The organism is Geobacillus thermodenitrificans subsp. thermodenitrificans DSM 465, assembly GCF_000496575.1.
GTDB classification, from domain to species: Bacteria; Bacillota; Bacilli; order Bacillales; family Anoxybacillaceae; genus Geobacillus; species Geobacillus thermodenitrificans.
The window spans coordinates 1-115,343 of the sequence record NZ_AYKT01000007.1 but is presented as its reverse complement, the minus strand read 5'-3'; the positions used below and the strand labels follow the sequence as shown (position 1 = coordinate 115,343).

The 115,343-nt window shown below is 49.1% G+C and carries 114 protein-coding genes (1 of these 114 running past the window's edge); 33 read left to right on the top strand and 81 right to left on the bottom strand.

All coding sequences use genetic code 11. From position 1 onward, the window contains the following. On the top strand, positions 1-69 hold the end of the coding sequence (locus DSM465_RS0108605) for a DUF2529 domain-containing protein (protein WP_008880722.1). It extends 453 nt beyond the left edge of the window; 69 of the gene's 522 nt are visible here — the last part of the coding sequence; its start codon lies beyond the left edge, outside the window; its stop codon occupies positions 67-69. A gap of 79 nt (positions 70-148) precedes the next feature. Here the strand turns inward: DSM465_RS0108605 and DSM465_RS0108600 are convergent, their stop codons facing one another. The 10 genes from DSM465_RS0108600 to DSM465_RS0108560 all read right to left on the bottom strand — a co-directional run bounded on the left by DSM465_RS0108600 (position 149) and on the right by DSM465_RS0108560 (position 14,036). Then, positions 149-1,744, bottom strand: coding sequence for a CTP synthase (locus DSM465_RS0108600; protein ID WP_008880723.1), 1,596 nt, complete (start codon positions 1,742-1,744; stop codon positions 149-151). Positions 1,745-1,909: 165 nt separating this feature from the next. Beyond that, positions 1,910-2,467 (bottom strand): DNA-directed RNA polymerase subunit delta, encoded by a 558-nt coding sequence (gene rpoE, locus DSM465_RS0108595; protein WP_011888412.1) that lies wholly within the window; start codon positions 2,465-2,467, stop codon positions 1,910-1,912. Between the two features lie 292 nt (positions 2,468-2,759). Continuing rightward, positions 2,760-6,017, bottom strand: coding sequence for a fused isobutyryl-CoA mutase/GTPase IcmF (icmF, locus tag DSM465_RS0108590; protein ID WP_029761115.1), 3,258 nt, complete (start codon positions 6,015-6,017; stop codon positions 2,760-2,762). Positions 6,018-6,034: 17 nt separating this feature from the next. Then, positions 6,035-6,667: a TetR/AcrR family transcriptional regulator gene (locus DSM465_RS0108585; RefSeq protein WP_008880726.1), complete on the bottom strand. Its 633-nt coding sequence runs from the start codon at positions 6,665-6,667 to the stop codon at positions 6,035-6,037. After that, positions 6,668-6,805: a hypothetical protein gene (locus tag DSM465_RS19420; RefSeq protein WP_155121006.1), complete on the bottom strand. Its 138-nt coding sequence runs from the start codon at positions 6,803-6,805 to the stop codon at positions 6,668-6,670. It lies immediately after the preceding gene. Between the two features lie 80 nt (positions 6,806-6,885). Further along, positions 6,886-8,028: an acyl-CoA dehydrogenase gene (locus tag DSM465_RS0108580; RefSeq protein WP_011888414.1), complete on the bottom strand. Its 1,143-nt coding sequence runs from the start codon at positions 8,026-8,028 to the stop codon at positions 6,886-6,888. Positions 8,029-8,077: 49 nt separating this feature from the next. Then, a complete protein-coding gene (locus tag DSM465_RS0108575; RefSeq protein ID WP_008880729.1) occupies positions 8,078-9,220 on the bottom strand; it encodes an acyl-CoA dehydrogenase in 1,143 nt (380 codons plus the stop codon). A 48-nt stretch (positions 9,221-9,268) separates the two neighbouring features. Beyond that, on the bottom strand, positions 9,269-10,120 hold the full coding sequence (locus DSM465_RS0108570) for a 3-hydroxybutyryl-CoA dehydrogenase (RefSeq protein ID WP_011888415.1): 852 nt from the start codon (positions 10,118-10,120) through the stop codon (positions 9,269-9,271). Positions 10,121-10,594: 474 nt separating this feature from the next. Then, entirely contained in the window at positions 10,595-11,773 is a 1,179-nt protein-coding gene (locus DSM465_RS0108565) for an acetyl-CoA C-acetyltransferase (protein ID WP_029761114.1), read from the bottom strand. Positions 11,774-11,939: 166 nt separating this feature from the next. Beyond that, complete coding sequence (locus DSM465_RS0108560; protein WP_008880732.1) at positions 11,940-14,036, bottom strand: (Fe-S)-binding protein; 2,097 nt, start codon at positions 14,034-14,036, stop codon at positions 11,940-11,942. Positions 14,037-14,406: 370 nt separating this feature from the next. Between DSM465_RS0108560 and cls the strand changes: the two genes are divergently transcribed. Beyond that, complete coding sequence (gene cls / locus DSM465_RS0108555; RefSeq protein ID WP_029761112.1) at positions 14,407-15,597, top strand: cardiolipin synthase; 1,191 nt, start codon at positions 14,407-14,409, stop codon at positions 15,595-15,597. Between the two features lie 154 nt (positions 15,598-15,751). On the opposite strand, the gene DSM465_RS18240 is transcribed toward cls, so the two are convergent. From DSM465_RS18240 to speE, 6 genes are all read right to left on the bottom strand, one after another. Next, positions 15,752-15,919: a XapX domain-containing protein gene (locus DSM465_RS18240; protein WP_008880734.1), complete on the bottom strand. Its 168-nt coding sequence runs from the start codon at positions 15,917-15,919 to the stop codon at positions 15,752-15,754. A gap of 72 nt (positions 15,920-15,991) precedes the next feature. Further along, positions 15,992-17,665 (bottom strand): arginine--tRNA ligase, encoded by a 1,674-nt coding sequence (gene argS, locus DSM465_RS0108545; RefSeq protein ID WP_008880735.1) that lies wholly within the window; start codon positions 17,663-17,665, stop codon positions 15,992-15,994. Between the two features lie 4 nt (positions 17,666-17,669). Next, positions 17,670-18,101: a DUF1934 domain-containing protein gene (locus tag DSM465_RS0108540; protein ID WP_008880736.1), complete on the bottom strand. Its 432-nt coding sequence runs from the start codon at positions 18,099-18,101 to the stop codon at positions 17,670-17,672. A 120-nt stretch (positions 18,102-18,221) separates the two neighbouring features. Continuing rightward, positions 18,222-18,599: a hypothetical protein gene (locus tag DSM465_RS0108535; protein WP_029761111.1), complete on the bottom strand. Its 378-nt coding sequence runs from the start codon at positions 18,597-18,599 to the stop codon at positions 18,222-18,224. Positions 18,600-18,736: 137 nt separating this feature from the next. After that, the gene (speB, locus tag DSM465_RS0108530; protein ID WP_008880738.1) at positions 18,737-19,612 is read right to left on the bottom strand and encodes an agmatinase; all 876 of its coding nucleotides are present in this window, start codon (positions 19,610-19,612) and stop codon (positions 18,737-18,739) included. Between the two features lie 16 nt (positions 19,613-19,628). Further along, positions 19,629-20,456: a polyamine aminopropyltransferase gene (speE, locus tag DSM465_RS0108525; protein ID WP_029761110.1), complete on the bottom strand. Its 828-nt coding sequence runs from the start codon at positions 20,454-20,456 to the stop codon at positions 19,629-19,631. A gap of 251 nt (positions 20,457-20,707) precedes the next feature. Here speE and DSM465_RS0108520 point away from each other — a divergent pair, with 251 nt between their 5' ends. Continuing rightward, positions 20,708-22,753 carry a transglycosylase domain-containing protein gene (locus tag DSM465_RS0108520; protein ID WP_029761109.1) on the top strand — a complete coding sequence of 682 codons (2,046 nt, stop codon included), beginning with the start codon at positions 20,708-20,710 and terminating at the stop codon, positions 22,751-22,753. A 128-nt stretch (positions 22,754-22,881) separates the two neighbouring features. On the opposite strand, the gene DSM465_RS0108515 is transcribed toward DSM465_RS0108520, so the two are convergent. Both DSM465_RS0108515 and DSM465_RS0108510 read right to left on the bottom strand, forming a co-directional pair. Next, positions 22,882-23,397, bottom strand: coding sequence for a YwhD family protein (locus DSM465_RS0108515; RefSeq protein ID WP_008880741.1), 516 nt, complete (start codon positions 23,395-23,397; stop codon positions 22,882-22,884). Between the two features lie 17 nt (positions 23,398-23,414). Continuing rightward, positions 23,415-24,083 carry a site-2 protease family protein gene (locus tag DSM465_RS0108510; RefSeq protein WP_008880742.1) on the bottom strand — a complete coding sequence of 223 codons (669 nt, stop codon included), beginning with the start codon at positions 24,081-24,083 and terminating at the stop codon, positions 23,415-23,417. 131 nt (positions 24,084-24,214) lie between these two features. Between DSM465_RS0108510 and DSM465_RS0108505 the strand changes: the two genes are divergently transcribed. Further along, positions 24,215-24,403 (top strand): 2-hydroxymuconate tautomerase, encoded by a 189-nt coding sequence (locus DSM465_RS0108505; RefSeq protein WP_011888418.1) that lies wholly within the window; start codon positions 24,215-24,217, stop codon positions 24,401-24,403. Positions 24,404-24,504: 101 nt separating this feature from the next. Then, a complete protein-coding gene (locus DSM465_RS0108500) occupies positions 24,505-25,806 on the top strand; it encodes an NCS2 family permease (RefSeq protein ID WP_029761108.1) in 1,302 nt (433 codons plus the stop codon). A gap of 54 nt (positions 25,807-25,860) precedes the next feature. Here DSM465_RS0108500 and DSM465_RS0108495 read toward each other — a convergent pair whose 3' ends face one another. The 3 genes from DSM465_RS0108495 to DSM465_RS0108485 all read right to left on the bottom strand — a co-directional run bounded on the left by DSM465_RS0108495 (position 25,861) and on the right by DSM465_RS0108485 (position 28,063). Next, complete coding sequence (locus DSM465_RS0108495; RefSeq protein ID WP_029761107.1) at positions 25,861-26,379, bottom strand: YwgA family protein; 519 nt, start codon at positions 26,377-26,379, stop codon at positions 25,861-25,863. 13 nt (positions 26,380-26,392) lie between these two features. Further along, positions 26,393-27,691, bottom strand: coding sequence for an HD domain-containing protein (locus DSM465_RS0108490; RefSeq protein ID WP_008880746.1), 1,299 nt, complete (start codon positions 27,689-27,691; stop codon positions 26,393-26,395). A gap of 144 nt (positions 27,692-27,835) precedes the next feature. Next, entirely contained in the window at positions 27,836-28,063 is a 228-nt protein-coding gene (locus tag DSM465_RS0108485) for a DUF1450 domain-containing protein (RefSeq protein WP_008880747.1), read from the bottom strand. Between the two features lie 173 nt (positions 28,064-28,236). Here DSM465_RS0108485 and DSM465_RS0108480 point away from each other — a divergent pair, with 173 nt between their 5' ends. Next, on the top strand, positions 28,237-28,890 hold the full coding sequence (locus DSM465_RS0108480; protein ID WP_029761105.1) for an RsfA family transcriptional regulator: 654 nt from the start codon (positions 28,237-28,239) through the stop codon (positions 28,888-28,890). A gap of 109 nt (positions 28,891-28,999) precedes the next feature. Here the strand turns inward: DSM465_RS0108480 and DSM465_RS0108475 are convergent, their stop codons facing one another. Together DSM465_RS0108475 and pta are read right to left on the bottom strand one after the other, a co-directional pair. After that, the gene (locus DSM465_RS0108475; RefSeq protein WP_008880749.1) at positions 29,000-29,860 is read right to left on the bottom strand and encodes a lipoate--protein ligase family protein; all 861 of its coding nucleotides are present in this window, start codon (positions 29,858-29,860) and stop codon (positions 29,000-29,002) included. Positions 29,861-30,174: 314 nt separating this feature from the next. Continuing rightward, a complete protein-coding gene (gene pta, locus DSM465_RS0108470) occupies positions 30,175-31,149 on the bottom strand; it encodes a phosphate acetyltransferase (protein ID WP_008880750.1) in 975 nt (324 codons plus the stop codon). Between the two features lie 234 nt (positions 31,150-31,383). Here pta and hemQ point away from each other — a divergent pair, with 234 nt between their 5' ends. The 5 genes from hemQ (at position 31,384) to DSM465_RS0108445 (ending at position 35,008) form a co-directional block, all read left to right on the top strand. Beyond that, positions 31,384-32,130, top strand: coding sequence for a hydrogen peroxide-dependent heme synthase (gene hemQ / locus DSM465_RS0108465; RefSeq protein ID WP_029761104.1), 747 nt, complete (start codon positions 31,384-31,386; stop codon positions 32,128-32,130). A 293-nt stretch (positions 32,131-32,423) separates the two neighbouring features. Next, on the top strand, positions 32,424-32,852 hold the full coding sequence (locus DSM465_RS0108460) for a cell wall hydrolase (protein ID WP_008880752.1): 429 nt from the start codon (positions 32,424-32,426) through the stop codon (positions 32,850-32,852). Between the two features lie 24 nt (positions 32,853-32,876). Further along, positions 32,877-33,449, top strand: a complete 573-nt coding sequence (gerQ, locus tag DSM465_RS0108455) for a spore coat protein GerQ (protein ID WP_008880753.1) — start codon at positions 32,877-32,879, stop codon at positions 33,447-33,449. 136 nt (positions 33,450-33,585) lie between these two features. Then, positions 33,586-34,086: a hypothetical protein gene (locus DSM465_RS0108450; protein ID WP_008880754.1), complete on the top strand. Its 501-nt coding sequence runs from the start codon at positions 33,586-33,588 to the stop codon at positions 34,084-34,086. Positions 34,087-34,105: 19 nt separating this feature from the next. Further along, positions 34,106-35,008: a prenyltransferase gene (locus tag DSM465_RS0108445; protein WP_008880755.1), complete on the top strand. Its 903-nt coding sequence runs from the start codon at positions 34,106-34,108 to the stop codon at positions 35,006-35,008. Positions 35,009-35,061: 53 nt separating this feature from the next. Here the strand turns inward: DSM465_RS0108445 and DSM465_RS0108440 are convergent, their stop codons facing one another. The 4 genes from DSM465_RS0108440 to DSM465_RS0108425 all read right to left on the bottom strand — a co-directional run bounded on the left by DSM465_RS0108440 (position 35,062) and on the right by DSM465_RS0108425 (position 37,064). Further along, positions 35,062-35,433 (bottom strand): DUF423 domain-containing protein, encoded by a 372-nt coding sequence (locus DSM465_RS0108440; protein ID WP_008880756.1) that lies wholly within the window; start codon positions 35,431-35,433, stop codon positions 35,062-35,064. Positions 35,434-35,569: 136 nt separating this feature from the next. Next, complete coding sequence (locus tag DSM465_RS0108435; protein WP_029761103.1) at positions 35,570-35,815, bottom strand: hypothetical protein; 246 nt, start codon at positions 35,813-35,815, stop codon at positions 35,570-35,572. A 243-nt stretch (positions 35,816-36,058) separates the two neighbouring features. Beyond that, a complete protein-coding gene (locus DSM465_RS0108430) occupies positions 36,059-36,358 on the bottom strand; it encodes a YwdI family protein (protein ID WP_008880758.1) in 300 nt (99 codons plus the stop codon). 16 nt (positions 36,359-36,374) lie between these two features. Continuing rightward, complete coding sequence (locus tag DSM465_RS0108425) at positions 36,375-37,064, bottom strand: uracil-DNA glycosylase (protein ID WP_008880759.1); 690 nt, start codon at positions 37,062-37,064, stop codon at positions 36,375-36,377. A 146-nt stretch (positions 37,065-37,210) separates the two neighbouring features. Here DSM465_RS0108425 and DSM465_RS0108420 point away from each other — a divergent pair, with 146 nt between their 5' ends. Genes DSM465_RS0108420 through DSM465_RS0108410 form a run of 3 tightly spaced genes read left to right on the top strand, consistent with a single transcriptional unit; the run spans position 37,211 to position 38,776 of the window. Next, entirely contained in the window at positions 37,211-37,561 is a 351-nt protein-coding gene (locus tag DSM465_RS0108420) for an STAS domain-containing protein (RefSeq protein ID WP_008880760.1), read from the top strand. Next, complete coding sequence (gene rsbW / locus DSM465_RS0108415; RefSeq protein ID WP_008880761.1) at positions 37,558-38,046, top strand: anti-sigma B factor RsbW; 489 nt, start codon at positions 37,558-37,560, stop codon at positions 38,044-38,046. Before DSM465_RS0108420 ends, rsbW begins: the two co-directional genes overlap by 4 nt. Next, entirely contained in the window at positions 38,006-38,776 is a 771-nt protein-coding gene (locus DSM465_RS0108410) for a sigma-70 family RNA polymerase sigma factor (RefSeq protein WP_008880762.1), read from the top strand. The genes rsbW and DSM465_RS0108410 overlap by 41 nt, the downstream gene beginning before the upstream one ends. Before the next feature lie 49 nt (positions 38,777-38,825). Here DSM465_RS0108410 and DSM465_RS0108405 read toward each other — a convergent pair whose 3' ends face one another. The 8 genes from DSM465_RS0108405 to DSM465_RS0108370 form a co-directional block, all read right to left on the bottom strand. Beyond that, on the bottom strand, positions 38,826-40,706 hold the full coding sequence (locus tag DSM465_RS0108405) for a SpoIIE family protein phosphatase (protein ID WP_394359148.1): 1,881 nt from the start codon (positions 40,704-40,706) through the stop codon (positions 38,826-38,828). A gap of 244 nt (positions 40,707-40,950) precedes the next feature. Continuing rightward, the gene (locus tag DSM465_RS0108400) at positions 40,951-41,586 is read right to left on the bottom strand and encodes an FMN-dependent NADH-azoreductase (RefSeq protein WP_029761098.1); all 636 of its coding nucleotides are present in this window, start codon (positions 41,584-41,586) and stop codon (positions 40,951-40,953) included. A 182-nt stretch (positions 41,587-41,768) separates the two neighbouring features. Next, entirely contained in the window at positions 41,769-41,918 is a 150-nt protein-coding gene (locus tag DSM465_RS19595; protein ID WP_008880765.1) for a hypothetical protein, read from the bottom strand. A 265-nt stretch (positions 41,919-42,183) separates the two neighbouring features. Continuing rightward, positions 42,184-43,566: a glycine--tRNA ligase gene (locus tag DSM465_RS0108390; RefSeq protein WP_029761097.1), complete on the bottom strand. Its 1,383-nt coding sequence runs from the start codon at positions 43,564-43,566 to the stop codon at positions 42,184-42,186. A gap of 264 nt (positions 43,567-43,830) precedes the next feature. Next, complete coding sequence (locus DSM465_RS0108385; protein WP_049756702.1) at positions 43,831-44,706, bottom strand: glycosyltransferase family 2 protein; 876 nt, start codon at positions 44,704-44,706, stop codon at positions 43,831-43,833. 198 nt (positions 44,707-44,904) lie between these two features. Continuing rightward, positions 44,905-46,101 carry an MFS transporter gene (locus DSM465_RS0108380; RefSeq protein WP_029761096.1) on the bottom strand — a complete coding sequence of 399 codons (1,197 nt, stop codon included), beginning with the start codon at positions 46,099-46,101 and terminating at the stop codon, positions 44,905-44,907. Between the two features lie 329 nt (positions 46,102-46,430). Continuing rightward, positions 46,431-46,925, bottom strand: coding sequence for a PTS sugar transporter subunit IIA (locus DSM465_RS0108375; protein WP_029761095.1), 495 nt, complete (start codon positions 46,923-46,925; stop codon positions 46,431-46,433). 92 nt (positions 46,926-47,017) lie between these two features. Continuing rightward, the gene (locus DSM465_RS0108370) at positions 47,018-48,085 is read right to left on the bottom strand and encodes a tartrate dehydrogenase (RefSeq protein ID WP_029761094.1); all 1,068 of its coding nucleotides are present in this window, start codon (positions 48,083-48,085) and stop codon (positions 47,018-47,020) included. 139 nt (positions 48,086-48,224) lie between these two features. Between DSM465_RS0108370 and DSM465_RS0108365 the strand changes: the two genes are divergently transcribed. From DSM465_RS0108365 to pdxK, 3 genes are all read left to right on the top strand, one after another. Then, on the top strand, positions 48,225-49,460 hold the full coding sequence (locus DSM465_RS0108365; RefSeq protein ID WP_029761093.1) for a PucR family transcriptional regulator: 1,236 nt from the start codon (positions 48,225-48,227) through the stop codon (positions 49,458-49,460). Positions 49,461-49,577: 117 nt separating this feature from the next. Then, positions 49,578-50,711 (top strand): alanine dehydrogenase, encoded by a 1,134-nt coding sequence (gene ald, locus DSM465_RS0108360; protein ID WP_008880772.1) that lies wholly within the window; start codon positions 49,578-49,580, stop codon positions 50,709-50,711. Positions 50,712-51,029: 318 nt separating this feature from the next. After that, positions 51,030-51,845 (top strand): pyridoxine/pyridoxal/pyridoxamine kinase, encoded by an 816-nt coding sequence (gene pdxK / locus DSM465_RS0108355; protein ID WP_008880773.1) that lies wholly within the window; start codon positions 51,030-51,032, stop codon positions 51,843-51,845. A 413-nt stretch (positions 51,846-52,258) separates the two neighbouring features. Here pdxK and putP read toward each other — a convergent pair whose 3' ends face one another. After that, positions 52,259-53,716, bottom strand: coding sequence for a sodium/proline symporter PutP (putP, locus tag DSM465_RS0108345; protein WP_008880775.1), 1,458 nt, complete (start codon positions 53,714-53,716; stop codon positions 52,259-52,261). A 409-nt stretch (positions 53,717-54,125) separates the two neighbouring features. Between putP and DSM465_RS0108340 the strand changes: the two genes are divergently transcribed. The 3 genes from DSM465_RS0108340 to DSM465_RS0108330 all read left to right on the top strand — a co-directional run bounded on the left by DSM465_RS0108340 (position 54,126) and on the right by DSM465_RS0108330 (position 56,393). Then, the gene (locus tag DSM465_RS0108340; protein ID WP_008880776.1) at positions 54,126-54,947 is read left to right on the top strand and encodes a basic amino acid ABC transporter substrate-binding protein; all 822 of its coding nucleotides are present in this window, start codon (positions 54,126-54,128) and stop codon (positions 54,945-54,947) included. Between the two features lie 70 nt (positions 54,948-55,017). Continuing rightward, on the top strand, positions 55,018-55,674 hold the full coding sequence (locus DSM465_RS0108335; protein WP_008880777.1) for an amino acid ABC transporter permease: 657 nt from the start codon (positions 55,018-55,020) through the stop codon (positions 55,672-55,674). Then, positions 55,671-56,393: an amino acid ABC transporter ATP-binding protein gene (locus DSM465_RS0108330; protein WP_011888433.1), complete on the top strand. Its 723-nt coding sequence runs from the start codon at positions 55,671-55,673 to the stop codon at positions 56,391-56,393. The genes DSM465_RS0108335 and DSM465_RS0108330 overlap by 4 nt, the downstream gene beginning before the upstream one ends. Positions 56,394-56,587: 194 nt before the next feature. Here DSM465_RS0108330 and qoxD read toward each other — a convergent pair whose 3' ends face one another. The 5 genes from qoxD to DSM465_RS0108305 all read right to left on the bottom strand — a co-directional run bounded on the left by qoxD (position 56,588) and on the right by DSM465_RS0108305 (position 61,375). Then, positions 56,588-56,887: a cytochrome aa3 quinol oxidase subunit IV gene (qoxD, locus tag DSM465_RS0108325; protein WP_008880780.1), complete on the bottom strand. Its 300-nt coding sequence runs from the start codon at positions 56,885-56,887 to the stop codon at positions 56,588-56,590. A 1-nt stretch (position 56,888) separates the two neighbouring features. After that, positions 56,889-57,503 carry a cytochrome aa3 quinol oxidase subunit III gene (gene qoxC, locus DSM465_RS0108320; protein WP_011888435.1) on the bottom strand — a complete coding sequence of 205 codons (615 nt, stop codon included), beginning with the start codon at positions 57,501-57,503 and terminating at the stop codon, positions 56,889-56,891. Between the two features lie 3 nt (positions 57,504-57,506). Then, positions 57,507-59,453: a cytochrome aa3 quinol oxidase subunit I gene (qoxB, locus tag DSM465_RS0108315; protein WP_011888436.1), complete on the bottom strand. Its 1,947-nt coding sequence runs from the start codon at positions 59,451-59,453 to the stop codon at positions 57,507-57,509. 17 nt (positions 59,454-59,470) lie between these two features. After that, positions 59,471-60,379 carry a cytochrome aa3 quinol oxidase subunit II gene (gene qoxA / locus DSM465_RS0108310; RefSeq protein WP_011888437.1) on the bottom strand — a complete coding sequence of 303 codons (909 nt, stop codon included), beginning with the start codon at positions 60,377-60,379 and terminating at the stop codon, positions 59,471-59,473. A gap of 273 nt (positions 60,380-60,652) precedes the next feature. Beyond that, positions 60,653-61,375 carry a TrmH family RNA methyltransferase gene (locus DSM465_RS0108305; protein WP_029761091.1) on the bottom strand — a complete coding sequence of 241 codons (723 nt, stop codon included), beginning with the start codon at positions 61,373-61,375 and terminating at the stop codon, positions 60,653-60,655. Positions 61,376-61,609: 234 nt separating this feature from the next. Here DSM465_RS0108305 and DSM465_RS0108300 point away from each other — a divergent pair, with 234 nt between their 5' ends. Then, positions 61,610-62,998, top strand: coding sequence for an amino acid permease (locus DSM465_RS0108300; RefSeq protein ID WP_008880787.1), 1,389 nt, complete (start codon positions 61,610-61,612; stop codon positions 62,996-62,998). A gap of 104 nt (positions 62,999-63,102) precedes the next feature. On the opposite strand, the gene DSM465_RS20250 is transcribed toward DSM465_RS0108300, so the two are convergent. The 3 genes from DSM465_RS20250 to DSM465_RS0108285 all read right to left on the bottom strand — a co-directional run bounded on the left by DSM465_RS20250 (position 63,103) and on the right by DSM465_RS0108285 (position 65,494). Next, positions 63,103-63,174: a hypothetical protein gene (locus tag DSM465_RS20250; RefSeq protein ID WP_366664336.1), complete on the bottom strand. Its 72-nt coding sequence runs from the start codon at positions 63,172-63,174 to the stop codon at positions 63,103-63,105. After that, entirely contained in the window at positions 63,144-63,620 is a 477-nt protein-coding gene (locus tag DSM465_RS20085; protein WP_099233077.1) for an IS3 family transposase, read from the bottom strand. Before DSM465_RS20085 ends, DSM465_RS20250 begins: the two co-directional genes overlap by 31 nt. A gap of 488 nt (positions 63,621-64,108) precedes the next feature. Beyond that, entirely contained in the window at positions 64,109-65,494 is a 1,386-nt protein-coding gene (locus DSM465_RS0108285) for a putative DNA binding domain-containing protein (protein WP_029761090.1), read from the bottom strand. 184 nt (positions 65,495-65,678) lie between these two features. Here DSM465_RS0108285 and DSM465_RS0108280 point away from each other — a divergent pair, with 184 nt between their 5' ends. Then, positions 65,679-67,205, top strand: coding sequence for an FAD-dependent oxidoreductase (locus tag DSM465_RS0108280; protein ID WP_029761089.1), 1,527 nt, complete (start codon positions 65,679-65,681; stop codon positions 67,203-67,205). Between the two features lie 167 nt (positions 67,206-67,372). Continuing rightward, positions 67,373-68,335: a mannose-6-phosphate isomerase, class I gene (gene manA / locus DSM465_RS0108275; RefSeq protein ID WP_008880790.1), complete on the top strand. Its 963-nt coding sequence runs from the start codon at positions 67,373-67,375 to the stop codon at positions 68,333-68,335. Positions 68,336-68,494: 159 nt separating this feature from the next. On the opposite strand, the gene DSM465_RS0108270 is transcribed toward manA, so the two are convergent. Beyond that, the gene (locus tag DSM465_RS0108270; RefSeq protein WP_008880791.1) at positions 68,495-69,649 is read right to left on the bottom strand and encodes a glycerate kinase; all 1,155 of its coding nucleotides are present in this window, start codon (positions 69,647-69,649) and stop codon (positions 68,495-68,497) included. Between the two features lie 618 nt (positions 69,650-70,267). Between DSM465_RS0108270 and DSM465_RS0108265 the strand changes: the two genes are divergently transcribed. Continuing rightward, on the top strand, positions 70,268-71,506 hold the full coding sequence (locus DSM465_RS0108265; RefSeq protein ID WP_008880792.1) for a GGDEF domain-containing protein: 1,239 nt from the start codon (positions 70,268-70,270) through the stop codon (positions 71,504-71,506). 329 nt (positions 71,507-71,835) lie between these two features. On the opposite strand, the gene DSM465_RS0108260 is transcribed toward DSM465_RS0108265, so the two are convergent. Then, on the bottom strand, positions 71,836-72,306 hold the full coding sequence (locus tag DSM465_RS0108260) for a MarR family transcriptional regulator (RefSeq protein ID WP_011888443.1): 471 nt from the start codon (positions 72,304-72,306) through the stop codon (positions 71,836-71,838). 159 nt (positions 72,307-72,465) lie between these two features. Here DSM465_RS0108260 and DSM465_RS0108255 point away from each other — a divergent pair, with 159 nt between their 5' ends. Continuing rightward, positions 72,466-73,011: a hypothetical protein gene (locus DSM465_RS0108255; protein ID WP_008880794.1), complete on the top strand. Its 546-nt coding sequence runs from the start codon at positions 72,466-72,468 to the stop codon at positions 73,009-73,011. A 142-nt stretch (positions 73,012-73,153) separates the two neighbouring features. Here the strand turns inward: DSM465_RS0108255 and DSM465_RS0108250 are convergent, their stop codons facing one another. The 24 genes from DSM465_RS0108250 to DSM465_RS0108145 form a co-directional block, all read right to left on the bottom strand. Next, on the bottom strand, positions 73,154-73,858 hold the full coding sequence (locus DSM465_RS0108250) for a polysaccharide deacetylase family protein (RefSeq protein WP_011888445.1): 705 nt from the start codon (positions 73,856-73,858) through the stop codon (positions 73,154-73,156). Positions 73,859-74,089: 231 nt separating this feature from the next. Beyond that, positions 74,090-74,638, bottom strand: a complete 549-nt coding sequence (locus DSM465_RS0108245) for a flavodoxin family protein (protein ID WP_029761088.1) — start codon at positions 74,636-74,638, stop codon at positions 74,090-74,092. Positions 74,639-74,775: 137 nt separating this feature from the next. Further along, complete coding sequence (rlmH, locus tag DSM465_RS0108240; RefSeq protein ID WP_029761087.1) at positions 74,776-75,255, bottom strand: 23S rRNA (pseudouridine(1915)-N(3))-methyltransferase RlmH; 480 nt, start codon at positions 75,253-75,255, stop codon at positions 74,776-74,778. A gap of 83 nt (positions 75,256-75,338) precedes the next feature. After that, positions 75,339-75,488, bottom strand: coding sequence for a CxxH/CxxC protein (locus tag DSM465_RS18905; protein WP_008880799.1), 150 nt, complete (start codon positions 75,486-75,488; stop codon positions 75,339-75,341). A gap of 69 nt (positions 75,489-75,557) precedes the next feature. Beyond that, positions 75,558-76,775, bottom strand: a complete 1,218-nt coding sequence (locus tag DSM465_RS0108230; protein ID WP_029761086.1) for a S1C family serine protease — start codon at positions 76,773-76,775, stop codon at positions 75,558-75,560. Positions 76,776-76,876: 101 nt separating this feature from the next. Further along, complete coding sequence (locus tag DSM465_RS0108225; protein ID WP_008880801.1) at positions 76,877-77,671, bottom strand: MBL fold metallo-hydrolase; 795 nt, start codon at positions 77,669-77,671, stop codon at positions 76,877-76,879. A 6-nt stretch (positions 77,672-77,677) separates the two neighbouring features. Beyond that, positions 77,678-78,460 (bottom strand): two-component system regulatory protein YycI, encoded by a 783-nt coding sequence (locus DSM465_RS0108220; RefSeq protein WP_029761084.1) that lies wholly within the window; start codon positions 78,458-78,460, stop codon positions 77,678-77,680. After that, complete coding sequence (locus DSM465_RS0108215) at positions 78,447-79,775, bottom strand: YycH family regulatory protein (RefSeq protein WP_029761083.1); 1,329 nt, start codon at positions 79,773-79,775, stop codon at positions 78,447-78,449. Before DSM465_RS0108215 ends, DSM465_RS0108220 begins: the two co-directional genes overlap by 14 nt. Continuing rightward, positions 79,768-81,597, bottom strand: coding sequence for a cell wall metabolism sensor histidine kinase WalK (walK, locus tag DSM465_RS0108210; protein WP_029761081.1), 1,830 nt, complete (start codon positions 81,595-81,597; stop codon positions 79,768-79,770). Before walK ends, DSM465_RS0108215 begins: the two co-directional genes overlap by 8 nt. 6 nt (positions 81,598-81,603) lie before the next feature. After that, complete coding sequence (gene yycF, locus DSM465_RS0108205; protein ID WP_008880805.1) at positions 81,604-82,317, bottom strand: response regulator YycF; 714 nt, start codon at positions 82,315-82,317, stop codon at positions 81,604-81,606. 224 nt (positions 82,318-82,541) lie between these two features. Further along, positions 82,542-83,828, bottom strand: coding sequence for an adenylosuccinate synthase (locus DSM465_RS0108200; protein ID WP_008880807.1), 1,287 nt, complete (start codon positions 83,826-83,828; stop codon positions 82,542-82,544). Between the two features lie 159 nt (positions 83,829-83,987). Then, the gene (gene dnaB, locus DSM465_RS0108195) at positions 83,988-85,352 is read right to left on the bottom strand and encodes a replicative DNA helicase (RefSeq protein WP_008880808.1); all 1,365 of its coding nucleotides are present in this window, start codon (positions 85,350-85,352) and stop codon (positions 83,988-83,990) included. Positions 85,353-85,446: 94 nt separating this feature from the next. Continuing rightward, positions 85,447-85,896 carry a 50S ribosomal protein L9 gene (gene rplI / locus DSM465_RS0108190; RefSeq protein ID WP_008880809.1) on the bottom strand — a complete coding sequence of 150 codons (450 nt, stop codon included), beginning with the start codon at positions 85,894-85,896 and terminating at the stop codon, positions 85,447-85,449. Further along, positions 85,893-87,869 carry a DHH family phosphoesterase gene (locus DSM465_RS0108185; protein ID WP_029761080.1) on the bottom strand — a complete coding sequence of 659 codons (1,977 nt, stop codon included), beginning with the start codon at positions 87,867-87,869 and terminating at the stop codon, positions 85,893-85,895. The genes rplI and DSM465_RS0108185 overlap by 4 nt, the downstream gene beginning before the upstream one ends. A gap of 46 nt (positions 87,870-87,915) precedes the next feature. Further along, the gene (locus DSM465_RS0108180; RefSeq protein ID WP_008880811.1) at positions 87,916-88,842 is read right to left on the bottom strand and encodes a YybS family protein; all 927 of its coding nucleotides are present in this window, start codon (positions 88,840-88,842) and stop codon (positions 87,916-87,918) included. Positions 88,843-88,919: 77 nt separating this feature from the next. Continuing rightward, a complete protein-coding gene (gene rpsR, locus DSM465_RS0108175) occupies positions 88,920-89,156 on the bottom strand; it encodes a 30S ribosomal protein S18 (protein ID WP_008880812.1) in 237 nt (78 codons plus the stop codon). Positions 89,157-89,195: 39 nt separating this feature from the next. Beyond that, positions 89,196-89,690 carry a single-stranded DNA-binding protein gene (ssb, locus tag DSM465_RS0108170; RefSeq protein WP_011888458.1) on the bottom strand — a complete coding sequence of 165 codons (495 nt, stop codon included), beginning with the start codon at positions 89,688-89,690 and terminating at the stop codon, positions 89,196-89,198. 29 nt (positions 89,691-89,719) lie between these two features. Continuing rightward, positions 89,720-90,007 (bottom strand): 30S ribosomal protein S6, encoded by a 288-nt coding sequence (gene rpsF, locus DSM465_RS0108165; protein ID WP_008880815.1) that lies wholly within the window; start codon positions 90,005-90,007, stop codon positions 89,720-89,722. Positions 90,008-90,232: 225 nt separating this feature from the next. Continuing rightward, positions 90,233-91,333, bottom strand: coding sequence for a redox-regulated ATPase YchF (gene ychF / locus DSM465_RS0108160; RefSeq protein ID WP_008880816.1), 1,101 nt, complete (start codon positions 91,331-91,333; stop codon positions 90,233-90,235). A 99-nt stretch (positions 91,334-91,432) separates the two neighbouring features. Beyond that, positions 91,433-91,576: a hypothetical protein gene (locus DSM465_RS20245; RefSeq protein WP_374717258.1), complete on the bottom strand. Its 144-nt coding sequence runs from the start codon at positions 91,574-91,576 to the stop codon at positions 91,433-91,435. Beyond that, positions 91,563-92,030: a molybdopterin-dependent oxidoreductase family protein gene (locus DSM465_RS20240; RefSeq protein ID WP_008880817.1), complete on the bottom strand. Its 468-nt coding sequence runs from the start codon at positions 92,028-92,030 to the stop codon at positions 91,563-91,565. Before DSM465_RS20240 ends, DSM465_RS20245 begins: the two co-directional genes overlap by 14 nt. A 558-nt stretch (positions 92,031-92,588) precedes the next feature. Next, on the bottom strand, positions 92,589-92,711 hold the full coding sequence (locus DSM465_RS20235) for a hypothetical protein (RefSeq protein ID WP_374717259.1): 123 nt from the start codon (positions 92,709-92,711) through the stop codon (positions 92,589-92,591). Positions 92,712-92,777: 66 nt separating this feature from the next. Next, complete coding sequence (locus DSM465_RS0108150) at positions 92,778-92,975, bottom strand: DUF951 domain-containing protein (RefSeq protein ID WP_008880819.1); 198 nt, start codon at positions 92,973-92,975, stop codon at positions 92,778-92,780. Positions 92,976-92,993: 18 nt separating this feature from the next. Next, on the bottom strand, positions 92,994-93,893 hold the full coding sequence (locus DSM465_RS0108145) for a mechanosensitive ion channel family protein (RefSeq protein ID WP_029761078.1): 900 nt from the start codon (positions 93,891-93,893) through the stop codon (positions 92,994-92,996). Positions 93,894-94,066: 173 nt separating this feature from the next. Here DSM465_RS0108145 and yyaC point away from each other — a divergent pair, with 173 nt between their 5' ends. Beyond that, positions 94,067-94,690, top strand: coding sequence for a spore protease YyaC (gene yyaC, locus DSM465_RS0108140; protein ID WP_029761077.1), 624 nt, complete (start codon positions 94,067-94,069; stop codon positions 94,688-94,690). 83 nt (positions 94,691-94,773) lie between these two features. Here the strand turns inward: yyaC and DSM465_RS0108135 are convergent, their stop codons facing one another. From DSM465_RS0108135 to rpmH, 11 genes are all read right to left on the bottom strand, one after another. Continuing rightward, entirely contained in the window at positions 94,774-95,475 is a 702-nt protein-coding gene (locus tag DSM465_RS0108135; protein ID WP_008880822.1) for a DUF554 domain-containing protein, read from the bottom strand. 51 nt (positions 95,476-95,526) lie between these two features. Then, positions 95,527-96,387, bottom strand: a complete 861-nt coding sequence (locus DSM465_RS0108130; protein WP_008880823.1) for a ParB/RepB/Spo0J family partition protein — start codon at positions 96,385-96,387, stop codon at positions 95,527-95,529. Continuing rightward, positions 96,380-97,141, bottom strand: coding sequence for a ParA family protein (locus DSM465_RS0108125; protein WP_008880824.1), 762 nt, complete (start codon positions 97,139-97,141; stop codon positions 96,380-96,382). Before DSM465_RS0108125 ends, DSM465_RS0108130 begins: the two co-directional genes overlap by 8 nt. Before the next feature lie 124 nt (positions 97,142-97,265). Further along, positions 97,266-98,111, bottom strand: a complete 846-nt coding sequence (gene noc, locus DSM465_RS0108120; RefSeq protein ID WP_029761076.1) for a nucleoid occlusion protein — start codon at positions 98,109-98,111, stop codon at positions 97,266-97,268. 159 nt (positions 98,112-98,270) lie between these two features. Further along, positions 98,271-98,987: a 16S rRNA (guanine(527)-N(7))-methyltransferase RsmG gene (gene rsmG / locus DSM465_RS0108115; RefSeq protein WP_029761075.1), complete on the bottom strand. Its 717-nt coding sequence runs from the start codon at positions 98,985-98,987 to the stop codon at positions 98,271-98,273. A 23-nt stretch (positions 98,988-99,010) separates the two neighbouring features. Next, positions 99,011-100,900, bottom strand: coding sequence for a tRNA uridine-5-carboxymethylaminomethyl(34) synthesis enzyme MnmG (gene mnmG / locus DSM465_RS0108110; protein ID WP_008880827.1), 1,890 nt, complete (start codon positions 100,898-100,900; stop codon positions 99,011-99,013). A gap of 16 nt (positions 100,901-100,916) precedes the next feature. Next, positions 100,917-102,305 carry a tRNA uridine-5-carboxymethylaminomethyl(34) synthesis GTPase MnmE gene (mnmE, locus tag DSM465_RS0108105; RefSeq protein WP_029761074.1) on the bottom strand — a complete coding sequence of 463 codons (1,389 nt, stop codon included), beginning with the start codon at positions 102,303-102,305 and terminating at the stop codon, positions 100,917-100,919. Positions 102,306-102,581: 276 nt separating this feature from the next. Next, positions 102,582-103,238, bottom strand: a complete 657-nt coding sequence (gene jag / locus DSM465_RS0108100) for an RNA-binding cell elongation regulator Jag/EloR (RefSeq protein WP_029761073.1) — start codon at positions 103,236-103,238, stop codon at positions 102,582-102,584. Beyond that, a complete protein-coding gene (spoIIIJ, locus tag DSM465_RS0108095) occupies positions 103,235-103,999 on the bottom strand; it encodes a YidC family membrane integrase SpoIIIJ (RefSeq protein ID WP_008880830.1) in 765 nt (254 codons plus the stop codon). Before spoIIIJ ends, jag begins: the two co-directional genes overlap by 4 nt. Positions 104,000-104,072: 73 nt before the next feature. After that, complete coding sequence (gene rnpA / locus DSM465_RS0108090) at positions 104,073-104,438, bottom strand: ribonuclease P protein component (RefSeq protein WP_011888464.1); 366 nt, start codon at positions 104,436-104,438, stop codon at positions 104,073-104,075. Between the two features lie 79 nt (positions 104,439-104,517). Then, positions 104,518-104,652 carry a 50S ribosomal protein L34 gene (rpmH, locus tag DSM465_RS0108085; RefSeq protein ID WP_003397591.1) on the bottom strand — a complete coding sequence of 45 codons (135 nt, stop codon included), beginning with the start codon at positions 104,650-104,652 and terminating at the stop codon, positions 104,518-104,520. 476 nt (positions 104,653-105,128) lie between these two features. On the opposite strand from rpmH, the gene dnaA reads away from it, so the two are divergent. The 7 genes from dnaA (at position 105,129) to DSM465_RS0108050 (ending at position 115,108) form a co-directional block, all read left to right on the top strand. Further along, the gene (dnaA, locus tag DSM465_RS0108080; RefSeq protein ID WP_011886589.1) at positions 105,129-106,481 is read left to right on the top strand and encodes a chromosomal replication initiator protein DnaA; all 1,353 of its coding nucleotides are present in this window, start codon (positions 105,129-105,131) and stop codon (positions 106,479-106,481) included. Positions 106,482-106,652: 171 nt separating this feature from the next. Next, positions 106,653-107,789, top strand: a complete 1,137-nt coding sequence (gene dnaN, locus DSM465_RS0108075) for a DNA polymerase III subunit beta (protein WP_029761071.1) — start codon at positions 106,653-106,655, stop codon at positions 107,787-107,789. Between the two features lie 189 nt (positions 107,790-107,978). Then, on the top strand, positions 107,979-108,200 hold the full coding sequence (gene yaaA, locus DSM465_RS0108070) for a S4 domain-containing protein YaaA (RefSeq protein ID WP_011886590.1): 222 nt from the start codon (positions 107,979-107,981) through the stop codon (positions 108,198-108,200). A gap of 11 nt (positions 108,201-108,211) precedes the next feature. Then, positions 108,212-109,330 (top strand): DNA replication/repair protein RecF, encoded by a 1,119-nt coding sequence (recF, locus tag DSM465_RS0108065; RefSeq protein ID WP_008880836.1) that lies wholly within the window; start codon positions 108,212-108,214, stop codon positions 109,328-109,330. A gap of 45 nt (positions 109,331-109,375) precedes the next feature. Beyond that, on the top strand, positions 109,376-111,298 hold the full coding sequence (gene gyrB, locus DSM465_RS0108060) for a DNA topoisomerase (ATP-hydrolyzing) subunit B (protein WP_011886591.1): 1,923 nt from the start codon (positions 109,376-109,378) through the stop codon (positions 111,296-111,298). Positions 111,299-111,450: 152 nt separating this feature from the next. Next, complete coding sequence (gyrA, locus tag DSM465_RS0108055) at positions 111,451-113,919, top strand: DNA gyrase subunit A (protein WP_011886592.1); 2,469 nt, start codon at positions 111,451-111,453, stop codon at positions 113,917-113,919. 127 nt (positions 113,920-114,046) lie between these two features. After that, the gene (locus DSM465_RS0108050) at positions 114,047-115,108 is read left to right on the top strand and encodes an HD-GYP domain-containing protein (RefSeq protein ID WP_011886593.1); all 1,062 of its coding nucleotides are present in this window, start codon (positions 114,047-114,049) and stop codon (positions 115,106-115,108) included. Positions 115,109-115,343: the final 235 nt, after the last annotated feature.

Here is a 115,343-nt window from a genome sequence, read left to right as displayed (position 1 = left end):
GTTACCGCTTCGTTCATCTACTACGGACTGCTTGTGCTACTTGATGAAATTTTGGAGGAGTATAAGTAACCACCGCTATGAAAACAGGTGCGTCCATCGAATGAAACCATCAAAAAACGGTGTCCGACAAACGGACACCGTTTTTTCGTCACTGTTTTAGCGACGCTTTGACAAACTCGCGGAACAGCGGCTGCGGCCGCGTCGGACGCGAAGTGAACTCCGGATGGAACTGAGCAGCGACAAACCATGGATGGTCTTTCAGCTCAATGACTTCAACAAGCCGTCCGTCCGGGCTTGTGCCAGAGAAGACGAAGCCATGCTCTTCCATTAAGTTTCTGTATTGGTTGTTAAATTCGTACCGATGACGATGGCGTTCATAAATGACTTCATCGCCGTACGCAGCATGGGCAAGCGTCCCTTCTTGCAGCTTGCACGGGTACAAGCCGAGACGGAGCGTACCGCCTAAATCTTCGACATCTTTTTGTTCCGGAAGCAAGTCGATGATTGGATGCGGCGTATTCGGGTCAAATTCAGCCGAATGGGCGCCGGTGAGGCCGACGACATGACGAGCAAATTCGATCGAAGCGAGCTGCATCCCTAAGCAAATGCCTAAGAACGGCACACGCTGTTCACGGGCATAGCGAATCGCTTCAATTTTCCCTTCAACACCGCGGTCGCCGAACCCGCCCGGAACGAGAATGCCATCAGCATCTTTCAACAGCTCGGCCACATTGTCGCGCGTCACATGTTCCGCATTGACCCATTGGATGTCAATGTCCGTATCAAACGCATAGCCGGCATGACGGAGCGCTTCAACGACCGAGATGTAAGCGTCCGGCAGTTCGACGTATTTGCCGACGAGGGCGATTTTCGTCGTTTTCGATAAGTTGCGTACTTTCTCCACGAGCGCTTTCCATTCCGTCATATCCGCTTCGCGGCAGTTGAGGCGCAAATGTTCGCAGACGATTTGGTCAAGCTTTTGTTCTTGCAGCATGAGCGGAACAGCATATAGCGTATCCGCGTCGTACGATTCAATGACCGCTTTCGGGTCGATATCGCAAAATAGTGCAATTTTGTCTTTCATTTCTTGTGGCATCGGCATTTCCGTGCGCACGACAATGATGTTCGGTTGAATGCCGAGGCTGCGCAGTTCTTTCACGCTATGCTGCGTCGGCTTCGTTTTCATTTCTCCAGCCGCTTTAATGTACGGCACGAGCGTACAATGAATGTACATGACATTTTCGCGGCCAACATCGCTCTTGATTTGACGAATGGCCTCCAAAAACGGAAGCGACTCGATGTCACCGACTGTACCGCCAATCTCCGTAATTACGACATCGGCGTTCGTTTCCTTCCCGGCGCGGAAGACGCGCTCTTTGATTTCATTCGTAATGTGCGGGATGACTTGCACCGTACCACCTAAGTAGTCGCCGCGCCGCTCTTTACGGATAACGGCGGAATAAATTTTTCCGGTGGTGACGTTGCTGTATTTGTTCAAATTAATATCGATAAACCGCTCATAATGCCCTAAGTCTAAATCCGTTTCCGCGCCGTCATCGGTGACAAACACTTCACCGTGCTGGTACGGGCTCATGGTTCCTGGGTCAACGTTAATGTACGGGTCAAACTTTTGGATCGTCACGTTCAATCCACGGTTTTTCAATAGCCGTCCGAGCGACGCAGCCGTAATTCCTTTTCCTAGCGAAGAAACGACACCGCCCGTCACAAAAATGTACTTTGTCATCTTGTCTTCCCCCTTGCCGAAATTACAGTAACAGTTTCAGTGTTTGCGAAAGGCGCAAATAAAAAACGCTCCACTTACGATATGTAAGGGAGCGATTATTCCATTCGTCCGTTTTTTAAGAGCCCAACACACATTGTACCGAGTTCCCTCGGTAAAGTCAAGCGGTTATTCGTCTTCCTCTGTCTCCTCGAGATCGAGATCTTCGTCAAGCGGCTCTTCGTCCAGTTCAAACTCTTCGTCATCGAGCACGTCGTCTTCAAAATCGACATCTTCGTCAAGGTCGAACTCCTCATCTTCAAGCAGCTCTTCGTCGTCGACCTCAAGCTCTTCGTCATCGTATTCATCGAGATCGTCATAATCAAGATCTTCTTCGTCAAGCAACTCTTCGTAATCGTCGTATTCGTCATCAAGCACTTTTTTCTTCTTCTTCGGCTTGACAATCGTCACCGTTTCGTCTTCGGTCTGGTCAAACGGATACCATGCGCGCAGCCCCCAGACGTTTTCCCCGACGCAAATAAACCGTCCGTCGATGTTTAAATCAGTGTAATACTGGGCAAGCCGCGCGGCGATGTCGTCCTCCGTTGCGCCGGTCAATGCCGCTGCTTCACGGACGATTTGGTCAAACGGCAGCGCCTCCCGCTTATTAAGCAAAATGAGGTTCGCCAACTCGACGAACGACATCTCCTGCAATTCCTCTGGCGAGTATTGCTGCTGCAGGCTCAAATTCAGCACTCCCCTTCTATATAATGAAACAAATGAATGCAAGTGGAATACATACCATTCATTATAAACAAATTGTTGGCGTTTATGCTAGCTATTTAGCGAAAAAAGCAAAAAGAGGACCGCCTCGCAGCAAAGGCAGCCCTCTTTCCGACCTATCCGTCCAATGAGATACATTTTCTTCCAATAACATTTCCCGTTTTGACTCTAGGAGAGCGAAGAATCATAAGCGGTTGTATAGTGCCGGTCAAAGGGCGGATCGCCGCCGCTGACGGAGGCCGACGAACACGCTTTCCTACATATTCCGTCGGTATTGCCCGCCGACTTCGTACAACGCGCGGGTAATTTGCCCGAGGCTGGCCACTTTGACGGTTTCCATCAATTCTTCGAAAATGTTGCCGCCACTAATTGCCACTTGTTTTAAGCGCTCGAGCGCCGGGCCGACTTTGTCTTTGTTCCGCTCTTGGAATTCACGCAAATTGCGGATTTGCAGCTCTTTTTCTTCATACGTCGCCCGAGCGAGCTCAAGGTTGTTCAGTTCATCTTCCGACGGCGGGTTCGGATTGAGGAACGTATTCACGCCGATAATCGGCAGTTCCCCGCTATGTTTTTTCGTCTCGTAATAGAGCGATTCGTCTTGAATTTTACCGCGCTGATACTGCATTTCCATCGCTCCGAGCACGCCGCCGCGGTCGTTTAACCGCTCGAACTCTTGCAAGACCGCTTCTTCGACGAGGTCGGTGAGCTCCTCAATAATGAACGAGCCTTGGAGCGGATTTTCGTTTTTCGCTAGGCCAAACTCTTTTGTAATAATGAGCTGGATGGCCATCGCCCGGCGGACCGACTCCTCGGTCGGCGTCGTAATCGCTTCGTCATAAGCGTTCGTATGGAGCGAATTGCAGTTATCATAAATCGCCAGAAGCGCCTGCAAGGTCGTACGAATGTCGTTAAAATCGATTTCTTGGGCGTGAAGCGAACGGCCAGACGTTTGAATATGGTATTTCAACTTTTGGCTTCGTTCGTTGGCGCCGTATTTTTCGCGCATGACGACCGCCCAAATGCGGCGGGCGACACGGCCGATCACCGAATATTCCGGATCGAGACCGTTGCTGAAGAAAAACGACAAGTTCGGCGCGAAATCATCGATATGCATGCCGCGGCTTAAATAATATTCGACGTACGTAAAGCCATTGGCGAGCGTAAACGCCAGCTGGGTAATCGGATTCGCCCCAGCCTCAGCGATATGGTAGCCGGAAATCGACACTGAATAATAGTTCCGGACACGATGCTTAATGAAATATTCTTGAATATCGCCCATCATTTTTAAGGCAAAATCGGTCGAGAAAATGCACGTATTTTGTCCTTGGTCTTCTTTTAAAATGTCGGCTTGCACCGTGCCGCGCACCGTTTGCAGCGTCGCGGCTTTCACTTGTTCGTACTCTTCCGCCGTAAGCGGACGACCAAGCTCTTGTTCCCGCTTTTCGACTTGTTGGTCGATGGCCGTATTCATAAACATTGCCAGCAAAATCGGAGCCGGACCATTGATCGTCATCGACACCGATGTAAGCGGGTCGCACAAATCAAACCCTTTGTACAGTTTCTTCATGTCATCCAACGTACAAATGCTGACGCCGCTTTCCCCAACTTTGCCGAAAATATCCGGTCGATAGTCCGGATCTTCGCCGTAGAGCGTGACCGAGTCAAATGCCGTGCTAAGCCGTTTCGCTTTGTCTTCTTTGCATAAGTAGTGGAAGCGACGGTTGGTGCGCTCCGGCGTCCCTTCGCCGGCAAACTGACGCTTCGGGTCTTCCCCTTGACGCTTGAACGGGAAGACGCCAGCCGTATACGGGAATGAGCCAGGGACGTTTTCTTTATACACCCAGCGCAAAATTTCTCCGTAGTCTTTAAATTTTGGCAAGATGACTTTCGGAATGTCCAAGCCGGACAACGTTTTTGTCGTCAGCTCAGTGACGATTTCTTTATCACGCACTTTTGTCACAAGTTGCTTGGCGGCATATTTCGCCTTCGTCTCTTCCCACGTCGCTAAAATACGTTTCGATTCCGGCGTCAGCTTCGCTTCATAATCGGCTTTGAGCGTCTCGAGCGCGCGGATGACATCGTCAGACTCGCCGCGCTCATTGGCCGCTTCAATCGCCCCTTCAATTTGGAACAAGCGGCGCGCAATCTCCACCTGCTGTTCGGCGCGGCGATGATACGAACGCACCGTCTCAGCGATTTCACGCAAATAATAGCGGCGCTCATTTGGAATGATGACGTTATGCTTTTCAACGTTGGCAACCGTATTTAAACTTGTCTTCCAGTTCGTCCCTGTTTTCCGGTTGATCGTATCGACGAGTGCGACAAAGAGCGTATTCGTGCCCGGATCGTTAAACTGGCTGGCGATCGTGCCGTATACCGGCATTTCCGATACGTCGCGATCAAACAGCTGGCGGCTGCGCTGATATTGTTTTTGCACTTGCCGTTTCGCATCTTCTGACCCTTTGCGCTCAAATTTGTTAATCGCGATCAAATCGGCGTAGTCGATCATATCGATTTTCTCGAGCTGCGTCGGTGCTCCGAACTCGCTCGTCATCACATACATCGAGACATCGCACACTTCAGTAATGGCGGCATCGCCTTGGCCGATCCCGCTCGTTTCGACAATGATGAGATCAAACCCGGCCGCCTTGACAACCGAAATGGCATCGCGAATCGCCGGCGACAGCTCGGAACGGGAATGGCGCGTCGCCAGGCTCCGCATATAGACACGCGGCGAATGAATGGCGTTCATCCGAATTCGGTCCCCTAACAGCGCGCCGCCTGTTTTTTGCTTCGTCGGGTCGACAGATAAAATAGCGATCTTGATCTCTGGGATTTCATTTAAAAAGCGACGGACGAGCTCATCAGTGAGCGAGCTTTTCCCCGCACCGCCCGTGCCGGTGATCCCGAGCACCGGTACGCGTTTTTCCATCGTCTTCACTTGCTCGATAGCAGCTTCAGCCGCAGCAGCTGCCTCTTGGCCTGCCTCAGTGCGATATTCGCACAGCGTAATGAGCCGGGCGATGGCTTGCACATCGCCGGTTTGGAGCCGTTCGATTTCATCCGTCACGGCCGTCACGGTTGGAAAATCACATTCTTCAAGCATCACATTAATCATCCCTTGCAAACCAAGGCGACGGCCGTCTTCCGGCGAGAAAATGCGGGCAATTCCGTACTCATGCAATTCCTTGATTTCGCGCGGGATGATCACGCCGCCCCCACCGCCGTAAATGCGGATATGAGGCGCCCCCCGCTCTTGCAGCAAATCATACATATATTTAAAAAATTCCATGTGGCCACCTTGATAGGAGGAAACGGCAATGCCTTGCACATCCTCTTGGATGGCCGCATTGACGATTTCTTCAACGGAGCGGTTATGGCCTAAATGGATGACTTCGGCGCCGCTCGCTTGCAAAATGCGGCGCATAATGTTGATGGACGCGTCATGGCCGTCAAACAAGCTGGACGCTGTCACAAAGCGAACATGATGCTTCGGACGATAAATATGCGCCATCATCTCTCCCCCTTTGTTCAAGCTTTCTGTTTCTCCATAATCCCCTTTAATAAAAACTCCGTCTGACATTCAATATATTCTTCGAGCGTATACATTTTCCGCAGCGCCCAACGACGGAACGCCCACATTTGCCCAAGCACGATAATGTTGTGGGCAAAGAGGCGAATCTCACTTTCAGAAAGCTGCAGCGCACCGCTTTCGACGCATGTGCGCAAAATATGCTCGAAAATAGCCGTCATATCAAGCTCTTTATTGAGAACGTATGGGAGCGATTCTTTGCTTAACGCCTTCAACTCTTGGTACATGACGAGCACTTCGTCGTCGAGTTCATCAACGACACGAAAATAGTGAGCGATCGCACGCCGCAATCCTTCAATCGTGCCATGATGATCGCCAAGGTCTTGTTCGGTCCGCTCCCGCACCTCGTCGTAAATGCGGTCACACACTAAATACAAGACATCTTCTTTTTTGCGGATATACTCATATAGTGTGCCAATGCTAAATCCGGACGCTTTGGCGATTTCCCTCGTTGTCGTTTGGTAGAAACCTTTTTGTTTAAAAAGGGAAATCGCCCCTTTAATCATTTCGTTGCGGCGTTTTTTCACGAGCTTTTCATCTTTGACCGATGCGATCACTTCCCGTTTTTTCATTTACGTTCCTCTCCCCCATTCCCGTTTAGCAGCTAGGCGGCGCACTGCCCGACTGCCCGTTGCGGCAGAACGAGACATGTCGTGCGGTACACCCCCGAACTCATTGCCATGACCCGCACGGCACGTCCCCGAAATCACGAAGATCCCCCTCGCAGCAGCACATAGAGCACGCTCCTTGAAACGGCTGCTGCGATTCAAACGTTCAAGCGCTGCTATCATTAATCGCGCGTCAACATCCGCGAAATAACGAGGCGCTGAATTTCTTGTGTCCCTTCGTAAATTTGCGTAATTTTCGCATCGCGCATAAACCGTTCAACTGGATAGTCTTTCGTATAACCGTTGCCGCCAAAGATTTGCACCGCATCGACAGTCACTTTCATCGCCGTGTCGCCGGCAAACAGTTTTGCCATCGCCGATGCCTTGCCGTATGGCAAGCCGTTTGACTCGAGCCATGCCGCTTGGTATGTCAACAGCCGAGCCGCTTCAATGGCTGTCGCCATGTCGGCGAGCTTAAAGGAAACCCCTTGCTGTTCAGCGATCGGTTTACCGAATTGGACGCGCTGTTTCGCGTAGTCCACAGCGGCATCCAGCGCTCCTTGAGCGATGCCGACCGCTTGGGCGGCGATGCCGTTGCGGCCGCCGTCTAACGTCATCATCGCGATCTTAAACCCTTCCCCTTCTTGACCGAGCAAGTTTTCTTTCGGGATACGGCAATCTTCAAAAATGAGCTCAGTCGTCGGCGACGAACGGATGCCAAGTTTCTTTTCTTTTTTGCCGATTGAAAAGCCCGGCGTCCCTTTTTCGACGATAAAGGCGCTGATCCCTTTATGCCGCTTTTCCGGATCAGTGACGGCAAAGACGACGTAAATCTCTGCCTCGCCGCCGTTCGTGATCCATACTTTCGAACCGTTTAACACGTAATGGTCGCCGTCTTTGATGGCACGCGTTTTCATCGAGGCGACATCAGACCCTGCTCCCGGCTCGGACAGCCCGTATGCTCCGAGCTTTTCCCCGGTTGCCAAAGCGCGCAAATACTTCTGCTTTTGCTCTTCCGTGCCGAACTTATAAATCGGCCAGCTTGCAAGCGAAATATGGGCGGAGAGCGTCACCCCGGTCGAGGCACAGACACGCGACAACTCTTCGACCGCAATGACATACGCCAAATAGTCGCTGCCGATGCCGCCATACTCTTCCGGCCACGGGATGCCCGTTAAGCCAAGTTCGGCCATTTTGTTGAAAATGCTGCGGTCAAACCGCTCTTCCTCATCACGCTCAGCGGCCGTAGGCGCCACTTCGTTTTCGGCAAATTCACGCACCATTTTCCGCAACATTTCATGTTCTTCGCTCAATTGAAAATTCATCGCTTCATTCCCCCGTTTTCTATAAAAAATCCTCTTCCCCTTGTTTTGATTACTGTTTGGTCAGTTGCTTGCTAATGACAATCCGCTGGATTTCGCTCGTCCCTTCGTAAATTTGCGTAATTTTCGCATCGCGGAACAGCCGCTCGACCGGATAATCTTTCGTATAACCGTTGCCGCCAAAAATTTGCACGGCTTCGATGGCATTATCCATCGCCGTTTGCGAGGCAAACAGTTTGGCCATCGACGCTTCTTTGCCGCACGGCAAGCCTTGAGCGCGCAACCAAGCGGCGCGGTAGACGAGCCATTTCGCCGCTTCCGCCGCCGTTGCCATATCAGCAAGCTTAAAGGCCACGCCTTGCTGCTCGGCAATTGGTTTGCCAAACTGCACCCGTTCTTTGGCATAGGCCACAGCATGTTCGACCGCTGCTTCCGCAATGCCAAGCGCTTGGGCAGCGATGCCGATCCGGCCGACATCAAGGTTGGCCATAGCAATTTTAAATCCTTCCCCTTCTTGGCCGAGCAAGTTTTCCGCTGGCACCTCAGCGTCGTCAAACGTGATTGTCACCGTCCGCGATCCGTGCAACCCCATTTTCTTTTCATCTTTGCCGATCTCCATACCCGGCGTCCCTTTTTCAACGATAAACGCGGAAATGCCGCGGCTGCCGGTTTCCTCCGGATTCGTGCGGGCAAACACGATGTACGTGTCCGCTTCTCCACCGTTGGTGATGAAAATTTTTGAGCCGTTCAACACATACGTATCGCCGCGACGCACCGCTTTTGTCTTCAAGCTTTTCGCATCCGAGCCAGCACTCGGTTCGGTGAGGCAAAACGCCCCTAAATACTCACCGCGAGCGAGTTTCGTCACATATTTTTGTTTCTGTTCTTCCGTGCCGAAATACAAAATCGGGTTCGTGCCGACGGACGTGTGCACCGATAAAATGACACCGACCGTCGGGCTCACTTTCGAAATTTCATGGATAGCGATAATGTACGAAAGAAAGTCCATGCCTGCGCCGCCGTACTGTTCCGGAACAGTGATCCCCATTAAGCCGAGCTCGGCCATTTTAGCTAAAATCGGGCGCGGAAATTCTCCTTGCTCCATGCGCTCAACAAACGGAGCGATTTCCGCTGCTGCAAATTCGCGCACCATTTGCCGCATCATTTCTTGTTCTTCCGTAAACCGAAATTGCACGGGACATCCCCCTTTTTCATGTTGTTTGTCAATGTTGCCTCTATCTACTTACTCGTACGTGTAAAATCCGCGCCCCGTCTTGCGACCAAGCCAACCAGCCTTGACGTATTTGCGCAACAGCGGGCACGGGCGGTACTTGTCGTCGCCGAACCCTTCATGAAGCGTTTCCATAATGTATAAGCACGTGTCCAATCCGATAAAGTCAGCGAGCGTGAGCGGCCCCATCGGATGGTTCATGCCAAGTTTCATCACTTCATCGATCGCCTCTTTTGTTGCTACTCCTTCGTACAAAGCGTAAATCGCTTCGTTAATCATCGGCATGAGTACACGATTGGAAATAAAGCCTGGAAAGTCGTTTACTTCAACCGGTACTTTGCCAAGCGTCCGGGTGACCGCTTCGATCGTCTCGTATACCTCATCAGCCGTCGCCAACCCGCGGATAATTTCCACTAGCTTCATGACCGGCACCGGGTTCATAAAGTGCATGCCGATTACTTTGTCTGGCCGCTTTGTCGCCGCTGCGATTTCCGTAATCGGAAGTGACGACGTATTGGAAGCTAAGATCGTCTCCGGGCGGGCGATTTTGTCCAACTCGGCAAACAGCTTCGTTTTCACATCCATGTTTTCGACAACGGCTTCGATGACAAGGTCAGCGTCGGTGGCATCATGCAAGTCGGTGGAACGGGAAAGCCGCGACAGCGCCGCGTCCTTGTCCGCTGCCGCCATTTTCCCTTTTTCCACTTGGCGAGCGAGCAGTTTTTCAATGTTCGCGATTCCTTTATCCAATTGCGCTTCGCTAATGTCATATAAAAGTACGTCATAGCCGGCGACAGCACATACTTGAGCAATACCTGATCCCATTTGACCGGCACCGACGACCATGATTGTTTTTACGTCCATGTTCTTATCCCCCATCTATGTGTATTTCTGAAAAATGAACGTGCAGGATATCCGTTAGTTTTCCGGCGGCCGATGCCGCCGTTTCAACCTCGATAGGTATAGCAGCGACACGCTGCATCCCGCCCTATAGCCGCAACATGAGGTACACTGCCGCACCGTGCGCTCTTAGCATTGCTCCGAAAATATGACTCCGTTTCATGACTTCGTCACTGAACGACAAGGCAGCGGCAGGCGGCCTCACCTACCGTCTCGGTCTCCTCACCAAAGGACAGAGGGGCGACAGGTTGTACCCCGCGTCGCGGCCGCATCACGAAGACGAGATCGCAACAGGCCGCTTCCTGTGTCTTGACGACATCCGGCGACAAGTCGTACCCGTTCCTTAGCGACAGCATGATGTCACGCAGGGACAGACGGCGACACCGCCGTCCCCGTGCCGCCATACGAGACGCGAGCTTGTCGCGCTCCCAACACCCCTTATACTTCGACTAAGATGGCGTCACCTTGGCCGCCGCCACTGCAAATCGCGGCGATGCCGAGGCCGCCGCCACGACGTTTCAGCTCATGAATGAGTGTTAAGATGATGCGCGCGCCGCTGGCGCCGATCGGATGACCAAGGGCAACGGCGCCTCCGTTGACATTCACTTTTTCCGGGTCAAGACCGGCGATTTGAATGGCCGCCAATGCGACAGCGGCGAACGCTTCATTCACTTCGAACAAGGCGATGTCATCGACCGTTTTCCCCGTTTTGCGGAGCAGCTCATTAATAACAAGCCCCGGCGTTTTCGGGAAGTCTTTCGCCTCGACAGCGATGGCCGTGTGAGCGACAACGGTTGCAAGCGGTTCGAGCCCTTCGCGGGCGGCGCGCTCTTCGCTCATTAAGACGAGTGCCGCAGCGCCGTCGTTGACGCCCGGGGCATTGCCGGCTGTGATCGTGCCTTGCGGATCGAACACCGGCGGCAGTTTCGCCAGTTTTTCAAGCGATGTGTCTTTTCGCGGCGCCTCGTCATGTTCAACGACAAGAGGGGCGCCTTTACGTTGCGGGATTGTCACCGGAACGATTTCTTCAGCGAGGCGGCCCGCTTCGATGGCGGCGATGGCGCGAATATGGCTGCGGTATGCCCACTCGTCTTGCGCCTCTCGGGTGATGCCAAGCTCACGCGCCGAGTTTCCGCCGTAAACGCCCATATGAACGCCGGTAAAGCTGCATGTGAGGCCATCATATACCATCAAATCTTTTACCGTGCTGTCACCCATCCGCAGCCCCCAGCGCGCTTTCGGCAACACGTACGGTGCGTTGCTCATCGACTCCATCCCGCCGGCGACGACGACCTCGGCGTCACCTAAACGAATGAGCTGGTCAGCGAGTGTTACCGCACGCATGCCGGATGCGCACACTTTATTCACCGTCTCAGTGCGGACGTGCCACGGAATACCGGCATGGCGCATCGCCTGCCGCGACGGAAGCTGCCCCTGTCCACCTTGTAGAACAGTGCCCAAAATGACATGATCAACTTGTTCTGTGCTTACGTTGGCGCGGGCGAGCGCCTCTTTCACAGCAATGCCACCAAGTTCAGCTGCTGATAACGCTTGCAAAGCACCGCCTAATTTTCCAAACGGGGTGCGCGCCCCGTTAACAATCACCGTTTTCCCCATCATTTCTCTCCCCCTTTTTCATATAAGAAAGCGATTACAAATTACAGACTGAACGTTCGCTCGATGGCGAGGCGAAAGAGAAGGCGTACGACCGTACACCATCTCTTTCACAAATAGAATATTGTACTTACTATTTTAAAAAATAGAAATTGTCTGTGCAACCATTTTATGATGCGGCTTCTTCTTTTTCCTCACCAAACACTGATTTCGCCAATAGTTCAGCGACATCGTACGTCGAGACGCGGTCTTCTACCTCTTTCGCCTTCGTACCGTCCGACAACATTGTCAAGCAGTACGGACACCCGGAACTGATGACCGTCGGATTGACAGCAAGCGCCTGTTCCGTACGAGCGACGTTGATCCGGTTGCCGGTTGTCTCCTCCATCCACATGAGACCTCCGCCGGCGCCGCAGCACATGCCGCGTTCACGGTTGCGCTCCATTTCGACGAGTTCAACACCCGGGATGGCGCGCAAAATTTGCCGTGGCGCGTCATAGACGTCATTGTAGCGTCCTAAATAACACGAATCATGGAACGTAATGCGTTCATGGACCGGATATTTCGGTACAAGCCGTCCTTCTTCGATGAGCTTGGCAAGCAGCTCGGTATGGTGGTACACTTCGACCTCGAGTCCAAAGTCCGGGTATTCGTTTTTAAACGCATTGTAAGCGTGCGGGTCGATCGTGACGATTTTGTTGACGCCCGCTTTTTCGAACTCAGCGATGTTGTTACTTGCTAATTCTTGGAACAAAAACTCGTTTCCTAACCGACGCGGAGTATCGCCCGAGTTTTTCTCTTTGTTACCTAAAATCGCAAACTTGACACCTGCTTCGTTCAGCAGCTTAGCAAAGGCGAGGGCAATTTTTTGGCTGCGGCTGTCGTATGAACCCATCGAACCAACCCAGAACAAGTACTCGATCTCTTCCCCGGCCTTCTTCGCTTCTTTTACCGTTGGGACGTGGACATCGTCACGCAACTCGCGCCAGTTTTCCCGCTCTTTCCGGTTTAACCCCCACGGGTTGCCTTGACGCTCGATATTCGTCATCGCCCGCTGTGCGTCTGGATTCATCCGCCCTTCAGTCAAAACGAGGTAGCGGCGCAAGTCAATAATTTTATCGACGTGTTCGTTCATGACCGGGCATTGGTCTTCACAGTTGCGACACGTCGTACAAGCCCAAATTTCTTCTTCAGTGATGACGTCACCGATCAAGCTTGGCATTTCAATCGTCGCTGCCTGCTCCGATGCCGCAGCGAATGCGAGCTGATTGCCTTTCGTATTTTTGAAGGCGAACGTCGGCACCCACGGGGCACGCGATGTGACGACCGCTCCTTTTTCCGTCAAGTGGTCGCGCAGCTTCAAAATCAAATCCATCGGCGACAACATTTTCCCTGTGCCGGTCGCTGGACACATGCTCGTACAGCGGCCACACTCGACACAAGCATACAAGTCAATCAACTGCTTTTGCGTAAAATCCTCAATTTTGCCAACGCCAAATGACTCTTGGCTTTCGTCTTCAAAGTTGATCGGCGTAAGCTTCGGCCGCGTCAGCCGGCTGAAAAAGACGTTGATTGGTGCAGCGATCAAGTGAGCGTGCTTCGATTGCGGCACGTACACGAGGAACGTCAGCAAAATCAATAAATGCACCCACCAAGCGACAAAAAACAGTACCGCGGCCCCGGTTTCCCCGATCCACGAAAACGCACCGGCAATAAGCGAAGCAACCGGTTCGCTCCATGCAGCTTCTTCGCCGTGCCAAATCCGGCTCATCCCGTTGCCGAATAAAACGGACAACATGAGTCCACCGATAAAAATGAGAACAAGTCCGGCTTTGAAATCACGCTTTAAGCGGACGAGCTTTTCAATGTAACGACGGTAAAAGGCGGCAAGCACCGCGATTAAAATGAGCAAGGTGACAATTTCTTGGAAAAACGTAAACCCTGGATACAACGGCCCGAGCGGCAAGTGCGCCCCTGGCACAAGACCTTTAATGATAAAATCGATCGCGCCAAATTGGACGAGAATAAAGCCGTAGAAAAAGATGACATGGATCAAGCCGCTTTTTTTGTCTTTGAGCAACTTTTTCTGGCCGAAGACGTTGACCCAAATGCTTCGCAGCCGCTCATTGACTTTTTCGTCAAACTCGACTTTTTTGCCGAGTTTAATGTACATTGCCCGCGTTTTTACGACATACGCAAACAAATAGATAGCGTAAGCGGTTACAAACAAAAACGCGAGCAAATTCACCGTTAATAAAACGTTCATCTTCTCTCCCCTTCCCCCGCTTTTCCAGCGAATTTGTTGCCGCAACAAAGAAAATTTTCATAATTTCCATTTATGTTTATTTTACAAATGAATGAGCATTCAGTCAACAACTTTTTTATCATTTCTGTCAGGAAGGATTCTCCTTTCACACAAAAGTGAAGAAGAAGGTCCATATATTTGTTGGCAAGACGACCGCTCCTGCTCGTGCTTCGTTTAGCCGCCAAAAGGATATCAAACACTAGGTCTTCACAAGAATCGGTTAGGCGCCTGTTCGGCAAGGTGGGAAAGAATCGGCGGCTTCAGCTCTGCTATTTTTGTACGTTATAGGATACATTAATAAGTACTGAAGCGACGCACAGGAGGGGAAGGCATGGTCGTTATTGCTGTGATTGCCATCATATTCGTACTCATTTATCTCGATGACAAGCTTGGTCAGCTCGCCTTCCGGAACGGACGCAAAAAAGTCGTCTATCCAGAACGGAGAAGCGATATAGCGCTCTATGTCAATGGCAGGCATTTATTTGCCGACTATTTTGCCGAGCTGCACCGCGCTCGCGACCATATTCACATTCTGTTTTACATTATCAAAAGTGACGAAACGACCACGCCGTTTTTCCAAATTTTAAAAGAAAAAGCAGCCGAAGGTGTGAAAGTACGGGTGTTGGTCGACTGGGTGGGTAGCCTCGGGTTGCCGAAAGCGCTCATTCGTTCACTAAGGGCAAGCGGGGTGGAGTTCGCCTATACCCGCCCGCCGTGCTTTCCGTTTTTGATTTACCGCCTCAATCGCCGCAATCACCGAAAAATTACGGTCATCGATGGGCGGATCGGCTACATCGGCGGCTATAACATCGGCCGCGAGTATAATGGGAAAGACGCCAATTTCGGGGAATGGCGGGATTATCACCTAAAAATCAGCGGCGAAGGAGTATATGACTTGCAAGAACAGTTTTTGCATGATTGGGAAGAAGCGACAAGCAAGACGGTGGCGGACAAACACCGGTATTTCCCGGAGCTTCCCGCTGGCGCCATTCGCCATCAATTGGTCGCTACCGATGGCTCCGCCCTTGAGGAACAATATATCCATGCCATCCGCCATGCCAAAAAAGAAATTATGATCGGTACCCCATACTTTATCCCGAGCCGGCCGCTGTTTAACGAACTGATGCGTGCACTCAAGCGCGGGGTGCGCGTCACCGTGCTTGTGCCGCTGAAAGCGGATCATTTATTTGTGAGAGAAGCCGCCTATCCGTATTTTTATCGCATGCTGAAAGCCGGGGCGCGCGTTTACCGCTTTTACCAAGGGTTTTACCATGCTAAAACCATTGTGATCGACGAAGAATGGTGTGATGTCGGCACAGCGAATTTTGACCGACGTAGTTTGTTTTTAAATGGTGAAATCAACTGCTACGTGTTTGATCGCGCATTTACACGGCTTGTCAAACAGGTGATCGAACGCGATTTGACGCGCTCGGAGCCGCTGACGCTCGATTTTTGGCGGAACCGTTCGCTCCTTGACCGCGGCAAAGAGTCGATTTCCCAGCTCATTTCCGCTTGGCTATAGCACGTATGTTTTCGGCAGGGAGCAGATGGAAGAAACACCAAAGCAAAGGAAGAAACAAAAAATCGGCCGGCGCCCATGGCGACCTCATATCGCCAAAACTGCACCAGCCGGGGACGATTGAACCATTTTGATCAGCTTGCCATTAAGCCATCGTTCACTTCCATAACAACGACAGCCATTGAAACAGCCGCATGCCGAGATACACGCCAACGATGCCAGCAACGCCGGCCAACGCTGGGGGAGCGGGAATCGGCAAACGAAACAGCGTAAACAAAAAACCGACAACCATACCGGTGATAAGTGCGAGTACGACTTCTTTCACTTGTTGATCCTCCACCGTTGTTTTCCTTTAGCATGCCCAAACAAAAGAGGGAGCAATCGCTCCCTCATTCGTTTACATTTGTTCCGGCGCTGAGACGCCGATTAACGCTAGAGCGTTTTGCAGCGTGATTTGCACCGCCTTGACAAGCGCGAGACGAGCTTTCGTTTTTTCGATCTGGTCTAGGTCAAGCACTTTTTCCGCATTGTAAAAGCTGTGGAGCGCCGACGCCAAATCAAACGCATAGGCGGTGACGCGATGTGGCATCCGTTTCAAGGCCGCCTCAGCGACAACGTCCGGGAAGTCGCCAAGCGCTTTGAGCAGCTCGATTTCTTTTTCTGTTTCCACGAGATGATGAAGATCGACGTCGCCTTCATACGACAGTTGATGCTCTTTTGCTTGACGGAGAATGCTTGAGACGCGGGCATGTGCATATTGGACATAGTAGACCGGGTTTTCATTCGACTGGGCAACAGCCAAGTCCATATCAAAATCGAGATGCGTATCGCCCGAACGCATAGCGAAGAAGTAGCGGACAGCATCGACGCCGACTTCTTCCATCAGCTCGCGCATCGTCACCGCTTTGCCAGTACGTTTGCTCATTTTGACGCGCTCGCCGTTTTGGTATAAGTTCACCATTTGGATAATTTCGACCTCGAGCGCTTCTGGATCGTAGCCGAGCGCAGCGATCGCCGCTTTCATGCGCGGGATGTAGCCATGATGATCCGCTCCCCAGACGTTGATTAGCTTCGTGAACCCACGCCGCAGCTTATCTTGATGGTAAGCGATGTCCGGAAGCAAATACGTATACGTTCCGTCTTGCTTGATTAACACACGGTCTTTGTCATCGCCAAACGCCGTCGAACGAAACCATGTGGCTCCGTCCTGTTCGTAAATGTAACCGCGCTCACGCAGCGTTGAGAGCGCCTCATCGATTTTGCCGCTCTCATAAAGCGATGTTTCCGAATACCAAACGTCAAATGGAACGCGGAAGGCAGCCAAATCGTTTTTAATTTTGTCGAGCTCATAACGGAGGCCGTATTCGCGGAAAAAGGCGAGTCGTTCTTCTTCGTCCACATGGACGAACCGATCGCCATATTCATCGGCGAGCTTTTTGCCGATTTCCACGATGTCGTCACCGTAATAGCCGTCCTCCGGCAGCGGCATATCGGTACCGAGCGCTTGGAAATAGCGGGCTTCGACTGATTTCGCCAAGTTATAAATTTGTTTGCCGGCATCATTAATGTAATATTCACGCGTCACATCGAATCCGGCTTTCGCCAAAATATTGCTAAGTGAATCGCCAACCGCCGCACCGCGAGCATGACCTAAATGCAAGTTGCCGGTCGGGTTAGCCGAGACGAACTCGACTTGCACTTTTTCCCCTTTGCCGACATTCGACTCGCCATACGCTTGGCCCGCTTGCAAAATCGCCGGCACAACCGCTGTCAAATAGCGATTGTCCATGTAAAAGTTAATAAACCCTGGGCCGGCTACCTCGATGCGCGCCACCGAAACACGCTCGGCGTCAAACTTTTCAACGATGGCTTCGGCGATTGCCCGCGGTGGCTTTTTCGCGATGCGGGCGAGCTGCATGGCGATATTCGTCGAATAATCGCCATGAGCCTTTTCGCGCGGCACCTCAAGCAATACTTCTGGCAGCTCCTCAGCCGCCACCAGCCCGGCTTTTCCCACCGCCTGGCGAATTTCCTCTTTCAGCTGTTCTTTCATTTGTCCGACAATGTTCATCGGCTTATACCCCCTTAAATGTTAACGTCAACGTACGGCGCCCGCTCCGCTCATGCTCTAGCATCAGTTCATACGAGAGAAAGAGCTGTCCTTGTTTCCGTCTCTCGTCATACCGGAACTCGATCACATCCGTTTTGGTCGCTAGCGACCACCGCCCGAACATCGTTTTGTAATGGCCCGGCATTTCTTGCTGACATCGGAACGTTTGCCGCATCTCAACCGCCCCGGAGCGAAGAACGGTCACCTCATCAGGTGCGATTTTCACCACGTTGTTCACCCGCCCGAGTTCGTTTTCCTCGGCAAACCGCAAATACATCGTTTCTCCTTTTATGTAATAGATGCCGTCCAATTCAAGCGCGATCGTCTCTTCGTGCGCACCGTCGCGGATAACAGCCACTTGACGGAGCCGCACCGGAATGCCGTTTGTTTCGTTCATGTTTTACGAACACACCTTTGCGAACACAGTCATAACAATAAGTATAAAGAACTGTTCCGCCTGATTCAAGGGGTCGAGAAAAAGAGAAGGCCCAAAGCAAACGCTTTGAGCCTGGTTCTCTCAGGTTGACGATGAGACGCGAACATTTTGCAGCACAGCAATAGCGAAGGAAATGACACCAAGGGTGACAAGTACTCCGCCAATGGCTGTTGCTAGCACGAACGCTTCATAGCCGTACACGACAAAAATCACACCGACCATCATGAGCGGCAAGCCAATATTGTGCAGCCAAAAATGGAGTTTCGCCCATTTTGTCGCTGCTGCCTGCGGGAATAAATGGTAGATAATGCCCGCGAGCGTCAAAGCTGTCCAACCTAGCAAGTTGATATGGGCGTGAACTGGTGTGAGCACAAACGAATGGGTCATCGACATGCCAAGCCCAATACAGACGCCGATGACGAAGTACACAACGGAAATTTTGATCAGTTTGACGCCCACTTCTGTCTCCTCCCCCTTTGAATGATAAATACATTGCATATTATTCTATAAGGTATGTATATATTCCCGCAACCTTTCTCCTACTACATAAAAAAAGCGCCCTCTCGCGTTCGCGATTTAGGCGCTTTTCCCTATGTTCACTTTGCCACCCAGCCAAGCAACATTTCGCGAACAAGCTTGCTCGCTGTGTTCGCGGTCTGTTCCGAATGGTCGTAAACCGGCGCGACTTCGACCAGATCGGCACCAACGACGCGGACATCGGAACGGGCGATTTCATGGATCGCCGCTAACAACTCTTTCGACGTAATGCCGCCGGCGTCGACCGTCCCCGTACCAGGGGCATGAGCCGGGTCAAGCACATCGATGTCAATCGTCACATACACTGGACGACCAGCGAGCTTTGGCAGCACGGAGCGAAGCGGCTCAAGTACGTCAAACTTGGCGATGTACATGCCGTTTTGTTTCGCCCATTCGAACTCTTCTTTCATGCCGGAACGGATGCCGAATGAAAAGACGTTTGTCGGGCCGATGAGATCGGCAACTTTGCGAATCGGCGTCGCATGCGACAACGGCTCACCTTCATAATGTTCGCGCAAGTCGGTATGGGCATCCATATGAATGACGGCCAAGTCCGGATAATATTCGTGCACCGCTTTAATGACCGGCCAAGAGACGAGATGTTCGCCGCCAAGGCCTAGCGGAAACTTACCGGCGTCCAGCACTTTTTTCACAAACTGTTCAATCAGCTCCAAGCTGCGAGCAGCGTTGCCGAACGGCAGCGGAATATCACCGGCGTCAAAATAACGAATGTCACCGAGCTCCCGATCTAAATACGGGCTATATTCTTCAAGCCCAATCGACACTTCACGGATGCGGGCCGGGCCGAATCGCGAACCGGGCCGGTAGCTAACCGTCCAATCCATCGGCATCCCGTAAATGACTGCCTCGCTTTCTTCAAAGTTCGGGTGGCTACCAATAAACACGTTGCCAGAATAGGCCTCATCAAACCGCATCAATTTGCCCCTCCCCTTATTTCACCAAGTCCGCGACAAATTTCGGTAATACGAAGCATGCTTTATGCAGTTCTTTTGTGTAATATTTTGTATCGATGTCGTGGAACCGGTCATCGCTTACCGCGAGCGGATCGTATTTTTTCGAGCCGAGCGTAAACGTCCACAGCCCGCTTGGGTAGGTTGGAATGTTCGCCATATATAGGCGCGTGACCGGGAAAATTTCCTTCACATCGCGGTAAACATTGCGAATCAGATCCGCTTTAAACCAAGGGTTGTCCGTTTGGGCGACGAAAATACCGTCTTCTTTCAACGCTTTCGCAATGCCGGCGTAAAACCCTTTTGTAAACAAGTTCACCGCCGGTCCGACCGGTTCGGTCGAGTCAACCATAATGACGTCATACTCGTTTTCACTTTGGGCGATATGCATAAACCCGTCATCGACTTTCACTTCGACGCGCGGATCGTCAAGTTGGCCAGCGATTTCCGGCAAATACTTTTTCGAGCACTCGATCACTTTGCCGTCAATTTCGACAAGCGTCGCTTTTTTGACGCTCGGGTGTTTCAACACTTCGCGGATTACGCCGCCGTCGCCACCGCCAACGACAAGCACGTTTTCCGGATTTGGATGGGTAAACAACGGCACATGAGCAACCATCTCATGGTAGACAAATTCATCTTTTTGCGTCGTCATCACCATGCCGTCTAAAATGAGCATATTACCGAACTCTGCCGTTTCGACCATATCAAGTTTTTGAAACGGCGTTTGTTCTGTATGTAAAGTGCGGATAATACGTGCAGTGATGCCAAAATGTTCTGTCTGCTTTTCAGTAAACCATAGTTCCATGTCGGTAACATCCTTTCTCCGAGCGTTGCTTACTATCAAAGTTTCCCTCACCAACGAAAAACTAAACATGAAAAAGTATAGAGCAATCTAGCAAAAATGCAAGGGGAACAAGTTTAAAATAAAAAAATTTTTTTCATACTAGTAAGAAAGCAGAAATCGCCTAACTGAGATATGGGGACGGAGGCAACATAAGGCGATTTTGGGGCAGTCATCCGTCCTAATTACCGCTAAAACCATTGGGGGGATGCGCAATGGAACCGATCCCGGGCAGTCGTTTTCGCGGCACGTGGAAATATGTGCGCGCCGCCGTCTTTATTGGCTGTTTTCTCACAATCTTTGCTTTCGCTGCCCTCGGGAGTTTTATTTTGTTTGCGAAAATCGGAGGCGCCCCACCGGTCGCTGTACCGCAAACGACGGTTTTTTATGCAGATGATGGCAGCAAAATCGGGGAAAGCAATTATGGACAGAAGCGCTACTGGGTTCGTCTTGATGACATTTCCCCGCACGTCATTGAAGCGACGATCGCCGTCGAAGACCGAAAGTTTTACGAACACCATGGATTTGATTTGAAACGAATTGCCGGCGCCGTCGTCGCCAATGTGCAGGCGATGGCCAAAGTCGAAGGGGCAAGCACGATCACCCAGCAATATGCGCGCAACTTATTTTTGACGCACGAGAAAACATGGTCGCGAAAAATTCAAGAGGCGCTCTATACAATCCGACTTGAAGCCAACTACAGCAAAGAACAAATTTTGGAAGGCTATTTAAACACGATTTACTATGGACATGGGGTTTACGGTATCGAGGCAGCGGCGCGCTATTATTTCGGCAAGCACGCCGATGAGCTGACGATCAGCGAAGCAGCGATGCTAGCCGGCATCCCAAAAGGACCGCACTATTATTCGCCGCTCATCAACGAAGAGCGGGCGAAAACGCGGCAAAAAATCGTCCTCCTCTCGATGGTGGAAGCGGGCTACATCAGACGCCAGGAGGCAGAACAGGCGTACCGCGACAAGCTCGTCTACGTGCAGCACCACGAGAAAGAGCGGCCTGTCGCTCCATATTTCCAAGACGTCGTCAAACAGCAGCTGCGCACGAAACTCGGCCTTGACGAGCGCACGATCGAGCTCGGTGGACTGCGCGTCTACACGACGCTCGACCGGCGCATGCAGCAAATCGCCGAAGAGCAACTTGAACAGGTGATCCGTCCCTCTTCCGCCATCCAAGCAGCGTTATTGGCCATGGATCCGCGCACCGGGGAAGTAAAAGCGCTCATCGGCGGACGCGACTACAACGAAAGCCCATTCAATCGCGCCGTACAGGCGGAACGCCAGCCAGGCTCGACGTTCAAACCATTTTTGTACTACGCGGCCATCGAACATGGATTCACCCCGTCGACCCCATTGCGCAGCGAACTGACGACGTTTACGTTTGACGACGGCCGGGCGACGTATACGCCTCATAACTACAATGATTACTACGCAAACGGCCCGATTACGCTCGCCCAAGCGCTTGCCGTATCGGACAACGTCTTTGCGGTAAAAACACTGAAGTTTATCGGCGCCGACAAACTGATCGAAACGGCGAAAACGCTCGGCATTACAAGCAAATTAAAAGCCGTGCCATCGCTAGCCCTCGGCACATCGCCAGTGAAAATGATCGATATGGTCGCGGCGTACAGCACGATCGCCAACTACGGCAAAAAAACGGAGCCGGTGTTTATTAAAAAAGTCATCGATGCGAACGGAAACGTGTTATACGAGCATCAGCCGTCAACCCAACAAGTGATCGACCGCGATGCCGCGTTTGTGACGGCGCATTTAATGACCGGGATGTTCGACCCGAAGTTGAACGGCTATACGACCGTCACTGGACAATCAATCATCGATGAAATAACGCGTCCTTATGCCGGAAAATCCGGAACGACGAAAACGGACAGCTGGATGATTGGCTTTACCCCGCAGTTGGTTGCTGGCGTCTGGATCGGTTACGACCGTAGGGAAACGATCAGCCGTTTTGATGAAAAACAGTATGCGAAGCAAATATGGGTCCGCTTTATGGAACAAAGTCTCGCTGACAAGCCGAAAAAATCGTTTAAACCGACAAAAGGTGTCATCGGCGTCTACATCGATCCGCAAAACGGAAAGCTGGCCACCGATGCTTGTCCGGTGAAACGAAAAACGTATTATCTCATTGGCACAGAACCGACCGACTATTGCACGGATCATTTGGAGAAGAAAACGAAGAAAAAAGAGGACGAAAAAAGCTGGTTTGAGAAATGGTTCCCATGGTTTTAAAGAAAACCCCCCGCACATATGTGCGGGGGATTTTCTTGTCCTAGTTTTCCTGTGTTATACATGTAGGTTTAGTTTATCCCTTTTTCTAGGCAATAACAAGTCCTTCCGCTAACATGTTCACAAAACCGTCACAATTCGCCTTCGAGCCCTTTTTTCAGCTCATCACTCGAACGGTTCCACATGTCGATGTCATGCCCTTTCAAAAAGTCAGCGAGCACTTGCTTCGATTTGTCGTCCATATGGTCGACGATGATGTGCCGCTTTAGTGATTTATCCAAACGGTTGACATGCTCGGGCAACAACTTATAGCCGCGGCGCGCCTCACGGTCGACCGTCATTTCACACGCCGTTACCCCAGCATAATACGGGCCGTCCTCGCCACGCTCAACCGTTACCCAAACGATCCAGTACGGCTTGCCGTTCGGCACGGCGGAACGGTCGGGCAAAAATTTAATGCCCCGCTCGACAGCGCTGCGTGCGTGCATCGCTCCCATATCAACGAATGCTTCACCCGCTTCGACATCAATGATGACGGGCGAGACGTTTTCCAAGCTGATCGCCCCGGCACCAAAACCGCGATGTCCATCGGTCGGATCGTCTTTAATAATGTTAAAGCCGATATTTTTCTTCTTTTTTTGCTCCATTCGCTTCTTCCTCCTTCCTACATAAACAAGTTGGCAGCAAACGCCTGCAAATGTTCAAGCACGAACGGCAACGCCACTTGAAACACCGGCTCAATCGTGTACCGATCAAGCGGTGTCAGCACGAGAATGAGAAAAATGAGCGCCCCGTAGTTTTCCCATTGCGTCATTTTCGCTCGCAGCCCATCCGGAGCGATGTCTTCAATGATACGATACCCATCAAGCGGCGGAAACGGCAATAAATTAAACACAAACAAGACGGTGTTCAAGCCGATAAAAATTTGGAAAAACATATCAAACCCGGCCGCAAACCAATTAGGCAGCGCCCTCATAATGCCGAAATCGATCATCGCATACCAAACGATAAACCCAAGTCCAGCAAGCAAAAGGTTGCTTAGCGGCCCGGCGACCGACACGAGAATGCCAGCTAGACGCGGGTTTTTAAAATGGAAACGGTTGACCGGCACCGGCCGCGCCCAGCCGAAACCGGCTAAGAAAATAAGCAGCGTGCCAAATAAATCCAAATGAGCAAACGGCGATAATGTCAACCGACCTTGATTTTTGGCGGTCGGATCGCCGAACTTGTAGGCGACGTACGCATGGGCAAACTCATGCACGGAAAACGCTAGCGCCAGCGTTAACAATACGTACGGAATTTCACTTAATGAATACGGCAAAATACGTTCCACTTGATTAACTCCTTTTCCCCTGTATTCACTATCCTTAGTATACATGATTTACCGCTAAAAGTGGATTGAACTTTACTGTTCCATGGTATAATAAGCGCGACAGCACTCGACAATGAAATGGGGGAATCACGATGCCGTATGTAACGATCAAAATGCTCGCCGGCCGCACAGACGAGCAAAAGAAAGCGCTCGTTGAAAAAGTGACTGACGCAGTTGTGGAAACAACAGGGGCGAAAAAAGAGAACGTCGTCGTTTTCATTGAAGAAATGACGAAAGATCATTACGCCGTCGCCGGAAAACGGCTGAGCGACGCGGAGTAAAGGAGAGACGGGGGCGCTTAGGGCGCTCCCGTTGCTTTTTGAAGAAAAAACGAATATTATTATATTTGTTTGTAATATTGTTCGTTTTTAGGAGGTTGCCAATGATTCGTTTTCCGAACAACACTACCGATCGCAAAACGGAATTTTTCGCTGGTTTGACGACGTTTTTAACGATGGTATACATCATTGTGGTCAATCCGGTTATCTTGTCGGACGCCGGTGTCCCGTTTGAACAGGCGTTCACTGCGACCGTCATCGCCACCGTGGTTGGCACGCTTTGGATGGCCATTTTTGCCAACTATCCGATCGCTATCGCTCCCGGCATGGGACTCAACGCCTATTTCGCCTATTCGGTCGTCGGTTCACACGGCAACATTTCGTACGAAACCGCGTTTTCCGCTGTGTTTGTCGCGGGGTTACTGTTTTTGCTGCTGTCACTCACCCCATTGCGCAGCAAGCTAATCGAAGTGATCCCTGACAGCTTAAAACATGGCATCACCGCCGGCATTGGCCTGTTTATCGCCTTTATCGGCTTGCGGCTAACTGGGATCATCCAATCCCACCCACAAAACTTAGTAGCGCTCGGCGACTTGCATGCTCCATCAGCTATGTTGACGCTGATTGGCCTCGCCGTAACGCTCGTTCTTATGATACGTCGCGTCAACGGCGCGCTCTTTTACGGCATGATTATCACCGGGGTGATTGCCTACGCGACCGGTCAATTGAAATTTGACGAAGGAATCATGTCGTTGCCGTCGTTGCCGGATGGGGTTGTCGTTGCCAATCCGTTTGCGGCCGTTGATGACGTCATCAGCCATCATTTGTATGCCGTCGTCTTTTCCTTTTTGCTTGTCACGCTGTTTGACACGACTGGCACAATGATCGGCGTCGCCCAACAAGCAGGACTGATGAAAGGGAACACGCTGCCGCGCGCCCGCGAAGCGCTCTTAGCTGACTCAGTCGCGACTACGGTCGGAGCCATGTTTGGGACAAGCCCAACATCAGCGTACATCGAGTCGTCCACCGGTGTCGCTGCCGGCGGACGGACCGGATGGACAGCGCTCACTGTCGCCGTACTGTTTATCATCGCCGCCTTTTTCAGCCCGCTAGTGGGCGCGGTCGCTGGGTTATCCGCCATCACTGCTCCGGCGCTCATTATCGTCGGCAGCTTGATGATCAGCAACATCGCCCATATTTCATGGCATGAACTCGACGAGGCGTTCCCGGCATTTCTCATCATCTTAAGCATGCCGCTCACTTCCAGCATCGCGACCGGCATCGCGCTCGGCTTCATTTCGTACCCGCTCTTAAAAATTGCCCGCGGCCGCTGGCGCGACGTGCCTCCGCTGTTGTATGTGCTTGCCGTGCTGTTCTTTTTGCAGCTGGCGTTTTTGCCACACTGATGGGAGGTCACACGACCATTGGCCACATCGGTTTTCAACCGTAAAAAAGCCCGCTTATACGCGGGCTTTTTTATTGCATTGGCTGCGGAGCATCTCAATATATTCGTACGCTTCCTCAATTTCCTCATCCGTATAGCGCTGTTTGCTTTTTAACAGAGCGATTTTTTCTTTCACTTCGTCTTTTGGTAAATGTTCAAAATAGAGCACCGTGGCGACAAGCTCCAAAAAGCGCGCGTTTTGTTCATTCATCACTTGCATGCATTCGTCAAGGCCCGGCATGCCCCAGTCGTAATGGCGCAAAAACTGCTCACCCGCTTCGGTGAGCGTATAGCGATATTGCACATAGCCGCTTTTTTTCTCTTTTGTCTCATGCAAAAAACCGAGCGCGCATAACTCCTCGACACGGCATGTCAATTCTTCAGAATACGGGCCGTAAAAATGGAAGTCGAACTTCTCGTAAAACGGAAAGTCGAGCTTTTTTGCGATGTAAATCATTTTTTGCAGCTTTTTACGACCGGTAATTTCCCCGGCGGCCGCCAATGCCTTCATCACTTTCGCATGCTCCGTGAGCACTCTCCGTCATCTCCTAACCCTTTAAAATTTCCATAATCTTTTTCTTCACTGTCCGCTTCGTTGATAAGTCATAGAGAAAGTCAGCCGGAAAATATAACTTATGGTCGGTGCGCCGCTTGCCGGAAATGGCGTCGACCAACACCGATTCGCGCGACAGCTCGCGCAATTCCCCATTTGGCATCAACAAATAAATCGGCAGGCGCTCGCCTTCCTCACCCGGCCGGTAAAAATCGTACGGCAAGTCGGACGATGAGTCGACGACTAAATAATAGTCCGGGTCGATGCCTGCTTTTTTAAATAAGTTAGTCAGCTCGATCAGCTTTGTCATCTGCTCGTTCGTTGGATGAAATTCGGTATATTTAAACAGACGTCGGTGGACAAATCGTTGACATAAATCGCTTAAAATCGGGTCCCGTTCGTGCTGCCATTGCTGGAAGTAAAACAATATGACCGCCTCATCGAGCGCCAAGTAATCGTCAAGCGTTACGTTCCCCTCAAAAAACGACAAAAAATGAACGGGTTTCGTTTGAAACGAGTAGCCGTCTTCGTACAGCTTTTTCGCCCGATGCAAAATTTTTGTCAAAATGACTTCAGCGCTGCGTGTCACCGGATGGAAATACACTTGCCAATACATTTGATAGCGGCTCATAATGTAATCCTCAACCGCGTGCATGCCGCTCCGCTTAATGACGACTTGGTCTTCACGCGGGCGCATAACACGCAAAATGCGCTCCATGTCAAAATAGCCGTAGCTGACGCCGGTGTAGTATGCGTCGCGCAATAAATAGTCCATCCGATCGGCGTCAATTTGACTCGAAATCAAGCTGACAACGAGTTTATTTGGATATGTTTTGGCGATCACTTCGGCTACCTTTTGCGGAAAATCGCTATCGATGGCACGTAAGGCAGCGTTCACTTCCGTATCGCCTACAATAATAGCTCGAGTGAAATCTTCATGGTCTAAATGAAACACTTTTTCAAACGAATGGGAAAACGGGCCGTGCCCTAAATCGTGCAAGAGCGCCGCACATAGACAAAGGAGGCGTTCGCTATGATCCCAATGCTCGCGGCCGACAAAGACGTCATCAAGAATGCGGCGGATGATTTCATAAACGCCGAGCGAGTGGTTGAATCGGCTATGTTCGGCGCCGTGAAACGTCAAATAGGTCGTGCCGAGCTGTTTAATGCGGCGCAGGCGCTGAAACTCTTTTGTGCCGATTAAATCCCAAATCACCTTGTCACGAACGTGTATGTATCGATGCACCGGATCTTTAAACACTTTTTCTTCATGAAGCTGCCCGCCGGGATACATAGTGCCCTCCTCTTCCGTTTCCAACATACATCTATTATACGCCGTTTCGAGATGCAAAGAAATAGTTGACTTTTTTCTCCGTCTATCTCCATTATTGACGGAAAAAACAAAAAATCACCTTCTTTCGGCAAAGAAGGTGATCAATTAGCGGCTTTTCAGTCTTTCGGCAATTTTATCGATCAGTTCGTCTTCCGTCAGCGCCGCTACTGGGCGATTATTGACGAAGGCGAACGTTTTTTTCCGCCCCGGACCGCAATATGACTGGCAACCGATTTTAATGACCGCATCCGGATCGAGCTTTTTCAGGCGCGGAAGCAACGTCTTTAAGTTCGGTGCCTTGCAGTCGTCGCAAACGCGAAACTCATTTGCCATCACTTGTCATCCCTTTCCACAGCGTTTGCTTTGTGTATTCTACCGCTTTCGCAGGAAAATTGCAAGCGGGCGGCTTTCATTCTTGCAATTTGCCAATCCTGTAAACTTGCAACGTATAAATTTGTTTCTTTTTGCCCATCCTTTTACTAGAAACGAAAAAGGAGTGGGGAATGATGAAGCAACGACAAGATGCTTGGACGGAAGAAGACGATTTGTTGTTAGCGGAAACCGTGCTTCGCCATGTACGCGAAGGAAGCACCCAGCTGAACGCATTTGAAGAAGTTGGTGACAAATTAAACCGGACGTCGGCCGCCTGCGGGTTCCGTTGGAACGCGGTCGTCCGCCATCGGTATGAAGAAGCACTCCAGCTAGCGAAAAAGCAACGAAAAGAACGACAGCGTCTGCTTGCCAAACAAGGCGGTGCTAGAAAGCGCCGTCTGTATGAACCACCGATGCCGTCATTAGAGGAGCTCGGCGACATCATGCAGTTGCCGGCCGTCATTCCAGCACCGCAGCCTCAATCAGTCACACTTGATCAAGTAATCGCCTTTTTGAAAACGTTCCAATCGCACGAACAGAAACGGGAAACACTGATCAAAGAAAATGAACGGCTGCGCCGCGAAATTGAAGAATTAAAGCAAAAAAATAAGGAACTAGAGGAACAGGTTGCGAAATTAGAAGAAAACTCGTCGACTGTCCAAGAAGATTTTGAGACACTTGTCAAAATCATTAATCGAGCACGCAAAATGGTGTTAAAAGAGGAAGAGGAGCGAGGTCTGACCTTCCGCATGGACCCCAATGGAAACTTAGAGAAAATCGCCGAGTAACGAAACAGGATGCCGATGGAGAACTGCGGCATCCTTTTCTTTCGTCGGAAAACGGCGATCTTCTCGATAGCTGGCAAGTCGGCCTCATTCATCCGAAGCAAAATGAATGTTACCGTTTGATGCCTTCACTCGGTTCTGTGATGGATACGTTGGCGTTCCGTTCGACGATGCGTGCCCAATATTGTTCATACCATTCCCATTCCTCACCATCGAGGGCGGACGAATACAAAGCACCGCCAAACGATTGAAGCGTGCGCCAAAGGGCAACCAACAGCTCGTCAACCGACAACTCGCGGCCGATGAGTTCAGAAAGTGATGCCATCACTCCTGGGACGACATCAGGATAGGTAAATTTCGTTTCTTTCCCTTGCCGACCGAGCTCGTAAAAGCAGCGGATGAGCTCAGCTCGTTCAGCTCCGCTGCCGGTGACGCAAAGATAAATTTGTACCGCGACTCCACCGCGCACGCGCCGCTGTGAAATGCCAGCGAATTTTTTCCCGCCGATGCTTAAGTCATAGCTGCCTGGGCAGTACGAGCCAACAACTTCTCCCGCTTCGATGTTGGCGCCGTAGGGGGCAAGCATGGCTGCAATGAGCGCGTACATCGCTTCATATCCCTGTTCGATGGCAATCATGTGTTTTTTCGTTTCTGGAAAAATAAGTGATATGTTCAGCACCCCGCTGTCAAGAACGACAGCCAATCCACCGGAATTACGCACGACGACACGGTACCCTCGCTGGCGCAAAAACGCAACGGCCTCATCAATATACGGAAGTTTTGTATCCGCGGCGCCTAAAACGACGGTATTCTCATGCACCCATGTGCGGACGACGGCATCAGACCGCCCGGTACCGACCGCGGTGCATAGCGTATCATCAGTCGCAAACGACTGTTTTGCGTCAAATAACGAGCCGAAATGCGATTGATCAATCACTCGCCATTTTCGTTGCTGCAACAATTCGTTCATCATTAGCTGCTAGCTCCTTATTCTTCATCCGTTTTTTGATTATGATTATAACATAACCAAAGCGGATGCCTCTTATCTCGTCCCCGTTCACTGCGGCATAACGAAAAATGATGGAGTAAAAATGACTGGGAATGGAACGCACAATGCGAGAAAACGTGGAGAATACTTCACCGCCGAACATCGAAAAAAGGTGCCCCGCGTTGTCGGGACACCTTTTTGGCTTGCTTTTCTCGCATGCGTGAAACCGTGCGCTCCAATAACCACTGTTTTTAAAGGGCTGGACGCACCGATGCATAGCTGTTCACGAAAGCATCGTCCTATAATGATTGAGCTGCCGTAATCAAGGCGAGCTTATAGGCATCTTCTGCGCTGCAGCCGCGTGATAAGTCGTTTACTGGCTTGTTCAGCCCTTGCAAAATCGGGCCGACCGCTTCAAAGCCGCCGAGGCGTTGGGCGATTTTGTAGCCGATGTTGCCTGCCTCGAGGCTCGGGAAAATAAAGACGTTTGCATCGCCTTGAATGACCGAATCCGGCGCTTTCTTTTTCGCTACTTCTGGCACGAACGCCGCGTCAAATTGAAACTCGCCGTCAAGGACGAGGTCAGGAGCCATTTCCTTCGCCAATCGCACAGCCTCTGCGACTTTTTCCGTTTCCGGCGACGAAGCCGAGCCTTTCGTCGAAAAGCTAAGCATGGCCACGCGCGGATGGAGGCCGAACATAGCAGCCGTCCGGGCGCTCTCGATCGCAATTTCGGCCAAGTCTTGGCTGTCAGGGGCAATGTTGATGGCGCAGTCGGCAAACACATACTTCTCCTCGCCGCGCACCATAATGAAAACGCCGGACGTTTTGCGGACTCCCGGTTTCGTCTTAATAATTTGCAAAGCCGGGCGCACCGTATCGGCTGTCGAGTGAGCCGCCCCGCTTACGAGACCGTCCGCTGCACCTGTATAGACAAGCATCGTGCCGAAATAGTTTTCATCCAACAACAGTTTGCGTGCTGCTTCTTCCGTCACTTTCCCTTTACGGCGCTCAACGAAAGCGGAAACGAGCTGATCAAACTCCGCATAGTCGCGCGGATTGATGATGTCCACTCCGTCAAAAGGTAAGCCAAGCTCCGCTGCTCTCGCTTTGATCGCTTGTTCATCGCCAAGAACGATCGGCAGAAGCACTTGTTCCGCCGCCAATCGGCTTGCCGCCGTCAAAATGCGGTCATCCGTTCCTTCCGGAAATACAATTTTCCGTCCGGTGCCAACCACTTTCTCCTTTAATGCTGTAAATAAATCGTTTGCCACGATTCATGCCTCCTTTATGATCGGTTGACGTTTTCCCTGCGGGACACACCAACCTTCCTCTACCATTAAGCATACCTCTTTATATGCGAAACGCAATCATAGTAAGCCCTTCCAACAAATAATTCACCTTTTGGCACAATTCAGTCTACTTTTGCCCTGTGCACCGATGTCCGCTTTTTTGGGCAAACTATGGTATAGTAATACTGTACTATTGACCGATAAGGAGTGACGATGATGAGTGAAGCGGCCCAAACGTTAGACGGTTGGTATTGTTTGCATGATTTCCGTACGATCGACTGGAACGCGTGGAAAATGTTGCCGAACGAAGAACGTCAAGCAGCGATTGACGAGTTTTTGGCGCTCGTCGACAAATGGGAAACGACCGAAAGCGAACAGCAAGGCAGCCATGCGATTTACACGATCGTCGGGCAGAAAGCGGACATTTTGTTTATGATTTTGCGCCCGACGCTCGATGAGCTTCATGAGATTGAAACGGCGCTCAATAAAACGAAACTTGCCGAGTATTTGCTGCCGGCGTATTCGTACGTCTCGGTCGTCGAATTGAGCAACTATCTAGCGTCCGGCAACGAAGATCCGTATCAAATTCCGGAAGTGCGCCGCCGCTTGTACCCGATTTTGCCGAAAACGAACTACATTTGCTTCTACCCGATGGATAAGCGGCGCCAAGGCGATGACAACTGGTACATGTTGTCGATGGAACAGCGGCGCGAGCTCATGCGCGCTCACGGCATGACCGGTCGAAAATACGCCGGCAAAGTGACGCAAATCATTACCGGCTCTGTCGGTTTGGACGATTTTGAATGGGGTGTCACCTTGTTTTCCGATGATGCCCTCCAGTTCAAAAAACTTGTTTATGAAATGCGCTTCGATGAAGTGAGCGCTCGCTTTGGCGAGTTTGGTTCGTTTTTCGTCGGCAACCGCCTAGCGGCTGAAAACGTACCGACCTTCTTCCATATTTAACAGCAATGAGGGTGTCTCAAAAGCATGAGACACCTTTTTATTACCACATCCAACGGATTCTTCGCTCTATATCTTGTACACACAACGAAGGATCGACGGCTTTTTCCGTCAGTCCCTGCCTTGCTTCCCCGCTGTTTTGGACAACCATATGGTTTTCTGTCATATGAGGCTTGGTTTCCCCATACATATAAAATCAGAAATTCCCTTTGGAAACAGTCTGTCCGTCTGTCACCATTTTCTTTCTCCATCAATAGCCTATTACTGTCGAAATTGATAACGACCGAGGTGACGATATGGCTGTTGTAGCCCATACAGAAGAAGACGTGAAGCTGTTAGCCCGGCTGATGCGGGCCGAAGCGGAAGGAGACGGGCGGCTTGGGATGCTGATGGTCGGCAATGTCGGCATTAACCGCGTTATTGCCGATTGTCTCGATTTCCGCGGTCTCCGTTCAATCCGGCAAATGGTATTTCAGAGCCCAGGCGGTTTTGAAGCGGTACAAAAGGGATATTTTTACCAACGGGCACGCGAAGTAGATATCGGCTTGGCCCGTCAAGTCATCCGCGGTTGGCGCTACCATCCGGCGACAAATTCACTTTGGTTTTTTAGACCACCTGAAGGCCAATCGTGCCCGCCACAATGGTTTAACCAATGGAACTCCGGCCGCTACAAATCGCACTGCTTTTTTGCACCGAGCCAATCCGACTGCCCACGTGTTTATTAACATTTTTATAGAGGAGGTTTTTTTATGTCTAACCATACAGAAAACAACTTCTATCCGCTTGACGAGGAGCAACAACCGTTTTATTATGCGCCGTTCGATCAAGAACGGCAACAACCGTATGCATCCTATCCTTACGGTTACCCGTACTCACAGCCGTATTATCCTACAACGTATCCGTATTATTATCCACAAGCGGCCGCTCCAACGATGATGCCGATGACTACTGCACCAACGTCAATGCCGACACCGACAACCGCCGCCGCCCCTGCCACCGCAGGCCCCTCGATTCCGGGGATGTTGCCGATTGAAGAGTCGTACATTGAAAACATTTTGCGGCTAAACAGAGGAAAAACCGCCACGGTTTATGCGACGTTCGAAAACAACCGCGAATGGAATGCGAAAGTGTTCCGCGGCGTCATTGAGGCGGCTGGGCGTGACCATGTCATTTTAAGCGACCAGCAAACGGGCACGCGCTATTTAATTCCGATGATTTATGTCGACTACGTCACGTTTGAAGGAGAAATCGCCTACGAATATCCATTCGCGGGAAGTACAGCCGCGACCACAACGCCGCTTGCTACGTATTCTCCACGCTAAATTGAAAAACAGTCTTTTGACAAGAAGGTTGCTAAAGGCAACCTTCTTTATTTTGGCTGACGTGATGGCCATCACAAGTTGTCGCCACCTAGCTGTATATAATGGTGGTAAACAACACAAAAAGAGGGGTCTGTTTATGGCTTGGACGTCGCGTGATTTTCTGCTCGGGGTACATCTTGTCGCGGCGATCATGTGGGTAGGAGGCGTGGCATTCATCGGCTGGGCGGTGTATCCCGCCTCCCGATTCATGCGGCCGCTTCAGCGCCAGCAATTTTTCCGATCGCTTATGCAGTGGTCGCACCGGCCGCTCGCCGCAGCAGGCGCCGTCGTCATCACCACCGGCATATGGCTTGGCACAGCTGCTGGGCCGATTCACAGTTGGGCGGATGTATGGCTGACCGCCTATGGCCGTGTATGGCTGACCGCCCTCCTCACAGGAACCGCCACGCTCGCTTGGGGGATGTTTGTCGGTTACCGCAAAGCGATGACCGTGTTTGCCGATGAAGAACTTTGGCAACAAGCCGAACATGGCAATGACGCACCGTTAAAAAACGCGATGACTTCGATCATTGCCATTCAGTCGGTCGAAGCGGCCGGGTTTGTCGTACTCATCCTATGCATGCTTTTACTTTCCTGATGGAAACGAGGGGTTGGCATTGCGATATGAACATTGCGAAGAAGATCAGCGTTGGTTTTATCGTTTTTCATGGTTTCACTTAATGCGTCCGTTGACATGGAGCGGGACGATCAGCCCTGTGCTGGCCGCTACCGCGCTGGCGGCAAAAAAAGGGGCTGTTCGGATCGACGTGTTGTTGGCAATGCTGGCCGCCTCTGTGCTGATCCAGTCGGCAGTCAACATGCTGAATGACTATTTCGATCGATTGCGTGGCCAAGACGTTGATAAATGGACAAACAAGCATGACGACGGTCCCGCCCATCGCTCGATCCCTGCCGTTGCGAGCGCCATGCTGACCGCCGCGGTTGCGTTAGGCGCGTACTTGGCATGGCAAAGCTATGCAGCTATCGCGTGGATCGGCACCGTAGCGATCATATGCGGGATTGCGTATTCAGCCGGGCCACGCCCGCTCGCCTCGCTCGGCTTAGGCGAGTTGACTGCCGCTACTTGTATGGGGCCGGTAGTGACCGTACTCGCTTATGCCGTACAAAGACATGCGCCAAACGCCGCTCCGTTTGCCTTGTCCATCCCGTTCGCCTTGCTCATTGCCTCGATGATTTTGACGAACAACATCCGCGACATCGAAAAAGACCGACCGTTTCGCCGCACGTTAGCCATTCGGCTTGGACGGAAAAACGCAGCACGGCTTCTCGCTGTTTTGCTCGCTTCCACCTACTTGTCGATCGCCGTCTTAATTTTTTGGCATGTCGTCCCTTTGCTTGCTGCGATCACAGTGCTCGCACTGCCGCTTGCTATCCGGCTTTGTCTTTGTTTCCGTCCCAGCGCTAGCCGAGCTGAGGAAATCAGCGGCATGAAATGGGCCGCTCGGCATCATTGGGCGGTTGGTCTGCTACTGACGTTAAGTCTATGGCTTTCACCATAAGATGAATATAGACGCCAGCCAAAAAAACGGAGCGCTCGGCTCCTGCGCTCCGTTTACAACCATTTTAACGCCGCATAACCAATCATCACCCAGGCGATTAAAAAAGCGACACCGCCAAACGGGGTGATGGCACCAAGCGGCTTGATTTGCGTGACACTTAATATGTATAAACTGCCGGAAAACAGCACAATCCCCGCCAACATCACCCAGCCGGCCACACCGATCAACCCAGCATTCGGTGCTTTGCCAAGCAACAGACCGACCACAAGCAATCCGGTCGTATGAAACATTTGGTATTGCACTGCCGTTTTCCAAGTTTCTAAATAACGGTCCGGAATTTTCCCCTCGAGGCCGTGCGCACCAAATGCTCCCAATGCGACGGCCAAAAACGCGTTCAACGCGCCAAGAAAGATGAATGTTTTCATCGTGACACCGCCTCTTTCTAATCTAAGATTCCTTCTTTATTTATAAAATAGTGACATGCTACAACAACACGCATCCCCAATCAGAATCAACAAGGAGCCGCCTTCTTTTTATTTTATCAGGATAAGACCATGTTTGTTAGAACCATTCTTGACGCATACGTTTTAAAAAGTTGCGGGCAATCGGAAAGCCGGAGCCTTCGCCGATAACAGAATCAATTCCACAGTACGGGCAAAGTGCTGTATCTCCCTGATCAACCCACTCTGTAATCTCCCCCGGGCTAAAAATGGCCAAACAATGAAAACAGCCGCATAGCGCATCGTTTTGTAGATATTTTCGATTGTGAGCGCTGAAACGATGTGCAGCTCTGACATCTTGCTGCATCCATGTGCCCCCTTGTTTCTACGTTTTTTGACGACTCATCCCACCCGGCTTTTTTATAACGAAACGAGCCGCTTCGGAGCATGGCTGGTTGGACTCATGCCCAAGCCGGAGAGCCGCTCGTTATTCTCCGGCGCAAACAAAAGTAGACAGCCTAATAGAGGAAAAACCTTTCACTCTAGTAGCGAAAAACCTGCGGAAAAGAGCAAATGACAAACTTTCTTTGCGGCTGTTGCAAGTATGTCATCAAAAATCCAACAACGACTCCCCGTTCGCATCATCATCAATGTCAGGAGATTTCCCGCCAGTAGACATGCCGCCAACCGAAAAACCAACCGCAGCGGGGAACGATCCGCCGGCGACAAGCGGCTCTGTCGAGACAGACGGAACGGACGGCTGCGGCTGATCTGTCGTTTCCAGCATTAAGTCGCATAAAGCACGAACAGCGGCGATGTGTTCGCGCATCCGCTGCGGGTCGTTCGTAACTTTCGCTTTCCGAAGCTCGTCTTCCATTTTGGCGACAACAGCAGCAAAAGAAATGGACATGGTGTTTCCTCCTTGTTCATTCGGCGCGGGCGCCGATGTTTTCGATTTGCCAGTCGATCGGTTCGCGTCCGCACTTTGTCAAAAATGCGTTCGTCCGCGAAAACGGGCGGTGACCGAAAAAGCCGCGCGCGGCAGAAAACGGGCTCGGGTGCGGCGCCTCGATGATATGATGACGCGGGTTCGTGATGCGTTCTTTTTTCTCTTGCGCGTTCCGCCCCCAAAGCAAAAAGACGACTGGATCGTCTTTTTCGTTGACGAGCTCAATGACGCGGTCGGTGAAATGTTCCCACCCTTTGCCGCGGTGGGAATTTGCCTGGCCGCGCCGAACCGTCAGCACGGTGTTTAGCAACAGCACCCCTTGCTTTGCCCATTTCACGAGGTAGCCGTTATCCGGTATGTAACAGCCAAGGTCATCATGCAGTTCTTTAAAAATGTTGACCAAAGACGGCGGCACCGGAACGCCCGGCTTAACGGAGAAACTCAACCCGTGCGCCTGCCCTGGGCCGTGGTACGGATCTTGCCCGAGCAACACGACTTTGACGTTCGCGTACGGCGTATAATGAAGGGCGTTGAAAATATCGTACATATCAGGATAAATCGTTCGCGTCCGATACTCTTCTTTTAAAAACTCGCGCAGCTTTAAGTAATATGGCTTTTGAAACTCCTCTTCTAGAAGCGGAGCCCAATCGTTTTTTAAAATCGGCATTGCAGCCACTCCTTTGGCATTGGCTTTTTTCTTTTCTGTTTCAAATAGTATAAAATATGGGTATATCCATTGTAAACGTCTTAGGGGTGGACAACCTTATTATACGATGACGAAGCCAAACCATCGAGCATTTGGGGTGAACCAACATGGACAGGAAACGATTTCATATCGTTCATGACGAACAGCCAGATCGGCACATGGTATACATAAAAGGAGAGCTTGATTTAGCGGCGGCCGAACAGTTTCAGCGTGCTGTCGAACCGCTTGCCAATGACGCAACGAAACTGCTTGTCATCCATTTAGACGAATTGACGTACATTGACAGCACCGGCATTGGCATGCTGGTCGCACTGTTGAAAACGAGAAAAAAGCAAGGAGCGCGGTTTGCCATTGAAAACGTGCCCCCCAAGGTGCAGCGTTTGTTTGATTTAACGGGAGTATCTTACTTTTTTTCCGAAGCGAACGATACGACAGAAAGGATCGGAGGCCAATCATGAAAGAGCATGAAACCGTCGTACAACTATCGATTCCAGCTGATGCGCAGTTTATCGATATCGCGCGTTTGACGTTGTACGGGCTGGCCGCTAAGATGGGATTTTCGTATGAAGAGATTGAGGATATGAAAGTCGCTGTTTCAGAAGCATGCAATAACGCCGTTTTGCATGCGTACAACGGAAGAAGGGGAATGATTCATCTCCGCTTTGAAATGAGCGCCGATGCCTTAGCGATTGTTATTAAAGATGAAGGCAAAGGATTTGATTACAAACAAGTAGCGAAACAGGCAGCACCACTGTCCGCTAAGCCGATTGAGGACGTCAAAATCGGCGGTCTCGGCCTCTTTTTAATGGAAGCGCTCATGGACGATGTAAGTGTCACAACAGCGGACGGAACAGAAGTCCGCCTCACGAAATTCCGCCATCGCGGCGAAGGAGAGCATGCCCATGAATGTATATCCCCCTCCTCTGTCCAAGAGCAAGCTTGACGCCCTCATTTCCGCCTATCAACAAACAAAGACGGAAGAAGCGGCGACAGCACTGCTCGTTCGCTTCGAGCCGCTCATTGCGGCCGCAGCAAAAAAAATGGCGCGCAGCCGTCCTGATTTTTATGAGGACTTATTTCAAGTCGGACGGTTATCGTTTTTGCGCCTCCTTGAGCATTACGACCCGAACCAAGGAACAAGCTTTGAATCGTATGCAATGAAAAGCTTGATCGGCTATATGAAAAACTATTTGCGCGACAAAGCGTGGTATATTCAAGTACCGCGCAGAGTGAAAGAAAACGGAAGCAAAGTGCAGAAGGCGATCGATGAGCTGACTGTCACACTTGAGCGATCACCGAACATCGAGGAAATAGCCAACCATTTAGGTTTATCGGTCGAAGAAACGATTGAAATTTTGGCTGGCCGCGACCATTATCAGGCGATTTCCATCGATGCCCCCGTGCAAGACGGGGAAAAGGACGCGACGACCATCGGCGAATTTCTTGCCGATGACACGAATGAGGTCGAGGCGCTGATCGAGCGGCTTGACTTGCAAGAAGCAATCGGCAAGCTGAGCGAGCAGGAGCGGATCGTCATCGAGGCGGTGTTTCGCCGCGGAGAAACACAGCGCTCGCTCGCTAAACGGCTCGGCGTCTCCCAAATGACGATCAGCCGCATCCAAAAGCGGGCGATTGAAAAACTGAAGCGGCAGCTTGCCGCCTATTCGTCATAATGGCAGAAGAAAGCGCCGCCTTCACCATCAAGCAGTATAAACGCTGATGTCAACGGCGGCGCAATAGCAACAACGTCTGATCGTCTTTTTGCTCGTATTGGTGATACGCTTTCACCTGCTCGTACAAATCGTGAACAACTTGTGAGGCAGGCTGGTCGAGGTTGGTGCGTGTGACCATTGAGGCGAGGACAGAAAAGCCATCAGCCACTTCTTCCCCGCGCTTTTCCGTCACTCCGTCCGTGTACAACAACACAAAATCTCCTGGTTCCAGTACAACCGATTTGGTCTCAAACGAAAATTGCGGGAACAAGCCGAGCGCGCATCCTTTGGCGTGAAGGGGCACGCATTGTTTCGTTTTCGCCCGGTATAGAAGCGCCGGCTCATGTCCGGCGCACGCATACGAAAACACGTGCGTTTTTTCATTGTAATTGCCGACAAACATCGTTACAAACATCGACGGTTCGGTGTAGTCATAGGCGAACCGATTCAACAAGTCAAGATACACATGCGGCTGCGTCCCATAATGGACCGTGCGGTCTAAAATAAATTTCATTAGTGTCATAAGCATTGCGGCTGGAATGCCTTTTCCCGACACATCAGCAATGCCGACAGACACGGATGTTTGGTGAACAGAAAAGCGGTAAAAATCGCCGCTTAATACCCGAGCGGGAACGCTGAGGACACCGATGTCGACATAGGATGGCAAATTCGCTTCGGAAGACGTCTGCAAGAGCGCACGCTGCATATTCGCTGCAAGCGACAATTCAAAATCAAGCTGTTCACGCTCTCGTTCAAGCCGCTCTTTCTCTTTTTTCTCCGTCATGTCGCGCAACACAGCGACAAGCCCCGTCAGCGCACCGTCTTCGATTACTGGCGCCAGCGTGTAGCTCACCGGCAAACAAACACCGTCGTATCGGCAAAATGACTCTTCCTCAACGCGGATCACTTCGCCGCTTTTCAACCGTTTGACGACGTAGCGCAGCTGCTTCCAATCCCATGCGTCACCATTCGGCCCAGCAAGCGAAACAAAAGAAAATAACGGCTTTCCTTTCGCTTCGTCAGGGACGACACCGAGCAGTCGACCGGCTTCTGGGTTCATCCAAACGATTTGCCCGTCTCGGTCTAACATCATCAGTCCTTCGCCAAGGGCGTTCGCCATCATTTCCAGCTGCTGTTCGTGTTGCTTGAGTTCTACATACGGCTTTTCAATCGTCTCCACATACATAGCGCGCAAGACATACAAAAATCCGGACACTTCGTACAGCTGCCCCCATAGCACATGCCCAGGGCCCAACATCAGCAACACTTGGCCAAAAGCGAACAACAGTAAAGCCATCAACCAGTACAAGGGGGAAGGAGAGCCGCCTTGCCGATAGCGACGCCATACGATCGCGGCGGCTGCTGCATCAAACAATCCAACCGCCCCTTCTCCCGCCTGCCACCAAAGCGGCCAGCGGCTCGTCCCATCTCCCAGCCAAAGCGACGCTGTAAAATGAAGCAATAGACCGATAGCAGCTGTATAAACCAAGGCCATCAAAAACGCCTGCCAACGCTGTCCGCTGTGCCGTTCCATCACCTCGTCCGGACGTGAAAATAAAAAGAGCAACCCCCAAGCGATCGTAAAGCGAGCAGCAAGCGAAAACAGCGACGCTTCACCCGCGTCCGCGAATGAAAGGAGAAAATGAAAGGAAAACAGCGATCCTGAGGAAAAAAATAACGCCCCCATCACGAGCCGCTCCATCGACAGCGTATGGGGAAACACCGCCCATCCTTGCATGGCGACAAGCCAGCAGACGACAACGGCGGCAAGCCCTAAAGCAAGATGAATAGAATGATAGAAACTAGGGGGAAAAGAGAGCCGCCCTGCAGCGAACAAAAGCACGCCAAATAACGTGGTTGCCAACATTGCCGCTATGCTGTGCAGGCGCATTTGCCGATTTTGTCTATGTTCGTTCACAAATGGTGAACCCCCACTCTTTGTTTATATGGTTTATTATACCATACGTCATCTAACTGACGTATAGGAACATCAAAGCGCTTTTCTGTTTTCTTTGGCTCCCACAACAAAAAAGAGGCTCTCCAAACAGAGAACCTCCCCAGATGAATAGTTGGCCATTTCCCGCGCAATATTTACTATCATAACAGAATCGAGAAACACATCCTGCCTGTCTCGATCAAAATGTATGAGCCAATTCTTTTGCCCGAGCAATGGCGTTCGCTTTAATTTCTTCCGCTTTTTCCGGCACGGCCGCATGTCCCTCGACAAACAGGCCTTCAAATGATGGTACGCCAAAAAATTGCATGATAATTTCTAAATAACGGTGTCCCATTTCCATTTGTGCTGCTGGGCCTTCCGAATAAAAGCCACCACGCGCCTGAATGTGGAGCGCTTTTTTATCGGTGAGCAACCCGATCGGTCCTTGTGCCGTGTATTTGAACGTTTTTCCAGCTACAGCCACTGCATCAATGTATGCTTTCAATACCGGTGGGAAGGAAAAGTTCCACATCGGCGTGACGAACACGTATTTATCAGCGGAGATGAATTGATCGCACAGCTCATTCATCCGTCCAACTTTCGTTTTTTCTTCGGCCGACAGCTGTTCAAACGACTGACCAGAGCGAAGCTTGCCCCAACCGCTGAACACATCGACATCGATTTCCGGAATATACTCTTTATATAAGTCAAGATGAATGACCTCATGGTCCGGATGCACTTGTTTATATGTCTCAATAAATGCCTTCCCGACCGCCATGCTGTATGATTGTGTATCGTCGTGAGGATGGGCGGTGATGTACAATACTTTCGCCATGATGCATACTCCCTTTCTTAATGGTCTCATCATTTTAGTGTTTACTGTTGTTGAACACAGCATACACTTATCTCTAAATCAAATATCTCGAATACAAGGTAATTATATAAGGATGGTGGAAGCTTGGCAAGTCATTTGCTCAAAAAAAAAATTGCCCTTGAGGCAATTTACATACGGATCGGCTATTCACCTTGTTCAACAGCAAATGGGTTGCCGCTAATTTGTTTTCGTATTTCGTCCGTGAGCGTAAACGGTTCGTTGTTCACCATATTTTCATCCGCGTCACCAGGATAATGACCACTACCATCGTAATAGATCGGTTTCCCTTCCATAGTGGTTCCCCCCTCGATTCATGTAGGATACAGGAACTATTATGCATTTCTATTTTACCATTTATTCGATAAAATTTCGATGTTATTTTGAAATTTTTTCTATGAAATCAATTCCGTTTCCACACATCTTCCGATCACCCGCCTACTGGTTGGGCCAAAAAAAGAGGGCATCTCAAAAACAATGAGATACCCTTTCTCCATGACTGTATATGCGCATTGACAGATTCACCATTCTATATCTTTTGAGTCAACCCCGCCCATTTCATTAAAAGGCAATTTTTTTATCCAAAAAGGCTTTGAGCTCCCCAATCGGCAACCGCACTTGTTCCATCGTGTCACGGTCACGAACGGTTACTTGGCCATCTTGCTCGGACTCAAAGTCGTACGTGATACAAAACGGCGTGCCGATTTCATCTTGACGACGATACCGCTTGCCAATCGAACCTGTTTCATCGTAGTCGACCATGAAATGCTTCGCGAGCTCTTCATAAATTCGGCGCGCTCCGTCACCCAGCTTTTTCGATAACGGCAAGACAGCTGCTTTGTACGGCGCAAGCGCTGGATGCAAATGCATAACTGTCCGGGTCGTGCCGTCTTCGAGCTCTTCCTCGTCATAGGCGTCAATCATAAACGCGAGCGTGACACGGTCGGCACCGAGCGACGGCTCAATGCAGTACGGGATGTAGCGCTCATTCGTTTCTTGGTCAAGATAATGGAAATCCTCACCGGAGTGTTCCATATGCTGTTTTAAGTCGTAATCGGTGCGCGACGCAATACCCCAGAGCTCGCCCCAGCCGAACGGGAACTGATACTCGATATCAGTCGTCGCATTACTATAGTGGGATAATTCTTCTTTCGTATGGTCGCGCAGGCGGATATGTTCTTCGTTCATGCCGAGCGACAACAGCCATTCCTTGCAAAATTGTTTCCAGTAGTCGAACCATTTCAGCTCTTCGCCCGGTTTGCAGAAAAACTCAAGCTCCATTTGTTCAAATTCACGTGTGCGGAACGTAAAGTTCCCTGGCGTAATTTCGTTGCGGAAACTTTTTCCGATTTGCGCGATGCCAAACGGTAATTTTTTGCGCATCGTGCGCTGGACGTTTTTAAAGTTGACAAAAATACCTTGGGCCGTCTCCGGGCGCAAATAAATTTCGTTAGCGCTTGATTCGGTGACACCTTGGTATGTTTTGAACATTAAATTAAACTGACGCACGTTCGTAAAGTCACGACTGCCGCATTCTGGACAAGCGATGTCGTATTCACGGATAAGCTCTTCCATCTTGGCAAGCGGCAAACCGTCAACGACCATCTCAATTCCTTTTTCTTCAAGTGCCTGCTCAATCAGCTTGTCGGCGCGATGACGCGCTTTACACTGTTTGCAGTCGACCATCGGATCGTTGAAGTTGCCTAAATGGCCGGATGCTTCCCACGTTTTTGGGTTCATTAAAATGGCAGCGTCCAAACCGACATTGTGTGGCGATTCTTGGACGAACTTTTTCCACCACGCCCGTTTAATGTTATTTTTCAGCTCGACACCGAGCGGACCGTAATCCCATGTGTTCGCCAGCCCACCGTAAATTTCCGACCCCGGAAACACGAAGCCGCGATGCTTGGCGTGGGCAACGATTTCTTCCATTGTTGCAGCCATGTCATCATCCTCCTCCATATTCGATTTCCAACAATCAAAAACGCCCTCGCCCCTAGGCTTACTGCCTAGGGACGAGAGCGTAGCTCCCGCGGTTCCACCCTAGTTGATGCGCCAATGGCACATCCACTTTTCCATGTTTCCGCTCCGGACTGCCGTTTCATTAACCGTCTTCACCGGGCTTCCACCGCCCCCGGCTCGCTTTGGAAGAGAGGGTTAACTACTATTGATCCGTCATCGCGATTCGTTATACGATTTTATTCACTATCATAGCAAACCCAAAAAACTCCTGTCAATAGTTGCCCTCTTTTTTTGCGCCCAAAATCGCGACACCATCGGCTGACCGTCCCAGATGACTTCGCTTTCAGTTCGGCGACGCGCGACTTCCGGCTCGTCAAGCAACAGCCAAAAGTTTTTCACGGGCAAGTCGCCAAGCCCATGCTTCTCGCAAAGCCGCCGCAAGTAATGTCGCCGCTTGTCTCCCATTTGTCGCGACATATTGTCGCCGTCCGGGCTGAACGCGTACAAAACAGTCGCCGCCGCGACACGAGTGACGCGACAAGCGGACGCGGCACGCAAAAAGAAGTCCCAATCCCAATAATGATGAACCGACACATCAAAGTAACCGATTTCGTCATGAAGTGCTTTCCGATACACACTTCCGGACGGGACGTACGTTGAGAACGTCCGCATCGCTTCCAAATCATACTCATAGGCAAATAAAAAGCGGGCCATCGGCAAGCGTTGGTCATTTTCTACCCGATATTGGACAATCTCCGCATCGGAATAAGCGAAATCCGCATGCTCGAGCGCCGCTACCATCCGCTCTAAGTGGCATGGTAAAAGCAAGTCATCGTCATCACAAAGCATAATGTATTCACCGCGCGCCGCTTGGACGCCTACGTTGCGAGCCATCACATGTCCTTCATTGCAACGGTCGATGAGTCGGATCTCAAGCTCTGGGTACAAAGCGACAACATCATGGACCGGGACGCCGCCATCATTGACCACAATCACTTCAAATGAACGATACGTCTGCCGGCTGAGTGACTCGAGCAACTCGGCTAACGGATAGGGACGATTGTACGTCGGGATGACGACCGATACGAACGAATCCACCGAAAATCCACCGCCTCTCTCCATGTTCCCAAACAAAAAGGGGCTTACCCTTAAGGTATCGCCCCTATTTTTTGGTTGTCAACTTAGAAGGTTGGTCATGTAAATGGAGAACGTGATGCAAAACATGCATCTTCTCAAATAGAGAAATCTTGCAAACGTTAACCTTTTCCCTCGTCCGAAGACCGCTGCACGATGGAAAAACCATCGTTTTTCTCCATCCTGTTAGACGAGTTCTTGCTGCTTCGTTTCTTTGCCAAGAACGGCGACCGCGAGGACAGCAACAAGGACCGACAGGCAGAACAACGTAAAAATCGCTGTCACTGACACGCCTTGAGTAACAAGGGAGCCGACCAACAGCGGCCCAAAAATGCCGCCGATGCGGCCAAACGCCGCCGCCATACCGGCCCCGGTCGCACGGATTGACGTCGGGTATTGCTCCGGCGTGTAGGCGTACAGCGCCCCCCAGGCGCCGAGGTTGAAAAACGAGAGGAAGATGCCGGCTGCCATCAATCCAACAAGCGACTCGGCCGTACCGAAAAAGTAAGCACTCGCCGCTGTACCAAGCAAATAGGTGGTCAAAACAAACTTCCGCCCCGCCCGCTCGATCAGCCATGCGGCGCTGAAATAGCCAGGCAGTTGCGCCAAGGTCATGATGAGCACATATTCAAAGCTTTGGATTAAACTAAATCCCTTCATCACCATAACACTTGGCAGCCATAAAAACATGCCGTAGTACGAAAAGACGACACAGAACCAAAGGAGCCAAAGCATCGTCGTTTCCTTCCGATACGGAGCCGACCATACTTTCGCAATGTTGCTCCATATCGTTTCTTCTTTTTTTGTCGCCACAAACCGCGGTGAATCCGGCAATTGGAGGCGCAAATAAATGGCGTACAGCGCCGGTACGGCCGCCAACCATAACGCCACTCGCCAACCGTAAGTCGGAATGACAAAATACGAAATGAGCGCCGCCAGCAACCAGCCGCCGGCCCAAAAGCTTTCAAGCAGCACGACGACCCGGCCGCGGTCAGCCGCCGGCACCGCTTCGGAGACTAACGTCGAGGCAACCGGCAACTCACCGCCAAGCCCCATGCCAATCAAAAAACGAAGCACCAAAAATGCGGCCAACGTTGTCGTCAACGCCGACAGCCCGCTGCCGACCGAAAACAATAACAATGTGATAATAAAGACGTTTTTCCGGCCGATCCGGTCAGCCAGCAACCCGAACAAGAGCGCCCCGACCGCCATGCCGATCGAGTTGATACTGCCGATCCAGCCGACCTGCCCTGCATTTAAGTTCCAATCTTTTTGCAAGGCGGCCATCAAAAACGACAACATACCGACATCCATCGCATCAAACAGCCAGCCAAGGCCGGCGATACCTAACAGCTTGCGCTGGGAAATCGTCTGTTGATTCATGTATATCCTCCTGTCATTATTGATGTCAAGACAGAACCTATATCCATTATAGAAGCGGTTCAGCGCAAATTCAATCATATATTGATCATTTTCTCACAAAACAAACCGTCACATACAATGACCGCTCCCCTTCACTCACGCTTGGAAGTGAGGGTTTCTCGGTTCGAAATGATAAAAAAAGCCGCCAAACAATTCCCCCTCGTTTGACAGCTTTGTAGATGCAAGCATATTTTAGCGTTCCCATTTCTTGATATCCATATGAAGATACCCGTGAGTGCCAATTCCAACCGGCTGGTTATCCTGATGTGAGGAAAACCGGGCGGTGAATGTTATTTCATTTTTACATGAAATAAGACGGTCTCCCCTTTTGTCGCCGAGGCTTCGGCCTTTTTCTCAAGGGTAGCAAGCGCGTCGCCGTTCGTAATGATGATCGGCGTAATGGCGCTTTTCGCCTTTTCACGAACGAGCGAGAAGTCAACGGAAAGGAGCCGCTCGCCTCGTTTCACCCGGTCGCCGGCCTGTACATGGGCGGTAAACCCTTCTCCGTTCATCGCCACCGTATCGATGCCGACATGAATAAGCAGCTCAACCCCTGCTTCCGAGCGCAAGCCAACAGCATGTTTCGTCGGAAAAAGCTGAATGACTTCGCCATCCACTGGAGCGACAACGTCCCCTTCCGTTGGATCAATGGCGATACCGTCGCCCATCATTTTTTGCGCAAACACCGGATCAGGCACGTCCTCAAGTGGCACGACCGTCCCACTCAGCGGCGCAACAATCGTTTCTTCCTCTGACTGTTTTTTGCCAAACCATTTTTTGAACAACGTATGTCATCCTTTCTTTGTCAGTTCTTCCGACAACAAGTATACCCGAATGGAAGGAAACTGCAAACCGCGCCGCCTGCTGCTCTGACGGGTCAGGCATGCTCGCGCAAGCGTCGGCAAATTTCCGCGGCTACTTCCTTCGTCGTCGCCGTGCCGCCGATATCCGGTGTTTTGACGCCGTCGGCCGTAACCTCCTCGACTACGTTTAACAACAGAGCGCCGAGTTCTTCTTCACCGAAATGGTCAAGCATTAATTTGGCCGTCCAAATTTGCCCGATCGGATTGGCAATGCCTTTGCCGTAAATGTCCGGCGCTGAACCGTGCACGGGCTCAAACATTGACGGGTACTTGCCGTTGACGTTTATGTTCGCCGCCGGAGCGATGCCGATGCTTCCCATAATGGCGCCGCCGAGGTCAGTCAAAATGTCGCCGAACAAGTTGCTTGCGACAACAACGTCAAACATGTGTGGCCGTGTGACAAAAAAGGCCGCCAACGCGTCGATATGGTACGACGCGGTCGCGACATCCGGATAGTCGCGCTTGACGTCGGCGAACACTTCGTCCCAAAACGGCATCGTATGGAAAATACCGTTTGATTTTGTTGCGCTCGTTACATGCCTTTTCCGCTTTCGGGCCAGCTCGAACGCGTAGCGCATCGCCCGCTCCGTTCCTTTGCGGGTAAATACGGCGTTTTGGATGGCGATTTCATCTTCACCGCGATGAATGCGCCCACCGACTTCACTATATTCACCTTCGCTGTTTTCACGGACGACGATGAAATCAAATTCGTGCGGCTCCGCAAGCGGGGAGGACAAGCCGTGGAAATATTTCGCTGGACGGATATTGATCACTTGTTCAAATTCGCGGCGGATTTTCAAGAGCAAGCCCCATAATGAAATATGATCGGGAACAAGCGCTGGATTGCCGACCGCTCCAAGAAAAATGGCATCAAAATTTCGCAAAATCGATAACCCGTCATCCGGCATCATTTTGCCGTGTTCAACATAGTAGTCACAGCTCCACGGAAATTCGGTGAACGAAAACGTCATTCCCCCATGGACATCGGCGACGGCCCACAGCACATCCAACGCTGCTGGCACGACTTCCTTACCGATGCCGTCGCCGGGAATAACAGCGATTTCCCACTTTTTCACAACCATCTCCTCCTTGTCCACTCTCTCTTTGCCATTCATTCAACAAAAAGTGCACTCACTCCTCTTTCTTTGTAGAATGCATGAACAATCCTCATTTATGGTAAAATCAAACTAAAATCCTATGGACAATGCGAGGGAAACAAATATGTCTCATTACAATGACCCGTTCCGCGGCGAGTTTGACAGCCTTGAAGAGTTTGCCGACCGCGTCAGCGACGTGCTGCGATGTCCGGTGACCATCGAAGACGCGAACCATCGGCTCATCGCCTACAGCGCCCATGATGATCACACCGACCCGGCACGGACGGCGACAATCATCAGCCGACGCGTTCCAGAAAAAGTGATTAACAGCTTATGGAAACAAGGTGCCATTCCAGCGTTGCTGAAAAGCCGTGAACCGGTGCGCGTTCCACCAATTGAAGGTGTTGGCCTCGGCAGCCGCGTCGCCGTCTCCATTTGGAAAAACGATGAAGTGATCGGCTTTATCTGGGTGCTCGAAACGAACCGGACGCTCTCGCCTGAGGAGATGGAATGGCTGAAGCTGGCGGCCAAAGCGGCGAAAAATAAAGTGTTGCAACTGTATATGCGCAAAAACAAAAAAGAAGAACGAGTGCAAGAGCTGTTTTGGAAACTACTCACCAGTCATATCGCGACCGAAGATGAAATCCGTGCGCATCTTGCCGCGGTGCAAATTACGGCAGCGCCGCAGTTTGCTGTCGTCGTCTTCCGTTTTGCGGCCGATTTGACCACCGAAATGGAACGGCAAATTTCCTACTTATTACAAACAACTCAGCAACTCCCGCTCCTTCTCTATACAACTGACAGACGTAACGTCATTTTGCTAGCAGCGCCGAAAACGGATCAGCCGCTAAAAGAACTGAACGAATTCATCGAGTCGTTTTCCGCGAAAATGAAAGAGCGATTTCACATTCATGATGTGCAAAGCGGATTCGGTGGCGTATACGAGTCATATCGTCTGATCGAAAAAAGCTACCGTGAAGCGCTCGCCGTACTAGCGCTGAAAGAAAAATTCGGCAATGAAATAAAGACGGTTTACGGCTACGCCCAGCTCGGCATTTACCAGTTTTTTGACTTTTTGCTTGAGAAAAAGCGGCAAGGGGAATGGGCCAACCCAGCTTTAGCCAAGCTGCACATATACGATAAAAAACATCATAGCGATTTAGTGAAAACGTTCGAAACATTCTTTGATCATAATGAAAACGTGCAAGAAACCGCCGACGCCCTCAACATTCACCCGAACACGCTTGCTTACCGGTTAAAAAGAATCGCTGACATTGCTGAGCTTGATCTCAATGATATGAATCAAAAAATCAAATTATATATCGATATTAAATTAGCGAAATATGAAGCGCATAGTTAATTTGTGAAAATCCACAAAAACTGTGTGCTTCTTTTCTCTTTTTTGAACAATGTCCGACCTGCTCCTTTTCTTTTATACTATAGGTGCAGCCACTTCTTACGAGGAGGAACGATATTGATGATTATTGGAGTACCAAAGGAAATCAAAAATAACGAAAACCGTGTCGCGATTACGCCAGCAGGCGTTTTGTCATTCGTTCAAGCAGGACATAAAGTGCTCATCGAAAAAGAGGCAGGAGTTGGAAGCGGTTTCAGCGACGACGATTACATCCGCGCTGGAGCGCAAATCATTGAACGTGCCGAAGACGTTTGGGCACAGGCTGATATGGTAATGAAGGTAAAAGAGCCGCTGCCAAGTGAATACGGCTATTTCCGTCCAGGTCTCATTTTGTTCACGTATTTGCATTTGGCGGCAGAGCCGGAATTGACTCGCGCCTTAAAAGAAAGCGGTGTCATCGCCATCGCTTATGAGACGGTGCAAGTCGGCCGCACGCTGCCGTTGTTGACGCCGATGAGTGAAGTCGCTGGACGGATGGCGGCGCAAATCGGGGCGCAATTCTTAGAAAAACCGTACGGAGGAAAAGGCATTTTGCTTAGCGGCGTTCCTGGCGTTGCCCGCGGTAAAGTAACGATCATCGGCGGTGGGGTCGTCGGTACGAACGCAGCAAAAGTCGCGGTCGGTCTTGGTGCAGACGTGACGATCATCGACTTGAACGCTGACCGTCTCCGTGAGCTTGACGACATTTTCGGCCACCAAATTACAACGCTCATGTCCAACCCGATGAACATCGCTGAAGCAGTTGCTGAAGCTGACCTTGTCATCGGTGCGGTTCTCATCCCAGGCGCACGGGCACCGAAACTCGTCACGGAAGATATGGTAAAAGCAATGAAACCGGGCTCGGTCATTGTCGATGTCGCCATCGACCAAGGCGGTATCGTTGAAACGAGCGACCACGTCACGACACATGACAACCCGACCTACGTCAAACACGGTGTCGTCCACTATGCAGTCGCTAACATGCCGGGTGCCGTCCCGCGCACTTCGACGATCGCCTTGACGAACGTCACGATCCCATACGCTTTACAAATCGCTAATAAAGGCGTTATCCAAGCCATTGCTGACAACCCGGCGCTCGAGCTTGGCCTCAACGTCGCCAACGGCGAAATCACGTACGAAGCGGTTGCCCGCGACCTCGGTTACCGCTACGTACCGGCCCGCGAAGCGCTCGGCAAAACGTTGGCGGCCAACTAAACGCTAACGAATGCGGCCGGCAAAGCGCGTTGTCGGCCGCATGTTCATCGCTGCCCATTCACTGCCATAAATTGCCGTCCCATACGGACGGCTTTTTTTATTTGTTCGTCATGCAAAATCGTTTTCTTCCATCAAGACAGGCGTTGTATAATGATAATGCTTGGGAAAGAAGGACGTTTTGTGAACTGTCTAGAAAAACAGATTGTTTCGCGGCGCGTTCGCTTGTTCTCGAGATCTTTTCTGCCGATGTGGAACGACTGTTTTATCCTTGAGACAGATTCATGATATGATTTTCATTAAAAAGGAGAGTGAATCACGATGACGATGCCCAAAGCATTAACGATCGCCGGCTCAGACAGTAGTGGCGGCGCTGGACTGCAAGCGGATATAAAAACCTTTCAAGAGCTTGGCGTGTATGGAATGACGGCGATTACGACAATCGTCGCCATGGATCCGCACAATCGTTGGGCGCATCAAGTGTTTCCTGTTGACTTGGCAACGATCGAAGCTCAGCTTGAGACGATCATCGTCGGTGTCGGCGTTGACGCCTTAAAAACAGGGATGTTACCGACGACTGACATCATTGAGTTGGCCGCACGAACGATTGAAAAACACGGCTTAACAAACGCCGTCATCGACCCAGTCATGGTGTGCAAAGGGGCGGACGAGCCGCTTCACCCAGAAAATACAGTGTGCTACCGTGAAACGCTCGTGCCAAAAGCGACGGTTGTGACGCCGAATTTGTTTGAGGCAGCTCAATTATCCGGTCTGCCGCGCATTGAAACGGTGGAAGATATGAAAGAGGCAGCCGGGCGCATTCATGAGCTCGGCGCGCAATATGTCATCGTCAAAGGTGGACGGAAAATCCCGCATGACTACGCAGTCGATGTCCTCTATGACGGCAAAACGTTCGAGCTGCTTGAATCAGAACGAATTGAAACGACGTATACACATGGAGCCGGCTGTACGTTCTCGGCGGCCATCGCTGCCGAACTGGCAAAAGGCCGCCCGGTCAAAGACGCCATTGCGACCGCCAAGGCGTTCATCACCGCTGCCATTCGCCATTCATTCCCATTAAACGAATACGTCGGACCGACACACCACGGCGCTTACCGCCGCTATATGGAACAATAGACAAGGCTTCAGCCTTGTCTTTTTTTATCAAGCAGCAGGTGGCCGCATCGGGACATCTAACTGCCGTCTCGCCGTCAAAAACAGATTTCATGATGAGGTTTCCATGTGCAGGAGCGAAAAAAGGAGGCGCAATGATATCGAAAAGGTCTAGGATAAGGGATTCCTTCCACCTAAGCATGAAAATGGCGTGCGCATTTTCAGAAAAAAAGGGCGGTCGCGACATAGCGCAACCGCCACACCGACTTGTACTCGGATGGGGACGGGACGACATCATGCCGCGACAAACGCCCGCATCCGGACTAGAATCGGGTGACATGGTGTCGCGACAACACCTGTACTTGAGTCGGGACATACAAAAATATCTCATTGACAACAGGGTGTCCCTACGACAAAGGACACCCTGTTTGTCTTGCTTATGACAGCGACTGTTTAAACCGGTCAAATTGCTCGGCCACTTTCCCTTCCGGTGCCTTCGTCAGCAAGCTCACCACGACAATGGCAAGCAAGCTTGCGGCAAATCCTGGGATCATTTCATACAGCAGCCCTTTTAAGTAGTCTGATTGCGTCCAGAGGATGACTGTCATCGCTCCAGCGACCATGCCGGCGAACGCTCCCCATTTCGTCATTCGCCGCCAAAACAAGCTTAGCAAAATAACCGGGCCAAATGACGCGCCAAACCCAGCCCACGCATAGCCGACCAAGTTTAAAATGGTATCGTTTTTCGTGTATGCCAACGCGGTCGCGACAATGGCGACAACGAGCACCGACAGGCGGCCGACAAGGACAAGCTCCTTGTCTGAAGCCGAGCGGCGGAACAGCACTTTATACAAATCTTCAGTCAGCGAGCTGGACGTGACAAGCAGCTGTGAGGAAATCGTGCTCATGATCGCTGCCAAAATCGCCGCCAGCAAAAATCCCGTGATGATTGGATGGAACAAAATTTCACCAAGTTGGATAAACACCGTTTCCGGGTCATCGAGCTTCATGCCGCGTTGCGAAAAGTAAGCGATTCCAAAAAGACCTGTCAGCATAGCCCCAACGATTGAAAAAATCATCCAGCCCATGCCAATGCGACGGGCGCTTTTCATTTCTTTGACCGATTTAATGGCCATAAAACGGACGATAATGTGCGGTTGGCCAAAATAACCAAGCCCCCAGGCGAATAATGAAATAATCCCGAGAAAACTCGTTCCTTTCCACAGATCTAACAAAGCTGGATCAATATCGCGAATCGTCTCGATCGTATCAACCGGCCCACCTGTGTGAAACAGTGTCACAGCCGGGACAAGAATGAGAGCGATAAACATGATGGTCCCTTGTACAAAGTCCGTCCAGCTGACCGCCAAAAAGCCGCCGAACAACGTATAAGCAACGACAACACCGCCGACGATCCATAACCCCGTATGGTAGCTGACCCCAAACGAGTTCTCAAACAACACACCACCTGAGACAAGACCGGATGAAACGTAAAACGTGAAAAAGATCATAATGACAATCCCAGACACCATCCGCAACAATTTCGTCGTATCGCTGAAGCGATTTTCTAAAAATTCCGGAATCGTAATCGAGTCGTTCGCTACTTCTGTATAAACACGCAGCCGCGGCGCAACATACAGCCAGTTCGCATAAGCGCCTAGCGTCAGCCCGATGGCAATCCAAGCGGCGCTCACCCCGTCAAGATACATCGCTCCTGGCAACCCCATCAACAGCCAGCCACTCATATCGGAAGCCCCAGCGCTCAACGCGGTGACCGCTGGTCCGAGCGTCCGACCGCCGAGCACATAATCGGACAAGTTGGACGTCCGTTTATACGCCCAATAACCGATCCAAAGCATGCCAACTAAATAAACAATGACGGAAAATAAAACCATGAAGACTCTCCTTCCTTTGCTGTCTTGTCATCACTTTCATCATAACGAAATCGATAGTATTTACACAATAGTATTTATTTTTTTCCATATCGCTATAGTAAACGAATTCACAAAACCTTTGCCAATCCCTACCCCTTTCTGCTATAATATTTTGTAAATTCAAATAAATCATTTATACTTTTCTCTATTACAAAAACTATTTCATAAAAATGCATGTAAAATTATATTTCCCATATAAATTCCAGTTAATGCAGAGAAAAACATTGGAAAAATGCGCATTTTCCCTTTTTGTAACCAAGTACCAAAATGTTCAAACAATTATTTTTATAAAACCTATTGCATAATCACAAAAATATTGATAGTATGATAATCGTTCATCGACAATGATTCCAAAGGGGGATTTTCTAGGATGTTAAGATTGAAGAAAGGATTCATCGTGGCTGTCGTTGCTGCGTTGTTTATGGCGCTCGCCGCTTGCGGCAAGTCGACAGAAACAACCTCTTCGTCAGGCAGTGAGAAAGAAACGAAACAAAAAATCACTGTCGGAACAGACGCTGCGTTTGCTCCGTTTGAGTATATGGAAAAAGGGAAAGTCGTTGGTTTTGATGCTGACCTTCTCGATGCGGTCATGAAAGAAGCCGGCTTGGACTATGAGTTGAAAAACATCGGCTGGGATCCGCTGTTCGCTTCGCTGCAAAGCAAAGAAATCGACATGGGCATTTCCGGTATTACTATCACGGATAAGCGGAAACAATCGTATGATTTCTCAGCTCCGTACTTTGAAGCAACCCAAGTGATCTTAGTGAAAGAAGGCAGCCCAGTGAAAAACGCCCTCGACTTAAAAGGGAAAACGATCGGTGTCCAAAACGCGACCACTGGTCAAGAAGCTGCTGAAAAGCTGTTTGGCAAAGGTGAGCATATTAAAAAGTTCGAAACAAGTGTTGTTGCCATTATGGAGATGTTAAACGGCGGTGTTGATGCCGTGATCACCGATAACGCAGTAGCGAACGAATATGTGAAAAACAATCCGGACAAAAAATTGCAAGTCATTGAAGATCCGGACAACTTCACTTCGGAATATTACGGTATCATCTTCCCGAAAGATAGCGACTTGAAAGCAAAAGTGGATGAAGCGTTAAAGAACATCATTGAAAACGGTAAATATACAGAAGTTTACAAAAAATGGTTTGGCATAGAACCGAATATTGAAAATTTAAAGCAACAACAATAAGCGCACGAACAAAGGAAAATGCGTAACTGCTAGCAAGTTACGCATTTTTCTTAAGAGAAAGGTGAGATTGATGGATTTTCGTTTTGATATTATTGTTGAATACGCTCCTTACTTTTGGAAAGGGCTGCTCGTAACGATCGGCGTCTCATTAGCCGGCATCGTGTTCGGCCTCATCCTCGGCCTGTTCATCGGCCTTGGGAAAATGTCCAGGCACCCACTCATCCGCCTGCCGTTCACATGGTACATTAACTTTTTCCGCGGCACGCCACTTGTCGTGCAAATTTTGCTCGTCCATTTTGGTGCCATGCCGCTTTTGCTTGCAGAACCGAACGCCCTCGTATCCTTAGTCGTCTCACTGTCACTGAACTCCGCCGCCTATGTCGCGGAAATTTTCCGCGCCGGTATCCAGTCCATCGACAAAGGGCAAATGGAAGCGGCTCGCTCGCTTGGGATGACGCACGCGCAAGCGATGCGATACATTATTTTGCCGCAGGCGTTAAAGCGGATGATTCCGCCGTTTGCGAACGAGTTTATCGTCTTGATTAAAGATTCGTCGCTCGGGATGATTATCGCCGCCCCGGAAATTATGTACTGGGGAAAAGCGGCCGCTGGTGAGTATTACCGCGTCTGGGAGCCGTATTTAACCGTTGCATTTATCTATTTAATTTTGACGCTCTCCTTAAGCAAACTGTCACATTATCTTGAAAGGAAGTATTCGACCCAATGATCGATGTACGCCAATTAAAAAAATCGTTCGGTTCACTCCAAGTGTTAAAAGGAATCGACGCGCATATTCACGAAGGGGAAGTTGTCGTCGTCATCGGCCCATCGGGATCGGGGAAATCGACGTTTTTGCGTTGTTTAAACTTGCTTGAGGATTTCGATGAAGGTGAGATTATCATTGACGGCATCAATTTGAAGGCGAAAGACACCAATTTAAATAAAGTGCGCGAGGAAGTCGGCATGGTGTTTCAACGCTTTAACTTGTTCCCTCACATGACGGTGCTCAACAACATTACACTCGCGCCGATGAAAGTGCGCAAATGGCCGCGCGAAAAAGCGGAAGCAAAAGCGATGGAACTGCTTGCCAAAGTCGGTTTGCAAGACAAAGCCAATGTCTATCCGGATTCCCTCTCCGGTGGGCAGGCGCAGCGCGTTGCCATCGCCCGGGCATTGGCCATGGAACCGAAAATCATGCTCTTTGACGAACCGACGTCAGCCCTTGACCCAGAAATGGTCGGCGAAGTGCTTTCCGTCATGAAGCAGCTCGCCAATGAGGGGATGACGATGGTCATTGTCACCCATGAGATGGGCTTTGCCCGCGAGGTCGGTGACCGCGTCTTATTTATGGACGGCGGCTACATCGTCGAAGAAGGAAAACCGGGAGACTTGTTCGACCGCCCGCAGCACGAGCGGACAAAAGCGTTTTTGTCAAAAGTATTGTAAAAGGCGTCTTGCCATTTGGGGCAAGACGCCTTTTTCTATGGTGAAATTCCTCCCTTTCACACCGCCTTCCTGGAAGGTTAAGCAAAAATGATTGTTTCTCCCTTTTGGGGCGGTTTTTGAGGCTAAGGTTTGCAAGATTTTTTAAGCTGGCCGCATTGACGATGACACCACCGGGTCTCTAGGCCAATCTTGCTTTACAATACAAATTGCATGACCCAAACCGAACCGGCCACAACAACGACAGCGATGAAAAAGCTGTACACCATGTTGAACGTTTGCACTTTGCCGCTGTCGCTTTCCGCTACATGCATGAACATAAATAGTTGCAAGCTTGCTTGAATCATCGCAAACAAAACAATGACGACGATGACTGCCTTAAGCGGCAGCCCGGACGAGAGCGCCACCCACAGTGCCGCAAACGTTAAGAGGAGCGAAAGAACAAAACCGATTAGATGTTTCCATGGAAATGATTCATGATGGCCGTTCGTACCCATGTTACACCACCATCCCTAACAAATAAACGAGCGTGAAAATAAAAATCCAAACAACGTCTAAAAAGTGCCAATACAAGCTGACGATAAACACTTTTCTTGCTGTTTTTACTGTCAACCCGCGCTGGAGTAACTGGATGATGATGAAAATCATCCAGCCGATCCCTAAACTGACGTGAGCGCCGTGCGTGCCGACAAGGACGAAAAAGCTTGATAAAAAGGCGCTTGTCTGCATCGTCGCCCCTTCATGGACATAATGAATAAACTCGCGAACTTCAAATGTAATAAACCCAATCCCAAGCAAAAGCGTAACAAGCAGCCAAGCGAGAAGCCCAGCAAGCCGGCCGCGGCGCATTTCAAAAATGGCCAACCCGCACGTGAAACTGCTCGTCAACAACAACAACGTTTCAATCAATACGTCTTTTACTTGGAACAATTCCTGCGCTGTCGGTCCGGAGCCGGTTCGCTGGAATAAGACAAGGTAAGTCGCAAACAAGGTCGCAAATAAGACGACTTCTGCCCCTAAAAAAATCCAAAATCCTAAAATGTTGAGCCGATTTTCCTCTGTCCGATACTCAAGCGGCATCGTTTCATCATAACGATGTACTGCTTCTCCCATTCGTCACGCCCCCTTTCGCGCCGCTCGCTCAGTCCGTTTAATTTCATCGACGCCAATATGATAGCCGTCATCATTTTCAAACGAGCGGAGAATGAGCCCGAGCACAATGAACAACGCACCGGCAATCGCTAATGCAAACCATTTGAACACAAGACCAAACCCTGCGACAAAGAATGCGACCGAGATCCAAAACGGACGCCCCGAATTGCTTGGCATATGGATCGGCTTCAATTCCTCCTCTTTCACTTGGAAACCGCCTTGTTTTTTCTTCATTACCCAGTACGCATCCAAATCGTCAACAATCGGAGTGACCGGGAAATTGTAGTGCACCGGTGGCGACGCAGTCGCCCACTCAAGCGTCCGTCCATTCCACGGGTCGCCGGTCATGTCACGTTCGCCATAGCGAGCGCTGTAATAAATGTTATAGCAAAGTACAATAAATCCGATTCCCATCAGCACCGCCCCAACGGTCGCAACGACGTTGAGCGGCGTCCAGCCGAGACCGTCCGAATATGTGTACATGCGGCGCGTCATTCCCATAAGTCCGAGGAAATACATCGGGAAGAAACAGACGTTAAAGCCGATCATAAATAGCCAAAACGTCCATTTGCCGAGCCGCTCGTTTAACATATGGCCGAACATCTTCGGATACCAGTAATGCAAGCCGGCAAAGCAGGCAAACACCACACCCGCGATTAACACATAATGGAAGTGGGCAATCAAGAAATAGCTGTTATGATATTGGTAATCAGCCGCTGCCATCGCCAACATAACGCCCGTCACACCGCCGATGACAAAGTTCGGAATGAATGCCAGCGACCAAAGCATCGCCGTCGTAAAACGGATCTTCCCTTTCCGGAGCGTAAACAACCAGTTGAAAATTTTCACCCCGGTTGGGATGGCAACAGCCATCGTCGTAATCGAGAATACCGAGTTAACCTCTGGTCCGGCGCCCATCGTAAAGAAATGGTGCACCCAAACAATAAAGCTTAAAAAGGCGATACCGACGATCGAGTAAACCATCGCTTTATAGCCAAACAGCCGTTTCTGCGCAAACGTACTGACGATTTCCGAGAAAATGCCGAACGCTGGCAAAATCACAATATATACTTCCGGATGTCCCCAAATCCAGAACAAGTTCGCCCACAGCATCGACATACCGCCATTCGCCATCGTGAAAAACTGTGTATCAAATAAGCGGTCGAACGTCATTAACGCCAACGCAACTGTCAACACTGGGAAAGCGAACACAATCAAAACGCACGTAATGAGAATCGTCCACGTAAACATTGGCATGCGCATCAACGTCATGCCTGGCGCGCGCATTTTCAAAATCGTCACAAGGAAGTTGATTCCGGTCATTAACGTTCCGATCCCGGAAATTTGCAAGGAAACAGCGTAATAGTTGTTGCCGACGCCAGGGCTGAACTCATTGCCAGCGAGCGGAAAGTACGCCGTCCAACCAGCATCCGGCGAACCGCCAATGACAAACGAAATGTTAAACAACATTGCACCGAAGAAAAAGAGCCAAAAACTTAACGCATTCAAGTATGGAAACGCGACATCGCGCGCCCCGATTTGCAGCGGAACGACAATGTTCATCAAACCGATAATAAACGGCATCGCCATAAACAAAATCATAATCGTCCCGTGCGTAGTGAAAATTTCATTATAATGCTGGGCATCAAGAAAATTCATATTAGGAGCTGTCAACTGTGCCCGCATTAAAAGGGCATCGACGCCGCCGCGGAAGAGCATGAGCACCGCGCAAATAATGTACATGACGCCAATTTTTTTATGGTCGACAGTCGTAAGCCATTCATTCCAAATCCATTTCCACTTTTTAAAATACGTCAATACAAACACAATGCCGACCATCGTTAAGACGATCGCGACATCAGCCGCATAAATCAGCGGCTCACCCGTGACGAAAAACTCGCTCCATTTCATCGCCCGTTCCCCCCTTCTTATTCTCCGTGATGATGACTGTCTTTCGCCATGTCATGGTCTGGGTTGCCATGGTTACCTGCTGATTTCCTCTCGACATGATGGCTGTTTTGTTTCGCATGGTCAATCCATTCTAAATGCGTATTTGAGAACGTCATCCGCCCGACAAGTCCCGGTTCTAAAATTTTTGCATACTTGTTCTCATTGAGCTTCGGCGCCGTTTGTTTCACTTCGTTGACCCATTGCTTAAAGTCGTCTCCTTTTTGCGCGACGACTTCAAACTCCATATGGGTGAACTTTTCCCCGGAAAAGTTGGCGCTTCGCCCCATATATGACCCCGGTTTGTCAGCTTGTAAAATCAGCTCTGTCTCCATGCCGTCCATGGCGTATTTTTGTCCGCCTAACTCTGGCACCCAAAATGAGTTCATCGGTCCGACTGAAGTCAGCTTAAACCTGACCGGAACACCCGCTGGAATATGGACATAGTTGACCGTTTCAATGTTCTCTTCCGGATAACTGAAAATCCATTTCCAATTGGCTGCCGTAACATGAATCGTTATTGGTTTGACTTTATCGGTCGGCGGCTTCTCAAAGGCAAACGTCGCCTTCACCGTCGGAACAGCAAGCGCCGCAACAATCAAAACGGGAATCGCTGTCCAGACGATTTCAAGCAGCGTGTTTCCTTCTTCATCCGGCGGCTCGTAATCGGCGTTCTCCGGCTTCTCCCGATAACGAATGAGCACGACCGTAAATAAAGTAAAGACAACGACAATAATCAACAGCATAAAGCCGATTGACCACATAATTAAGTCGTACTGCGTTCGCGCCACCGGTCCTTGTGGGTTGAGCACTGCTGTACGCTCGACGCAACCACTAAGCAAAAAGAGGAGCGGCAAGACCGACAGCGCGCGCCATATCGCCCGTTTCATCACTGTATATCCTCCTTCGTCCGCCCCCACCATGTGAGGCGTGCCTTCTATGCATATTGTCTTAGTTTCTACCATATCAAAGTTAAAAATATTTGAAACTGACGGGTGTAAAAGTTCATAAATCGGCAAAACATTTGTCACGAACTGTTCAACCATTGTTCAAGAAATCGTCATCCATTTTCCTCGATTAGGGAAATATTGATCCGGAAGGGGATTCACACAAAAATATTCCATCAAAAAAAATAACCGGGTTCCCTTCTCAAAAGAACCCGGTTATTTTCCTATTGTTGGTACATATCCTTGCTGTTCCAATTGTTTGCGGATGCGCGGATGCAATGTCTGCCACATCCATTGTTCGTACAGTGTCTTTTTCTCTTCATGTGACAAATAATATCGTCTCCCTACTTGGCGCCGCGCCCGCTCAGTGACATCATACAGCGTCAATGCCGCAGCAACAGAAATGTTAAAACTTTGGACAAAGCCGTACATCGGGATGACGAACGTCCCATCTGCCAAACGGAGCGCCTCTTCCGATACGCCGCTATGTTCGTTGCCGAACAATAACACCGTCGGCTTAGAAACATTTACCTCAGAAAGCGGAATCGTCCCTTCGCCGAGATAGCTCGCATACACTTGATACCCTTGCTGTTTTAAGTCGCTGATGGCTGTTTTGATATCCGGTTGCCGGTGAAGCGTCAGCCATTGGTCGGCATAGCGCGTCACAAGCCGATTCGGCGAAAACGGCGCCCTCCCGGTGACGACATGGACATCTTGAATGCCAAACGCCTCCGCTGTTCGCAACACGGCGGCTTGGTTGTGCGGATCATCCACCGCTTCCATCAAGACAGTGATATAGCGGGTGCGCTCGTTCAACACGTCATACATCCGTTTTAGCCGCTTTGGCAAAATCATTTCCCAAATTAGACGCGTTTGCTCGGTGAGCAATCCTTCTTGCTGCAATTGTTCAAGAAATGCTTTCGCTTCCCGTTCCTCCATCATCATCACCTTCATTCCGTTCCGCTTATTTTGCGTTTCCCATTGTACAAAATATAAGGCAAGGAGGCAATTCCCCCTATTTCAAATAATATTTTGATTATTCAATAAATAATATTTTGGAAATATTGTTCATTTACAAATCGTTGTCATATCGATTACTATTATATTGTAAGCGCTTTATGAAAACTTTTTCGCAAAATATTATTTATTATCAATTGCTAGGAGGAAAAATAGATGGAGCAAAAGCAGCCGCAATTGCATCGAGGATTGGAAGAACGCCACATTTCGCTCATGTCGCTCGGCGCAGCGATTGGCGTTGGCTTGTTCCTTGGTTCGGCATCCGCAATTGAAATGGCTGGGCCGGCGATTTTGCTTGGCTATGCGATCAGCGGTGCCATTATGTTTTTTATCATGCGAGCATTAGGTGAAATGGCGGTCGAACATCCGGTTGCCGGTTCGTTCAGCCGTTATGCGCATAACTATTTAGGGCCGCTCGCCGGTTATTTGACCGGTTGGAACTATTGGTTTTTATGGGTGGTCACATGTATCGCTGAGATTACAGCCGTTGGTATTTATATGCAGTTTTGGTTCCCTGATACACCACGTTGGGCATGGGCGCTCGCTGCCCTTGTACTCATGACGTCCATTAACTTCCTTGCCGTAAAAGCGTATGGGGAGTTTGAGTTTTGGTTTGCTTTGATCAAGATTGTCACGATCATCGCCATGATTGTCGTTGGCTTAGGAATGATTATATTCGGCATCGGCAACGGCGGTATCGCCACCGGTATTAGTAATCTTTGGAAACACGGCGGCTTTTTCCCGAACGGGATTAGCGGTGTGCTCATGTCGCTGCAAATGGTCGTGTTCGCCTATTTAGGCATCGAAATGATCGGTGTCACAGCAGGAGAAGTGAAAAATCCGCAAAAATCGTTGACAAAAGCCATTAATACTGTGTTTTGGCGTATTTTAATTTTCTACGTCGGTGCATTGTTCGTCATTATGTCCATTTACCCTTGGAATGAAATTGGTCAAAAAGGGAGCCCGTTTGTGTTGACATTTGAAAAAGTCGGCATTCATGCCGCCGCGGGTATCATTAACTTTGTCGTCTTGACGGCTGCCCTGTCGTCGTGCAACAGTGGTATTTTCAGCACGAGCCGGATGCTGTTTAACCTGTCCGAACAAAAAGAGGCGCCACAAGCATTTAGCCGTTTAACTAACCGCGGCATCCCTGGCACCGCTTTGATCGTCACCGCCCTTGCCATGCTGGTCGGCGTCTATTTGAACTACGTATCGGAAAAAGTGTTCCAATGGGTGACAAGTATCGCAACGTTCGGCGCTATTTGGACGTGGTCCATTATTTTGCTTTCCCAACTGAAGTTCCGTAAGCAGCTTAGCGCAGAACAAGTGAAACGACTAGCATTCAAAATGCCATTTTATCCGTACAGCTCTTATGTATCGCTTGCCTTCTTAATTGGTGTCATCATCTTAATGGCGTATTTCCCGGATACGCGCATCGCATTGATCGTCGGCCCAACGTGGTTGCTGTTGCTGACAGCGATCTACTTCATTAAAGGAATGCACCGCCGCGAACACCGCGAGCAAGAGAAAAAGCAAGCTGTATAATAAATGCAGTGACCCCTGTCAAGTAGACAGGAAGAAAAAAGCCCATTTAAACACCCTCAGTTCTGTATTCATACGGACTCAGGGTGTTTTATTTTTTGGAAACACTAATGGTTATAAAAATGAATATCGTTGTGTACGACCTCCTTCACCTCTTCGGCTGTGCGAAACGAGCGCAGATGGAAACCATCCGCCTTGAAATGGCGAAAAACGCTTTCCATGCAGGCATTGTCCAGAACAGTTTTCTTTCCTGGACATCCTGACCTTCCGTTTGTCCGTTAAAGATGAGATAAGTGATATCCGTCACCCATTTCTCGTTGGGGTTGGTCGCATGGAAATTTCTGTTCAGATGATTGCCTGAAATGGCATCGGATGCTTTCTTCCCGTAATAAGGCCGTTTCTTCTGAATGACGGCGCGAATGCCCATCTCCCTCATCAGCCTTTGCACCCGTTTATGATTGACACTCAGCTGTATTTCCGTTTGAGCCAGACTTGGACTCCCCGATCCCCATAGATGTGCCTTTGAGCTCTTTATGACATTCCGCGATGTTTTTCTTCCAATGCTCGCCTTCCCGTTGCTTTCGAGAAGGGTGTTCCTATCGTTTGGCCCACTTGTCGTATCCACTTCGAGACACACCTGCGATCTCACATAACGGTTGAATCAAACCATGACGTCCGTCCATTTCATGAATGATAGCGAATTTCTTGTGAGCAGGTACGACTTCCGGCCCTCCTTTCACTCCTCTAAGAGTTTTTTTACATCTCTACTTCCGCTTCAAGACGCCTCGTTTCAGGATCTTCAAGGTATTTTCCTTCCCTTGTTGTGGGTCTCTTCGCTTTTCCTTTCCCCCTTAGATTCCTTCCCATTCATCCATCGACGCACCGTGGAATGAGCGACTCCCAACTCCTTAGCGATGATTTTGTAGCCCATGCCCTTGTTGAAATAGAAATCCACGACTTTCTTTTTAAACGCTAAATCATATGTTTCCCATAGAAAAATCCCCTCCATAGTAAACAGATTCGCGGGCTTTCTTTTTCTGTCTACTATAAGGGGATCATATCACGCTAAGGTACCCTTTTCCTTTTATTGCCGCGCATTGGTCACCAACATGATTATTTACCCGTCCCAATATAGGCTTGACGAGGATGGTTCGGTTGGTCAGGATATTTCAGACGAATTTTTCCTTCTTCTAATAGTTTTCCTAAATAGTTGTTGCGCAACCCGTCCGGTGTTCGTTCAAGCAGCGCCGCCAGCTCCTTCAGCCGCAGCGGCCGTTCGCAGCACAAGCGGACGATCATCTCTTCCATCACCGCCGGAGCCAACCGTTTTTTTTGACGCGCCAATTCCGCCATCTTCCATAATCGTTCATCGATCTTTCCCTCTTCCTCTCCTCCATCCGTATCATGAACATTCGCTTCGTTACTATCGGAGTTCGGTGAGTTAGTTACGGAGTTGGGTTCGTTATTTATGAACTTCGGCAGTTTATTTACGGAGTTTCCGATGTTTTTTACGGAGTCGCCACCGTTGTTTAAGGAGTTTGAGACATTATTCATGGAGTTTAGCTCGTTATTTATGGAGTTTGAGCTGGTATTTATGGAGTTGGGTTCGTTATTTACGAAGCTCTCCTCAATCCATCGATCATCTTGTTCCGTCCATTCTTGTTCAGTCTGTTGCAATGGTTCGTCTGTTTCTGTTTCAATCGTTGCGCCCGCCTCGGCTGGAAATAACAATGGGCATAACGTAACGATCGTACGATTAGGATTCGTTTGTTGCGAGATATCGACCGGTTGGACAAGCACCCGTTCTTGCATATCATGCATTCGTTTTAGACCGGATCCTGCCCGCTTGCATACGTCAATCAATAAAAACATTTTAAAGACGTTCGGATTGCGCAAATTGCTCATTTGTCCGGCCAACGCAGCCTCAACTGGGATGCGGAATCGACCGGGATTAGCAAAGCGAAATGCCCCGTCTTCTTTTTCGACAGTAATGCCTCCTTCTTCCCCATAATCGGCATGGACGAGCGCATTTACTAATGCCTCACCAAGAATACTGCGCCCTTCATCCGACCAAACGTGACGCTCCAGCTCAGCAAGCACGCGGAAATAAAAATCGTACACATTGCCGGACCATGTCCCGTCCTGCGAAGTGAACCGCTTCGTCCAACCCGTTTCCTTCGCATCGGCATACTCCCGGTACTCTAAAAAGTATTGTGGCAGCACCTCGGTAATGATCCGCTCCTCGCTGAACATCAACAGGCCAGCGAGTGTCAGCCCTTCTTTGCTGCTGTCGCGCAGCTTACCCCATGCACCAATTTTGTATAAAAATTCTTTTGTCTCAAGCCCGTTCCACGGATGGCCCGGCTTGACGCGGGCAAACCGCTCCCGGTAATGGCTGACCGTTTCAAAGTTGAGCTCGCTTAAGCTGTAATGCTCCAAAATCAAACTATCCGCCATCGTATTGGCGCGTTCATGGAACGAATTTGTATATTTATTCATTCCCAATCTTCCTTTAACATTATTTTTGCAAAACAGTCTTGTTTCTCCATTTCTATTGTATCATCTTTCATTCTCCTTGCGGACGATTGCCAAAAAAAGAAAGCGGTTGTGGATATGTGGAATAACAGGCCATGGCAAAGAGCAAACTACAGAAAACAATATTGGCATGCAAGGAGGCCTACGTATGTCATCCCTTCCTTCTATCGTTGAACCGTACTGGCGCGATTCTGTCTCACTTCCGTCTTTTCCGAAGCTTGATGGAGACATTTCCGTCGATGTCGTGGTCGTCGGTGGCGGCATTTCTGGCATTACAACCGCTTATTTGCTGGCGACGCAAGGAGCACGTGTTGCCCTTCTTGAAGCCGATCGGCTGCTCAACGGGACGACGGGCCACACGACGGCGAAAATTACCGCCCAGCATGATCTAGTATACGATGAGTTTCTCAACCATTTCGGCAAGGAGAAAGCGCGTCTTTATTATGACGCCTGCATGGATGCGCTTGGCTTCATTCGCCGCACGGTTGAACAGCATGAGATCGACTGCGACTTTTGCGAACAAGACGCCTACATTTATACGACATCTTCCTCTTCATTTCAAAAGTTAGTAAAAGAGTGGGAGGCATATGAGCGGCTCGGTATCGACGGCGCTTTCGTTGAGTCCATCCCGCTCCCGCTGCCGGTGAAAGCGGCGGTTGTGATGAAGCGACAAGCCCAGTTTCACCCGCTCAAATATTTAGTCAAACTTGTCGATGCCATGACAAAGGCAGGAGTCGCGATTTACGAATACACGCCGGTCGCCGACATCGAGCAAGGGAAGCGGCTGTCCGTCGTGACGCGCGACAAAAAGCGAGTGGAATGTGACCATGTCGCCGTCTGTTCCCACTTTCCGTTTTATGACGGCGGGTTTTACTTTTCCCGCATGTATGCTGAGCGGTCATACGTGTTAGGAGTGACGATTACTGAACCTTATCCTGGCGGTATGTATTTAAGCGCCGATAACCCGAAGCGCTCGGTCCGTTCCGCCGCGGCGAACGGTGAGACACTTATTCTCATCGGCGGGGAAAACCATAAAACCGGCCAAGGGGTACCGACGATGCGACATTATGAGGCGCTTTCCTCGTTTGCCTCGCAGCTGTTTACGGTGAAAGACATCCGTTACCGCTGGTCGGCCCAAGACTTGACGACGCTTGATAAAATGCCATATATTGGACCGATGACAGCCGATGCACCAAACATTTATGTCGCGACAGGATACCGGAAATGGGGGATGACAAACGGGACTACCGCAGGGATGTTGCTGTCTGACCTCATTCTCGGCCGCGACAATCAATATCGCGACTTGTACTCCCCGTCGCGTTTTTACGCTGACCCGAGTGTGAAGCAGTTTTTCACAACAAACCTTGATGTCGCCAAACATTTATTGGCTGGCAAAATCGAGCCGGCCATCCGCCGGCCGCAAGACTTGGCGCGCGGGGAGGGAGCGGTCGTCTCGGTCAATGGGAAACGAGCCGGCGCCTACAAAGACGAGAACGGGACACTTCATGTCGTCGACACGACGTGCACTCATATGGGCTGTGAACTTGAATGGAACAGCGGCGACCGGACGTGGGACTGTCCTTGCCATGGCTCGCGCTTTTCGATCGATGGTGACGTCGTCGAAGGCCCGGCGAAGCAGCCGTTGACACGTATTGAACTCGATGAATCGTCTTGATGTGCTACTTCCTGTGTATCTATACATGGGAGCGAAATGTTCTTTTTTCTTGATGAGGGGGATCGTATGTTCGTTCCCCCTCATCATTTTCGTTTGCCGACGGTGTATTTCATGGTAAGATGAAGACAGGATCACCGTAATTTTTACTGTTTTTGGGGGGGAACGATATGCATCAAGAACCGATTTTTCTCACTCCTGTCTTCCAAGAGCGCATTTGGGGCGGCACGAAGCTCGCCGAACGGTTCGGCTACGATATCCCGTCATCGCAAACAGGGGAATGTTGGGCTGTATCGGCCCATCCGCACGGACAGACGGTTGTCGCCCGCGGGCCGTTTCAAGGGATGACGCTTGGACAGCTATGGGAAGAGCGCCGCGACTTGTTCGGCAATTTTCCATCCGATCGCTTTCCGTTGCTGACGAAAATTTTAGACGCCAACGCCGATTTGTCCGTCCAAGTCCATCCGGATGACGACTATGCAAAAACAAACGAAGGTGGGGAGCTCGGTAAGACAGAATGTTGGTACATTATCGACTGCAAGCCGGGCGCCCAGTTAATTTACGGCCATTATGCCCAAACGAAAGAAGAGCTGCGCGCCATGATGGAGGCGGGAGAATGGGATCGTTTGCTGCGGAAAGTGCCGATCCATCCCGGCGACTTCTTCTATGTCCCGAGCGGCACGATTCACGCCCTCTGTGAGGGGACGCTTGTTCTCGAGACGCAGCAAAGCTCTGACACGACTTATCGCGTCTACGATTACGACCGCGTCGACAGCCAAGGGCGGAAGCGTGAGCTCCACTTAGAGAAAGCCATTGACGTCACCACTGTCCCGCATCGCGACACTGATGTCCAGCCCCATGTCGCCAACATGCCTGGCGCAACCGTGACGACCTTTGTGGAGGGTGACTACTTTGGCGTCCAAAAATGGCATGTCCATGGAGAAGCCGAGTGGGAGCAGACGAAGCCATTTCTCATCGTCAGCATCCTTCAAGGGGAGGGCGAGCTTGTTCACGGCGAGCGTACATACCCGATCCGCCAAGGCGACCATTTTATTTTGCCGCACCAATTCGGCCGGTTTGCGATTCGTGGCACACTTGAAGCCATTGCCTCTTGGCCACGGACAAGCAAATAAACAAGAGAGGTGTCCCAAACAATAACGGGACACCTTTTTCTACATACGTACGTCATGCAATATCCTTAGGGAAAGGGGATTTTTGGATATATCTCTCTATTTTAGAGTGCTCCTTCTTCTGAGAGCACGATTTCGCTAAAAAGTGACTCTCCCAAAACATCAAAGAGAAGATGTTTTTCCTATTTGTCCAAGGCGATACACAGAGGCAATATGTCGCGCGGTTTGCGTCACATAACGTTCTGCTTGCTCAAGCGCTTGCTCAAGCGGCACGACACCTGGGACAATCGTAAATAGCGCGTCAATACCATGGTCCAACACAGCTGTGCTGTCGTCGCCTAGTGAGCCGGCGATGCCGATGACCGGGACGCCGAACCGCTTCGCTGTCTTGGCGACGCCAATCGGCGTTTTGCCAAATACCGTCTGTCCATCAATTCGCCCTTCGCCGGTGATGACGAGATCCGCCCCTTTGACGCGCTCCGCGAGCTGGACCGTTTCGATCACAATATCGACGCCACGCTTTAATTCAGCCGGAAGAAATGCGAGCAACCCTGCACCTAAGCCGCCGGCCGCGCCAGCGCCTGGGATGTCGCCCACTTGTTTGCCAAGTTCGCGTCTGATCATGTCGGCGTAATGGGCTAAGTTTCGGTCGAGGATTGCCACCATGTCCGGTGTCGCCCCTTTTTGCGGCCCGAAAATGGCAGATGCCCCTTTTGCGCCAGTCAACGGGTTATCAACGTCGCAAGCCACATCAATACGGACACTCTTGAGGCGTGGATCGAGCTCGGAAAGGTCAATCGCCTGCAAATCGGCGAGCGCCCCGCCGCCTGGCCCAATGTCGCGTCCGTCGCGATCTAAAAGCCGCCCGCCAAGCGCCTGCACCATGCCGGCGCCGCCGTCGTTTGTCGCGCTGCCGCCGAGGCCGATGATAAGATGGTTAGCGCCAGCGTCAAGCGCGGCGCGGATCAGTTCCCCTGTCCCTCGCGTCGTCGTCACTAACGGATTGCGCCGGTCGCGCGGGACAAGATGCAATCCTGAGGCGGCCGCCATCTCAATCACTGCTGTCTTCCCGTCGCCCAGCAAGCCGAAAAACGCCAAAACCGGCTCACCGAGCGGACCGGTCACTTCGACTTCCACGATGCGGCCGCCGGTCGCGTCAACGAGTGACTGCACAGTTCCTTCTCCACCATCAGCCATCGGCACCTTCACGTATTCAGCTTCCGGAAACACCATCCGAAACCCGCGTTCGACCGCCTCAGCGACTTCAAGTGCTGAAAGGCTCTCTTTAAACGAATCTGGGGCAATAACAATTTTCATCTTTTTTCCTCCTCCAAATGATGAAACAAAGCGAAACACGCCAAAACAACAGCTTGAAACAACCGACTATGAAACTGGTCGGTGGCTCGCATGGCACAACGTTCAATCATTTTTCCTCTATTTGACCGTTTTTCACTACCCTTTTGGGAAATGCTCTTGTACGGCAAATAGTGAAAGACCGTCCCTAGAAACGCTCACATCGCGCTTTCTTTACAGACGGAAAACATCGATGTCTAACCCTGTCCCTTTCATTGCCCATATTATATACGAAAAAACCGATATCCAGCTATACCGTTTTTCAAGGAACGAATAGCGGCTTCAGGTATATATGATTCAATAGATGTCAAATTTTGTGGAAAAAAGGTGAAAATAAATGGCATTTTTTCTATTTTCAGAATTGGATATATAATACTATAATAGATTTAACGAGATGGCCGTTGGTTCTAATCGTGAATATACTAGTGCCGTAAAAACACCAGCTTCTAAATGGGCTATTCACCGTTTTTTAATGACGTATATTTTTGTTTAAGGCCACTGGCATATAGGTGGCCCTCCTTTTTTAGCATGGCTTCGCCAACGCCAAAGTCGTCAGAGGTCAGATCATAGGAGAGGGCTGAGATGTTACTCCGAGCACGACCGATTATTTTTGCTGTTTTTTTCGTTTCAATCGCCGTTGCCTTTGTGTCAAAGCCGATTTCCTTCGATCGTACGTATGTCATCGCCCTGCTATTTTACTGGCTGTTTTCTAGCTTATATTCTCACTTGCGCGTCGTCGACAAAACGAAAAACAATATCCCGGTTGATTACGGCATTAACTACAGCTTATCGTTCGCCTTATTTGCCGGCCCGCTCGGACTGTTTATTTTTGAAACATTATTTCGTCTCACTGAACATGTGACAAAAAAATATTTGAAAACAGCGGAGCCGGATGAATGGCTGCATACATTGTACAATATCGGTTCTTTTGTAACATTCAATTCACTGGCGTTTGCCTTATATAATCTCCTTCATCCGTGGTTTCAGTCTGTTCCGTTCATCGGCTTTTGGCTGCTTATGTTTCTACTCGTCATCATCGTTTCCTTTTTGACTGATTGCTGTCTCATCGTAATCTTTTACATAACCGGCGACATTCGCACAAAGCGTGAAGCACTGGATTTTATTAAGACAAGAAGCTGGATGGATATAGGAAAAACCGTACTGACAAATGGCCTGTTATTTCTCTTTTTGCAAGAACAGCGCTGGGATATGCTCTTGAGTTTGTTTTTGCTCAATTACTTCGTCAGCTGCTCATTCTTTTCCAAATCGCAAAGCATCCAGCATAAACTAGAACGCGATCAGTTTGAAAGAATGGCATATACCGATTTTCTGACCGGTGTTCATAACCGAGCCTACATGGACCAGACGATTGCCAAGTTAAATGGAACAGGGGAATGGATTGGCGTTGTCGTTGCTGATATCGACAATTTTAAAGCGATTAATGACACGTACAACCACGCCGTCGGCGATGAAGTCATTCGCCACTTTGCCTTGACATTGAAACAGTTTCTTAAAGAGGACGATTTTTTGTTCCGCAGCGGTGGGGAAGAGTTTACCATGTTTTTGCGCCATCGCACATTTGAAGAAAGTGTTCAGCTTGTCGAAAAGATGCGGGAAACTGTACGCCACAGCACGGTGTTGGTCGATGACGGAACGGCCAAACGTCCAATTGCTTACACATCATCATTCGGTCTCTACTTTTTCCAGACAGGAGGAACGACATCACTCGAAAAGGCATACGTCTATGCGGATCACTTATTGCTCCGTTCGAAAGAAAGCGGCAAAAATAAAATATCGGCCCAATGCGGGGGAGTTGCGTAGCGAAGCAACTCCCTTTTCGTTTTCTCCCGCCCAATGTTGTGAATGATGGGAAACAGACATCAACAACTACCTCGTCGCCATTGTCGAGAAGGTCAAGACTCAAGGGAGAAAAATAACTGATAGGTAGAGCGAGCAGCGGAAACACATCATTTTTGGCAACGATAGTAAGTATCTGTTTAATATCCCAAGTAATGGTGTCTCTATTTATGTGTATACAAATAACAAAGCACATCTACTTGTTTTTTCCACACGGAGGTCGAAAGTGGATCTCACCTCTATATCCAGCTTTACGAATAATTATGGTACAGTTCACAAAAATGCACAGAACATTATTTTTGTTTTATTTTCTTCGTTTCCCGCTTAAATACTTCAGTAGTTTTCCTAATATAATCATTTATTACTTCCATTTCTGCTGGACTATACTTAGATACAACCTTCCCTATTTCCTGTCCAAATGATTGGAAATATGGCCCTAATTCAGAGCCTATTTTTTCAAAATTTGCTTTAATAATCACCTTTCGCCTATCGTCTGGATCTCTATCCCTATATACAAAATTCTTCTTTTCAAGCCTGTCCACAACTGTTGTCACCATGCCCGTTGACAAGCCTGTTATTGATGCTATTTCCCCAGCGGTCAATCCTTCAAATGGGATGATTCCCAATACTTTATAATCTGTTAAATTCAACCCCACTCTTTCTGCTACCGTTTGATGAAACATAATTAAAGCCAAACTGAACTCTTTTCCCAAATTTATCGACCTTTGTTCATTTGATTGATTATTTATCGTTGACAAGTTCATTACCCCTAACTAAAATAACATTACCTCTAAAATAGAGATACTCAATTTTAGAGGTAATTACAAATTAATGTATAAATAATAATATAGAAAATGCCAATTAAGTTAGTTCAATATAAGTGTATTACTATTAGATTTGGTTTCCCATGAAGGAATGATATTATGAGAATTTCTGACGTTTTAAAATATGGAAAAATCGGGCTGGAAACTTTCGGAGCATCTATCCTATTTTTCTACAGTCATTTATCCTTACTATTGATATCACTAGTCCCTTCCCTCAGTCGTGCATTTCAAATGTTGATGGATGAATCACCCATTTGGTTAGAGGTGATTGTTACATTGACTAGAGTCTTTCTCTTCCTAATGATGATAAGTTTAATGTCAAAAAGTAATCTTAACGAACTAAAGGAAAAACAATTTTGGGATAAACTTATGCAATCTTGCTCTACCTACTTTAATAAGAATTGGCCTTATGGATTTATCAGCCAAATGATCGTATTCATCGTACTATTAACTGGGTTAGGAAATTTACTAATCATTTTAATCAGCGGACTTTTTACTTCAACACTCGAGTGGTTAGATATAAAACCGGCTGAACCAACTGCTGCATATGATGCCTGCGTATACTTTCTAAAAAATATGAGTGTTATACCTTTAGCTCTTGTTTATGTACTTAAAATGTGCGGGGTAAAACCAACGGACAATTAGATATTCGATTTTGATACAGTTTTAATCATTTTGGAATATACTTCTGCCAATTTAACAGAAGTATATTCCTTTTATCAGGAAATAATATGGTTATTCATTCAAGCAGAATCCACCACACCTCTTTGGAAAGTTTCGCTTCATATTATTTTTCCAATCCTTGAAGTTCATTAACCGTAATGAATTTATATCCTTCTTTTGATAAGGACTGTAATATTCCTTCAATCGCTCTTAATTCTTCCCCAGACTGATCGTACATTGGGTGCATTAATATGATTGAGCCCGGCTTTACATTTTTGATTACATAATTTATTTTGTCTTTGGATGAGGTATAGTAAGTATCTGGTTCAATATCCCAAGTAATGGTATCTCTATTATGTGTATACAAGTAATAAGGCACACCTACTAGTTTTTTTCCATACGGAGGCCGAAAGTCGATCTCACCACTATATCCAGCCTTACGAATAAGTTTGTCCGTTTTTTCAATTTCATTCTTGATAAAAGAAGGAGATCGAAAAACCATTCTTTGATGAGAATACGTATGATTTCCAATTTGATGCCCCGCAGCTACTATCTTTTTCGCTTCATCTAGATTCTTTTCCAAGTCACTCCCGATGAGAAAAAAAGTAGCTTTTGCATTGTAGCGATCCAACAAAGCAAGAATATCATCTACATTTTTTGTTGGTCCATCATCAAATGTCAATGCAATTACCTTTTGGCTAGTCTCCACCTTGTCAGTGATTCCTCCAAACAACTGAAAGGTTCTCGAATTTATTAATTTCCACATCCCAAACAAAGCGAGAATGACTATTAAGATACTGATTCCTATCATCTTCAATTTTTTCTTCATACATAAAGCCTTCCTTTTATGCATTTATATTTACATATCCCTTAGAAATGGCATAAAGAATCAGCCGTGATAGATTAAGGCTGAGTGATATTCGTTTCTACCTCGCTCTCCTCGTTATTGCCAAGCTCAGCACTTCCAACTGTAACAGAAGCTGAAGCTGATTCACTAATACCAACATCGTTTCATGTATAAGTTTTAACCTTTCCATTAACCCCATTTTGATGGCTAATTTCAGATGTTTTCAGTTAATTTATTTCGCATTTGAGTAGCTGCGAAAAGTGCTACTTTGTCTTGTAATACTTCTCCAGGTTTGTTTCCATTTCCAAGAATATATCCGGCAAATTCAATTCCCATAAAATCAAAAATGTATTGAAATTGTTGAATCAAAGGCAGTCCTTTAATGTAAGGATCATCTCCTCCAACAGCAATAACAAACGCTTTTTTTGAAGCCATCTTACTCTTGAAATCAGGATATTTCGGGTCCCTTAAAGTTTGTGACCATCGATCAATAAAGTTTTTCATTGTTCCTGACATGCTATACCAATAAATTGGAGTAGAGAATATTAAAATATCATGCGGGAGTATACGATCAATGATTGAATTATAATCATCATTTCTTTCTTGAAAACCTTCTTTCGAGTGACGCATGTCTATAATGGGCTGGATATTAAAATCTCTTAAATAAATTTTTTCAGTAGCTATTCCTTGAATTACCTGCTCTGTCAGTATCTCCGAATTTCCATTAGGACGAGTTCCCCCATATATCACTGCTATTGACATTGTCATTTCCCCTTTTCCATTAAACTAAAATTTACGATTTGTCCTAAAAAATCCATTGGTATCTTTCCGAGTGGAGTAAATTGAAAAATCATTTATTTATGATTCGGTTCTTTCCTTGTTGGTTCCTAAAAAACCATTTACTTATGATACGGTTCCCCTCGGTTAATCCGAAACGCACGATAAATTTGCTCAAGCAAAATAAGGCGCATGAGTTGGTGTGGGAAAGTCATTTTGGAAAACGACAACGCCTCGTCAGCACGAGCCATCACTTGTTTGCTTAAGCCAAGCGATCCGCCGATAACAAAAACCACTTTGCTTTTTCCATAAGTGGCAAGCTCATCGAGGCGAGCGGCAAATTGTTCGGACGATTTCATTTTCCCTTCAATGGCAAGCGCGATAACATGGGCATCGTGTGGAATTTTCGCCAGCAGCCGCTCACCCTCGCGCTGTTTAATTTGTTCTTCTTCGAGTTCGCTAGCCCGCTCAGGGGTTTTTTCATCAGCGACTTCGATGATTTCTATTTTGGCGTATGCAGATAGGCGCTTTGTATACTCTTGTACCCCTGCGATCAAGTATTTTTCTTTCAACTTACCTACAGCTACAATGGAGATATGCACAAGTAATCCCTACCTTATAAACAACTTATCAACAACAATTATCCACATATACACAACACATATCCACATGTTGTGCAAAAATATCATTTTCCTACTACATATACAGCCGTTTTTTCGCAAAATCGGCACTGTTGTTCATTGTTATCCACAGGTTCGATATCAGGCGCCTGTTCTGTCTCATCCACATATTCGTCAATGGCGATATCAATATGTTCTTCACATGTGAATATCATCTTTCTCGCCCCTTTCCTTGTGGAAAAAAGAAGGAGCGTTCCCGCTCCCTTCACTGTTTTTTTTTTTGTTTAGTACGACTCGGGCGCCAGTTTCATCGTGATCGTCCGCTTTTTCCCATCACGATAAAACGTGACTTCCATTTGCTCTCCAACTGATTTTTTCGTATACAAATACTTGCGTAAATCAAGCACGTTACGGACTTTTTCGCCGTCTAGCGCCACGATGACGTCAAACTGCTGCAAACCTGCTTGCGCAGCCGGCGACATCGGCACAACTTGGATGACTGCTACTCCTTCTGTCACGTTCGACGGTAAATGAAGCGTCGCCTTCAAATGGTACGATGGGATGTCGCTGAGTGAACGGAGCTCTACCCCCATGTATGGCCGACGTACTTGTCCGTATTTTTCCAAGTCGGAAATAATCGGGATGGCTGCATTGATCGGGATGGAAAATCCGATCCCTTCTACCGCTTCTTGAGCAATTTTCATCGAATTAATTCCGATCACTTGTCCTTTCATGTTCACGAGAGCACCGCCACTGTTGCCAGGGTTAATCGCCGCGTCTGTCTGTAATACTTCCGCGTTCCAGTCCGGTGTGCCGTCTTGATCCAAGTCGACTTCCACCGTCCGGTTCGTCCCAGAAATAATTCCTTGCGTCACCGATCCAGCAAACTGTAAACCAAGCGGATTGCCGATAGCGATGACCGGCTCACCCAGCTTCACTGTATCAGAATTGCCGAATTGGGCGACTTTTTTTACGTGTTTCGCGTCAATTTCCAACACAGCTAAATCCATGAGCACATCGCTGCCGAGCAACTTGGCCGGCACTCTCGTTCCATCTTTTAAACTCACTTCCAACTGGCTAGCGTTTTCAACGACATGGTGGTTCGTGACAACAAACGCTCGGCTACCAGCCTTTTTATAAATAACGCCCGACCCAACACCGGCTTCGCCTCCTTGCGACCAAAAACCCGCTGCCTGAATATTGACGACGCCGACAACCGCATCGGACGCTTGATCGATCGCTTTCGTCACCGCTGTTGTCACATCAACAGAAACACTTTGCTGGATGGGGGGAGCCCCGTTTTCCCCTTCACGTTCTTCCTCTCCGCCCTGCGGCGGCACAACCTCATACGGGAGGACGTCCCAACGGGAAAGTGTCGGGATGGACATGAGGACGAGCAGCCCTCCTAGTATAGCACCGACAAGCGCAGAAACGAACGAACCGCTGCGCCGTTTTCGTCTCGTCTGTCCATTCGGTTCATAATGGTCATCGTAATATCCCATGCTCACCACCCCTTTCTCATTCATCTCCATCCCTCATTATAATCATGAGCAGGACAAAAAATCCAACAAATGCATTTTCTTCAGTTTAGACAAAAGAGGCATCACACATACGCCAACGCTGTCGCTTGACGCGGGTCAGTATCGTACAGACGAAAGCGGTCGCCGACCTCCAGCCCCCTCTGCTCAAGCGTTTGCGTCACGGTCATGCGCGCCAGCTCCTTCATATTGTTATCTTGGCTTAAATGGGCTAAATAAATTTGTTTCGTCCGTTCGCCAATCACATCAGCGAGCACAAGCCCCGCTTCTTCATTGGAAATATGGCCGACATCACTTAAAATGCGGCGCTTGACGTTCCACGGATATCTCCCCATTCGCAACATCCCGACATCATGGTTACTCTCCAATACAAATACGTCGGCGTTTTCAATCGTCTTTTTCATCCGCTCACTCACATAGCCGGTATCCGTGAGCAAGGCGAGCTTTTTCTCTCCATAGTGGAAGACGTAAAACATCGGCTCGGCTGCATCGTGGGAAACACCGAATGATTCAACGTCAACATCGCCAAACGTTTTCACCGTGCCGAGCGGAAAGACAAATTTCTGCTCGGTCGGGATGTCACCGATGGCCTGCTCCATTGCCCGCCACGTTTTTTCATTCGCATAAACCGGCAGACGGTACTTGCGGGCGAGGACGCCGAGCCCTTTAATGTGGTCGCTATGTTCATGGGTCACAAGCAGCGCATCAAGCTGCTTCGGATGGCGGCCGATTTCCGCGAATAGCTGCTCGAGCTGTTTGCCGCTCAAGCCGGCATCGACAAGCAGGCGCTGGCTGTCTGTTTCGATGTAAAAGGCGTTGCCAGTACTGCCGCTTGCTAGTACACTAAATCGCATTGTCATTTGTTTTCACTCCAACACATTTCCTTGATCATTAATGACTTGCCCTTCAAACGCGTTGACAAAATAGTCTTTTTTCCGGTTGACCACGATATGCCATGTCGGTGTCAACACTTGCGAGGCAGTAAATTGGACAAGTCCATAATAGCCAAGCTCGATTCTAGTGACGTGATCCCCTGGCTGTAAATGTCCTCTTCGATACAGCGTCTCAATCGCCTTAATGGCCGGAACGATATCCTGTTTCCGTTCGTATTTTTCCAAGTCAACGAGCATCGTCTGTTCGTAGGAAAGCGCCTCTTTTTGCTCATTGACGTGGATGACAAGCTTGCTGTTTTCGTTGTCATAAATCATTTTCCCGTCATATACTTGGTAGCAAATCACTGTGCCTTTCTTTTTATCAAATGACCAAAAGGCATATTGTTCCCCATTTAAGATGTGCCGCTGTAAAAACTCGCTCAGTTGGTACTGATCTTCGAAGTTGAAAGCGACCGGATGAGTGAACGTCCCTTTCAACTTTGTTTCTCCTTCAATTTCTACCTTTTGTCCGGATAGTTTTTTCGTATCGGCACTAGTAAACGACCGACTTTTACCGCTAACATACACCGCTTTTGTCACTTCTTTTGGCAAATCGACATATGTAATGCCGTTCGCTTCGAGCTGTTCTTCAATCGTCGTTTCTAAAATAACGTCAAGCTGACTGCTGTTTCGTTTCTCCATAAACTGATAAATTAAAAAACAATCAAGGATGAGGAACACAATAATAAAAATCGTCTTCGTTTTACTCCAATCCATTGGTTCCCCCTCCTCTGCTCTCTCCACCGACACTCACTTTTTTCCACGTTTGCCCATACAAATAAAACCATGCCGGTTCAAGACGGATCACCTTTTCCCGTTCTGGATCTTTGATGAGCTCATAGCCGATGGCAATATCTTTCACGAGCGCTTTACGGACGTCTTTCATTGCTTCGATCTGTTTGACAATATCTCGGCCGGACGGCAACGTTGTCGGTGTACGGTTACGGTCAGCAATCTCAAGGCGGAACAGCGGGCGCTGGTACTTCATTAAATCGCTTGCTCCCCATGTTTCCACAATTTCTGACATGCCATATTCGTTAAAAACCGGATAGCCGTTCACAACAAGGCGGAAAATGATTTTCCGGTCCTCTTCACTCCAGCGGACAAAATGGTACAGATCGGTCCACCCACCATGTTCATTGACAAAATTGATGCTTTTTTGAATGAGATGAGTTTCCGATTTGGTTTGGCTCATATCCGAGGCGCGCGCTGCTGGATTGACATACAACAGCGTTCGTTGGAGAAAATCAACGTTCATCAGCCGTGAACCATCGGTATATTCTTCACCAAACGGAATCAAGTCTTTTTTAACGAAACTCGGATCGCTAAAAAGCGCCTCTTTAAATTTATCGACATCTAATTCATCGGTATAGTATTGCAAGCTACTGAGCGCCACTTCGCTTTCCGGCAAGTAAAGCTGTTTCGTCTCGCTGACCGGATATGCAAAATAACGGGCAAAATGGTTTGTTTCTTTCGTCAGCCGTCTGATTGCCACCAGCGAAGCGTCACTAGCAACCGCTTTATAAATTTTTTGCTTGTCCGTTGCCATAAAATACACTGGAAACTCATCGTCTCCTTCAAGTGGAACGAGAATACGGTCGAATGACAAATCGTCCAATCCTTTATCATCTACAGTGAAAATTAATCGGTATATGTCAATGGGGATTTCGTCTGGATAAATAATTTCCAGCCGCTCCTTGCCATTTAAAAACGTAAAAAACTTTCCTGCCGGAACAGAAGACGAAATGTTTTCGAAGTCGTCAAGCGTCCATTTTTTTATTTCTTTCAACACTTCATTTTTCTCTTCTTCTTTCGTCACGGCATAGTGGGCACCGTTTTTATGGATAATCATCTGTTTGGGCTGCACGACCATCGCCGTATCGACTTGTGTATTGCTCACGGAAACGTGCTGAATATAATCATCGTTTTGCAGCACATCATATTTCGGATAGTATGTCCATAAAACAAACGTCAACGTAATGCTGATCAGCACGAGCACCGTCAACACGACTGTTTTAATCTGCTCATACATTGTACCAGTCATCCTTTTGTTCTCGTTCTAATGGCAACGTAAAGTAAATCGTCGTCCCTTTATGTTCTTTGCTTTCCGCCCAAATTGTCCCACCGTGGGCGAGCACCAATTCTTTGGCAATGGCCAGTCCAAGGCCGGTGCCACCCAATTTGCGCGACCGTGCCTTATCGACCCGGTAAAAACGCTCAAAAATTTTGGCCAAATCCGCTTTCGGAATGCCGACTCCTTCATCGCTGATACTAATGATGATTTCATCAGCCAGCTCGCGCACCCGAAACGTGATCGTCCCACCTTGGGGAGAGTATTTTATTGCGTTGGAAATGATGTTATCCAACACTTGCGTAATTTTATCTTCATCCACTTCAATGAAAATCGCCTCGCGTGGAATGTTGCGAACAAACCGGATATTGTCGCTTTTCGTCAGTTCAAACCGGTCAATAATTTTATGAAAATAAGCCGAGAAGTTGATCCACGTTTTCTTCAGTTTATAGTCTTTGCTGTCTAGTTTCGATAGATGGAGCAAATCGTTGACGAGCCGAATCATCCGCTCGGTTTCATTTTGCACAACTTGAATGAATCTTGGTGCGATCTCTTTATCTTGCCAAGCACCGTCAGCCAACGCTTCTAAATAACTTTTCATCGTCGTCAGCGGCGTGCGCAATTCATGCGACACATTGGCGACAAACTGCCGCCGTTCGCGGTCGATTTTTTCCTGTTCAGTCACGTCGTGCAAGACGACGATCAACCCGTTGATCAGTCCGCCTTCTTTTTGAATGACTGACAACGAGGCACGCAAAATATACAATTCCTCATCTGTGCTGAAATCCAAAATGAGCGAATCGTGCTCCTCGAGCAACGTTTCAAACGTATATTGATCGGCGATGCCAAGCACATCAACAATTGAACTCGACAGCACTGTTTCACGTGAAACATTCAAGATGTTGAGCGCTGCATCATTAATCAAAATGACGCGGCCGCGGCGGTCGGTCGCGATGACCCCGTCGGTCATATGTGTCAGTACCGACTCGAGTTTGCGCCGCTCCCCTTCCGTCGTTGCCTGCGCCTCCTGCAGCTTTTTTGTCAAGTTGTTAAACGTCATCGCCAGCTGCCCGATTTCATCGTAGCCATACACTTTCACCTTGCGTGAAAAATCGCCTCTCGTCATCGCCAGCGCTTGTCGGCGCATATCGGAAATGGGGCGGGTAATCGTGCGCGACAAAAAAATGCCGAGCACGGCGGTAATGGCGAGAGCGATCCCCGTTCCGGTCGCCAAAATCATATTAATTTGCCTCATTTGTGAAAAGACGTTTTCCATCGAGGCAATCACATAAATGACACCCTTGACTTCCCCACTCGTTTTGATCGGAGTTGAGGAAATGTACATCCGATAGCCTGTCTTCGAATCAAGCAGCATCCGGTCGACAATTTCACCCGTGACGAGCGAACGTTTCACATAAATCTCCGTCGTTCGCTTTCCGACGATGTTTTGCATATACGGATTGGACGTCGCCAATACTTTCCCTTTCTCATCGATGACGCGCACCTCTGAAATATCTTGGGAAACGAAATCATGAAGAAGCGAACGGATGTCTTCCTCCAATGTCGGGCTTTTCTCATCCCGCTCCCGACTCATTGCCTGCTCAACGTTATAAGCAAGCAGCGTCACCCGTTCGTTCAACGAGTTTTTGAAGTTTTGTACCAGTTCCGTTTCCAGCTTGCGGACGAAATACACGCCAATAATTTGCATCGCGATGAGAATCAACAACACATAAATAATGACAAACTTAAAATGAATCGAACGAAACGGACCTAACTTTTTCATCTCGGCTCATGACTCCTGTTCCGGGTTGCGCAAGTAGTAGCCGACCCCCCGTCTAGTAACGATCCATGACGGGTGAGAAGGGTTATCCTCAATTTTTTCACGCAGCCGTCTTACCGTTACATCGACCGTGCGTACATCGCCATAATAGTCATAACCCCAGACCGTTTGCAACAAATGCTCGCGCGTCATCACTTGGCCAATATGTTTCGCCAAATAGTGGAGCAGTTCAAATTCGCGGTGAGTCAATTCAATCGTTTCCCCGCGCTTTTGTACGACATACGCGTCCGGACGGATTACAAGCGGACCGACGACGATTTCATTCGTTTCGCTCTCCTCTTCCTCTTGGGTCGCTGTTTGCGCATGGCGGCGCAAGTTCGCTTTCACCCGCGCCAATAGCTCCCGCGTGCTGAACGGTTTGGTGACATAATCGTCTGCTCCGAGCTCCAGTCCAAGCACTTTATCAATCTCCGAGTCTTTCGCCGTCAGCATAATAATTGGCATATCGTATTTTTTTCGCACTTCGCGGCATACTTCCATCCCATCTTTTAGCGGAAGCATAATATCAAGCAAAATTAAATCCGGCATTGTTTCTTCCACTTTTTGAAGCGCTTCTTCACCGTCGTAAGCGCAAATCACTTCGTATCCTTCTTTTTGTAAGTTAAATTGCAAAATATCAGCAATCGGTTTTTCATCATCAACAACTAAAATGCGTTTTTCCATCTCGTTCACATCCTTCCCTTTTGCGATGGAATGCTATCATTACTAATTTATCATGTTATGAAAATGAAATCATCCTTTGTCGATTGCCATTTTGAGGGGTAGGCTGATCGACTTTTTCTCCTTAAAGGCAAGTGGCTTCGAAAATGTGATCTCCGGCGCGAAAACAATGAAAAAGGCATAGACGCACAAGCATCTATGCCTGCTTCCTGTCGACCGTCACTCGCTTACGCGTAGACGCTGCGGACGACATTCGTTTGCGAGCGATCCGGGCCGACGGAGAAAATCGAGAGCGGGATGCCGGTGAGCTGGGAAATGCGCTCGACATAGTGGCGAGCGTTCGCCGGCAGCTCGTCCAAGCTTCTCACACCAGTAATGTCTTCCGTCCAGCCTGGCAGCTCTTCATAAATCGGCTCACATTCGGCCAATACTTTTAAGCTGGCTGGAAATTCTTCAATCACTTCACCACGATAACGGTAGGCAACGCAAATTTTCAATGTTTCAATACCGGTTAAGACGTCAATCGAATTGAGCGACAAGTCGGTGATACCGCTCACCCGACGGGCGTGGCGGACGACGACGCTGTCAAACCAGCCGACGCGGCGCGGACGGCCGGTTGTCGTCCCATACTCGCGGCCGACTTCGCGGATGCGGTCGCCAATTTCATCGTGCAGCTCGGTCGGGAACGGCCCATCGCCGACGCGCGTCGTGTATGCTTTCGCCACCCCAACGACATGTTTAATTTTCGTTGGGCCGACACCAGCGCCGATCGTCACCCCACCAGCTACCGGGTTGGATGACGTAACAAACGGATATGTCCCTTGGTCGATATCGAGCATGACACCTTGCGCCCCTTCAAACAAGACGCGACGCCCTTCATCGAGCGCATTGTTCAACACGACTGATGTGTCGCAAACGTACTTAGCGATTTGTTGACCGTACTCGTAGTATTCTTCGAAAATGTCCTCGTGCCGGAAGCCTTCGACCCCGTACACTTTTTCAAACAACATGTTTTTCTCTTCTAAATTGCGGGCCAACTTTTCCGCGAACACATCGCGGTCAAGCAAATCAACGATACGAATGCCGATGCGCGCCGCTTTGTCCATGTATGCCGGGCCAATCCCTTTTTTCGTCGTGCCGATTTTGTTCGCACCTTTCCGCTCTTCCTCGAGCCCGTCCAGTTTCAAATGGTATGGCAAAATAACATGAGCGCGGTTGCTAATGCGTAAATTATCCGTCGAAATGCCGTGTTCATGCAAATATGAGAGTTCAGCGACAAGCGCTTTCGGGTCGACAACCATTCCGTTGCCGATGACACAAATTTTATCTTTATAAAAAATGCCCGACGGGATTAAGTGCAGCTTGTACTTTTCCCCGTTAAACACGATCGTGTGTCCGGCGTTGTTTCCTCCTTGGTATCGGGCAATCACTTCCGCATTTTCCGATAAAAAGTCAGTAATTTTTCCTTTCCCTTCATCGCCCCATTGTGTGCCGACAACAACAACTGACGACATGGCGAGCACCTCCAGTTTCCACGGTCTAAACATTGTAAGTGTAACAGTTTTCAGGCATAAAGTCAATGAAACACGAACATTAAAAACAATTATAAACTATTTTATTCGTTTATTAACCAGAGACATGAAAAGAGGCGATGCCATTGGCATCGCGCTGTTTTACGCTCCTGGCGGAATTTGCGCCTCATCGAAACGGCGCTCTAAGTTCACAAATTTATTATACTCTTTAATAAAAGCAAGCTGTACCGTCCCCACTGGGCCGTTACGCTGTTTCGCGATAATGATCTCGATAATATTTTTGTTCTCGGAATCTTTGTTGTAATAATCATCCCGATATAAAAAAGCGACGATATCAGCGTCTTGCTCAATGCTTCCGGATTCACGAATGTCGGACATCATCGGCCGCTTGTCTTGGCGCTGCTCAACGCTGCGCGACAGCTGTGACAAGGCGATGACTGGCACTTCGAGCTCGCGGGCGAGCGCCTTTAACGAACGGGAAATTTCCGATACTTCCTGCTGGCGGTTTTCTTTGCTGCGTCCGCTTCCTTGGATAAGCTGCAAATAGTCAATGACGATCATGCCAAGGCCGCTTTCTTGTTTCAGACGACGACATTTGGCGCGAATATCACTGACGCGGATGCTCGGCGTATCGTCAATATAAATGCCAGCGTTCGATAGGCTCCCCATCGCCATCGTCAGCTTACCCCAGTCTTCCGGCGTCAGTTGGCCGGTGCGCAAGTTTTGTGCATTGATGTTTCCCTCGGCGCAAAGCATCCGCATCACGAGCTGCTGGGCACTCATTTCTAAACTGAAAATGGCAACATTTTCGTTTGCTTTTGTGGCTACGTTTTGCGCGATGTTTAAAGCAAACGCCGTTTTCCCGACCGACGGCCGGGCAGCAACGATGATCAAATCGCTCCGCTGAAAACCGGACGTCATCCGGTCAAGCTCAGTAAATCCCGTCGGGATGCCGGTAATTTCTCCGTTCCGGTTATGGAGCATTTCAATATTATCGTACGTTTGAACGAGAATATCCTTAATATTTTTAAAGGCACCTGAATGTTTCCGTTGGGAAACCTCCATAATTTTTTGTTCTGCTTCGTCAAGCAGAAGGTCGATTTCGTCTTCCCTTGTATACCCGTCCTGTGCGATCGATGTCGCCGTACGGATGAGGCGGCGAAGCACCGATTTTTCTTCCACGATGCGGGCGTAATATTCAACGTTAGCCGCTGTCGGCACGGCATCGGCGAGCTCGCTTAAATATGAGACGCCGCCGATCTCTTCAAGCTGCTCGGAAGCAGCGAGTTCCGCTGTCACTGTGACTAAATCAACCGGTTCGCCTTTGTCGGCGACACGAAGCATGGCGTGGAAAATTTTTTGATGGGCCGCGCGGTAAAAATCTTCTGGAATTAACATTTCCGAAGCGAGCGTTAACGCAGTGGGATCTAAAAACACGGCGCCAAGCACAGCCTGCTCGGCTTCAATGCTTTGCGGAGGAATTCGTTCAGAAAAAAGTTCACTCATCGTCTCACCACCTTTTCCCCTGTTAGCCGATAAGCAAGGAAGCCCCGCCGCAGCGGGCGGGGACATCTTCGCATCTTGGAGTGAACTGTCACCGTTATTTTTGTTCCGTCACGTGCACTTTTAATGTTGCTGACACTTCCGGATGAAGCTTCACCGGCACGTTCGTATATCCGAGGGCGCGAATGGCATCGCTAAGCTCGATTTTCCGCTTGTCGAGCTTTAGGCCGTGCTGGGCTTGCAGCGCCTCAGCGATTTGCTTGCTCGTGATCGAGCCGAACAAACGGCCTCCCTCACCTGCCTTCGCCGCAATTTCCACTGTCAGCTTTTCAAGCTGCTCTTTTAACTTTTTGGCATTCGCCAGCTCTTCCGCCGCTTGGCGCTGTTCTTTTTGTTTTTGCGCTTCGAGTGCTTTTAAATTCGCTGGCGTCGCTTCAATGGCCAATCCTTGTTTGAACAAAAAGTTGTTCGCATAACCGTCGGCAACGTTTTTGATTTCCCCTTTTTTCCCTTTTCCTTTTACATCTTTCAAAAAAATGACTTTCATACTGGCTTACCCCCCTCAAAATAGTCATGAATCGCTTCACGCAGCTGCTGCTCCGCCTCTCCGACCGTCACACCGGAAAGCTGAGCGGCAGCATTCGTTAAGTGCCCGCCTCCGCCAAGCCGTTCCATAATCACTTGCACATTGACATCGCCCAGCGAGCGGGCGCTAATGCCGACTGTTCCGTCGCCTCGCTTGGAAATGACGAACGAAGCGACAACACCGCTTAATGTGAGCAGCGTATCAGCCGTTTGCGCGATTAGCACTTGGTCATGCACTTCGTTCTCGTCTCCTTTAGCGATGGCAATGCCATGTTCATCGATTGCTGCCCGCTCAATCAGTTTTGCCCGTTTAACGTAATTGGCCACGCTTTCCCGCAGCAGCTTTTGCACGAGCACCGTATCCGCCCCTTGAGCGCGCAAATATGAAGCCGCATCGAACGTCCGTGAACCGGTGCGGAGCGTGAAGCTCTTCGTATCAACGACAATGCCGGCAAGCAACGCTGTCGCTTCAAGCATCGAAAGTTTCACCCGTTTTGGCTGATACTCCAACAACTCAGTGACAAGCTCAGACGTCGACGAGGCGTACGGCTCCATATAGACGAGAATCGGCGCCTCGATAAACTCTTCACCGCGGCGATGGTGATCGATGACGACGATATGGTCGGCACGATATAACAGCCGTTCCTCAATGACAAGCGACGGCCGATGGGTATCAACAACGATCAAAAGCGTATCTTCCGTTATGAGCTCAAGCGCCTGTTCTGGCTTGATGCATCTTGCCCATAAATCGGCCTGTTTTTTCATTTCCTCAAGCAGCCGCTGCGCTCCAGCGTCTGTTTTCATAGCGTCAACAACAAGAAATCCTTCCTTTTGGTTCGATTGAACAACTTTTAAAATGCCAATGGCGGCTCCAAGCGCGTCCATATCCGGGTATTTGTGACCCATAATAAGCACTTTATCGCTCTCGGCAATCAGTTCGCGAAGCGCATGGGAAATGACGCGGGCGCGGACGCGCGTCCGCTTTTCCATCGGATTCGTTTTGCCTCCGTAAAACTTGACTTTTCCGTTTCCTTGCTTAATCGCCACTTGGTCGCCACCGCGTCCTAACGCTAGGTCTAGGCTCGATTGAGCAAGCGTCCCAAGTTCGGGAAGCGAGGACACGCCGGCACCGATACCGATGCTTAACGTAATCTGGGCCTGATGTTTTGCCGTTTGTTCACGCACTTCGTCCAAAATCGAAAACTTACTTTTTTCCAATTGCGTCAATATATGCTCGTTTAATACAGCAATAAACCGGTCGGAGGACGTTCGTTTTAAAAAGATGCCGTAATCATTCGCCCAACGGTTTAATACGGACGTGACAAGGCTGTTCATTTGGCTCTTCGCTTGATCGTCCATTCCTTGGGTAATCTCATCGTAATTATCAAGAAAAATGATCGCCAACACCAATCGCTCTGTCTCATAACGCCGTCTCAGCTCCATATGCTCAGTAACATCGAAAAAGTAAAGAAGCCGTTCATGGCGGTGGACGATCACTTTCAGCTGTTTTCCATTCAGTTCAATGATTTCTTCGTCGGTTTTCCCTTTTTTCACAAAAGCAGCCAACGGTTCGGAAAGTTCAGCGAGCGAACGCCCAATTAATGTCTGTTCTTTAAAACAAGCTGCTAAAAACCGGTTCGACCATTCGATTTTGTCTTCCTCATCGAGGAGCAGAATACCGATCGGCATCTGCATCAGCGCTTCCTCGCTGACTTTTTTTACTCGGTATGACAAGTTGGAAATATATTGTTGCAGCTCCTTGTGTAAAGAGCGTTGCGACCAAATGACGTAATAAAGCAAAAAACCAACACCGAGAAGACCGACGAGCCCAAGCATCCATTGAAAATAAAACAAGCTAACAGCCATAAGCACCGCCAAGGCGGCTAACGCATAGGACGGATAACGGTACGTTTTCCTTTCGTAAAAATGAGACATTCAAGTCAGCTCCTACACTGCAAAAATGGCTTACTTTATCCAATTATTATATGCGGCGGCGCAAATCAAATCCTAAATCAATTATACCGAATATCGCCACAAGATAAAGTAGAAAAGGCAGGAATAAGCAAATAACCGTCCCCGCGACAACAACACCTTTTCCTATGCCTTTTTTGTAAGCGGCGTAGTACAAAAATGAAAACCCCTGAACAATCAAAGCAAGCTGCAACACGTAAGATACGTTCAATACAGCAATGTATGTAAATGTTCCCTCTTTAAGCGGAAATAGGGATAAAACGAGCACAAGGACATAAATCCATAACACGCTTTTGGGCAAGGAAAGCTCACGAAATGGCGGCCACGTGCCGACTGGCAGTTTCAGACGTTTCATGACTGGAAGCGAGACAATAATCGTCACGTACGCCAACACAAACGAGGCGACGAAAAACAAAGTCGGAGTCATGTAACTAATCAGCACAATGGCTTGCTCAAACTGTTTTTTCATCTCCGTCGGCGGTGTTTGCCCCATTCCTTCCATGACGCGCATTGCCGTATCAAATGATTCACGCACTAGCGCGAGTGTATCTTGGATCATATCAACTTGCAAAAATTGAATCGAAATGACATAGTCAAGCACAATGTTGGCTAAAAATACGAGCGCACCAATAAGCAAAACAAGGTAACGATTTTTCTTTTTCACCAGCATCGCGCCGACCGCTATGCCAAAAGTTCCGAACATAAGCGCCATCGGCAGCGACAAAAGCGATCCGATCAAACCGGAGACGACAAGCGCCGCCGCAAGCAGCAACCACGCGGGAATGAGCCCGTGGCGCATCGTAAACACCATAAACGGAAGCGCTAAAAACAAAGCAGCAATGAAACCGATAAACGGCACGTATAACGCGAGCAAAAGCAAAACGGCAAACAATGCCAATTCAATCGCTGCTTCAGTGAGAGCATGCGTCTTTCGCAATGAACGTTCTCCTTTCCGTCTAGTAATCAGCATAAATAGAAAAAAGCAGTAAGGTCCCCCTTACTGCTTTTTTCAGCTCACTCGTCCGCAACATACGGCAAGAGCGCCATTTGGCGCGCGCGTTTGATCGCGACCGTCAATTTGCGCTGATATTTCGCGCTCGTTCCTGTCACGCGACGCGGTAAAATTTTGCCGCGTTCGGAAATGAATTTTTTCAGCAAATCAACGTCTTTGTAGTCGATATGCGTGATGTTATTCGCCGTGAAATAACATACTTTGCGGCGTTTGCCACGTCCACCTTTCCGTCCTGCCATGGTCCGTTTCCTCCTTTCTGTCCCTGTCTTCCTTATCAATTAAAACGGCAAATCGTCGTCAGAAATATCGATCGGTTGGCCGTCATTGGCGAAAGGATCTTCATCAATGCGGCCAATCCCTTTTTCGTTCGGGTATCGGTGGTTCTGATCTTGTCCGAATGGGAACGGATCCCCATAGTAGCCGCCTGCTGCTGCCCCACGTTGCTCGTTGCTTCCTTTTGGCTCAAGAAATTGGACGTTATCAGCCACCACTTCCGTCACATACACGCGCCGGCCTTCTTGGTTTTCATAGCTGCGAGTTTGCAGCCGGCCGTCCACTCCGGCTAAACTTCCTTTTTTTAAGAAGTTAGCGACGTTTTCTGCCTGGCGACGCCAAACAACACATTGGATAAAATCAGCTTCACGCTCGCCCTGCTGGTTTGTGAACGGGCGGTTGACTGCGAGCGTAAATGTGGCAACAGCCACTCCGCTTGGAGTGTAGCGCAACTCCGGATCTCTCGTTAACCTGCCGACCAAAATGACGCGGTTAATCATCAGAACCACCTCTTAACATATACCAAAAATTATTTTTCTTCTTTTACGACGATATGACGGATGATATCTTCGCTAATGCGCGCTAAGCGATCAAATTCTTGCACCGCTTGCGGTTCTGCCATGACGTTGAGAATCATGTAATAACCGTCACGGTATTTTTCAATTTCATAGGCTAAACGGCGTTTGCCCCAATCCGTCACATTCGTAATCTCCGCACCTTTTTCTTTCAACACGTTGTTGAAGCGTTCGACGACAGCTTGTCTTGCTTCATCGTCCATGTTCGGGCGGATGATATACATGATTTCGTATTTTCTCACGCTCGTCACCTCCTTTTGGTCTAAACGGCCCTTCCGCTGAAGGGCAAGGAGTAATAGCCATTACTCACATTCGTTGATTATACCATGATTGCAAGTGATAAGCAAGGGAATGTCTCGCATTCTGCCTGCGCAAACATCTTCCAGCGCCATTACGGAAAACAGCGTACCAGTTAGAGAGTTTTCCTTCGGCAAATGTGATCGTTTTTCCTCGAACTTGCCGTTATGTTACACGTTAAACCGGAAGTGCATAATATCGCCATCTTGCACTTCGTAATCTTTTCCTTCAAGGCGCACTTTGCCGGCTTCCCGCGCTGCCGCCATCGATCCAGCAGCGACTAAATCAGCGTACGAAACAGTTTCAGCGCGAATAAATCCACGTTCAAAGTCAGAGTGAATAATGCCAGCGCATTGCGGCGCTTTCATTCCTTTCCGGAACGTCCATGCTCGTACTTCTTGCTCACCGGCAGTGAAAAATGTAGCCAGTCCCAACAAGCTGTAAGCAGCGCGGATGAGCTGGTCAAGACCAGACTGCTTAATGCCGAGCTCTTGCAAAAACTGTTGTTTTTCTTCGTCGCTGAATTCAGCGATTTCTTCTTCAATTTTAGCGCAAACGACGATGACCTCAGCATTGTCGCTCTTCGCAAACTCGCGCACTTCAGCAACGAACGGATTGCTATCTGGATCAACCACATCTTCTTCCCCGACATTAGCGACGTAAAGCATCGGCTTTGTCGTCAACAAATGTAGCTGTTTAACGACTCTCATCTCTTCATCAGTGAATTCGACCGTACGCGCCGGTTTGCCGGCTTCAAGCGTCTCTTTTAATCGCAGCAAAATGTCGTATTCAAACGCTGCTTCTTTGTCTTTTTGCTTGGCAATTTTGCCGACCCGTTCGATTCGTTTGTCTACTGTTTCTAAATCGGCGAAAATAAGCTCCAAATTGATCGTTTCAATATCGGCCAGTGGATCGACCTTGCCGGCAACGTGGGTAATGTTTTCATCGTTAAAACAACGAACCACTTGGCAAATCGCGTCCACTTGACGAATGTGCGATAAAAACTTGTTGCCGAGCCCTTCTCCTTTGCTCGCTCCTTTGACGATGCCGGCAATATCGGTAAATTCAAAGACGGTCGGCACCGTGCGCTTCGGCTGGAACATTTCCATCAGTACATTTAACCGCTCATCAGGTACTTCGACGACACCAACGTTTGGTTCAATCGTACAAAACGGATAGTTGGCTGATTCAGCTCCTGCCTTTGTAATCGCGTTAAACAACGTCGATTTGCCGACGTTCGGCAAGCCGACAATTCCTGCTGTCAATCCCATTCGTCCCACTCCTCTTTCCCGTTCGCATCTTCCCTCATTATATGGGCTGGCAAGAAAAATGACAAGCGTACCGCCAGTCTGTTCCGGAAAAAGCGTTTTTTAGGTCGTTTCTCTTTCTTCCAGCGCTATTTTTTGAATGTGAACTAAACAGTCATACAGTGTACTGCCGCAGCCATTGTCCGACTCCAAATCCAACGTGAGTACGTTAAACGAACCGCCAAACGTCTCTTCATTGTTCTTCATCAATATTGATTGTTCCCGGATAAGCGCCATCGAACACTTTGAACGTGCCGGCGAGCGAGCCGCGGTCGTTGTAGACAAGCACCTGATCACCATCAATGCGCCCTTTTTCGTCGGCAACATCAGCTGCAACTTCAATGTGAACCATCTGCAGCGCCGGAATGAGCGGATAGTGCTGCAAATGGTTCGACCGGAGCGGATGGATCGTCAGCAACCGGTACGGATATTTCGCGGCCAATAACGGATTCGATTCTTTTGATTCAGCCGGATACATGATTTGGAGACGGCCATCCATCCCTTTTTGTCGAACGATGCTAGATGTGAGCTCATATTTGCCGCTTGGCGTTTGAAAGCGACGGTCGCGCCATGGCACCGGTTCGACAGACAAAAAAACGCGGTGCTCTGCCTTCAGCCGTTCAAGCGTAATGCCGTCTCGTTCCAAAGGTCGAAGCACCATCGCGAGAAACTGCTCGCGCATATAGGCAAATTCATCTGCAAAGCCTACGCGCTTCGCCAGCTCCGTCCAAATCCAAAGGTCGGGATTTGCCTCGCCCGGCGGAATGAAAATGAGATACTTACTCGATGGATTCTGTCTAATGGTTGCATATCAATGCATGTTCGTCCGGGCGACGTTTCGCTCCCAAATAACGATATGACGACTATTCCTTGATATCTTCTGGTGAATGACTGTACGCGTTGCCAAAATCTCACGTTTGCGCTTCAATCCCCGCACCCCAGCAAAGGCTGCCGACAAGTTCCGTCACTCCACCATAACAATTGAAAAAACGTCGGTCCAATTTTTTCAACAGCCCGTTATTGGCGTAATCATGGTTACGAAGCACAGCTGTCGGACCGAACCGTTTTTTAATTCCCGCACGTTTCGAGCAATATCATCAAACGTCTCTTTCCACGAAACACAGATAAGCTGCCCGTTCACTTTTTTCAGTGGATAAAGGAGACATTCCTTAGCATTGACCCGCTCTTTCAACATTCGTCCGCACCTGCAAATGCTCCCTTACGTGATCGGGTGTTGTTCATCGCCGTCAATGCGCACAACTTTTCCTTCCTTCACCGTCACTTTCAACCCGCATACATCCCAGCCATTGAGCGGGCATGACGTCACATGCGTGATTTCCATCCTTTCCCCTCTTAATTAACAAAAGAGCATGGGACAGCTGCCCATGCTTTTTTGGTTCGCATTTCTCTATTCCTCGTGCTTGACTAACACTTTTTTCATTTTACGGATAAACTCTTTGCGCGGCAAAAGAACACTATGGGCGCATCCTTCACATTTAATGCGAATATCAGCGCCTAGACGAATCACCTTCCAACGGTTCGTACCGCACGGATGCGGTTTTTTCATTTCAACGATATCATACAAACCAAATTCTTTCCCTTCCATCCGCTCACCCCCATATCATCACGATTGTTCCCTTTGCCGCTTCACCGCAGACTGTTCGTCTTCATCCCGGCGATGCAGCACGAGTCGTGGATACGCAACTTCGATCCCTCGTTCGTCTAAAAGCATCTTTACTTCTTTGCGAATGGCTCTTCCTATACCGATATGGCACATCGGTTTTGTTTCACATACAATGCGGAGCACGACTTCCGGACCGGTCACATTTTGCACGCCGAGCAGTTCCGGCGGAGCGACCATATCTTCATATTTTGCCGGCAGCTGCGGCAGAAGCTCGCGAATTGCTTGTTCTGCCTCTTCAATATCCTCTTCGTAAGCGATGCTGACGTCTACAACCGCCAAGCTATTATGAAGCGAATAGTTTGTCACTTGCGTGATGCTGCCGTTCGGTAAAATGTGCACTTCTCCAGTCCAACTTTTAATTTTCGTCACCCGCAACCCAATTTCTTCCACATACCCTTCAAAATTGTCGATGCGCACGTAATCACCAACAGCAAACTGGTCTTCAAAAATGATGAAAAATCCGCTAATGATGTCTTTCACTAAACTCTGCGCCCCGAAGCCAACGGCCAAGCCGACGACGCCAGCCCCGGCCAACAGCCCTTTAACGGGAACACCCAACGTATCTAAAATCATCAATAACGCAATAAAATATAATGCGTATGTAATGACGTTGTCGAGCAGTCGCGCTAGTGTCATCTCACGACGTTCCGAAAATCGGAGCGGTGCTTTCTGGCGCATTTTGAATGCATTATGGACGGCCATTTTCAATACTTTCACCGCTACGGCGCATATGAGTAGGATAAGAATAATATAAAGCGTCTTTTTTCCGATCTCAGTCCACAAGCTCTCATCTGTCAAAAACTCAAAGAACGGATTCACCGTTTTTTCAATTGTCTTCAACGTTGACGACACCTCTACCTTATTTCATTCTGCGCTTTTTATTTTAACAAGATCGATCGTTGATTTGTAGTCATGCACAAGATGAAAAAGAAAAACAAACGTCAAGATGTATATCATTCTTTTATTTTCCGTATACTGTTAATACTTTTGAATCGAAAGTAGGAGTGAAGTGAATGAGCATACCGTCGATATTTTTCTCTTCCAAGGAGGATAGAAATCGTATTTTTTACGATGAACAAGGAGCGGTGGCCGCGATTGCCTGGCGGATCGCTTCGCTGCTTCCGGATCCGCTCGTCCAACCGATCGCCATCGTCTGCATCGGCACAGACCGTTCAACCGGTGATTCGCTCGGACCGCTTGTCGGCACGATGCTACAGGAGAAGCCATTGACCCGCTTTCACGTCTACGGAACGCTTGAAGAACCGATCCACGCTGTCAACCTAGAAGAAAAAGTGGAAGCCATTCAGCTCATTCATGGTGATCCATTTATGATCGCGGTCGATGCTTGTCTCGGACGGCTGAAAAGTGTTGGCGCCATCACTGTAGCCAAAGGACCGGTTCGCCCTGGAGCTGGGGTGAATAAACAGCTTCTTCCCGTCGGCGACGCCCATATTACCGGAGTAGTGAATGTGAGCGGATTTATGGAATTTTTCGTCCTGCAAAATACAAGCCTTCATCTCGTCATGAATATGGCCAAAACGATCGCCAACGGCATTTATGAGGCAGAACGGCATCTCATCCGGAAGGAACGGCTTGCCGTCCAACCGTTTCCGAAAGATCGACATTCATTATGGTGAGTGGCCAATCCCCCTCTTGACAAGCTATTTCAAGAAGGGGATTTCTTTTTTCCTTCCCTTAAAGGTGTCGACAGCAACTTTTGTTAAACGAACGAAAGAATGAAAACAGCCGCTGCCGTTACAAGAATACTCGGCAACAAATTGGCCACGCGAATGTTTGTCAAACCAAGCATATTCAGCCCGATAGCTATAATTAAAATTCCCCCGGTTGCTGTCGATTCAGCGATAAACGCATCCAACACTTCCCTTGGCACAAATCGCTCGATTTGTGTCGCCAACAAAGCGATGCTGCCTTCGTATATGATAACGGGCAGCGTAGAGAAAATGACACCGATGCCAAGCGTCGTTGTCAAAATAACACTGGTAAATCCATCCAAAATCGATTTCGTATACAAGACGCTATGGTCGCCGCGCAACCCACTGTCAAGCGCCCCGACAATCGCCATCGCACCGATGACAAATAATAATGTCGCGCTGACAAACCCTTTCGCAATGCTTCCTTCCCCGTGGCCGCCGACTTTCTTCTCCAACCATTGGCCGAGCCGATTCAACTTTTCCTCCCAGTTCCAAAGCTCCCCGAGAATACCGCCAAAAACGAGGCTGAAAATGACGATAAGAAACTGCTCGCTTTTCATTCCCATCTGAATGCCAAGAAGTGCTACTGCTAGCCCGATGCCCCCCATTACTGTCTCTTTTACCCGTTCGGGAATACGGTGAAACCATTTTCCGATCAAGGCTCCGACAACAATGCTAATTCCGTTGACAATCGTCCCTAGCAATACCATGGTGTTCAATCCTCTCTAATAAAAATAAACCGGCCTTGGTTAAGGGCCGCTCTACTCATCGAACTGTACGTCAAGCAGTTCCAATATTCTCTCTAAGTCTTCCGGAGAAAAAAATTCGATTTCGATTTTCCCTTTTTTCTTTGACTGTTTAATCGTGACGTTCGTGCCAAATTTTTCGCGCAACAGCGATTCGCTTTCCCGGATAAACACGCTTTTTTCCGGTGGTTTTCGTTTCGATGTTTCACGTGAAACATTTTCATTCATTTGCTGGACCAGTTTCTCAAGCTGGCGCACGTTCAGCCCTTCACGAACCGTTCGCTCAACGATGGACTTCATTTTTCCTTTTTTCTTCAGCCCTAAGAGCGCACGACCGTGTCCCATCGAAAGTGTGCCGTCAATGAGCAGCTTTTGTACTTCGGGCGGAAGAGACAATAAGCGCAAATGGTTGGCAATGTGCGGACGGCTCTTCCCGACGCGGCTGGCAATTTCCTCTTGGGTCAAGTGCAGCTTGTCCATCAACATTTTATACGCCATCGCTTCTTCGATCGGGTTCAAATCCTCACGTTGCAAGTTTTCCAAAAGCGCAAACTCCATCATTTGTTCGTCCGTTAACTCGCGCACGACAACAGGAACGGACGGCAAATTTGCTTCTTTTGCCGCCCGGTAGCGCCGCTCGCCAACGACGATTTCAAACCCTTTCAGCGAGCGACGAACGATGAGCGGCTGCAAAATACCGTGCTGCAAAATCGATTGTTTTAGTTCCTCAATCGCCTCAGGCTGAAACGTTTTCCGCGGCTGGTACGGGTTCGGATGGAGATCAGAAATGCTGACTTCGAAGATGGTTTCCTCTTCCCCGTTGAGCGAGAGGTTGTTAAACAGCGCATTGATGCCTTTACCGAGACCTTTAGCCACGTTCAAGCACCTCCTTCGCCAGTTCCAAATACACTTCCGCTCCCCGCGATTTGACATCGTATAAAATAATCGGCTTGCCGTGGCTTGGCGCCTCGCTCAGCCGCACGTTTCTCGGGATGATCGTTTCGTACACTTTTTCGCGGAAATACTTTTTGACTTCTTGAATCACTTGTAAACCTAAATTCGTCCGTGCATCAAGCATGGTTAACAAGACGCCTTCAAGGCGTAAATCATAGTTTAAGTGCCGCTGCACGAGCCGGATCGTGTTCAGCAGCTGGCTGAGCCCTTCAAGCGCATAATATTCGCACTGAACAGGGATCAGGACAGCATCCGCCGCCGTCAACGCATTTAACGTCAGCAATCCTAACGAAGGAGGACAGTCAATAATGATAAAATCATACACAGTCTTGAGCGGATCGAGCGCGTTTTTAAGCCGAATTTCACGGGAAATGACCGAAACGAGCTCAATTTCTGCGCCTGCTAGCTGGATCGTCGCCGGAATTACGTATAAATTTTCGATATTTGTCGGCCGAATGACATCTTTTGCTTTCATATCGCCAATAATGACGTTGTAAATGCATTCGTCGACATCGCCCTTTTCAATGCCGATTCCGCTCGTTGCGTTCCCTTGCGGATCGACGTCAACAAGCAGCACTTTTTTTCCGAGATACGCCAAACAAGCCGACAAGTTGACGGCTGTCGTCGTTTTCCCAACTCCGCCTTTCTGGTTTGCAATAGCAATGACTTTGCCCACGATGCCACCTACCTCTATCTATTACTCATAAATTCTATTTTATCATGAAAAAAAGAAAAATGACTTTGTTTTCTGAAAGAAAAAACCCCATCAGCCGCGCTTGATGAGGCAACAGGTGACTTCGTTATTTTTTTGCAATGCGAATCGTAATTTGATAGTAATCGTCAAACTCTTCTTCTTCAGAATGGACCGACACCCCGCTATTTTCTACCATGGAAAGCGATTGGCGAATCGTATTGACAGCGATGCGCATATCTCGGCTGAACGCCTTTCTCTTCGGCTTCGGCTTTCGTTCGCCTGCCTCAAGCATCTTTAGCACGCGGTCTTCTGTTTGTTTGACGTTTAATTGTTTATCGATGATTTCTTGCAGAAGCTTCAGCTGTTTCTCTTTATCTTTCAATGCAATTAACGCACGCGCATGGCGTTCGGTAATCGCCCGTTGCAGGAGTGCCTCCTGCACTTCTTGGGGAAGCTTAAGCAGTCGCAGCTTGTTGGCGATGGTCGACTGCCCTTTGCCGAGGCGTTGGGCAAGCGCTTCCTGCGTTAAATCGTGGAGTTCGATCAATCTGGCATACGCCATCGCCTCTTCGATTGGCGTCAGTTCCTCACGCTGCAAGTTTTCAATGAGGGCAACGGAGGCGGTTTCTTTATCGTTTAAGTTTTTAATAATAGCGGGGATTTCCGTCCAACCAAGCTTTTGCACCGCTCTCCATCTCCGCTCGCCGGCGATGATTTCAAATTGTCCGTTGTCGCATTCGCGGACGACGATCGGTTGGATGATGCCGTGCGTGCGAATCGTCAACGCCAGTTCGGCAATTTTTTCTTCATCAAATACCGTGCGCGGCTGAAAACGGTTCGGAATAATACTGGCAACCGGAATGTTGCGAACTTCTTCCCTCTCTTGCTTGTCCCCCGCCTCTTCTTTCTCTTTTTCTCCAAAGCTGAACAAACGTGAAAACGGATGCTTCATCCCCCTACACCACCTTTGGACATACTTGGCCAATATTCTCTGTTTCGCCCGGCAGGTGCCGCTGTTTATGGCCGTCTTTGTTTTCCTCGAAACGGAACGCGAGGCGGGAGCCGGTACAACCTCTTTTCTCTTTCCCTTTCCCGCCGCGTCCGCAAAGGGTTACTGAATCGGTTGTTTATTTGGCGTTCCCGGTTTGCGCGGGTATCGGGCCGGCGTCTTTTTCGTTTTTTGAACGAAAATGATCGTCCGTTCGCCTTCCTCAAATGGCAGCATGAATGTTTCCGTCGCAGTTACTTCCCCACCGAGCACGGCGATCGCTTTTTCCCCCTCTTTCAACTCTTCGGGGGCCGAAGCAGCTTTCATCGCGAGGAATGTACCGCCGACTTTCGTAAGCGGAAGGCAAAGCTCGGCAAGCACCGGCATACGCGCCACTGCCCTAGCCGTAACGACGTCGAACGATTCGCGCATCCCCTTTTGGCGAGCAAACGTCTCGGCACGATCGTGGTAAAGGGCGATATCTTTAAGCCCTAGTTCCTCAACAAGATGCTGTAAAAAGCGGATGCGTTTTTGCAGCGAATCGACAATCGAAACGCGCAAGTGCGGAAAGCAAATTTTAAGCGGGATGCTCGGGAATCCTGCCCCAGCACCAACGTCGCAAAGCGAGAACGGCTCGGAAAAGTCGTAATAAAACGCCGGAGAAACCGAATCAAAGAAATGTTTCACATATACACCGGGCTTGTCCGTAATGGCGGTCAAATTCATCTTCTCGTTCCATTCAACGAGCAGTTCATAATAGCGCTCAAACTGTGCAAGCGCCTGGGAAGAGAGGGAAATTCCCCTCTCTTCGAGCATGGCTTGAAATTGTGTCGCCTCCATAAGCCAATCCTTTCCCTCATGATTTATTCATTCGACACGCGCGCGATTCTTCCTTGTTCCAAATACACTAATAATATCGAAATATCGGCCGGATTGACGCCCGAAATGCGCGATGCTTGGGCAATCGAGAGCGGGCGTACTTGTTTCAGCTTTTGCCGCGCCTCAGTCGCCAGTCCTTGGATAGCGTCGTAATCGATATCTTCCGGAATTTTTTTGTTTTCCATTTTTTTGAGCCGTTCAACTTCTTGCAACGATTTTTGAATATAGCCTTCATATTTGATTTGAATTTCAACTTGCTCAGCCACTTCTGGAGCGATGTCTTCGTCAGCCGGCGCGAGTTTTTGAATATGTTCGTACGTCATTTCTGGGCGCCGGAGCAAGTCTGCAGCGCGGATGCCATCTTTCAGCTCGCTTCCCCCTGCTTGGCGGATCACTTCCTGCACTTCTGGCGTCGGTTTGATGATGACCGTTTGCAACCGTTTTTTCTCCCGTTCGATTGCCTCTTTTTTCGCCAAGAACGCTTGGTACCTCTCTTCGGAAATAAGGCCGATCCGATAGCCAAGCTCGGTCAGGCGCAAATCAGCATTGTCGTGGCGGAGCAACAGCCGATATTCAGCGCGTGATGTCAACAAGCGGTACGGCTCGTTTGTCCCTTTTGTTACTAAATCGTCGATCAAGACACCGATATAGGCATCCGAACGACTTAAAATGATTTCCTCGCGGCCGAGCGCGCGATGGGCGGCGTTAATGCCGGCCATAATGCCTTGACCCGCCGCTTCTTCGTAGCCGGACGTACCGTTAATTTGACCAGCGGTGTATAAGTTTTTCACCAACTTGGTTTCCAACGTCGGCCATAACTGTGTCGGCACAATCGCATCGTACTCGATCGCATAGCCAGCCCGCATAAGCTGCGCTTTCTCAAGTCCAGGAATAGTCTCAAGCAACTTGCGTTGAATATGTTCCGGCAAGCTTGTCGACAATCCTTGCACGTACACTTCTTCCGTTTCCCGCCCTTCCGGCTCGAGGAAAATTTGATGACGCGGTTTGTCGTGGAATCGGACGACTTTATCCTCGATCGACGGACAATAGCGCGGTCCGGTTCCTTTAATCATGCCGGAATACATCGGCGACAAATGCAAGTTTTCGTCAATGATGCGATGAGTTTCCTCTGTCGTATACGTCAGCCAGCAAGGCAGTTGGTCGGTGATGTATTTCGTCGTTTCGTACGAAAAAGCCCGCGGTTCCTCGTCGCCCGGCTGAATTTCTGTTTTGCTGTAGTCAATTGTCCGGCTGTTAACGCGCGGCGGCGTTCCCGTTTTGAAGCGAACGAGCTCGAACCCAAGCTCTTCTAAATGCTCAGACAGCTTAATCGACGGCTGCTGGTTGTTCGGTCCGCTTGAATATTTAATATCGCCAATAATAATTTCCCCACGTAGAAACGTCCCAGTCGTAATGACAACCGCTTTGGCGTAATAATGCGCTCCTGTTTGCGTAATGACGCCTTTGCAGACGCCATCTTCGACGATGAGCCGCTCGACTTTCCCCTGCAGCAACGTCAAATTTTTCTGGTTTTCGAGCGTCTTTTTCATTTCCCGCTGGTAAAGCACTTTGTCCGCTTGCGCACGCAACGCGCGGACAGCCGGCCCCTTGCCGGTGTTGAGCATCCGAATTTGAATGTATGTTTTATCAATGTTTTTCCCCATTTCTCCGCCGAGAGCATCGATTTCGCGCACGACGATCCCTTTCGCTGGGCCGCCAATCGACGGATTGCATGGCATAAATGCGATCATATCGAGGTTAAGCGTAATGACGAGCGTTTTCGCACCGATGCGCGCAGACGCCAGAGCCGCCTCGCAGCCGGCATGACCAGCACCGATGACGATGACGTCATACGATCCTCCGTGATACTCCATTTCGGTTCCTCCTTGTTTATTTTCCTAAACAAAATTGGGCAAACAGCTGATCAATCAGGCTTTCATGCACTGTATCGCCAACGATTTCGCCAAGCAGCTCCCACGCGCGGCGCAAATCGATTTGAACGAGATCGACCGGCATGCCAACATCAATGCCGGACAGCGCATCTTCGATCGCCTTTTTCGCCTGTTCGAGCAACGCGATATGCCGGGAATTCGAGACATAAGTCAAATCGCGGGCTTCGAGTTCACCACCAAAAAATAAGTCAGCAATCGCTTTTTCCAGTTCATCAATTCCTCGTTCACACAATAGTGATGTTGCCACAATCGGCCGGCCAGCCGCAAGCTCTTTGACCCGCTCTATATCAATGTTCTGAGGCAAATCCGTTTTATTGACGATAACAATAACATCCATTCCTTCTGTCATTGCAAACAGCCGCTCATCCTCTTCTGTCAGCGGTTCATGATAGTTCAAAACAAGCAAAATTAAATCGGCCTTCTTCAACATTTGCCGTGAGCGCTCGACGCCAATCCGTTCAACAATATCTTCTGTTTCACGGATGCCAGCCGTATCAATCAAGCGGAGCGGCACACCGCGAACGTTGACATACTCTTCGATGACATCGCGCGTCGTTCCCGGAATATCAGTGACGATCGCTCGGTTTTCGTGAGCAAGCGCATTTAACAGTGAGGACTTGCCGACGTTCGGCCGCCCGATAATAACCGTCGCCAAACCTTCGCGCAAAATTTTCCCTTGGGTAGCGGTCGAAAGCAGTTTTTCAATTTGCCCACGCACGTATTCTGCTTTCTCTTTTAGTAGACGTGGCGTCATCTCCTCGACATCATCGTATTCCGGATAGTCGATGTTGACTTCAACGTGCGCCAACGTTTCTAAAATCGTCTGCCGCAATTCGCGGATCAATTTCGACAAGCGCCCCTCCATTTGCTGCAAGGCGACGTTCATCGCTCGGTCCGTTTTGGCGCGAATGAGGTCAATGACCGCTTCAGCCTGGGATAAGTCGATGCGTCCGTTTAAAAACGCTCGCTTCGTAAACTCCCCCGGCTCGGCGAGGCGCGCTCCGTTCGCGAGCACAAGCTGCAACACCCGATTGACGGAAACGAACCCGCCATGGCAATTAATCTCTACTACATCTTCACGCGTAAATGTTTTCGGCGCCCGCATGACCGATACCATCACTTCCTCAACGATCCGCCCGCTTTTTGGGTCAACAATATGCCCATAATGAATCGTGTGTGACGGCACGTCTTTCAGCTGCTTTCCAGTTGGACTGCGGAAAAGCCGATCGGCGATCTCTACCGCCTCATCCCCGCTCAGCCGAACAATGGCGATCGCCCCTTCTCCCATCGGCGTCGAAATAGCGGCAATTGTATCAAATTCTGTCATGGCTTGTTCACCTCGCTTTTCTCCGTTCCATCTATATCCACAACTTTTTTTGGCCGTATTCACCTTGTGTATTTTTGTTTAGTTCAATTTTAACTTATCCACATGTGAATAACAATATGGCACGCTCAGGCCGGTTGTCTAAAATGTATAGGGCTGATACAAACTATATAGAACATACATTCGCAAAATAAGACATGGTATTAGACATAAACATGTTAGACATTCGCTTCGCCCTAGAAATAGAAGCCAAAAAAAGAGAGGCTTCCTCTATGTTGTTTAAAGAGGTGCCTCTTTCCTTGACGATTTTTTGCCTGCTGCTGGCGAAACGACGATCGAACGATGTGGGTCAACCCCGATCGAATAGGTGGAGACATGTTTATTGCCGGCCAGTGCCAAATGAATGATTTTCCGCTCATGCGCCGGCATCGGCTCAAGCTTGACTTCTTTCCCCGTCTTGACCACCCTAGCCGCTAGCTTATGTGCTAATTCGACAAGCGCCTGTTTCCTTCGTTCGCGGTAATTTTCTACATCGACGGCAATCGACACGTATTCGTCGGCATGGCGGTTGGCGACGAGCTGCGTCAAAAACTGAAGCGCGTTTAACGTTTGCCCGTGTTTGCCAATCAGCAAACCGACCGGCCCTCCTTGAATGTGGAGCGTCACTTGCTTGCCGCGGCGGGCGACTTCAATGTTTGCCCCTTCCGCTCCCATTTGCGTGATAACCTGCTGCAAAAAACGTACCGTCTCCTCAACCGGATCGATTTTCAGCACTGCTTTCACAACCGCCGGCCGACCACCAAACAGGCCGAACCAACCTTTTTTTCCTTCATCGATTACGACGATATCCGCGCGCTCCCGAGGCACGCCGAGCTGTGCGAGCGCCAACTCCACCGCTTCTTCGACTGTTGCGGCAGTCGCGGTCACTTCTTTCACTTTTTCGCTCCTCCTGAATGGGCAGAAACAGCCGGCCCTTTAATGAGATACGTTTGCACAATGGAGAAAATATTTCCAACAACCCAGTAAAGCGACAAGGCGGCCGGGAAGTTGATCGCAAAAATGACAATCATAATCGGCATCATCCAAAGCATCATCGCCATTTGTGGATTTTGCTGAGCAGAGCCGGCCATCATAATTTTTTGCTGGATGAACGTCGTCAATCCGGCAACTAAAGGCAAAATATAGTATGGGTCCTTGTCACCAAGGTCGAACCATAAAAAGTTATGTTGAGCGATTTCCCTTGTGCGCATAATAGCATGGTAGAAACCGATTAAAATCGGCATTTGAATTAAAATCGGGAAGCAGCCAGCCATCGGGTTGACGCCGTGCTTTTGGAACAATAACATCATCTCTTGCTGGAGCTTTTGCTGGGTTTGCGCGTCTTTGGAACTGTATTTTTTGCGCAACGCCTCAATTTCAGGCTGAAGCGCTTGCATCGCTTTCGCATTGCGCGTCTGTTGAATCATCAGCGGCAAAATGAGCAGACGGATGAGAATGGTAACGACAATGATCGATAACCCGAAGCTTCCGCCAAGCAACTCAGCGACATATTTAATAAGCCAAGAAAGCGGATAAACGATATATTCGTTCCAAAATCCCTTGCTTTCTTGGGTGATCGGTTCATTAATTTCCGTGCATCCGGACAGCATGGCAGCCAATGCACTAAGCAAAACAATCAATGGAATTCGCCTTTTCACCTTCTTTTTCCTCCCACATGTACAAGTTCACGTATGTATTTTACCACCTTTTTTCGCCGCGTGGAGCATTTTTTCAAGCCAAATCCGTTGTTCGGCCTCTCTTTTTCAATCCCCCAGCTTTCCGCAGCACATGGAGCAAGCTTTTTTTCACTTCTGCATAGCCCATTTCAGCCACAGGCTGCCTAGCAATAATGACGTAGTCCTTGCCCGGGACAACCTCCTCTTTTAATTCAAGAAAACATTGGCGGACGTATCGTTTAATTTGGTTTCTGACAACCGCTTTGCCAAGCTTTTTGCTGACCGAAAGCCCGATGCGAAAGTAAGGCTGCTCCGGACGGTCAAGCGTATACACAACAAACTGGCGGTTGGCCGTCGAAACACCGCGTCGAAACACTTCTTGAAATTCCTCGTTTTTTTTGATCCGATACTTTTTTTTCATTTTCCCAAAACACTCCACTTGCCTAATTTCCCGACGGCAAAATGTTGAGAAAAAAGACCACTGATGTTTCAGTGGCCTATTATGCAGACAATACCTTTCTTCCTTTGCGACGGCGACGCGCCAATACTTTTCTTCCATTTTTCGTGCTCATGCGCGCGCGGAATCCGTGCACTTTGCTGCGCTTCCGTTTATTTGGTTGATACGTCCGTTTCATCTATGACACCTCCCTAGGGAATAACTGTTACGGGCAGTCTTTCTCATTATATTGAACAATCTTAGCAAATGTCAACCGCCTTCGTATTTTTCTCCCTCTATCACTGTTGTGGATAATTTTTCTGCCCTAAATAATAATCCACAACATTTATCGACATTTTTTTCACATGTTCAGCGGTGTGGATAACGATTTTTTCACAGCCTGTCCGTTTTGTGGATAATCAAAAAAACACCATTGCAACAAGCTGCTTTATTTGCTATTATTAATGTGTTTTCACTATGAATAATCGTGTGGATAAAAAAAGATATCCACATTTGTGGATAGGATGTGGATATATTTTTTCACAGCTTGTTTATAGTGTTGTCCACAGATGGTGGATTTTGTCGAAAAGCCGCCTTTTTTCCTTAAATATATTTTTCCACAAATTTATTTTTTTAAACGAACCATTATCCTCTGAATTAAGGGAGGGGCAACGGGTGGAAAATATCCATGACTTATGGGATCGCGTGCTTGGAGAAATCGAACGAAAAATTAGCAAGCCGAGCTTTGAAACTTGGCTTAAATCGACGAAAGCCCACTCTTTACGAGGTGACACGCTCGTCATCGTAGCCCCAAACGAGTTTGCTAGAGACTGGCTTGATTCCCGCTATTCCCATTTAATTGCGGAAACCATTTACGCGATTACCGGTGAAGAGCTGGCGGTCAAATTTATCATTCCGCCAAATCAGGCTGATGAAAAATTGGAGCTTCCGTCGTCGGCGAAAAAACAACGAAAGCCGTATGAAGAGGCGAACGACTTCCCACAGAGCATGTTAAATCCAAAATATACGTTCGATACGTTCGTTATTGGCTCTGGAAACCGGTTTGCTCATGCCGCCTCGTTAGCGGTCGCTGAGGCGCCGGCTAAGGCGTATAACCCCCTCTTCATTTACGGCGGAGTCGGGCTTGGAAAGACACACTTAATGCACGCGATCGGCCATTACGTAATTGAACATAACCCATCCGCGAAAGTCGTCTATTTGTCTTCGGAAAAATTTACAAACGAGTTTATTAACGCCATCCGCGATAACCGCCCTGACGACTTTCGCAATAAGTACCGGAACGTCGACGTTCTGCTTATTGATGATATTCAATTTCTGGCTGGAAAAGAACAAACTCAAGAGGAATTTTTCCATACGTTTAACACACTGCATGAAGAAAGTAAGCAAATCGTTATTTCGAGTGACCGGCCACCAAAAGAAATCCCGACGCTTGAAGATCGCTTGCGCTCTCGCTTTGAGTGGGGACTGATCACGGACATCACGCCGCCTGATTTAGAAACGCGGATCGCCATTCTCCGCAAAAAAGCAAAGGCAGAGGGATTTGACATCCCGAACGAAGTCATGCTTTATATCGCCAACCAAATTGATTCGAACATCCGTGAGCTCGAAGGCGCTCTTATCCGCGTCGTCGCCTACTCATCGCTCATCAATAAAGAAATCACGGCTGACTTGGCAGCGGAAGCGTTGAAGGATATCATTCCGAGCGCGAAGCCAAAAGTAATTACAATCCAGGACATTCAGCGCGTTGTTGGGCAGCATTTCAACATTAAGCTTGAAGATTTTAAAGCAAAAAAACGGACAAAATCGGTCGCGTTCCCCCGACAAATCGCCATGTATCTCTCCCGTGAGCTGACTGACTGTTCGCTGCCGAAAATCGGCGACGAATTTGGCGGCCGCGATCATACGACGGTCATCCACGCCCATGAAAAAATATCAAAGCTTTTGCAAACCGACACGCAGCTGCAGAAACATTTAAAAGAAATCCAAGAAAAGCTGAAGCAACTGTGAATAACCGGCTTTGTTTTATGCACAGCTTATCCACATGTGGACAGGCTGTGCTTACTTCGCTTTTCTTGTTTATCCACATACTAACAAGCCATATGACTATTACTACGAATTTTTATTTTTATATTTTTATAATTTATTTCCGAACATCAACTAAACGGGGAGGAACGACAAGTGAACATTTCCATTGATCGCGAAGCGCTGGCAAAAAGCGTCCAAGACGTAATGAAAGCTGTATCGACAAGAACAACGATCCCGATTTTAACCGGAATTAAGTTAACAGCAAACGCCCATGGAGTGACGTTGACCGGAAGTGACTCTGACATTTCGATTGAGTCGTTTATTCCGCTCGAAAAAGAGGGACGCTTGCTTGTTGACGTAAAAAGACCCGGAAGCATCGTGCTGCAAGCGCGCTTTTTTGCCGAAATCGTCAAAAAGCTGCCTCAACAAACCATTGAGATTGAAACCGAGGACAACTTCTTGACTGTCATCCGCTCAGGACACTCAGAATTCCGTCTCAATGGCTTAAACGCTGAGGAATATCCACGTTTGCCGCAAATTGAAGAGGAAAACGTGTTTCAAATTCCGGCCGATTTATTAAAAACGCTGATCCGACAAACAGTGTTTGCTGTATCAACATCGGAAACACGCCCGATCTTGACAGGTGTCAACTGGAAAGTCGAAAACGGCGAATTGATTTGTACGGCGACAGATAGTCACCGCCTAGCGATGCGCAAAGTGAAAATCGAAGCGGAAAACGCGATTTCATATAACGTCGTCATTCCAGGGAAAAGCCTCAACGAGCTGAGCAAAATTTTAGATGACGGCAATGCTCCAGTCAGTATCGTTATCACGGCCAACCAAGTGTTGTTTAAGGCGGAACATCTTCTGTTCTTTTCCCGATTGCTCGACGGAAATTACCCGGAGACAGCCCGCTTGATCCCAACCGACAGCAAAACGAACATGGTCGTCAATGCAAAAGAATTTTTGCAAGCGATCGATCGGGCATCCTTGCTTGCAAGGGAAGGAAGAAACAATGTCGTGAAACTGACGACGCTCCCTGGAGGATTACTTGAGATTTCTTCGATTTCTCCGGAGATCGGAAAAGTGACTGAGCAGTTGCAAACCGAGTCGATTGAAGGCGAAGAATTAAACATTTCCTTCAGCGCAAAATACATGATGGATGCGCTGCGGGCGCTTGATGGCAACGATATTCAAATCAGTTTCACGGGGGCAATGCGTCCGTTCTTGTTGCGTCCACTTCATACAGACTCAATGCTTCAGCTTATTTTGCCGGTAAGAACATATTGATAACCCCTTAATAAAGCTAGCTTTACGCGCATAACGGCTGTGCTGTCTTAAACATGACTTTTTCCGTGACCGATGAGAAGGATGGGAATCCCTTTGACTGTCCTTGCTCATCGGCTTTCTTTGCGAGTGGAAGAGTTTTTCGGTAAAATAAAAGAATAGGCAGTTTGAAGGAAAGCGAGCGATAAGCGGATGGAACAAAAAGTAACAATTACTACGGAAACGATTACGTTAGGACAGCTGCTAAAGCTAGTGAATTTGATTGAGACAGGCGGCGCAGCGAAATGGTTTTTGCAAGAATACAATGTATTCGTTAACGGTGAAAAAGAGGACCGGCGCGGCCGGAAACTGAAAGACGGCGACCGAGTTGAGATTGAACGGATCGGCACGTTTATCGTCACGCAAGTGGAGTAGGTGAAGGCCGGGTGTTTCTGACTAACTTAACACTAACGAACTACCGCAATTATGAACATGAGACGTTAAGTTTTGACCAAGGCGTTAACATCATCTTAGGGGAAAACGCCCAAGGAAAGACGAACATGATGGAGGCCATTTATGTTCTGGCCATGGCAAAATCGCACCGCACCACGAACGATAAAGACCTTATCCGTTGGAATGAAGACTATGCTAAAATAGAAGGAAGAGCAGAAAAGCGAAGCGGTTCTTTAGCGCTTGAACTGACGATCTCAAAAAAGGGAAAAAAGGCAAGATGTAACCATATTGAACAGCAGCGGCTCAGCCAATATGTTGGCCATTTAAACGTTGTCATGTTCGCTCCTGAGGACTTGAATTTAGTCAAAGGAAGCCCGCAAGTACGGCGCCGGTTTATCGACATGGAAATCGGGCAAGTATCGCCCGTTTATATACATGATTTAAGCCAATATCAAAAGCTGTTGCAGCAGCGCAATCATTACTTGAAAATGATGCAGGCACGTGAGCAACACGATGAAGCAGTGCTCGACGTATTAACCGAGCAGCTCATGGTGCTGGCGGCAAAAATCACCCTGCGGCGCCGCCAGTTTTTAGCGTTGCTCGAGCAATGGGCAATGCCGATCCACCATGAAATCAGTCGTGGCGCCGAACGGCTTCACATTCGATACGAACCATCAGTTGACGTATCAGAAAAGGCAGAATTGTCGAGAATAGTAGAAGCATACAGTGAAACGTTTGCCGCCATGAGAGAGCGGGAAATTCAGCGGGGAACGACGCTTGTCGGCCCACACCGTGATGACATTGCGTTTATCGTCAATGGAAAAAACGTGCAAACATTCGGCTCCCAAGGGCAGCAGCGCACAACAGCGCTGGCGGTCAAACTAGCGGAAATTGAACTCATCTTTTCTGAGTTAGGAGATTACCCCATTTTATTGCTCGATGATGTGTTGTCGGAACTGGATGACTTCCGACAAACCCACCTCCTTGATGCGATCCGGAAAAAAGTGCAAACTTTTGTCACTACAACAAGTATCGACGGCATTAAGCACGATCTCATTCAAGAAGCGGCCATTTATCGAGTTCACTCCGGTTCGGTAGCCGCCCCTTCTTGATTGTGGAACGTTGAACGTTTGCAAAGAAAGCGTAGGTGATATGGCATGACAATGGAACAACGGGTTGAGCAGGCGTACGATGCGAGCCAAATCCAAGTGCTTGAAGGCCTTGAGGCGGTTCGGAAACGCCCAGGAATGTACATCGGTTCGACAGGACCAAAAGGGCTTCACCATCTCGTCTGGGAAATCGTCGACAACAGTATCGATGAGGCATTGGCCGGCTATTGCACGGAAATTCATGTGACGATCGGAGAAGATAACAGCATTACGATCGCTGACAACGGGCGCGGTATTCCGGTTGATGTGCACGAGGCGACGGGGCGTCCAGCTGTTGAGGTCATTATGACTGTCCTTCACGCCGGCGGAAAGTTTGGTGGAGGGGGCTACAAAGTATCGGGCGGCTTGCATGGCGTCGGTGCCTCAGTTGTGAACGCCTTATCGGAATGGCTCGAAGTTTACGTGTATCGTGACGGAAAAATCCACTACCAAAAATACGAACGAGGTGAACCTCGCACCGACCTGCAAGTTATCGACGAAACGGACCGAACCGGGACGACGACCCGTTTCAAGCCGGACCCGGAAATTTTTACAGAAACAACCGAGTTTGACTATGAGACGCTGGCTACTCGGCTGCGCGAGCTCGCTTTTTTAAACCGCGGCTTGAAAATTACCCTAACGGACGAACGGGTTGACAACCGGAAAAATGAATATTTTTATGAGGGTGGTATTCGCTCTTATGTTCGCCATTTAAACCGGACACGGGAAGTGCTGCACGAAGAGCCGATTTACATTGCTGGCGAGCGCGACGGCATCGCCGTTGAAATTGCCTTGCAATATAACGACGGCTACACAAGCAACATTTACTCATTCGTTAACAACATCCATACGCATGAAGGGGGCACGCATGAGTCCGGCTTTAAAATGGCGCTGACGCGCATTATCAATGACTATGCTCGCAAACAGCAAATTTTTAAAGACAACGATGCCAACTTGACCGGTGAGGATGTGCGCGAGGGACTGACAGCCATCGTGTCGATCAAGCACCCGGCTCCGCAGTTTGAGGGGCAGACGAAAACAAAACTTGGCAACAGCGATGCGCGCACTGTGACAGACGCCGTTTTCTCTGAGCAGTTCGAGACGTTTTTACTTGAACATCCAGCTGTTGCTCGAAAAATTGTCGAAAAAGGTATGATGGCAGCGCGCGCCCGGGTCGCGGCGAAAAAAGCGCGCGAACTGACACGTCGGAAAAGCGCGCTTGAAATTTCCAACTTGCCCGGCAAGCTGGCTGATTGTTCATCGAGAGATCCATCAATCAGCGAACTGTACGTCGTAGAGGGCGATTCGGCGGGTGGTTCAGCAAAACAAGGGCGCGACCGACATTTCCAAGCGATTTTACCGCTGCGCGGGAAAATTCTTAACGTAGAAAAAGCGCGTTTGGACAAGATTTTGTCGAATAATGAGGTGCGGGCAATCATCACTGCGCTTGGCACCGGCATTGGTGAAGACTTTGACATCTCAAAAGCGCGTTACCATAAAGTCATTATCATGACCGACGCGGACGTCGACGGCGCCCATATCCGCACGCTCCTTTTGACGTTCTTTTACCGCTATATGCGTGAATTGATCGAACGCGGCTACATTTATATCGCCCAGCCGCCGCTATATAAAATCGAGCAAGGAAAACAAGTGCGTTATGCTTACAATGACCGTCAGCTCGAAAAAATTCTTGCCGAACTGCCGGCTCAGCCAAAACCGATGATTCAGCGCTACAAAGGATTGGGCGAGATGAATCCAGAGCAACTTTGGGAAACGACGATGAACCCGGAAACGAGAACATTGCTGCAAGTGAGCCTACAAGACGCGATTGACGCGGATGAAACATTTGAAATTTTAATGGGCGACAAGGTGGAACCGCGTCGTCAGTTTATTGAAGAAAACGCCCGTTATGTGAAAAACTTGGATATTTAGGCTGAGAAGAGAGGGAAGCGGCCGCCCTCCCCGCTTTACCTTGCCGACGGGATCACCCGGCGCGCGAGCGAAGCGGCGCCCGCCGCTTGTCTGTTTCTGCCGCTTATAAGGCAGAACGGAGCGGTGGAGGTTCAAAAGGGAGGTTTGGACGAATGGCAGAACACGAACAACCACGCATTCGCGAAGTGAATATTAGCCAAGAAATGCGCTCTTCGTTCCTCGATTATGCAATGAGCGTCATCGTTTCGCGCGCCTTGCCGGATGTGCGCGACGGATTGAAACCGGTGCACCGCCGCATTTTATACGCCATGCATGATCTTGGCATGACCGCCGATAAACCGTACAAAAAATCGGCTCGCATTGTCGGCGAAGTGATCGGGAAATACCATCCGCACGGCGATGCCGCCGTGTATGATACAATGGTGCGCATGGCGCAAGATTTCAACTATCGATATATGCTCGTTGATGGGCACGGCAACTTTGGATCGATCGACGGCGATGCAGCGGCCGCCATGCGTTATACGGAAGCGCGGATGTCCAAAATCGCGATGGAACTGTTGCGTGATATCAACAAAGATACGATCGACTACCAAGACAACTATGATGGCTCGGAAAAAGAGCCGGTGGTGCTGCCGTCTCGGTTTCCAAACTTGCTTGTCAATGGTTCATCGGGTATCGCTGTTGGGATGGCGACGAACATTCCGCCGCATCAGCTTGGTGAGGTAATCGACGCTTTGTTGGCGCTAAGCCAAAACCCGGAAATGACAGTCGCTGACTTAATGGAATACATCCCTGGTCCTGATTTTCCGACTGCCGGACAAATTATCGGCCGCAGCGGCATCCGCAAAGCGTATGAAACGGGACGAGGCTCGATTACATTGCGCGCTAAGGCTGAAATTGAGCAGCATGCCAATGGCAAAGAAACGATTATTGTCAGTGAACTCCCTTACCAAGTGAACAAAGCGAAACTGATTGAACGGATTGCTGAGCTTGTACGTGAGAGAAAAATTGACGGGATTACTGACTTGCGCGACGAGTCGGACCGGAACGGTATGCGCATCGTCATTGAAGTGCGGCGTGATGCGAACGCGAAAGTCGTTTTAAACAATTTGTACAAATATACAGCCCTACAAACAAGTTTCGGAATTAATATGCTCGCCTTAGTGAACGGCGAGCCGAAAGTGCTGAACTTAAAAGAATGCTTGGAGCATTATTTAAACCATCAAAAAACGGTCATTCGCCGCCGGACGGCATTCGAACTCAAAAAGGCCGAGGCACGCGCCCACATTTTGGAAGGTTTGCGTATCGCCCTCGATCATTTGGATGAAGTGATCGACTTGATCCGACGTTCGCAGACAACGGAGGCAGCACGCGAAGGATTGATGGAGCGATTCTCGCTCAGTGAACGGCAGGCACAAGCGATCTTGGATATGCGTCTACAGCGGCTGACCGGCCTTGAACGGGAGAAAATTGAACAAGAATATCAAGACATTGTCCGTCTCATCGCTGAACTGAGAGCGGTGTTGGCTGACGAAGAGAAAGTGTTGCAAATTATTCGCGACGAGCTTAGCGAGATTAAAGAACGATTTAACGATGAGCGGCGTACGGAAATCGTTGTTGGAGCTGTCGAACAGCTGGACGACGAAGACTTGATTCCGCATGAGCATATTGTCATTACACTCACCCATAAAGGCTATATTAAGCGTCTACCTTTATCGACATATCGGAGTCAAAAGCGCGGTGGCCGAGGCGTGCAAGGGATGCACACATCGGAAGACGATTTTGTCGAACATTTGCTTATTACATCGACCCATGACACCGTACTATTTTTTACAAACAAAGGGAAAGTATATCAGGCGAAAGGCTACGAAATCCCAGAGTTCGGCCGAACGGCCAAAGGACTGCCGATCATTAACTTGCTTGAGCTCGATAAAGACGAGTGGATTAACGCTATGATCCCGATTGAAACATTTGACGACGAACGTTACCTTGTGTTTTCGACAAAACAAGGGATCGCCAAGCGCTCCTCACTTTCCTCCTTCGCCCACATTCGCAACAATGGGCTCATTGCTATTCATTTGCGCGAAGGGGATGAGCTGATTTCCGTCAGATTGACGGACGGCCAAAAACATTTGATTATCGGCACGAAAAATGGGATGCTTATCCGTTTCCCGGAAACCGATGTGCGAACGATGGGCCGTAGCGCAACCGGAGTCAAAGCAATCACGCTTGATGACAATGATGAAGTCGTTAGCATGGAGATTTTAGAAGACCACCACGACGTGCTTGTTGTCACGAAAAAAGGATTCGGTAAGCGCACTCCGGCCTCGGAATATCGAGTGCAAAGCCGCGGCGGCAAGGGATTGAAAACATGCAACGTTACAGAAAGAAACGGTTCTGTCGTCGCAGTGACGACTGTCGTTGGCAATGAAGACTTAATGGTGATTACGACCAGTGGTGTACTCATCCGTATTTCGGTCAGTGATATTTCCCGAACAGGGAGAGTCGCTCAAGGTGTGAAACTCATTCGCCTATCTGGTGAAGATGAACACGAGTGCGTCGCCACCGTAGCAAAGGTAACCGAGGAAGAAAAAGAGGAAGAGGAAGGCCATTCGGCTTAGCTTCTATGACGTTCCGTCCATTAAGGTACGGAGCGTCTTTCTTTTTTTTTGGGCCGAAAGCACTGCCATTGGAAGGAAAATCATGTTACGATAGAAATAAATGTTATAGGCAGAGGTGCATAAACGGATGGTGCGCGTCAAATTGGAGCAGCTTCGCGAAGGTTGTGTGCTTGCTCAAGATGTGATTGGCAAAACGAAAAAACCGATTATGCCGAAAAAGACGGTCATCACTAAGCAGTTGTTGCACGTGCTTAGCAAGTTTCTGATTAATGAGGTGGAGATCGAACCGGTATTAGCCAATGGTGAGCCCTTCCTTGCAGGCGACTCCGCCTCAACGAAGGCCGACGAACGTCCGGTTATGTTGTATTTACAAGCAGTCCAACGGTATAAAAAAGCGTTTCAGTCATGGCAAGCGGGGGGAGCGGTCGATATCGTTGAAATCAGAGAGATCGCCATCCCACTTTTCAACAAAATGATAAAGCATAAGCGGGAGTTGCTGATGCTTCACCATTACACAACAAAAGAAGAATATTTATACCATCACGCTGTCAGCGTCGGTTTGCTCGCCGGGTTTCTAGCCATGCAGCTCGGCTACGGTCAAGGTGAATGTCATCAAATCGTGCTCGCTGGCGTTTTATCTGATTGTGGTATGGCGAAAATAAGCAGCCAAATTTTGATGAAACCTTCGGCACTCACCGAGGCGGAGTTTCGTGAAATAGAACAACATCCTATTTTGGGTTATAGGATGGTACAAAACATTGCCGCATTAAACCAAGGAGCAAAGTTGGCTGTGTTGCAACATCACGAGCGAAATGACGGCAGCGGATATCCATTACGAGTCAAAGCTGAAAAAATTCATCCATATGGCCAGCTTATTGCGGTCGCTGACGTATACTATGCAATGACTTCAGAACGTCTGTACCGCCGCAAGCAGTCACCCTTTCGGGCAATTGAAGCCATTCAGCGAGAGCAATTTGGTCGATTAAATGCAGAAGTGGTTGCTTTGCTTGTAAACCATCTCATTAGCTTGCAAACGGGGGCAATTGTCAAACTATCAAACGGTGAAACGGCTGAGGTGATATTTATCCAGCCCGACGAACCAGCAAGGCCGATTGTCAAGGTGATGAAAACTGGTCAGTTGCTTTCATTAGTCGAGCAGCGCGACCTATATATCGAAGAAATTCTATGATGTTGACCGAGAAGTTCCCACCTCAAAGCAACAGTGGGAGACGGATCGGTCGTTTTTTGTGAACTATTATTTCAAAAAAACTGTTGCATAAATAACAGTAACGTGATACAATCTATCTTGCTTGCAACAACGAAATAAAAAAACTATTGACTTTTCGTTGTCCATGCGTTATCATTTAATAGCTGTCATTATTGAGAGATGATAAAAGTTCCTTGAAAACTAAACAAAACACAAG

Excerpts from the sequence above, each read along its gene's own strand:
- DSM465_RS0108600 (WP_008880723.1), bottom strand. The coding sequence starts at position 1,744 with ATGACAAAGTACATTTTTGTGACGGGCGGTGTCGTTTCTTCGCTAGGA.
- icmF (WP_029761115.1), bottom strand. The coding sequence starts at position 6,017 with ATGGCGCATATTTATCGTCCGAAGCATCATGTTCGCTTTGTGACAGCG.
- DSM465_RS0108585 (WP_008880726.1), bottom strand. The coding sequence starts at position 6,667 with ATGAAAAAACGGGAAGTGATCGCATCGGTCAAAGATGAAAAGCTCGTG.
- DSM465_RS0108580 (WP_011888414.1), bottom strand. The coding sequence starts at position 8,028 with ATGAATTTTCAATTGAGCGAAGAACATGAAATGTTGCGGAAAATGGTG.
- DSM465_RS0108570 (WP_011888415.1), bottom strand. The coding sequence starts at position 10,120 with ATGGACGTAAAAACAATCATGGTCGTCGGTGCCGGTCAAATGGGATCA.
- DSM465_RS0108565 (WP_029761114.1), bottom strand. The coding sequence starts at position 11,773 with ATGGGGAAAACGGTGATTGTTAACGGGGCGCGCACCCCGTTTGGAAAA.
- DSM465_RS0108560 (WP_008880732.1), bottom strand. The coding sequence starts at position 14,036 with ATGAACGTTTTATTAACGGTGAATTTGCTCGCGTTTTTGTTTGTAACC.
- cls (WP_029761112.1), top strand. The coding sequence starts at position 14,407 with ATGGTCGTTATTGCTGTGATTGCCATCATATTCGTACTCATTTATCTC.
- argS (WP_008880735.1), bottom strand. The coding sequence starts at position 17,665 with ATGAACATTGTCGGACAAATGAAAGAACAGCTGAAAGAGGAAATTCGC.
- DSM465_RS0108540 (WP_008880736.1), bottom strand. The coding sequence starts at position 18,101 with ATGAACGAAACAAACGGCATTCCGGTGCGGCTCCGTCAAGTGGCTGTT.
- speB (WP_008880738.1), bottom strand. The coding sequence starts at position 19,612 with ATGCGGTTTGATGAGGCCTATTCTGGCAACGTGTTTATTGGTAGCCAC.
- speE (WP_029761110.1), bottom strand. The coding sequence starts at position 20,456 with ATGGAACTATGGTTTACTGAAAAGCAGACAGAACATTTTGGCATCACT.
- DSM465_RS0108520 (WP_029761109.1), top strand. The coding sequence starts at position 20,708 with ATGGAACCGATCCCGGGCAGTCGTTTTCGCGGCACGTGGAAATATGTG.
- DSM465_RS0108515 (WP_008880741.1), bottom strand. The coding sequence starts at position 23,397 with ATGGAGCAAAAAAAGAAGAAAAATATCGGCTTTAACATTATTAAAGAC.
- DSM465_RS0108505 (WP_011888418.1), top strand. The coding sequence starts at position 24,215 with ATGCCGTATGTAACGATCAAAATGCTCGCCGGCCGCACAGACGAGCAA.
- DSM465_RS0108500 (WP_029761108.1), top strand. The coding sequence starts at position 24,505 with ATGATTCGTTTTCCGAACAACACTACCGATCGCAAAACGGAATTTTTC.
- DSM465_RS0108490 (WP_008880746.1), bottom strand. The coding sequence starts at position 27,691 with ATGTATCCCGGCGGGCAGCTTCATGAAGAAAAAGTGTTTAAAGATCCG.
- DSM465_RS0108485 (WP_008880747.1), bottom strand. The coding sequence starts at position 28,063 with ATGGCAAATGAGTTTCGCGTTTGCGACGACTGCAAGGCACCGAACTTA.
- DSM465_RS0108480 (WP_029761105.1), top strand. The coding sequence starts at position 28,237 with ATGAAGCAACGACAAGATGCTTGGACGGAAGAAGACGATTTGTTGTTA.
- DSM465_RS0108475 (WP_008880749.1), bottom strand. The coding sequence starts at position 29,860 with ATGATGAACGAATTGTTGCAGCAACGAAAATGGCGAGTGATTGATCAA.
- hemQ (WP_029761104.1), top strand. The coding sequence starts at position 31,384 with ATGAGTGAAGCGGCCCAAACGTTAGACGGTTGGTATTGTTTGCATGAT.
- DSM465_RS0108460 (WP_008880752.1), top strand. The coding sequence starts at position 32,424 with ATGGCTGTTGTAGCCCATACAGAAGAAGACGTGAAGCTGTTAGCCCGG.
- gerQ (WP_008880753.1), top strand. The coding sequence starts at position 32,877 with ATGTCTAACCATACAGAAAACAACTTCTATCCGCTTGACGAGGAGCAA.
- DSM465_RS0108450 (WP_008880754.1), top strand. The coding sequence starts at position 33,586 with ATGGCTTGGACGTCGCGTGATTTTCTGCTCGGGGTACATCTTGTCGCG.
- DSM465_RS0108440 (WP_008880756.1), bottom strand. The coding sequence starts at position 35,433 with ATGAAAACATTCATCTTTCTTGGCGCGTTGAACGCGTTTTTGGCCGTC.
- DSM465_RS0108435 (WP_029761103.1), bottom strand. The coding sequence starts at position 35,815 with ATGCAGCAAGATGTCAGAGCTGCACATCGTTTCAGCGCTCACAATCGA.
- DSM465_RS0108430 (WP_008880758.1), bottom strand. The coding sequence starts at position 36,358 with ATGTCCATTTCTTTTGCTGCTGTTGTCGCCAAAATGGAAGACGAGCTT.
- DSM465_RS0108425 (WP_008880759.1), bottom strand. The coding sequence starts at position 37,064 with ATGCCGATTTTAAAAAACGATTGGGCTCCGCTTCTAGAAGAGGAGTTT.
- DSM465_RS0108420 (WP_008880760.1), top strand. The coding sequence starts at position 37,211 with ATGGACAGGAAACGATTTCATATCGTTCATGACGAACAGCCAGATCGG.
- rsbW (WP_008880761.1), top strand. The coding sequence starts at position 37,558 with ATGAAAGAGCATGAAACCGTCGTACAACTATCGATTCCAGCTGATGCG.
- DSM465_RS0108410 (WP_008880762.1), top strand. The coding sequence starts at position 38,006 with ATGAATGTATATCCCCCTCCTCTGTCCAAGAGCAAGCTTGACGCCCTC.
- DSM465_RS0108405 (WP_394359148.1), bottom strand. The coding sequence starts at position 40,706 with ATGCGCCTGCACAGCATAGCGGCAATGTTGGCAACCACGTTATTTGGC.
- DSM465_RS0108400 (WP_029761098.1), bottom strand. The coding sequence starts at position 41,586 with ATGGCGAAAGTATTGTACATCACCGCCCATCCTCACGACGATACACAA.
- DSM465_RS19595 (WP_008880765.1), bottom strand. The coding sequence starts at position 41,918 with ATGGAAGGGAAACCGATCTATTACGATGGTAGTGGTCATTATCCTGGT.
- DSM465_RS0108390 (WP_029761097.1), bottom strand. The coding sequence starts at position 43,566 with ATGGCTGCAACAATGGAAGAAATCGTTGCCCACGCCAAGCATCGCGGC.
- DSM465_RS0108385 (WP_049756702.1), bottom strand. The coding sequence starts at position 44,706 with ATGGAGAGAGGCGGTGGATTTTCGGTGGATTCGTTCGTATCGGTCGTC.
- DSM465_RS0108380 (WP_029761096.1), bottom strand. The coding sequence starts at position 46,101 with ATGAATCAACAGACGATTTCCCAGCGCAAGCTGTTAGGTATCGCCGGC.
- DSM465_RS0108370 (WP_029761094.1), bottom strand. The coding sequence starts at position 48,085 with ATGGTTGTGAAAAAGTGGGAAATCGCTGTTATTCCCGGCGACGGCATC.
- DSM465_RS0108365 (WP_029761093.1), top strand. The coding sequence starts at position 48,225 with ATGTCTCATTACAATGACCCGTTCCGCGGCGAGTTTGACAGCCTTGAA.
- ald (WP_008880772.1), top strand. The coding sequence starts at position 49,578 with ATGATTATTGGAGTACCAAAGGAAATCAAAAATAACGAAAACCGTGTC.
- pdxK (WP_008880773.1), top strand. The coding sequence starts at position 51,030 with ATGACGATGCCCAAAGCATTAACGATCGCCGGCTCAGACAGTAGTGGC.
- putP (WP_008880775.1), bottom strand. The coding sequence starts at position 53,716 with ATGGTTTTATTTTCCGTCATTGTTTATTTAGTTGGCATGCTTTGGATC.
- DSM465_RS0108340 (WP_008880776.1), top strand. The coding sequence starts at position 54,126 with ATGTTAAGATTGAAGAAAGGATTCATCGTGGCTGTCGTTGCTGCGTTG.
- DSM465_RS0108335 (WP_008880777.1), top strand. The coding sequence starts at position 55,018 with ATGGATTTTCGTTTTGATATTATTGTTGAATACGCTCCTTACTTTTGG.
- DSM465_RS0108330 (WP_011888433.1), top strand. The coding sequence starts at position 55,671 with ATGATCGATGTACGCCAATTAAAAAAATCGTTCGGTTCACTCCAAGTG.
- qoxD (WP_008880780.1), bottom strand. The coding sequence starts at position 56,887 with ATGGGTACGAACGGCCATCATGAATCATTTCCATGGAAACATCTAATC.
- qoxC (WP_011888435.1), bottom strand. The coding sequence starts at position 57,503 with ATGGGAGAAGCAGTACATCGTTATGATGAAACGATGCCGCTTGAGTAT.
- qoxB (WP_011888436.1), bottom strand. The coding sequence starts at position 59,453 with ATGAAATGGAGCGAGTTTTTCGTCACGGGTGAGCCGCTGATTTATGCG.
- qoxA (WP_011888437.1), bottom strand. The coding sequence starts at position 60,379 with ATGAAACGGGCGATATGGCGCGCGCTGTCGGTCTTGCCGCTCCTCTTT.
- DSM465_RS0108305 (WP_029761091.1), bottom strand. The coding sequence starts at position 61,375 with ATGGAGGAACGGGAAGCGAAAGCATTTCTTGAACAATTGCAGCAAGAA.
- DSM465_RS0108300 (WP_008880787.1), top strand. The coding sequence starts at position 61,610 with ATGGAGCAAAAGCAGCCGCAATTGCATCGAGGATTGGAAGAACGCCAC.
- DSM465_RS0108285 (WP_029761090.1), bottom strand. The coding sequence starts at position 65,494 with ATGAATAAATATACAAATTCGTTCCATGAACGCGCCAATACGATGGCG.
- DSM465_RS0108280 (WP_029761089.1), top strand. The coding sequence starts at position 65,679 with ATGTCATCCCTTCCTTCTATCGTTGAACCGTACTGGCGCGATTCTGTC.
- manA (WP_008880790.1), top strand. The coding sequence starts at position 67,373 with ATGCATCAAGAACCGATTTTTCTCACTCCTGTCTTCCAAGAGCGCATT.
- DSM465_RS0108270 (WP_008880791.1), bottom strand. The coding sequence starts at position 69,649 with ATGAAAATTGTTATTGCCCCAGATTCGTTTAAAGAGAGCCTTTCAGCA.
- DSM465_RS0108265 (WP_008880792.1), top strand. The coding sequence starts at position 70,268 with ATGTTACTCCGAGCACGACCGATTATTTTTGCTGTTTTTTTCGTTTCA.
- DSM465_RS0108260 (WP_011888443.1), bottom strand. The coding sequence starts at position 72,306 with ATGAACTTGTCAACGATAAATAATCAATCAAATGAACAAAGGTCGATA.
- DSM465_RS0108255 (WP_008880794.1), top strand. The coding sequence starts at position 72,466 with ATGAGAATTTCTGACGTTTTAAAATATGGAAAAATCGGGCTGGAAACT.
- DSM465_RS0108250 (WP_011888445.1), bottom strand. The coding sequence starts at position 73,858 with ATGAAGAAAAAATTGAAGATGATAGGAATCAGTATCTTAATAGTCATT.
- DSM465_RS0108245 (WP_029761088.1), bottom strand. The coding sequence starts at position 74,638 with ATGTCAATAGCAGTGATATATGGGGGAACTCGTCCTAATGGAAATTCG.
- DSM465_RS18905 (WP_008880799.1), bottom strand. The coding sequence starts at position 75,488 with ATGATATTCACATGTGAAGAACATATTGATATCGCCATTGACGAATAT.
- DSM465_RS0108230 (WP_029761086.1), bottom strand. The coding sequence starts at position 76,775 with ATGGGATATTACGATGACCATTATGAACCGAATGGACAGACGAGACGA.
- DSM465_RS0108225 (WP_008880801.1), bottom strand. The coding sequence starts at position 77,671 with ATGACAATGCGATTTAGTGTACTAGCAAGCGGCAGTACTGGCAACGCC.
- DSM465_RS0108220 (WP_029761084.1), bottom strand. The coding sequence starts at position 78,460 with ATGGATTGGAGTAAAACGAAGACGATTTTTATTATTGTGTTCCTCATC.
- DSM465_RS0108215 (WP_029761083.1), bottom strand. The coding sequence starts at position 79,775 with ATGTATGAGCAGATTAAAACAGTCGTGTTGACGGTGCTCGTGCTGATC.
- walK (WP_029761081.1), bottom strand. The coding sequence starts at position 81,597 with ATGAAAAAGTTAGGTCCGTTTCGTTCGATTCATTTTAAGTTTGTCATT.
- yycF (WP_008880805.1), bottom strand. The coding sequence starts at position 82,317 with ATGGAAAAACGCATTTTAGTTGTTGATGATGAAAAACCGATTGCTGAT.
- DSM465_RS0108200 (WP_008880807.1), bottom strand. The coding sequence starts at position 83,828 with ATGTCGTCAGTTGTTGTTGTCGGCACACAATGGGGCGATGAAGGGAAA.
- dnaB (WP_008880808.1), bottom strand. The coding sequence starts at position 85,352 with ATGAGTGAACTTTTTTCTGAACGAATTCCTCCGCAAAGCATTGAAGCC.
- rplI (WP_008880809.1), bottom strand. The coding sequence starts at position 85,896 with ATGAAAGTCATTTTTTTGAAAGATGTAAAAGGAAAAGGGAAAAAAGGG.
- DSM465_RS0108185 (WP_029761080.1), bottom strand. The coding sequence starts at position 87,869 with ATGTCTCATTTTTACGAAAGGAAAACGTACCGTTATCCGTCCTATGCG.
- rpsR (WP_008880812.1), bottom strand. The coding sequence starts at position 89,156 with ATGGCAGGACGGAAAGGTGGACGTGGCAAACGCCGCAAAGTATGTTAT.
- ssb (WP_011888458.1), bottom strand. The coding sequence starts at position 89,690 with ATGATTAACCGCGTCATTTTGGTCGGCAGGTTAACGAGAGATCCGGAG.
- ychF (WP_008880816.1), bottom strand. The coding sequence starts at position 91,333 with ATGGGATTGACAGCAGGAATTGTCGGCTTGCCGAACGTCGGCAAATCG.
- DSM465_RS20245 (WP_374717258.1), bottom strand. The coding sequence starts at position 91,576 with ATGAAGAACAATGAAGAGACGTTTGGCGGTTCGTTTAACGTACTCACG.
- DSM465_RS20240 (WP_008880817.1), bottom strand. The coding sequence starts at position 92,030 with ATGGTGCTTCGACCTTTGGAACGAGACGGCATTACGCTTGAACGGCTG.
- DSM465_RS20235 (WP_374717259.1), bottom strand. The coding sequence starts at position 92,711 with ATGGAAATCACGCATGTGACGTCATGCCCGCTCAATGGCTGGGATGTA.
- DSM465_RS0108150 (WP_008880819.1), bottom strand. The coding sequence starts at position 92,975 with ATGGAAGGGAAAGAATTTGGTTTGTATGATATCGTTGAAATGAAAAAA.
- yyaC (WP_029761077.1), top strand. The coding sequence starts at position 94,067 with ATGAGCATACCGTCGATATTTTTCTCTTCCAAGGAGGATAGAAATCGT.
- DSM465_RS0108135 (WP_008880822.1), bottom strand. The coding sequence starts at position 95,475 with ATGGTATTGCTAGGGACGATTGTCAACGGAATTAGCATTGTTGTCGGA.
- noc (WP_029761076.1), bottom strand. The coding sequence starts at position 98,111 with ATGAAGCATCCGTTTTCACGTTTGTTCAGCTTTGGAGAAAAAGAGAAA.
- rsmG (WP_029761075.1), bottom strand. The coding sequence starts at position 98,987 with ATGGAGGCGACACAATTTCAAGCCATGCTCGAAGAGAGGGGAATTTCC.
- mnmG (WP_008880827.1), bottom strand. The coding sequence starts at position 100,900 with ATGGAGTATCACGGAGGATCGTATGACGTCATCGTCATCGGTGCTGGT.
- mnmE (WP_029761074.1), bottom strand. The coding sequence starts at position 102,305 with ATGACAGAATTTGATACAATTGCCGCTATTTCGACGCCGATGGGAGAA.
- rnpA (WP_011888464.1), bottom strand. The coding sequence starts at position 104,438 with ATGAAAAAAAAGTATCGGATCAAAAAAAACGAGGAATTTCAAGAAGTG.
- rpmH (WP_003397591.1), bottom strand. The coding sequence starts at position 104,652 with ATGAAACGGACGTATCAACCAAATAAACGGAAGCGCAGCAAAGTGCAC.
- yaaA (WP_011886590.1), top strand. The coding sequence starts at position 107,979 with ATGGAACAAAAAGTAACAATTACTACGGAAACGATTACGTTAGGACAG.
- gyrB (WP_011886591.1), top strand. The coding sequence starts at position 109,376 with ATGACAATGGAACAACGGGTTGAGCAGGCGTACGATGCGAGCCAAATC.
- gyrA (WP_011886592.1), top strand. The coding sequence starts at position 111,451 with ATGGCAGAACACGAACAACCACGCATTCGCGAAGTGAATATTAGCCAA.
- DSM465_RS0108050 (WP_011886593.1), top strand. The coding sequence starts at position 114,047 with ATGGTGCGCGTCAAATTGGAGCAGCTTCGCGAAGGTTGTGTGCTTGCT.